A 115,343-nucleotide genomic window follows, 5' to 3' on the forward strand; every position below is an offset into this window, starting at 1 on the left:
GTCGCACTGGGGGCCGGCGGGCGGGCGTTTCAGCGAGCTGGCTGGCCCTAACGCCAGCCGCGTGCATTTCATCCAGACCTATGTGTTCACCGAGAACAACAGCGCCAAGGGCGACAGCGTGCTGGCCGCCCTCAAGCAACGCTTCCCGGAGATCAAGAGCCTGGCCGACGTGACCCCGGCAGTGGGGATCGCCAATGCCTACGACGCCATGTACCTGGCCGCCGCCGCCATCGAAAAGGCCGGCGATACCCAGGGCAGCAAGGTGCGCGACGGTTTCTACGCGATCGACAGCTACCAGGGCCTGATCAAGGACTACCAGCAGCCCTTCACCCCGAGCAAGCACGACGCCCTGGGCCCGGACGACTACGTCTTCACCCAGTTCGTCGACGGTCGCATCGTTCCACTCGCACCCTGAAGCCGTAAACGGGCGGGCCTGACGGCCCGCCCCGAGGACTATCGTCATGATCACCGCCGCCATCATCACCGGGCTCGGGCTGGGCAGCATGTACGCGCTGCTGGCACTGGGTTTCCACATCACCTACGTGGTCTCGCGTACGGTCAACTTCGCCCAGGGCAGCGCCATGATGGTTGGCGCCGTGCTCGGCTACAGCTTCTACATCACCTGGGGCTGGCCGCTGTGGCTGGCGATCCCGGCGACCCTGACGCTGTGCGCGATCTATGGTCTGGCCATCGAACGCTTCCTGGTGCGGCCCTTCCATTCGCGGGGCTCCGAAGCCTGGCTGATGGCCACGGTGGCGGCGGGCATCCTGGTGGACAACCTGGCGTTGTTCACCTTCGGCAAGGAGCCGCGGCAGTTCACCTCGGCGCTGGCCAACCAGCATCTGGAACTGCTGGGCAACAACGTCGGTGTGCTGCAGTTGCTGATCCCATTGGTGGGCGGCGCCATCGCCCTGGCGCTGTTCCTGGTGCGCCGCTACACCCGCCTGGGCAAGGTACTGGAAGCCTGCGTGCAGAACCCCAGGGCGGCGATGCTGATGGGCATCCGCGTCAACCGCGTGGTCGCCGTGGCCTTTGCCGTGTCGACCGTGTTCGCGGCGATTGCCGGCCTGTTGATCGCCCCGCTGTTCAGCGTGAACGCGGAGATGGGCATGCTGTTCGGCCTCAAGGCCTTCGCCGTGGCGATTCTCGGCGGTATCGCCAGCGCCAGCGGGGTATTCGCCGCCGGCCTGCTGTTCGGCCTGGTCGAGGCCCTGGTGACCATCTACTTCGGCTCGGCCTTTACCCAGCTGTTCACCTTCGCCCTGGTCATCCTGGCCCTGGCGCTGCGCCCCAACGGCCTGTTCGGCAGCAAGACCCTGGTGAAAGTATGACCCTGAAGAATTCGCTGTTCGCCCCCGTTTCCCTCGCCCTGCTGACCCTGGCCTGCGGCGCCATGGCGCTGTTGCTCGACAGCTACTCGCTGCTGGTCTTCACCTTCTGCGCGCTGGCCGTGGTGGTCGGCGTGGGCCTGAATATCCTGATCGGCCTGAGCGGGCAGATCTCCTTCGGCCATATCGCCTTCTACGCCATTGGCGCCTATGTCTCGGCGCTGTTGACCATGGCCGGCCTGCCCCTGGGCCTGGCGATGATCGCCGCCGGCCTGGCCTGCGGCGCCATCGGCGCACTGCTGGCGATTCCGGCGCTGCGTGTCAGCGGCCCGTACCTGGCGATGATCACCATCGCCTTCGCCCTGGTGGTGCACCACGGCCTGATCGAATGGCGCTCGCTGACCGGTGGCGCCAATGGCCTGATGGGCATCCCCATGCCGGAAATCGGCAGCCTCGACCCCAGTGTGAGCATGGCGCTGATCGCCACGGCCCTGATGATCGCGGCCCTGGCCCTGTTCCAGCGCCTGCGCCACAGTGGCTGGGGCATGGCCATGCGCGCGGTGAAGTCGGCGGAAATCGCCGCCCGCTCCCTCGGCTTCAACCCGGTGCAGACCAAGACCCTGGCCTTCGCCCTGTCCGCCCTGCTCACCGGCCTGGCCGGCTCCCTGGTAGCGCCGCTGATGATGTTCATCAACCCGGCGTCCTTCCCCTTCTCGCAGTCGATCCTGTTCGTGCTGGCGGTGATCGTCGGCGGCAGCGGCACCCTGTTCGGCCCGCTGCTCGGCGCCCTGTTGATCGTGCTGCTGCCGGAAATGCTCTCGGATTTCGCCGAGTACCGCCTGCTGATCTTCTCGCTGCTGCTGCTCAGCGTGCTCTGGGCGGCGCCGCGCGGCCTGCTCGGTACCCTGGCCAGCCTGTGGCTGCGCCCCAGGCACCAGGCCGCGCCGCCCGCGTTCGACCCGGCACAGCTGAGCGCGTTCTTCCTGCAGGACACCCCGGCGCGCAGCGGCCTGCAGGTCAAGGACATCGGCATTCGCTTCGGCGGCGTGCAGGCGGCGCAGAACGTCAGCCTGCAGGCGCCACCCGGCAGTATCACCAGCATCATCGGCCCCAACGGCGCGGGCAAGACCACGGTGCTGAACATGATCAGCGGCTTCTACGCACCGGACAGCGGCAGCATCGACCTTGGCCGCCCACTGGCTGGCCTGCCGGCGTGGAAAATCGCCCGCGCCGGCATCGCCCGCACCTACCAGACCACCCAGTTGTTCGGCGAGCTGTCGGTGCTGGAAAACCTGCTGGTGGCCATGCAGCAGGGCCGCCTCGGCCTGCCCTTCACCTGCGCCAGCGACACCCGGCGGCAACTGGCCCTGCAACTGTTGACCCTGGTCGGCTACCAGGGCTCGGTCAACACCCCGGCCGACGACCTGGCGCACGTCGACCGGCGCCTGGTGGAAATCGCCCGCGCCCTGGCCACGCGCCCCGGCGTGCTGTTGCTCGACGAGCCGGCCGCCGGTCTCAGCCGCAGCGATACCGACCGCTTGGCCAGCCTGTTCAAGACCCTCGCCGGGTTCGGTATCGCGGTCATCCTGGTGGAGCACGATATGGGCCTGGTCATGGCGGTGTCCGAACGCCTGCTGGTGCTCGACGCCGGCAAACCCATCGCCTGGGGCGTACCGGACGAGGTGCGCAAGGACGAGCGGGTCATCGCCGCCTACCTCGGCGGCACCCGCTACCAGGCCACCCCGCGCGCCGAAGCCTGGGATGGCTCGCGCGATGCGCGCCTGTACATCAAGGATCTGGTCATCGACTACGGCGCCGCGCCGGTGGTGGACAAGGTCAATATCGTGGTCAACCCGGGCGAGCTGATCGCCATTCTCGGCGCCAATGGCGCGGGCAAGTCGAGCATCCTGCAGTGCCTGGCCGGGCTGCACAAAGCCAGTGGTGGCAGCATCCTGCTCGACGACGAAAACATCGAGCACGCCGACGCCAGCACCATCGCCGCCCGCGGCCTGGCCCTGGTGCCGGAGGGCCGCCAGGTGTTCGGCCAGCTCAGCGTGCGCGACAACCTGCTGCTCGGCGCTTACTCGCGCAAGGAGGCCTTCGACGCCGACGCGGAAATCGAAGCCATCCTGCGCCGCTTCCCGCGCCTGCGCGAGCGCATCGACAGCCCGGCCGGCCTGCTCTCCGGCGGCGAGCAGCAGATGGTCGCGGTCGGCCGTGGGCTGATGGCCAAACCGAAGATCCTCTTGCTCGACGAGCCGTCCCTGGGCCTGTCGCCGGCGATGATCGGCGAGCTGTACGACGCCCTCGCCGCCTTGCGCGACGAAGGCGTGACCCTGCTGCTGGTCGACCAGATGGCCAACCTCGCCCTGCAGGTGGCCGACCGCGCCTACGTGCTGGAAACCGGGCGCATCGTCAAATCCGGCAGCGCCGAAGCGTTGCGTGGCGACCCGGAACTGGAAGCGGCCTACCTGGGCGAAGGAGCGGCCGCATGAATGCCCTGAAAATCATCAACGCACGCCTGGGCGACGACCGCCAAGCGTTGCAGACACTGTACGTAGAGAATGGCCGCTTCGTCGGCGCCCTGAGCACCACTGTCGCGGCCGGTGAAACGCTCGACCTGGGCGGCAAGCTGCTACTGCCCGGCCTGGTGGAAACCCATATCCACCTGGACAAGGCCTGTATCATGCAGCGCTGCCAGCTGGAGGAAGGCACCCTGGCCGAGGCCATCGCCCAGACCCGTGCGGCCAAGGCCGACTTCAGCGAGGCGGACGTCTACCAGCGTGGCGCCCAGGTGCTGGAAAAAGCCATCGCCCAGGGCACCACGCACATGCGCACCCATGTGGAAATCGACCCGCAGATCGGCCTTACCGGCTTCAACGCGGTGCGCCGCCTGCAGGCGGACTATGCCTGGGCCATCAGCCTGGAAATCTGCGTATTCCCTCAGGAAGGCCTGCTCAACAACCCCGGCACCGAAGCCTTGCTGTGCGAGGCCCTGGCCCTGGGCGCCGAAGTGCTCGGCGGTTGTCCCTACACCGACGCCGAGCCCATCGCGCAGATTCGCCGCCTGTTCGAGTTGGCGGTCGAGTTCGACCGCGACCTGGACTTCCACCTGGACTTCGACCTGAACCCGGAAGGCATGACCATCGGCGAAGTGATCCGCTGCACCCACCAGCACGGCTGGGGCGGCCGGGTGGCCATCGGTCATGTCACCAAGCTGTCGGCGCTGCCCCGGGACACCCTGCTGGCAGTCGCCGAGTCGCTGGCCGAAGCCGGCGTGCAGGTCACCTGCCTGCCCAGTACCGACCTGTTTCTGACCGGGCGCGAGCATTTCCACAACAAGCCCCGTGGCCTGGCGCCCTTGCAGCACCTGCACGCCTGCGGGGTGACCTGCTCGCTGTCGAGCAACAATATCGGTAACCCCTTCACGCCTTACGGAGATGCCTCGCTGGTGCGCCAGGCCAACCTGTTCGCCAACGTCAGCCAACTGGCCACCGAAGCCGAACTGCTGCGCTGCCTGGGCTGGGTATCGAGTGAGTCGGCACGCCTGCTGCGCCTGCCCGACTACGGCCTGACGCCTGGTTGCCGGGCGGATTTCATCGTCTTCGACGCCCCCTCGCCGGCTGCGGTGGTGGCCGAGATCAGCCCACCGCTGATGGGCTACAAGGCCGGGCGCAAGACCTTCGAACGGGCACAGGCGCGTCTGCTCAGACCTTGAAGGCCGGGCTCTCGAGCGATTCGGAAAGGGCGGCGCTGCAGGGCAGTATCAAAGGCCGGCCAGGGCCTGGCGCAGATTGATCTCGGGCTCGGCCTGATCGTCCAGATCCAGTTGATCTTCGAGTTCGCCCAGGTGCTCCAGCATCACCGCGGCAGCCCGCTCATGATCGCCCTTCTCCAGGGCGGTGATGATCTCCTGATGCTCGTCCGAAGCGCAGGACGGCACATCGTTGCGCTGGTAAAGGGCGACGATCAGTGAGCTGCGCACCATCAGGTTGGCGAGGATTTCACTGAGCACCGAATTGCCGCTGATCTCGCCGAGCATCAGGTGAAACTCGCTCAGCTCGCGAACGATGGCGCGGCGATCGGTAGCATTGGTGGCCTTGCGCTCATTGCTCATGTGCGTGGCCACCCGCTGACGCTGCTTGTGCATGATCGTCGGCGTGATGCTTTCGACGATCGCCCGCTCGATGGCACGCCGTGCGGCGAAGATCTCGCGCGCCTCCTTGGCACTGGGTTGAGCGACCATGGCGCCACGGTTCGGCTCGATGGTGACGACGCGCTGCAAGGCCAGACGCTGCAGGGCTACCTGTACATGGTTGCGGTTGGCCTGCAGGGTCTCGACGATCTGCGCTTCGATCAGCCGCGTCCCGGGTGGCAAGCGATGCTGGGCGATGGCCTTGAACAGCACATCGACGATGCGCTGTACTTCGACTTGCTTGCTGGTGACGGTCTTCGCAGCCATCTTTTCCTCTGATCCAACGCAGGCGACCCCTGATGGCTCGCCGCAAACGCTACGGCTGGCGCATTATCCGCCAGCCTCGTGGGCCGGGTAAATACGCCGTGGCTACCTGACTGCGCTAGCGCTGTCTATGTCCCTTGCCATCCGCCCCATGGGGAACATGGCCCTGGTGCAGGATTTGGCTGTCAAGGTTCGAAATGCATCTTGCTAGCCATGGATAATCCTCTTGCTAACAGATAGAGCAATATCCGTTCCCGACGAATGCTATCTCTGGAGAAACATTCCTCTGGCCGATCTGTCGGATCAGCAGTACCACTCTGTCCCAGGAGCCGAAGCATGTCCGCGCGCCTCATCGCCTTGCAGGGCGACATCACCACCCTGGATGTGGATGCCATCGTCAATGCGGCCAATTCCTCACTGCTCGGCGGTGGCGGCGTTGACGGGGCGATTCACCGCGCCGCCGGCAGTGAGCTGCTGCATGAATGCCGCCTGCTCGGCGGCTGCAAGACCGGTGAAGCAAAAATGACCAGAGGTCATCGCCTGCCCGCCCGCTTCATCATCCACACAGTCGGGCCGGTATGGCGCTCCGGCACTCAGGGCGAGCCACAACTGCTCGCATCCTGCTACCGCAACGCCTTGCGCCTGGCCACCGAACAGGGGCTGAGCAGCATTGCCTTTCCCAGCATCAGCACCGGTATCTACGGCTATCCGATCGATCAGGCAGCACGGATCGCGATCACCACGGTACAGGCCGAGCTGGCCAATCATCCGGGTATCGTCGAGGTAGTGTTCTGCTGCTTTTCGGCCAATGACCTGGCGGTGTACCAACGGGCATTGGCCGAACCGAACGCCTGAAATCAGGCCGGTAGCGGAGCGTCCTCCGGAACGATGCCTTCCTCGCGCAATGCATGCCAGAACGCGGCCGGGATCGCTGCGTCGAGCTGCTGCACGTACTGCGCAGGCCGCTGCGGATTGGCACTGCCGGGAATCACCGACTGCACCACCGGGTTGGCCAGGCAGAACTGCAGCGCAGCGGCGCGGGTGTCGATACCGAATTGCTCGCTCAAGGCGCGCAGGCGTTCGGTCTTGCGGCGGATATCATCGGGAATCCGGTCGTACTCGTAGTGCTCGCCACCGGCCAGAACGCCGGAATTGAATGGCCCGCCAACGACGATGCCGACGCCGCGCTCGGCGCATTGCGGAAACAGGGTATCGAGCGCCACACGATGGTCGAGCAAGGTGTAGCGACCGGCCAGCAGGAACACATCGGGATCGGACTGTTGCAGCGCCAGGCGACAGGGCTCGACCAGATTGACGCCCAGCCCCCAGCCACGAATCAGCCCTTCCTCGCGCATTTTCGTCAGCGCAACCGCTGCGCCCTGCATCGCTTCGGCGAAGTACTCACGCCATTTCGGGCCGTGCTGATCCTCGGACACGTCGTGGATGAACACCACATCGAGACGATCCACGCCCAGGCGCTGCAGACTGCTCTCTATGGAGCGCCGCGCACCGTCCGCCGAATAGTCGATGACACGCCGGTTGGGCAGCTCATGGGTGAAAGGCTTGGCGTTCTCCGGCTTGTCGGCGGGTTGCAACAGGCGCCCGACCTTGCTGCTGAGCACGAACTCATCGCGTGGTTTGCCCTGCAACAGACGCCCGAAACGCTCCTCGGAAAGACCTGCGCCGTAATGTGGCGAGGTGTCGTAGTAACGAATCCCCGACTTCCACGCGGCGTCCAGGGTCGCCTGGGCGCGGTCTTCGTCGATCGGGTGGAACATGTTGCCGAGCGGTGCACCGCCGAAGCCGAGGGTGGGAAGAGTGATACGCATGCTGCCTCCATGGTTCGAGTGGGATCTAGGGCCTGTTGACGTTTCAGCGCAAGCCGCGTTGCTGCGAGAAATCTCGCAAGGCCGGGCGGCGATCCGCTAGGCGGAGGACGCCGGCAATGGTTGTTCCCTTGCCAAGTCCTCCAACAACGCATGGCGAGATTTCCCGCGCAACCTAGGCGGCCCCACCCGAAGGGCCGGGCCCGTTTTGCCGCGATGCTGCGTTTCTCGCCGGCTCATTTAGCCCACTAAACTTCGCGGCTGTGTGACCCACATGGATGTGGGAAATGCCGCAAGCCCGCCGGGAGCGGGCGCGGCCCTTGCCTCGCGGCAAAACGGGCTCCGGCGCGGTCGTGCTGGAACGTCAACAGGCCCTATCATGGGGACAGGCATCTGCGCCGATTCGTTCGGCTTGTCGGATCGATCGGCATCGTGCGAGGTTCAACGTCCTCGAGTAAAGCCGTGTTCGCCGGCCTTGTACACGATCAGCCATGCCAACAGCGCCAAGCCTGCGCCCCCCCATGGCAATGCAGCGCCCCCCACGCTTTGCAGGAGTATGCCGCCGCACAGCCCTCCTCCGGCGATGCCCAGGTTCCAGGCGGTCACGCACATCGACTGCGCGACATCCGCATCGTCACCTGCCGCCCGGATGGAGGCGGTTTGAAACAGCGTGGCGACGCCACCGAACGCCAGCCCCCAGGCCGCTACGCCGGCATACACCAGCAGGGCAGAAGAACCCGACATGGCCAACATCACGCAGGCCAGCGCCAGTACCGCGGCACTCAGCAGGCTGAGCACACGCAGCCAACGGTCGATCAACATACCGGTCAGCCAGATGCCCACCAGCGCTGACAGACCGAACGCCAGCAGCACCCGATCCACCTCCGCGACCATGCCGAGGGGAGACAGAAACGCGGCGATGTAGGTGTAGAACAGGTTGTGGGCCAGCACATAGATGAGGATGGTGAATAGCACCGGACGCACGCCGGGCAGGCGAAACACCCGACCGACAGGCAGTGGGCCGGTGCTGCGCTGCCCGGCAAAGTCCGGCAAGACGATGCGCCCCCACACCAGCAGAACCAGCGTCAGCACGCTCATCAGCACGAAGGTGTAACGCCAACCCAGCACACCGCCGAGAAAGGTGCCCGCCGGTATGCCGAGAGACAGCGCCAGCGGCGTGCCGACCATCGCCACGGCAATGGCCCGCCCTTGCAGATGAGAAGCCACCATGCGCGCCGCATATCCGGCGACCAGCGCCCACAGCAAGCCGGCGAACACGCCGGCGAAAAACCGCGCGACCAGGGTCAGCGGATAATGGCTGGATAGCGCCGTCACCAGGTTGACCACCGCGAATCCCCCAATGGCGGTCAGCAATAGCGGCCGCCGACGCCAGTTGCGAGTCAGCATCACCAGCGGTATCGCAGCTAGCAGGGAACCCAGCGCATAGAGCGTCACCATCTGCCCGACCATGGCCTGGCTGACGCCAAGATCCGCGCTCAGCTGCGGCAGCAGCCCGGCTGGCAGCGCCTCGGTAAGGATGGTGATGAAGCCGGCTCCCGCCAACACCAGCAAACCGTTCAGTGGCAAACGCTCGCGCCCAGAGGCTACCTGAGCTGCGGCAAGGGAATGTTCATCGGTATACATGGAAAACGCCTGTGGCAGGTCTCGGCGCAGCGGGATGCGGCCAATCGACCAGGTCAGCAGGTTAGGCAGCAGCGCTGTCGAGAAAAACAGGCTAAGGTTCGCAACTTATCGGACATTCTTGTCCTTAATCCAACGCATTGGCGATTTGCGCCCATGATGGAATCCAGGATGGACAACCTCAGCGGCATCGGCGTATTCGTGCAGGTCGCCAATACGCGCAGCTTCACCGAAAGCGGGCGCCAGCTCGGCATTTCCTCCTCAGCGGTGGGTAAGAGCATCGCCCGGCTGGAACAGCGCCTGGGTGTACGCCTGCTGCACCGCAGCACCCGCAGCATGACGCTGACGGCCGAAGGCCAGCGCTTTCTCGAACGCTGCCGGCGTGTATTATGCGAACTGGAAGCGGCGCAGCTGGAACTCACCAGTGCCGCCGAGGGCCCCAGCGGGCGCTTGCGTATCAGCATGCCGCGAGTCGGTGAACTGGTGATGCCGGTGCTGATCGATTTCATGCAGCACTACCCACAAATCGAACTGGACATCGACCTCTCCAATCGCATGGTGGATGTCTTCGAAGAAGGCTTCGATGCGGTGATCCGCACGGGCCCCATGCAGGATTCCCGGCTGACCGCCCGGCAACTCGGCACCTTTGCACAACAGCTGGTGGCCAGCCCCGACTATCTGCATCGCCACGGCATCCCGAAGCAGCCGGCGGATCTGCTCGACCATGCCTGCCTGATGTACCGCTTCCACGCCAGCGGCAAGCTCGAACGCTGGCCGCTGCAGGGCGTGAACGCGGATCTGCAACACGCGCTCAAGCAGCGCGTGATCTGCAATACCCTCGACAGTCTGCTCAGGGTTACCCGCAGCGGGCTCGGCATTGCCTGTCTGCCGGATTTTCTGATCGCTGAAGATATCGCTTCTGGTCGCCTGCAACCGGTGCTGGTGGATCATATGGAACGCAACGGCGCTTTCTGGATGCTCTGGCCTAACAGCAAATATGCGTTACCCAAGCTCAGAGTATTCATCGACCACATGACCAGCACCCTATTCGCCAAGCCCTGAAATCAAAGCGCCATATGGATCAGCGGAAACGGCCGCCCCTCCCCATCGGTGGCGCTACGGCCGATGTCACGAAAACCATAACGGCGATAGAAATCATGGGCCGCCGGGTTCTGCTCGTTAACGTCCACCGTCAGGTCGCCGAGGCGTGCCCGGGCATCATCGAGCAGCCGTGAGCCGATGCCCTGGCCATGCAGCTGCGGATCGACGAAGAGCATTTCCACATGACGTTCGCCCAGGCCGATGAAGCCGGCCACGCTCCCGTCATCGAGTCGATAGACCAAGATGGTTACAGCATCCAGATAAAGGTCGCGCACCTGGCAATACAACGTCTCGACGTCCTCGGCCGAGAGGAAGTCATGGGTCGCCAGCACCGCACGGTGCCAGATTTCGAGCAGTCGTGGATTGTCGGCAGCTTGTCTGGGACGGATGGACACGCACAGCGCTCCTGCGGGCAAGAATGTTCGAGGTGCAGGTTAGTGACTCATCAGCAGTGCCTGCAAGCCGATTCAATCGAACACTGGCCGCCAAGCACTTGTCCACTTCAGCACATGCCACTGTCATCACAGGAGCAGAGTCGATGAAACGCTATCGCAAGACAGACCACCCGCTGGACGACGTGCGCCGCTACCTGGAACCCGGCCCCATCGTGCTGGTGAGTTCCAGCTGGCAGGGACAGCACAACATCATGACCATGGGTTGGCACATGATGATCGGCTTTCAATCTTTCGCCTGCTACATCTGGGAGGCCAACCACAGCTTCGAGATGATCAGAAACAGCGAAGCCTGCGTGATCAATCTGCCGACCCTGGACATCGTCGATACGCTGGTCGATATCGGTAACTGCAGCGGCGCCGAGGTCGACAAATTCGCGCGCTTCGGTCTCACCGCAAAACCGGCTGAACGGGTCGACGCACCCTTGATCGACGAGTGCTACGCCAACTTCGAATGCCGCCTGGCCGATGCCAGCCAGATCGACCGCCACGGCCTGTTCATCTGGGACATCGTCAAGGCCCACGTTGCCGTTTCGCCAAAGCGGCCCAAGACCGTGCATTACCGCGGCGATGGCGAGTTCATGGTGGCTGGCGACTGGATCAGCCGACGCGGGCGCTTCAAGCCGGAGATGCTGTAAGAGCCTGTTCATAATCTTTAGTTGGGATCCCGTATCCCTATGGATCGGCGGCAATAGCGGCCCCTCTATGACCCGCGTCGAACCATGGACAGGCCTTCGGCCCCGGATTACGCCTGCGGCTAATCCAGGCTACGTTCGGGGCACGACGAACCGTAGGTTGGATCGGGGCGCGCAGCCTAGCGAAGCGTAATCCGATATTTGGCCGGCGTATTCGACACAACATTCCGGGTGGCCGTTTACGCCATTTGCTGTCATTGCACATGGAATTTCGTCGAAAGATCGTGAACAGGTTCTAAGGCCTAGGCTAGAGCGAGACGCATACGTTGCGGCAGATCGGCCTGGCCACCCGGCAGATGGCACGGCGACAGATCTTCCAGCCAGACGAAACCGTACTTGAGATACAGGGCTATCGCCGGCTGATTGGATTCGAGCACCGTCAACTCGATGCAGCGCATGCCCTGCTCCCGGCAATGCCTGATCACGCGTTCCAGCAGGCGCTTGCCCAGCCCCTGACGCCGCCAGTTGGCATGCACCTGCATACCGAGAATGCCCACCGCCGCATCACCCTCGGGCCGGCAGTAGTTATCCGGATAGGCTTCGGCGGTAGCGATGATCCGCCCTTCATGTTCGATTACATAAACCGCCCAGCCACCCTCGTCTGCCCGCTCCAGGGCACGGGCTATCACGGCCTTCGGCGGCGCACTTGGGCGAGTCGAGTACAGCCCCTCCGCCGCCACCAGGCTGAACAGTTCATGAAAGGCGTCGAGGTCACTCATACGAATCTTGCGCGGCAGCATGCTCAGCCCATCCGGTAAAAACGGCGCCCATGCTAGACGAAACCATGCGAGCCTCACAGCACGATGTAAAGCATGCTTGACTCACAGACAGGTCACCCCTTAATGTAAAGCACACTTTCCATACAAGGGATGCGCCATGAGCCATAACCGTTTCCTCGTGCACTTCGCCCTGGCGATGGCCGCCTACATCAGCGCAGTGGTGATCAGCACCCTGTTGCTCGCCAATCTTGCGCAAGGCTCGCTGCGCACCATCTCTGCCCTGCTGCCGATATTACCCATGATCGCCGTGGCCATGGTGGTGATCCGCCAGGTTCGCCAGCTCGACGAACTGGCGCGGATGATCCACCTGGAGGGGCTGGCAGTCGCCTTCGTCGGCACCGCGCTGATCACTTTCAGCTACGGTTTTCTGGAGGTTGCCGGTTTCCCGCGCCTGTCGATGTTCATGGTGTGGAGCCTGATGGGCCCTCTGTGGGCACTGGGCACCCTTGTCGCCTGGAGGCGCTACCGGTGATCAACCAGGTGCGCGAGCGGCGCAACGAACGCAGCTGGTCGCAGGCCGACCTGGCAGCAAAGCTGGGCGTGTCGCGGCAGACCATCAATGCCATCGAAACCGGCCGCTACGCCCCCAGTCTGCCGCTGGCCTTCAAGATCGCCCGGCTGTTCGAGTCGAGTATCGAAGCCCTGTTCCAGGCCCCCGAGGAGTGAGCATGCCGACACGCGACGGCTCGCCTCTGCAGCAATACCAGCACGCCATCGAGCATCAGGGTTTCGTCGCCGATGACGCCCAGCTACGCGCTGCGCACTTGCTACAGACCTGCCACGACGCACTGCACGCATCACCGGCGCAAACGCCGCAAGGGGTTTATCTGTGGGGCCCGGTCGGGCGCGGCAAAACCTGGTTGATGGACAGCTTTTACAGATCGCTGCAGGTGCCGGCACGGCGCCAACATTTCCACCATTTCATGCGCTGGGTGCACCGTCGCCTGTTCGAGCTGAGCGGCACCGCCGAGCCCTTGACCGTGTTGGCCCGTGAGCTTGGCAGAGAGATCCGTGTGCTGTGTTTCGACGAGCTGTTCGTCAGCGATATCGGCGATGCGATCCTCCTTGGCCGACTGTTCCGCTCACTGTTCGATGAAGGTGTGGTGTTGGTGGCGACTTCCAACCAGCCGCCGGATCAGTTGTACGCCGGTGGCCACAATCGCGAGCGCTTTCTGCCGGCGATAGCAGCGTTGCAGCAGCACATGCAGGTGGTCGCCGTGGACGGCAGCCAGGATCATCGTCAGCATCCCGGCCAGCAGTGCCAGCGCTACTGGGTTCGCGAGCCGGGCCAGCCGAGCGCCCTGCCCGCACTATTCGACTCGCTGAATGCCGGCGAAACCATCAGCCACGCGGCATTGACCATCAACCACCGGCAGATTGGCCTGCGACGGCACAGCGACAGCGTGTTGCATTGCAACTTCGATCAGCTCTGCGTGCAACCGCTCTCTGCCCAGGACTTCATCCTGCTGTGCGACCGCTTCAAGGCCATTCTGCTTGACGAGGTACCTGCCCTGAGCGCGCGGCAACGACCCGCCAAGATCGCTCGCGGCACCGAAGATGCCGCCGAGCGAGTGGTGGCCGGTGACCGTCATTTGCCAGCATTGTCGATCCACGACAATGCCGTGCGCCGCTTTATCGCCCTGGTGGACGAGTGCTACGACCGTCGCGTGCCGCTGTATCTGGAGGCAGAGGTGCCCCTGGAGGCGCTGTACACCGAAGGCTACCTGTCCTTCGCCTTCCGCCGCACCCTGAGTCGATTGCAGGAAATGCAGATGCAACGCTTCGGGTAACAGAGAGCCTGCCCATACAACTGACCCGGCGCTTAGATCTCTTGTGTGTTCGTGAACTTCGGAGTGAACGACATGTGTGGGCTGCTACAAGGCAAAAGCAGCCGGTCGATGATCCGCGTTGAACGAAGGATCAGGCCTTCGGCCCCGGATTACGCCTGCGGCTAATCCAGGCTACGTTCTACGGTCTTGAAGGCGCAAACGGCCATTCGTAGGGTGGACGACGCTTTATCCGTCCACCACTCTGCAATCGCAATGGTGGATGAAAAGAGCGTCATCCACCCTACGTCCGCTTGCGCCACTTTGCTGCCTGAATACCAGAAACCTGTCTTGAAAGATCATGAGCAGGTTGCTTAGAGCAAACCGATCTGCGTCTGCGCGGCCGCCGGCTCAATACCGAGAAAAGCACATAGTTCGGCCTTCTTGGCCATGGCGTCCTGGTAGCCCAGTTCAATCAGCTCGCTGCAGTAGCCAGGCTCGAACAGCAGATAACTCAACACCCCGCCACCGCTGTCGCGGGTTGCGCCGGGGCCACGCAGGAACAGGCGCAGCGCTGCGGGCATTTCCCGTCGGTGACGGGCGGCGATCACGTCCAGTGGTTGGCTGGGCGAGATCACCAGCACCTCGACCGGCGTCAATCCGTAGCTGCGGCTGCGTTTCTCGGCGGGTACCAGTCGCCCCAGTTGATTGAGGCGTGCCAACAGTTCGATATCGCTCTCGACGTTATCGATGAAGGTGCTATTGAGCATATGCCCGGCGATCTGCGCCAGGCTCGGCATGCCTCCGGCAGGCCATGGGGTCGATGCACCTGAGTTGCTCTGATCGCCCACCGGATTGTCGCTTACGCCCACCACCAACACACGCGTGGCGCCAAGATGCAGCGCCGGGCTGATCGGCGCCATCTGCCGTACCGCACCGTCACCGAAATACTCGCGGTTGATTTTCACCGGTTCGAAGATCAATGGGATGGCGGAACTGGCCAGCAGGTGTGGCAGCGCCAGACGGGTCGGCACACCGACGCGGCGATGGCGGAACCAGGGATCGATGACGGCCCGCCCCTGGTAGAAAGTCACCGCCTGGGCCGACTCATAACCGAACGCCGTCACGGCTACCGCGCGCAATTGGCGGTGACGTATCGCCGCGGCGATACCGGAGAAGTCCAGCTCACGTTCGAGCAGCCCGGCCAGCGGAGAACTATCGAGCAACGCCACCGGCACCTGCTTGCCGAGACCGAGCATGTTGTGGCCGACGAAACGACTGGCCTGGCGCAGCACACCCGGCCAGTCGCTGCGGTACACCTGATCCGTGTGAAAACTGCGCCATACGGCACTCAGCCGGCGCACCGCCTCGCAGAAATGCAGGGCACCGCATGCGAGGCTGACGGCATTGATCGCCCCGGCCGAGGTACCGACGATCACCGGAAACGGGTTGCGCGATGAATCGGGCAGCAGATCGGCAATCGCCGACAGCACACCCACCTGGTAGGCCGCTCGTGCACCACCACCGGAGAGGATGAGTCCGGTGGTGGCCGGGTTGCTAACGGCATCCTGCGTCATCGCGTCGATTCCAGTTCGAGATTGTCAGTAGAGCTTGGGCTCGCCAGGTGGGCGGGTCTTGAAGCGGCGGTGGGCCCACAGGTATTGCGTTGGGCAGGTGGCGATGGCCTGCTCGACCCAGCCGTTGATGCGCAAGCAGTCGGCTTCCTCGGTCTCGCCCGGGAAATCCGCGAGCGGCGGGTGAATGGTCAGGCGATAACCCTGGCCGCCCGGCAGGCGCTGCTGGGTGAACGGCAGGACGATGGCGCGGCCCAGGCGGGCGAACTTGGTGGTCGCCGTGACCGTGGCTGCCTGCACGCCGAACAACGGCGCGAACAGGCTCTGTTTGGGGCCGTAGTCCTGATCCGGCGCGTACCAGATCGCCCGGCCACCACGCAGCACCTTGATCATGGCGCGCACGTCTTCACGCTCGATGGCGGTAGCATCCAGGTTGTGGCGCTCACGCCCGCGCCGCTGGACGAAATCGAACACCGGGTTACGGTGCTCGCGGTACATGCCGTCGATGGTATGCACCTGGCCGAGCAATGCAGCACCGATCTCCAGGGTGGTGAAATGTATCGCCATGAGAATCACGCCCTGCCCTTGGGCCTGGGCCTGCTGCAGGTGCTCGATGCCTTCGATATGTGCCAGGCGCGCGAGCTTTTCCCGTGGCCACCACCAGCTCATGGCCATCTCGAAAAAGGCGATGCCGGTAGAGGCGAAGTTTTCCTTCAGCAACTGCTCGCGCTCGGCAGCTGGCATCTGCGGGAAGCACAGTTCCAGATTGCGTGTGGCGATCTTGCGGCGCGAACCCGCCACCCGATACATCAACCAGCCCAGCGCGCGACCGAGGCCCAACAAGGCGCCGTAGGGCAATTGCACGATCAGCCACAGCAAGCCCAGCCCCAGCCACAATGGCCAGAAACGCGGGTGAAGAAAATAGCGACGAAAGACTGGACGATCCATTGACGATCCCGGACAAACGATCAAAGCGCCGCATTCTAGCAGCGGCCACCCTTTCATAGGTAATGGCTGGAATGCGGCGCAAGCGGCCTGTCGTAGGATGGGTGAAACCCATCGGAAATTGATGGGTTTCACCCATCCTACGGGCTGTAGAACGTAGCCTGGATTAGCCGCAGGCGTAATCCGGGGCCGAAGGCCGTGATCCATGGTTCAACGCGGGTCACCGACAGGCCGCTTGCGCCTTTTACCAGCCTATTCATGCCGCTTTCAGTCAATACTTTGCGACTGCAGGAAAGGTCGTGAACAGCCCCTAAACACCAACCCCGGCGCGCAGAATGCTCTCCGCCAGCCCCTTGGCCGCCACCGACAACTCATGCTGCGGCACAGACAGCAGCCCCACGGGCTTTTCCACGGTAGGTGCACTAATCGGCAGGCAGCGTGCGCCGGATGCCTGCATCTGGGCGACGCACAAAGCTGGCACCACACTCACGCCCAGGCCCTCGGCGACCATGCGGCCAACGGTGACCAGTTGATGGCACTCGAAGGCTACGGAAAAATGGCAGGCCTCCTCCAGCATCAGGCGCACCGTGGACGGTCGCTGCAAGGTGATGAAGGGCGATTGCAGCAACTGCGCCCAGGTCAGCGATGCTTCCTTGGCGAGTGGCGAGTCGGTCGGCACCACGGCGACGAAACGGTCGACGTACAGCGGCGTGAACTCCAGCCCCAGGGACTGCGGTGGCTCGAAGCCGATGCCGAGTTCGACCCGGCGGGTTCGAACCATGTCCCAGACCTGTTCGTTGATCACGTCATGCACGGCCACATCCACTCCCGGATAGTGCGCCTTGAACACCTTGAGCAGGCCAGGCAGCAGGTTGCCGGCGAACGATGGCATGGCCGCCACGGAAACCCGCCCGCGTTGCAGACTGAAGTGCTGGCGGAGGATCTCCTCGGCGTCGTCCCATTCGGCAAGTAGCCGCCGGGCGATGGGCAGCAGCGTTTCGCCCTCGGGCGTCAACGCTACGCTGCGCGTGGTGCGTGCCAGCAGGCGGCCGCCAAGGCTTTCCTCCAGGCTCTTGATCGCCAGGCTCAGGGCCGGCTGCGACAGATGCAGGCGCTCGCAGGCCTGAGCGAAGCTCAGACTGTGAGCCACAGCAAGAAAGGCACGAAGCTGGCGCACAGTCATTTATTTGTTTTCCAAATCAAAACCAATAAAAAACAAACTTAACAAATAAGACCAACCACTAGAAGCTCTGGGCTGTTCCCCTAACAAAACGACAGGTGCATTGACCATGCGCGGATTGGACAAACGTGTAGACAGCTACGAGGCCGCCCTCGCCGGTTTGACTGACGGTATGACCGTACTGGCCGGAGGCTTCGGCCTCTGCGGTATTCCCGAGAACCTGATCGCCGAGATCCGCCGCCGCGGCGTGCGTGACCTGACCGTGGTATCGAACAACTGTGGCATCGATGGTTTCGGCCTCGGCGTGCTGCTGGAGGATCGGCAGATTCGCAAGATGGTCGCCTCCTACGTCGGTGAGAACGCTCTGTTCGAACAACAGTTGCTCAATGGCGAGCTGGAGGTTGAACTGACGCCCCAGGGCAGCCTGGCGGAGAAGATCCGCGCGGGCGGCGCCGGCATTCCCGCCTTCTTCACCGCCACTGGCTACGGCACACCGGTCGCCGAGGGCAAGGAAGCGCGCGAGATCGACGGTCGCCACTACATCCTCGAACCCGCGATCACCGGCGACTTCGCCATCGTCAAGGGCTGGAAAGCCGATCACTTCGGCAATGTGGTGTACCGCCATACCGCGCAGAACTTCAATCCGGTGGTGGCCACCGCCGGGCGCATCACCGTGGTCGAAGTCGAGGAAATCGTCGAGCCCGGCGAACTCGATCCGGCGCATATCCACACGCCCGGCATCTACGTGGATCGCATCATCCAGGGCAGTTTCGAGAAACGCATCGAAAAACGCACCCTGCGCGCATGAGACCTGACGATCCGGCGGTATTGCAATCGCTTTCGCCTTGCCGGCTCCCAGCTCGCTCAGTCCTCGCAACCAATCGAATATAAAAAAGAGAACCCGCCATGGCACTCACCCGCGAACAGATGGCCCAGCGCGTAGCCCGCGAATTGAAAGATGGTTATTACGTCAACCTGGGCATCGGCATTCCTACCCTGGTGGCCAATTACGTGCCTGAGGGCATCGACGTCATGCTGCAGTCCGAGAACGGCCTGCTCGGCATGGGCGCATTCCCCACCGAGGAGGAGCTGGACGCCGACATGATCAACGCCGGCAAGCAGACCGTCACCGCCCGCCGCGGCGCGTCGATCTTTTCCTCGTCGGAGTCCTTCGCCATGATTCGTGGCGGCCATGTCGACCTCACCGTACTCGGTGCCTTCGAAGTCGATGTGCGTGGCAATATCGCCTCGTGGATGATCCCCGGCAAGCTGGTCAAGGGCATGGGCGGCGCCATGGATCTGGTAGCCGGCGCCGACAACATCATCGTCACCATGACCCATGCGTCCAAGGATGGCGAGTCCAAGCTGCTCAAGCACTGCAGCCTGCCGCTCACCGGCTGCGGTTGTATCCGCAAGGTGCTTACCGACCTGGGCTACCTGACCATCGAGAACGGCAGCTTTGTCTTGCATGAGTACGCGCCCGGCGTCAGCATCGAGGAAATCGTCGCCAAGACCGCCGGCAAGCTGGTGATCTCACCCGACGTTAGGGAAATGACTTTCTGAGTTCCGTGCAGTGCAGATCGGGCCACCACGCATGGCCCGCCTGCGCTGCGCGAACATGACAAGAACAACAGAGCCGGTACCATTACGGCCAGGAGAAGCCTCATGCAAGATGTCGTCATCGTCGCCGCCACCCGTACCGCTATCGGCAGTTTCCAGGGTTCGCTGGCGGATATTCCGGCCCCCGAACTGGGCGCGGCAGTGATCCGTCGCCTGCTCGAGCAGACCGGCCTGGATGGCAATCAGGTCGACGAGGTGATTCTCGGCCATGTGCTCACCGCCGGCGCCGGCCAGAACACCGCCCGCCAGGCAGCTATCGGCGCCGGTCTGCCCCATGCCGTGCCAGCGCTGACCCTCAACAAGGTCTGCGGCTCCGGGCTCAAGGCCCTGCACCTCGGTGCCCAGGCGATTCGCTGTGGCGACGCCGAAGTGATCATCGCCGGCGGCATGGAAAACATGAGCCTGGCACCCTACGTGCTGCCCAAGGCGCGCACCGGGCTGCGCATGGGCCACGGGCAACTGATCGACAGCATGATCAGCGACGGTCTGTGGGATGCCTTCAACGACTACCACATGGGTATCACCGCCGAGAACCTGGTGGACAAGTACGCCATCAGTCGTGAAGCCCAGGATGCCTTCGCGGCAGCCTCCCAGCAGAAAGCCGTGGCCGCCATCGAGTCCGGGCGCTTCGCTGACGAGATCACCCCGATCCTGATTCCCCAGCGCAAGGGCGATCCCATCGCCTTCGCCACCGACGAGCAACCCCGCGCCGGTACCACCGCCGACACGCTGGCCAAGCTCAAACCCGCCTTCAGGAAAGACGGCAGCGTCACCGCCGGCAACGCCTCGAGCCTCAACGACGGCGCCGCCGCGGTGCTGCTGATGAGCGCCAGCAAGGCCGAAGCGCTGGGCCTGCCGGTGCTGGCCAGGATCAAGGCGTACACCAACGCCGGTGTCGACCCGGCGATCATGGGCATCGGCCCGGTATCGGCCACCCGCCGCAGCCTGGAAAAGGCCGGCTGGTCGCTCGATCAACTCGACCTGATCGAAGCCAACGAAGCCTTCGCCGCCCAGGCCCTGGCGGTCGGCCAGGAGCTGGGTTGGGATGCCTCCAGGGTGAACGTCAACGGCGGCGCCATCGCCCTCGGCCACCCCATCGGCGCGTCCGGTTGCCGGGTGCTGGTCACCTTGCTGCACGAAATGCTCAAGCGTGACGCCAGGAAAGGTCTGGCCACCCTGTGCATCGGCGGCGGTCAGGGGGTTGCGCTGCTGCTCGAGCGGGATTGAAAGCGGCAAGGCACTTCAGGGGCCGTTTGCGATACGATCAGGCTCCCCCCATCGAGCACAGCAATGAACGATCTCCCGAGCCTCAACTATCTGTTCGCCGAATGCCACAAAACCTGCCCGCAGCGCCCAGAAGTCACGGCCATCGTGCTCTTCGCGCTGCTCTGCGAGGATGACGACGTGGTGTATCTGGAAATCAGATACACCGACTATGCCAACGGCCAGTTCGAAGGTGATCACCTCTGGCTGTCGCTGGAGGAGGCAATGCACTCCGCTTTGGAGGATCACGGCATTGCCGAGGATGACTGGCGAGCGCTGTCGGCGCGGGAGATCGCCCGTATAGACCGCACTATCGAATAAGACCAATACAGGTTCTGGCTTCTTGCTGGTACGGATCATAGACGCTGCTGGCGCCTCTCCCAGAGGCAGATCGCAGCGGCCTCTCTATCCGCGGCAGCCGTCCCACAGTTTCATGATCTGACCGACCGCAGCATCCAGCGCCGCATGCTCAATGCCGTCGCGGGCCAGGGTGGACAACCCCAGCAGGAAACTGTCGAACGCCGACGTCAGTGCCTGTACATCGGTATCGGCTGCCAGCTCACCTTCGGCGATTGCCCGCTCGATACAGGCACGTATTCCCTTGCGAGTACGGTTGCGGACTTCGCTCAGCACCGTCGTCCCCTGCTCCGGCGTGCATACGCCAATCACCCCGAGGGCCACCATGCAGCCTCGCGGATGCCCCGTCTCGCATTGCATGCTGGCCGAGCGGCGCAGCGCCAGTTCGACGGCATCGCGTGCCGACAGATCGCTGTCGAAGAGACTCTCGGTAACCCGCCCGTGAGTGCTCATGTAGTGCTCCACTACCTCATCAAACAGCGCCTCCTTGGAACCGAAGGCTGCATAGAAACTGGGGGCGGAAATGCCGCCACCGATCCCAGCCTTGAGCTGGCTCAGGGATGTGGCCTGGTAGCCATGCTCCCAGAACAGGTGCATCGCCTGAACGATTGCCGCATCGCGGTCGAATGTGCGTGGGCGCCCCATCTGTGCCATATCCATCCTCCTGCCTGACGATATAAATACTAGTCGATACAAAAGTCATTGACCACGATCTATCCAGCACCTTACATTTATACCGATCGATACATATATTGAGAAACAGACCATGACCGACTCCCGACAAAACGATTCCCTTCCCGTTTCAGCGCTACTGGCCCTGGCGATGACGGGCTTCATCTGCATCCTTACCGAGACCCTGCCAGCAGGCCTGCTACCTGAAATCAGCGCTGGTCTCGACGTTTCTCCCGCACTGGCCGGTCAGCTGGTCACCCTCTACGCGCTCGGTTCGCTGCTGGCCGCCATTCCGCTGACCATCGCCACCCAGGGCTGGCGGCGACGCAATGTACTGCTGCTGTCGATCATCGGCTTTCTGCTGTTCAACTCGATCACCGCCTGGTCGTCGAACTATGTGCTGACCCTGGTTGCGCGCTTCTTCGCCGGTATGGCGGCGGGACTGGCCTGGAGCCTGATCGCCGGTTACGCCCGGCGCATGGTCGCCCCGCACCAGCAGGGTCGAGCCCTGGCGCTGGCCATGGTGGGCACACCTATCGCCCTGTCTCTGGGCGTGCCACTGGGCACCTGGCTCGGCGGCATGCTGGGCTGGCGTACCGCGTTCGGCCTGATGTCCCTGCTCAGCATTGCACTGATCGTATGGGTACTGGCCAAGGTGCCGGATTATCCCGGGCAGGCCCACACCCAGCGTCTTCCCCTGCGTTCGGTATTCCTGACGCCGGGCGTGCGCCCCGTTCTCGCCGTGGTGCTGACCTGGATGCTCGCCCACAACATCCTCTATACCTACATCGCGCCCTTTATCGCACCCGCAGGCCTGACCGGCGAGGTCGATATGGTCTTGCTGGCATTCGGTATCGCCGCACTGGCAGGCATCTGGATAACCGGCCGCCTGGTCGATCGTCATCTCCGCCAGGCAGTGCTCACCAGCCTTGCCACCTTTGCCCTGGTCGCCCTGCTGTTCGGCCTGTATGCCGAGTCGGTTGCCGTGCTGTACATCGGCGTCTTCGTCTGGGGGCTGACCTTCGGTGGCGCCGCCACATTGCTGCAAACGGCGCTGGCCGATGCTGCCGGCCCAGGCGCGGACGTGGCGATGTCGATGAACGTGGTCATCTGGAACAGTGCCATCGCTGGCGCAGGCCTGCTCGGCGGCGTACTGCTCGGCCAATTCGGCGTCGCCTCGTTTCCCTGGGTGATGCTGGCCTTGCTGCTGATCGGCCTGTGGATCGCCTCAGCCGCCAGCCGCCATGGGTTCCCGTCCGGGCAACGACGTAGCGATGTCGTGGTCGCCGGGCATTGAATCGCTTCCCTTCCCTCACCATCCATGCAGGAGATAACGACCATGTCCGATTCGAACGGTAAATCGATTCTGGTACTCGGCGGCAGTCGCGGTATCGGTGCCGCCATCGTGCGACGCTTCGCCAGCGATGGCGCTCACGTGACCTTCACCTACGCCAGCTCGGCTGCGCCAGCGACGCGACTGGCAGACGAAACCGGTAGCAGCGCCGTGCAACTGGACAGTGCCGATCGCACTGCGCTGATCGCCCAGATCGACAGCCTCGGGCCCATCGACGTACTGGTGGTCAACGCGGGCGTACTGGTCGCGGGCGATCCACTGGAGCTGGATGCCGACGCCATCGACCAGTTGTTCAACATCAACATCCACGCGCCCTACCACGCCGCCATCGCCGCAGCGCGGCAGATGCCGGAAGGCGGCCGCATCATCTTCATCGGCTCGACCAATGCCGACCGCGTGCCGATGCAAGGCCTTGCCGCATACAGTGCCAGCAAGGCTGCACTGAGTGGCATGGTCAAGGGGCTGGCGCGGGATTTCGGCGCGTGTGGCATCACCGTCAACGTCGTGCAGCCTGGCCCGACCGACACCGACATGAACCCTGCCGACGGCCCTCTGAACGAGCTGATGCACAGTTTCATGGCGATCAAGCGACATGCCCGCAGCGATGAAATCGCCGGCATGGTGGCCTGGCTGGCGGGTGCCGAGGCCGGGCTGGTCACCGGTGCGGCACTGACCATCGACGGCGGTTTCGCCGCCTGATCAGCAAGGCCTGGCAGCAACGTTATGCCAGACCTGGCGGCCCGAGGTCGCTCAACTCACCCGTTCGGCCACCGGCAGCTTGGCGATGGCTTCGCGGGTTTCGCGATCCTGGGCGTCGCGCCAGGTACGGAATGCATCCAGCTCGCTGCCCCAGGTACGCATTACCCAGGCGAGCACGGCCAGGTCGTCCACCAGGCCAAGGCCGGGAATGAAGTCGGGAATGGCATCCAGCGGCGACACGAAATACAGCAGCCCGGCAACCACGGCGATCAGCGCCTGCGGATTGATCGCCCGATAGCTGCCCCGCCACCAGGCCACGCAGAGCTCCTGCAGCAAGCTCAGTTCGCCTCTCAGCGAGGACAGGCTGCGGCCGCCTCCACTGCTTTTGCGGGTCACCGCCAACAGTAATGCCGGCAAGCGACCGCGCTTCAGGAAACGCTGCGCCAACGGCAGGTAACGGGCGAAATTCCACGGTGCTTTCATGACCACTCCTCGTCAGCCCGCATCGCTGCTGGGCTGTCTGTGGTTATCCACCATAGCTGTGGATAACCTTGTGAACAGTTATGGGATTAGCTTACCAAACGCCCTTGCCATGCGGCCTTGCCACAGATCGGACATTTTTTATCCAGCGAATAAATTCCTGTTAAATCAACTAGTTGAAAAAATCAAAAGATTTCGTAAAAAATCTGACCGAGTAAAAGAAGCCTTGTTGCAATGTGCATAACCGTAACGCCGGGATTACATTCGACACCCAGGCAAAAGCCCCCCAGAAACGACAACGCCCCGTAGAACGGGGCGTTGTTTCGAACCAGCTGAACTTACTGAGCTGGAGCGGCCTCAGGAGCCTCTTCCTGTTCCTGAGCAGCCTGATCCTTGATAGCGATCAGTTCCAGGTCGAATACCAGTACCGAGTTGGCCGGAATCGCCGGGCTCGGGCTCTGGGCGCCGTAGGCCAGTTCGCTAGGGATGTACAGTTTGTACTTCTCGCCAACGTGCATCAGTTGCAGGCCTTCGACCCAACCCGGGATCACGCCGCCAACCGGCAGGTCGATCGGGGTGCCACGCTCGACGGAGCTGTCGAACACGGTGCCATCGGTGAGCTTGCCTTCGTAGTGAACGGTAACCACGTCGTCAGCACTGGGCTGAGGGCCATCGGCCTTCTTGACCACTTCGTACTGCAGACCGGATTCGGTGGTGGTGACGCCGTCACGCTTGCCGTTCTCTTCCAGGAACTTCTTGCCGGCCTGAGCCGCTTCCTCGTTCATGGCGGTCATGCGTTCTTCGGCACGCTTTTGCAGGAAAGCGAAGGCTTCGATCAGCTCTTCGTCTTTCAGGCGCTGCTCTTTCTTGCCGATGGCATCCTCGATACCTTGGGCGACAGCATTCGGATCCAGATCGTCCATGCCTTCCTGAGCCAGGCTTTTGCCCATGTTCAGGCCAATACCGTAGGAAGCCTTCTGAGCCGGGCTTTCCAGTTTCACTTCGCTGGTTTGCGAATCACAACCGGCGAGGACCAGGCCCACCAGGGCGATCGCTGCTGCCAAACGATGCTGTTTCATGCTGATTCCTTGTTCGCTGCGCCCTAGGGCAATCGAGTGAAGGCGCGAGCTTAGGGGGTGTGGGTGTCTCAACGCAAGCCGCGTTGCTGTGAATTGTCCAGGCAGATCACGCATGCCTTGCGGGAAGTGGCGAGATGAAGCAGGAAGCTGACCGGATCGTTCAGTTCGTCGTGCCGGTTGCCAAAGCAGCGGCGTAACTGACTAGCCGGTATGAGTTTTTTTGCCGAGAGAAGTTCACTGGCAGGCAAGGCAAATTGGCATCACTGGGTGTTCGCTCGCGCCCTCGCTACCCGTGAAGCGGACTCCCGCCCCAGCACATGACTGATGCGCTGCCCCGCGTCGATCAACCGCGACAGATCGACGCCGGTTTCGATGCCGAGCCCCTGCAACAGGTAGAGCACGTCTTCGCTCGCCACGTTGCCGGTAGCGCCCTTGGCGTAGGGGCAGCCGCCCAGCCCGGCGACCGAACTGTCGAAAACCATGACGCCTTCCAGCAGGCTGGCGTAGATATTGGCCAGCGCCTGGCCGTAGGTATCGTGAAAGTGCCCGGCCAATCGTTCGCGTGAGACATCACGCCCTACCACCTCGAGCAAATGCCGCACGCCACCTGGCGTGCCAACGCCGATGGTGTCGCCCAGGGAGATTTCATAACAGCCCATGGCCTGCAACTCGCAGGCGACAGCGGCGACCTGATGGGCCGAGATGGCGCCGTCGTAGGGACAGCCCAACACGCACGACACGTAGCCGCGCACGCGGATGCCGTGCTGCTGCGCCATGTCCATGACCGGCTGAAAGCGCAACAGGCTCTCGGCGATCGAGCAATTGATGTTGCGCTGCGAGAAGGACTCGGAGGCCGCCGCGAACACAGCGACTTCCTTCACGCCGGCCTCGAGGGCAGCCTCCAGCCCTTTCAGGTTGGGCGTCAACGCCGCGTAGGTGACACCGGGTCGCTGACCGATGGCGGCAAACACCTCGCCACTGCCGGCCATTTGCGGCACCCATTTGGGCGAGACGAAACTGCCGACTTCTATATAGCCGAGCCCCGCTGCGCTCAGGTCGTCCACCAGGCGCACCTTGTCAGCCACGCTGATTGGCTGTTTCTCGTTCTGCAGACCGTCCCGCGGGCCGACTTCCACCAGGCGTACGTGGCTGGGCAGGCTCATGGCTGCGCCTCCAGCTCGACCAGTACCCTTCCTTCGCCGATCAGCTCGCCCTCGGTGCAATGGATCGCCTTGACCGTCCCCGCCTGCGGCGCACGAATGCTGTGCTCCATCTTCATGGCTTCCAGCACCACCAGCGCAGCTCCGGCCTCGACGCTCTGACCAGGCTCGACCAGGACACGAACGATGCTACCGTTCATGGGCGCGGTGAGCCCGCCCTGATGAGCATTGCCTGCCTCGACAGCGGCGATGGGGTCGAAACGGCGCACGACCAGCCACTCGACGCCGCGGCGCAGATAAAGCGTGTCGCCCTGACGCACTACATCTGCCTTGCGTACCGCGCCGCCTGACTGAAACACCACGCGCTGGCTGACATCGCCGCACACCAGGGTCATGTGCGCCTGTGCCGGCAAACCGCTGCGCCAGGTATTGCGGGCCGCCCAGGGCGAGTGTGGATCGTCTGCCCGCTGCCGCTCGGCATCGGTGGCCAAAAACGCCGCAGCAGCCTGTTGCCAGAAAGCCTCCGGGAGTTCGCTGGTCGGCGGTAGCAACTGCGCCTGGTGACGCTCGATGAAGCCGGTATCCAGCTCCGCTGCAGCGAACGCAGGATTGGCAAGGATGCGCTGCAGGAACGCCAGATTGGTCTTGAAGCCGCCGATCACGGTTTCACCCAGCATGGCCAGGAGCCGCTGACGGGCTTCTTCGCGGTTCTCTCCCCAGGCGATCAGCTTGGCCAGCATCGGATCGTAGAACGGCGACACCTCGTCGCCCTGCTCCACGCCGCTGTCGACCCGCCGCCCCGGCCCGGCCGCAGGCTCACGGTACAGGTCGAGATGGCCGCTGGCGGGCAGGAAGCCGCCCTCCGGGTCTTCGGCATACAGGCGCACCTCAATGGCGTGGCCGTCGAGCGGCACCTGCTCCTGGCTGATCGGCAGCGGTTCACCGCGCGCCACACGAATCTGCCAGGCCACCAGGTCGAGACCGGTGATCGCCTCGGTCACCGGATGTTCGACCTGCAGGCGTGTGTTCATCTCCATGAAGAAGAACTCGCCGCGCGCATCGAGGAGAAACTCCACGGTGCCGGCGCCCACATAGCCGATGGCCTGCGCGGCGCGCACGGCGGATTCGCCCATGGCCCGACGCAGTTCAGGCGACAGGCCTGGCGCGGGCGCCTCTTCGACCACCTTCTGATGGCGTCGCTGAATCGAGCAGTCGCGCTCAAAGAGGTACAGGCAGTTGCCCTGCTGGTCGGCGAATACCTGAATCTCCACGTGACGCGGTTTGAGCAGGTATTTTTCCACCAGCATGCGCCCATCACCGAACGCCGACTGTGCTTCACGCTGCGCCGAGGCCAGGGCGTCGGCCAGATCGCTCTCGCGCTCGACCACTTTCATACCTTTGCCACCGCCACCGGCAGTCGCCTTGAGCAACACGGGGTAGCCGATGCGCGCGGCTGCCGTGCGGAACGTTTGCAGATCCTGCGCCTCGCCGTGGTAACCCGGCACCAGCGGTACGCCGGCCTCCTCCATCAATGCCTTGGCAGCGGACTTGCTGCCCATGGCGTCGATGGCACTGGCCGGTGGGCCGAGGAAGATCAGCCCGGCCGCCTCGAGCTTGCGCGCGAAGGTGGCATTCTCGGAGAGGAAGCCATAGCCGGGGTGGATGGCTTGCGCGCCGCTGGCCAGGGCGGCTTCGATGATCCTGTCCATCAGCAGGTAGCTTTCGCTGGGCTTGGCGCCGCCCAGGCCGATGGCCATATCCGCTTCGCGCACGTGTCGGGCGGTGCGGTCGATATCGCTGTGCACCGCAACCGTGGTCAGCCCCAGGGCTTTGGCGGTACGCATCACCCGACAGGCGATTTCGCCGCGATTGGCGATCAGAAGCGTGGTGATCGTGGTGGTTTTCATGGTCGTCACTGCCAGGCCGGTTTGCGTTTCTGCAGGAAGGCGTTGAGGCCCTCCTGCCCTTCTTCACTGACGCGGATGCCGGCGATCACGCTCTCGGTGCGCTGGCGCAACGCGTCTCCGAGCACGCCACTGCCGACATCCTGGAGCAGCGCCTTGGCGGCACGCATGGCCTGCGGGCTGTTCTGCAACAGATTGGCGACCCACTGCTCGACCTCCGCCTCCAGCTCGCCAGCGGGATAGCATTCGGCGAGCAGCCCCAGCTCCCGAGCGCGCTCGCCGCTGAAGCGTTCGGCACTGAGCGCATAGCGCCGAGCGGCACGCTCACCGATGGCCTGCACCACGTAGGGGCTGATCACAGCGGGAACCAGGCCGATGCGCACCTCGGAAAGGCTGAACGACGCATCAAGGGCACCGATGGCGATGTCGCAGCAGGCCGTCAGCCCGACCGCACCGCCGAACGCGGCACCTTGCACCACCGCCAGCGTCGGGCATGGCAAATGGTAGAGCAGGCTCATCAACTCGCCGAGCTCGTGGGCGTCGCGCAGGTTGGCGGCGTAGTCGAGCTGCGCCGAAGCCTGCATCCAGCCCAGATCGGCGCCGGCGCAAAAGTGCCTGCCCTGCCCGCGCAGGACGAGAAACCGCAGGCTGTCGTCAGCCGCCACCTGGCGCAGTGCCTGGATCAGCTCGGCGATCATTTCGGCGTTGAAGGCGTTGTGCTTGTCCGGGCGGTTCAGCCACAAGGTGGCGACGCCGCGTGGATCCGTGTGCAATTCGATGGTGCTGAAATCGGTCATAGGAACTCCCTTGAGCTACAAGCTACAAGCTACAAGCCGCAAGCGGTTCTGCGTTTTCTTGCCGCTTGCCGCTTGCAGCTTGAGGCTTGCAGCTTTACATACGAAACACGCCGAACCGGGTCGGCTCGACAGGCGCATTCAGGCTGGCGGAAATCGCCAGGGCCAGTACTTCGCGGGTCTGCGCAGGGTCGATCACGCCGTCATCCCATAGCCGGGCACTGGAGTAATACGCATGGGCCTGGCGCTCGTACTGCTCGACGATCGGCTGCTTGAGGCGCTGCTCGTCCTCGGCGGAAAACACCTGGCCGGCGCGTTGCGCCTGTTCGTGCTTGACCTGCACCAGCACCCCGGCGGCCTGCTGCGCGCCCATCACGCCGATTCGCGCGTTGGGCCACATCCACAGAAAACGCGGATCATAGGCACGGCCACACATGCCGTAGTTACCGGCGCCGAAGCTGCCGCCGATGATCACCGTGAACTTTGGCACGCGGGCGCAGGCCACCGCCGTGACCAGCTTGGCGCCATGTTTGGCGATACCGCCCTCTTCGTATTTCTTGCCGACCATAAAGCCGGTGATGTTCTGCAGGAACAGCAACGGGATGCCGCGCTGACAGGCCAGCTCGATGAAGTGCGCACCTTTCTGCGCAGCCTCGGCGAAGAGGATGCCGTTGTTGGCCAGAATGGCGACCGGGTAGCCGCTGATGTGCGCGAAGCCACAGACCAGGGTGGTGCCGAACAGCGCCTTGAATTCATCGAGCTGCGAGTCATCGACGATCCGTGCGATCACTTCCCGTACATCGAAAGGTTGCTTGGGGTCGGCGGGAATGACGCCGTACAGCTCATCCGCGGCGTAACGCGGCGCGATGGGCTGCCGCGTCTGCAACTCGCCAAGCTTGCGCCAGTTGAGGTTGGCAATGCAGCGGCGCGCCAGGGCCAGGGCATGTTCGTCGTTCTCCGCATAGTGATCGGCCACGCCACTGGTCTTGCAGTGTACGTCGGCGCCACCGAGCTCCTCGGCGCTGACCACTTCACCGGTGGCGGCTTTCACCAGCGGCGGGCCGGCGAGAAAGATGGTCGCCTGCTCGCGCACCATGATGGTCTCGTCGCTCATTGCCGGCACATAGGCGCCGCCGGCGGTGCACGAGCCCATCACCACGGCGATCTGCGCGATGCCCTGGGCGCTCATGTTGGCCTGGTTGAAGAAGATGCGACCGAAGTGCTCGCGATCCGGGAACACCTCGTCCTGACGCGGCAGGTTGGCACCGCCGGAGTCCACCAGATAGATGCACGGCAGCCGGTTCTGACTGGCGATGGCCTGGGCGCGCAGATGCTTCTTCACGGTCAAGGGGTAGTAGCTGCCGCCCTTCACCGTGGCGTCGTTGGCGATGACCATGCATTCGACGCCTTCGACGCGGCCAATCCCGGCGATCACCCCAGCGGCCGCGACGTCTTCGTCATACACCTGGTAGGCGGCCAACTGGCCTATTTCCAGAAACGGCGACCCCGGATCGAGCAGCCGGTCGATGCGCTCGCGAGGCAGCAGTTTGCCGCGCGATGTGTGCCGCTCCTGCGCCTTGGCACCGCCGCCTTCGCGGGTGCGGGCAAGCAAGCTGCGCAGCTCATCGACCTGGGCCAACATCGCCTCGCGGTTGGCGGCGTACTCAGAGGAACGGGTATTCAGTTGCGTGAGGACAATGGCCATTCGTACCTACTCCGTAGGGGCTTCAAGCTGCAAGCCACAAGCTGTAAGTAAAGTGCGCCCGGAGGCTATGCTTGCCGCTTGAAGCTTGTCGCTTGCAGCTCTATTTCGTTTCGTTGAACAGCTCTCGGCCGATCAGCATGCGGCGAATTTCGCTGGTACCGGCGCCGATCTCGTAGAGTTTGGCGTCGCGCCACAGGCGCCCGACCGGAAACTCGTTGATGTAGCCGTTACCGCCAAGGATCTGGATCGCCTCGCCGGCCAGCCAGGTGGCTTTTTCCGCAGCGTAGAGGATGACCCCGGCGCAGTCCTTGCGCACCTGGCGCACATGGCCGCTACCCAGAGAGTCGAGCTGCTTGCCCACGGCGTACAGGTACGCGCGGCAAGCCTGCTGGGTGGTGTACATGTCGGCGAGCTTGCCCTGGATCAGCTGGAACTCGCCGATGCTCTGGCCGAACTGCTTGCGGTCGTGGATGTACGGCACCACCACATCCATCGCCGCCTGCATCAGCCCGAGCGGCCCGCCGGAGAGCACGGCACGTTCATAGTCCAGGCCGCTCATCAGCACCCTGGCGCCTTCGCCGACGCCACCCAGTACGTTTTCCTCTGGCACCTCGACGTCCTGGAACACCAACTCGCCGGTGTGCGAGCCACGCATGCCGAGCTTGTCGAGCTTCTGCGCCACGCTGAAACCTTTCGCGCCCTTCTCCACGATGAACGCCGTCATACCCTTGGCGCCGGCGGTCAGGTCGGTCTTCGCGTAGACCACCAGCACATCGCAATCCGGGCCGTTGGTGATCCACATCTTGCTGCCGTTGAGCACATAGCGATCACCCTTCCTGTCCGCCCGCAGCCTCATCGAGACCACGTCGGAGCCGGCGTTGGGCTCGCTCATGGCCAGCGCACCGATGTGTTCACCGCTGATCAGCTTCGGCAGGAAACGGCGCTTCTGCGCCTCGCTGCCGTTGCGGTTGATCTGGTTCACACAGAGATTGGAATGGGCGCCGTAGGACAGGCCAATGCCGCCGGCAGCACGGGATATTTCCTCCATGGCGACCATATGCGCCAGATAGCCCATGCCAGCGCCACCGTATTCTTCGCTGACAGTCAGGCCAAGCAGGCCCATGTCGCCGAACTTGCGCCACAAATCCATAGGGAACTGGTCGCTGCGGTCGGCCTGCGCGGCACGCGGGGCGATTTCTTTGGCGGCGAAACCGGCGACGGCGTCGCGCAGCATGTCGATTTCCTCGCCGAGGAAGAAATTCAAACCTGGCAGGGTGATGCTCATGTAACGGCTCTCCATTGTTGTAGTTGTCGGATGCGTTAAACGATCGGTAAGACGGGTCTCAGGAGGCGGCGGATATCTCCTGCATGGCGCTCAGACAGCGCTGCTCGGCGGTATCCAGTTCGCGTTGCATCTGCTGAATGTCGAGCATCTGCCGAGCAAGGTGCTCGCGGCGCTCGGCGATCTTTTCCAGGAAGTGGTCGAGCTGTTTGCGGTTACCGCCAACGGGGTCGTACAGATCGATCAGCTGTTTGCACTCGGCCAGGGAAAAACCGATGCGTTTGCCACGCAGGATCAGCATCAGCGTCACCCGGTCGCGACCGCTGTAGATGCGCTCCTGCCCTCTACGCTCGGGCGCGAGCATGCCCTGCTCTTCGTAAAAACGAATGGTACGGGTGGTGACACCTAGTTCGTGGGCCAGATCGGAAATGCTGTAGGAGTGGCTCATGGTACGGGCTGCTCGCCTGGATGACCTTTACGTAAACGTAAACCTGCAATCGCAACGCTGTCAAATCGGCAAGAATTTCGGGCTGGAAGGAACAGAAGGCATGGCCGCAACGGCCATGCCTTGCGCGAATATCATCAGGACTGCGGTTTACCGTCCCAGGGCTCGCCATCGAGCGGGCGCTTTCTGGCGAGCTCGGCTTCGTCCAGCCCGGAACCGCCACCGATTTCCTCTTCACCGACGATGCTCAGGTCGCGGTCAGCGGGCTCGTCGTCCCCGCGCTCTTGAGGCGAGCGTGCGCCGGTATCGTCGATCAGGGTTTCCGGGCTCAAGTCATCGAGGCTAACGCCATCTTCGTGCTGGCCTTCTTTCAGGGTTTCGCCGCCGCTCTGCCCGGCCTCGCGAACGCGCTCATCCGGATACTCCTGTTGCACTTCGTCCAACGGCCGGCGATCACCGACGCGCCCTTCGCGGTCGTCCTTGCGTTCGCTGAAATCCAGTTGCTCGATCGAGCCCATGCGATCCTCGATATCGTCGATTTCCCGAGGCGTGGCTGGCTGCTTGGGTGTGCTCATGATGTTCTCCAGTATGGGTCTGTTCGGTGGACTCGACCCATGCCGGGAAATTCAGGGAAAACGACGGATGCAATGAAGCGATGGCGCCGCCAATCAACCTTCGCCTACCAATTGCTCCAAGGCTTCCTCCAGCGGACTGACGCTGGTCGGGCGAACCAGGCGGGTAACTTCGACACCGTCGCGCAGAAACACCAGCGTCGGCCACAGTTTGACCTTGAAGGAACGCCCCAGTGGTCGGCCGCTGCCGTCCTCGATCTTCAGGTGCGTGACTTCCGGATAATCCGGCAACACCTTGGCCAGCAAAGGCTGCGCGGCCTGGCAATAGCCGCACCAATCCGTACCGAACTCGATGATGGTCATACCAGGCATCGCCTGCACCTCGGCGGGCGTCGGCGCCGTACTGCTGTACTCGTTGCTCATGCTGTCTCCTCTGCTTGCCAGCGAAACGCGACCACCCTGCTAGCGCAGGGCGGCCTGGATTCCCAGAACCTGTTCACGATCTCGCGAGCTAGAGCCATGCAAGGAAAAAACAGGCGAGGAAGCGGAGTTTACTGGTGTAAATGAGCATTCCGAGCCTGTTTTTAACGCGGCAGGGCCGACGCGCAGCAGATCGTTAATAGGTTCTCAGCGTATCAGACGCTGTCGCGAACATGCCTGGCGACGGGCTTTACCCGCTCGGCGATTTCGCCTTCGAGACGGGTGACGGTTTCCGCGATGCGATCCACCTCCGGGCGCATGGAACGAGCGTCTTCCATGATGCCCTTGAGCCGGCACTTTCCGCTCAGGCCACGGGCCAGCAGCATGCCACCGAACGCAGCGCGAACCAGCCCGAGCACACCACCGCGCCTCAGACCGCCGCGGGCCATGGCGATACCGCTGCCGATGGAAAGCGCACGCTCCCAGCCCTGTACGTTGCTGCCGCCTTGCTTATCGAATGTGGACATATCGCTAGCTCCAGTCTGTCTGTGATTCACAACGGACTGGGCAGAAGCGGTCGATGTTCGACCGCTCCGACAGGCGGATGATGGGAAAAGGTTATCCAAACTTTGCCGATGGCTCAGAGATAGCGCAGCCAGGTCAGATCGCGACGACGAACCTTGAGTGCCGCGAACCAGCGCACTGGCGGGAACAGCGCCACGGCGAGCAGAATCGAGCACAGCCACACCGAAACGATCGAGTCGAAACCGAAGTAATCACCCTGATTGCTGCCCCAGATGGCCACCGCCGCCAGGTACATCAGCTTGAGCACATACAGGTGCAGCAGGTAGAAGAACATCGGCGCGCCGCCATACACGGTCAGCGCCCTGAGCCAGCGGTTGTCCCGGCCACGCTCGAAAGCCAGCAACAGAAGCAGACCGAGCCCCAGGGTCAGCGCCAGGAAGGCCAGCGACGGCGGATACTTGGTGATATTGAGGATGCCCATCAGGGTTTCCAGCCAGGTGCTGCCCACGGCCCAGCTTTTCTCGCCATAACCATTGCCTGCACGCACCACGACGAACACCAGCAACGAGCCGAGCCCCCAGCCAAGCAGCATCCGCTGCCGCCCTGCTGCATCGGCGGTGCGGGCGAACCAGGAGCCGGCGGCGTAACCCAGAGCGATTACGCCAATCCACGGCAACAACGGATACGAGGTGCGCAGACGCAGATCTTCGGACACCTGCAGCCAGCCGCGATCATGCAGGATGGCCCACGGCACGTGCATCGCCGAATCAGCGGCGAAGTGCAGGTTATCCAGCAGGTTGTGACCGCATACCAGCACCAGGCCGAGTGCGATCAGCAGCCCACGCGGCAGCCACACCAGCAGCGACAGCGCCAGCATGCTCAGGCCGATGGCCCAGATCACCTGCAGGTAGATCACCGTCGGCGGCACCTGGAACGTCCAGGCGAAGTTCACCAGGGTGAACTCCAGCACGACCAGAAACAGCCCGCGCTTGAACAGAAAGGCACTGACCGCAGCCCGGCCGCTGGCCTTCTCGCCATACAGAAATGCCGACAGGCCGGTAAGGAAGATGAACACCGGCGCGCACAGATGAGCCAGGGTGCGACTGAAGAACAGCGCCGGTTCGGTGCTGCTCACGTCCATGGGATCGAGCACCTGACGATGCAGGAAAAAGGTCTCGCGCACGTGGTCGAGCAGCATGAACAGGATGACGAGGCCGCGCAGGGCGTCGATGGAGGTCAAGCGTGAGGTAGCGGGATTGGTGATGGCGGCAGTGGTCATAGCATATCCAGGACAAAAAGCCGGACAGACAGAGGGTCTACCCGGCACAACGAATAGTTATGATATAACAAACCGCAATGACAGCCTACTTTGAGCGCTGATGACAGAGTCACCTCTCTGGGCAGCTCGATCACCCTGAGCGTATGGGCGCTGGTGGCTTTGATGATAGCCTTGCCCATCTGGCGTATCTGGCGGGCTCGGCGCAGGGCAGCGGCCCAGAGCGTCGGCCGATCCCTCACCGAATCAGGCTCCGCGCGGAGCCTGAACCGCCCTGGAGCCTGCCATGCATATCGTCATTCCCGATGACTACCAGAACGTCATCCGCACCCTCGATTGTTTCGCCACCCTGGGCGACCACCAGGTCAGCCTCTATCACGATGCAGTGGATGACGTTGAACTGCTGGTCGAGCGTTTCGCCGATGCCGACGCACTGGTGCTGACCCGTGAACGCACACGCATCGACGAAGCACTGCTCGCGCGCCTGCCGAAACTCAAACTGATCAGCCAGACCGGCAAGGTATCCAACCACCTCGATGTCGCTGCCTGCACTCGCCATGGCGTCGCCGTCATGGAAGGCCGTGGCTCGCCCATCGCGCCAGCGGAGCTGACCTGGGCGCTGATCATCAATGCCAGGCGCCAACTGTTCCCCGCCATGCAGGGACTGTATGCCGGTCAGTGGCAGGTCAACCTCGGCCAACGCCTCGCCGGGCAGACGCTGGGCATCTGGGGATACGGCAAGATTGGTCAGCGTCTGGCGCGTTATGCCCAGGCCTTCGAGATGCCCGTGCTGGTCTGGGGCAGCGAAACGTCCCGCCAGGCCGCCATTGCCGACGGGCACCGCGCAGCCGAATCGCGCCTGGCGTTCTTCGCCGAATCCGACGTACTCAGCCTGCACCTGCGCCTGGCGGAGAGCACACGCCACCTGGTAGGCGCCAAAGATTTGGCAGCCATGAAACCGAGCGCCTTGCTGGTCAATACCAGCCGTGCCGAACTGATCGCGCCGGGCGCCCTGCTCGAAGCATTGAATCTCGGCAGACCGGGCTCTGCAGCGCTCGACGTGTTCGAGCAGGAACCCATTCTCGACCCGAACCATCCGCTGCTTCGCCATCCCGCCGTGCTCTGTACACCGCACCTCGGTTATGTGGAACGAGAGGGTTATGAGCTGTATTTCGGTGACGCCTTCGCCAACGTACAGGCATTTTTCGCTGAAAGCTGTACGTTGGCCAATCCCGACGTTCGTCCGGTAAGGCAATGAGGGGGAAATTCCAACTTTGTGAAGCATCCCACAAACCCTGTTCCAGAGCGGTTTACCCGAGAAATTCCGGGCCTTTCGGGGCACCGGATTACTCTGCGCGAAGTATCACAAATAGCAATCTCTCTCAAAAGCCACGATAACAATACAAACAAATCATTTAATAACAATGACTTATAACCACCAAAACCACTCATCAGATAAACAAGTATTTTTCTGACGCAGGAATACTATCTGCCGAACGATGGATGCCACCCAACCCTGGGCGGTCATTGCAAAGGAAGGCATGATGAGAATTCTCGTTCTGGGAAACATGGGCTACGTTGGCCCCGCAGTGATTCGCGAACTGACGACCCGTCACCCCTCAGCCATCGTGCATGGCTATGACAACGCCTATTTCGCCCACTGCCTTACCCACGCTCACACCCTGCCCGAGCGGAGGCTGGCTCAGCAGTTCTTTGGCGACGTGCGCGAGCTTTCACCGCAAATGCTGGAAGGCTACGATGCCGTCGTGCAATTGGCGGCCGTGTCCAACGATCCCATGGGTGACCGCTTCGCCGGCGTGACCGAGGCGATCAACCAGAATGCCACCGTTGCCATCGCCAAAGCCGCCGCCCGTGCGGGTGTACGCAACTTCGTCTTCGCTTCCAGCTGCAGTGTGTACGGCGTGGCCCAGGGTGGCCCGCGTACGGAAAGCGACCCCGTCTCCCCCATGACGGCTTATGCCCGCTCCAAGATCGGCAGCGAAGATGCGCTCGACGATATCGATGGCGACATGGTGATCACCAGCCTGCGCTTCGCCACGGCCTGCGGCATGTCCGATCGTTTGCGCCTGGATCTGGTGCTCAATGATTTCGTCGCCGGCGCACTCAGCGAAGGCCGTATCACCGTACTCAGCGACGGCTCGCCATGGCGCCCGCTGATCGATGTCGCCGACATGGCCCGGGCCATCGACTGGGCGATCCAGCGCAGCGCCGACAACGGCGGTCGCATCCTGCGGGTGAACACCGGCAGCAACGCGCGCAATCACCAGGTTCGCGACCTCGCTGCCGCGGTGGCCGATGCCCTGCCCGGCACCGAGGTCAGCATCAACACCGAGGCTCCCGTCGACAGCCGCTCCTACCAGGTCGACTTCAGCCTGTTCGCCAGACTCGCCCCCCGGCACCAGCCGCAGATGACGCTATCGAGGTCGATCAGCCAATTGATCGAGGGCCTCCAGGGGATGAACTTCAGCGACAGCCAGTTCCGTATCTCGCCGCTCGTGCGCCTGCGAGTGCTGCAAGGCCACATCGACAGTGGCCGCCTGGACGAAGACCTGCGCTGGCAATCCCGCTAGGGATTGCGGCCGCATTGCCGGGCTATCAGGCCCATTGATACAGCGTCCATTCACCATGGGGGAGCATCATCATGAAGGTTGCAATCTTTGCGGGTGGCTTCGGCACCCGCCTGAGCGAAGAGACGGCGATTCGTCCCAAGCCAATGGTCGAGATCGGTGGCCGGCCGATCATCTGGCACATCATGAAGATGTACGCGCACCACGGTTTCAACGATTTCGTGGTGCTCGGTGGCTACAAGGTCGACTACATCCGCGACTACTTCCTCAACTACCGCGCCCAGCGCACCGACTACACCATCGATCTGAAGACCGGCAACATCGACTGGCTGGAGAGCGTCAGCGAAGACTGGCGCGTCACCGTGCTCGACACCGGCGCCGATTCGATGACGGGGGGTCGCCTGAAGCGTGCCATGCACCTGCTGTCTGACGAACCCTTTTGCCTGACCTACGGCGACGGTGTCAGCGATGTGAACATTCGTGAACTGGTCACGGTGCATAAAGCCTCGAGACGCTGGTGCACCCTCACTGCCGTCACCCAACCCGGGCGCTATGGCGCGCTGCGCTTGAACGAGGATCTCAACCGCGTGGAAGCCTTCCGCGAGAAAGGCGCCGCCGATGGTGGCTTGATCAACGGCGGCTTCTTCGTCTGCCAGCCGGAAGTCTTCGAGCTGATCGACGACGACCAGACCACCTGGGAAAACGAGCCCATGGATCGTCTGGTCGAGCGCGACATGCTCGGCAGCTACCACCACAAAGGCTACTGGCAAAGCATGGATTCTCTACGCGACAAGATCACCCTGGAAACCGCCTGGGCCAGTGGCGCGCCCTGGAAACAGTGGAACGACTGAAGGAGCAAGCATCGATGATCATCGTTGACACCGCACTGGCCAAATGCGAAGCAGAAGGCCGCCCCATTCGCGTGGGCATGATCGGCGCGGGTTTCCAGGGCAGCGGCATCGGCCTGCAGATTCTCACCGCGACCACCGGCATGCGCCTGTGCGCCGTCGCCAACCGCACTATCGGCAGCGCCGTTGGCGTGTATGACCAGGCCGGCATCGAGCCGCTGCGCTGCGATACCCAGGCCGAGCTGGAGCGCGCCATCGCGGCTGGCACGCCAGCGGTCACCGAGGACGCCCTGGCACTGGCTCGCGCCGAGGGGCTGGACGCCATCATCGAAGTCACCGGCTCCATCGAATACGCCGCCGGTGCCGTACTCGCTGCGCTGGAAGCCGGCAAGCACGTGGTGCAGATGAACGCAGAACTGGATGGCACCATCGGCCCGATCCTCAAGCACAAGGCCGATCAGGCCGGGGTCATCTACACCTTCTCCGATGGCGACCAGCCGGGCGTGCAGATGAACCTCTACCGCTTCGTCGCCGGCCTCGGTATCACGCCCGTACTGTGCGGCAATATCAAAGGCCTGCACGATCCGTATCGCAATCCGACCACCCAGCAGGAGTTCGCACGTCGCTGGGGGCAGAAAGCGGCGATGGTCGCCTCCTTCGCCGACGGCACCAAGATATCCTTCGAGCAGGCCATCGTCGCCAATGCCACCGGCATGCGCGTCGCGCGCCGCGGCATGCTCGGCCCGGACTTTTCCGGCGGCAACCCCGGCGCGCCGCTGGTGCCTATCGAGGACACCCTTTGCGCCTTCGAAGCACACCTGAGCGCAGACGAACCAGGCCTGGTCGATTACGTGGTCGGTGCCCGCCCAGGCCCTGGCGTATTCGTTATCGGTACCCTGGAAAACCCACGCCAGCGCCATTACCTGGAACTCTACAAGCTCGGCAAGGGCCCCTACTACAGCTTCTACACGCCCTACCACCTGTGCCACTTCGAAGTACCCAACTCGGTCGCCCGCGCCGTGTTGTTCGGCGACCCGGTACTGACCCCGAGCGGCGGCCCCAGCGTGGGCGTGATTGCCGTGGCCAAGAAGGACTTGAGGCCCGGCGATAGCATCGATGATTTCGGCGGGTACGAGACCTATGGCGTGGCCGAGAACATCGCCGCCATTCGCGATGAAAACCTGCTGCCGATAGGCCTGGCGCTCGGCTGCACGCTCAAACGTGCAGTGGCCAAGGACACCCCGCTGACCTTCGACGACGTGCAATTTCCCAGAGGCCGAATCGTCGATCGCCTGTACGCCGAACAGGAATGCCTGTTCGCACCGCACGCGGCCGGCACACAACGCTTTGGTGATTTTCTCAGCCAGGAGTCAGCATGATCTTTCACACCACCACACTCAACGATGCCTGGCTGATCGACCTGGAACTGCGTGGTGATGAACGCGGTTATTTCGCGCGAACCTTCTGTGCCGAAGAATTCGAACGCCATGGATTGATCAGCCACTTCGTGCAGCAGAACGCCTCGCGCTCGGCACGCCGCGGCACCCTGCGCGGCCTGCACTACCAGATGCAGCCCTACGGCGAGGCCAAGCTGGTGCGCTGCACCCGTGGCGCGATCATCGACGTGATCGTCGATCTGCGCGAGGAGTCCTCGACCTACCTGCAGCACGAGGCCTTCGAGCTGACTGCCGACAACCATCGCCAGTTGTACGTGCCGCCAGGCTTTGCACACTCGTTCCAGACCCTGAGCGATGATGTGGAGGTCAGCTACCTGGTGTCGACGGCCTACACGCCGAGTGCCGAGCGCGGCCTGCGTTACAACGATGAGCGTTTGAGTATCGACTGGCCACTGACCGTGACCACCCTTTCAGAAAAGGATGCGGCCTGGCCTCTGATCGCCGACCGCACCGAACGCCTCTACTGAGCCGCCATCATTTCCGGCTGCAGGAAACTGGCAGCGGGTTCGATATCCACCGACATCGCTGGCGCTGACAATTCGAAAGCCGGTAGAACGGCCCGACGAACCTGCACCCGGAGGCTTTCCAGCGGTGCATCGGCAGGTTCGACCCGCGGCGAGAACACCAGCGCCTCCAGCAACCCTTGCAACACGATGCGGGCCTTGTAGAACTCGCCGCCACGCAGCAGCCTGAGCATTCCCCAAAGCCGATGACTCAGGGTCGTCAACAGCCGACGACGGTTGGCGTACTTGCGGGTAATGAACAGCTCGTTGCGCACGAAGTGACGGTGATAGCGAATCCGCGCCGGGCTCTTCTCAGTACGGATATTGATCGCCCCACCGCCCTCCTGACGCAGATGCAACACCTTGCTCGCGCCCACCAGATAACCCGGTGTATTACGGGTGACGCGCAAGGTGAACTCAGTGTCCTCCCCCCAGATGAACATCGAGGAAATCGGCACACCGTGTTCGGTCAGTGTGGCTCGCGGCACCAGAATGGATACGAAGGTGGCACGGGAAACCGGCACCACGCCAAGCTCCACGGTGGCCGGCCAGCATTCGTAATCGATACGGTTGCGCCGCTGATCCAGCGATGGCGCATTGTTGACCAGACCATCCTGCGTATAGGCAGTCGACAACAGAAAGGTGCGCTTGATATCCCGCGCCGCGAGCAACTCGTCCGCTTCGACCAGCCGCTGCAGGGCGTCAGCGCTGGGTATCACGTCGTCGTCCATCATCCAGATGAAGTCGGCGCCGCGCTGGTAAGCCATGCGGAACCCGGCATTGAAACCACCAGATGCTCCGACATTACCCGACAGCACATACAGTTCAAGATTGGGCAACACCAGATCCAGCACCATTTGCTCGGTGCCATCGGTACTGGCGTTATCGATCACGATAATGCCGTCACAGGGTCTTGTTTGCGCGTATACCGCCTCCAGGCAACGCTTGAGCAAATCCTTACGGTTATAAGTAAGAACCACTGCGTATATGTGCGACATGATTCATCATCCTTAATCAGAGTTGATATCTCTTGGCCACCACAGCTCCAATCCTCACTCGAATTACCCGCTATACAGACGCGTCACCACTCGCTCGACGCGAGGGATACAACGGCGCGTAACAGGCAAGACAAAACAACAAAAAACAGGCGCCATAAAAATGCTTACAATACAGTTTTGAACTTTTCCGAATACCGGAACAAGCGTCGTACTATGCATGTTTCCAGCCAATAAGAACCCGAATTACCGCGCAATTCCGATAGCCATCTGTCGGATTTTTCGGATTGAAAATTAACCCGCCGCTCGTCGTCGAAATGCACTGACCGAACCCAGGAAGCACTATTATCAACGGCCTGCCACAACACTCATTGATGGCATTTCGCAAGCATGGAAAGCAGGGCTTTATGAATATCGACATGAAGCTTTCGGAAATCGCCTGGTACCTGATCCAGTGCAAGCCCCGACACGACGACAAGGCATGGGAGAACCTGAGCAGACAGGGCTTCGAGTGTTTCTGCCCACGCACACGGACGCAGACGATCAGGGCGGGGAAAGTCAAATACAGCTATCAGCCGCTATTTCCCGGCTACCTCTTCCTGCATATGAAAGCGCAGGATAATTGGGCAAAACTGCGTTCGACCCGAGGCGTTAGCAGGGTCGTAGGATTTTGCGGAGTTCCCTGCCGTATAAATGACGCCATTATTGAGCAATTGAAAAAACGCAGCCTCCAGACCGAACAAGCACCCATGCTGAACCCTGGGGACAACGTACATATAAAGGCCGGCCCGCTTGCTGACATGAATGCGATATTTCTGACCATGGATGGCGAGCAAAGAGTGATGCTGCTGCTTCGCTTGCTCAATCGGGAACAGCAGATAAAAGTGCCGCTCTCTCACCTCTCGGCTTTACAGGCATGAATATTGCTCAACCGCTATTAACATCCCTGTAATGCATCGCCGCTAGCATCCGAACGGAACTTATAGCCGCCGCCGTCCGAACGCCCACTTATATAGTTTCAATGCCCTGAAGAACGATGGCCTTGGGGCGGTAGCGTGCTTTCTGACACCTGAGCATGCTGCCCCTGATTGCAGCACCGACAATGGGCATGAACCATTAGAGCGCATTGAAAAGTTCCCTGTTTTTTTATCAAACCGCCTGTGACGAGTTTCACTGCCTTCGGGGAACTTCTGCTCTGAGCCGACAACCAATGACTCATGAAAAATGGCCGCAAGTCAACGCGAGAGATGACTGGATATCAGGCTGGCGGGATCTCCCCCACAGCCTTGTCACTCGGCCACCCCAATCAAGCGATCAACCCCGGGAAGGGATTTGGCATCATGAAACTCACCAAGATACTGACGGCTTCGCTAGCAGGTACGCTGTCTACGGCCAGCTGGGCAACCGACCCGGCGAGCATCGACCTGGCTGGTTTCGAGTTCACGCCGACCCTCGACGTCACCGAGAGCTATGACGACAACTACCGTGGCCTGCGTGACGGCGCTGGCTCATCCTGGGTTACCAGTATCAATCCCAGCTTTCTGCTGAGTGCCGAGACCCGCAACAGCGGTTATCAGCTCGAATACGAGTTCGATGACCAGACCTACCATTCCGACGATCGCGCCAGCCATACCAATCACCACCTCAGGTTTCGCAGCATCCTGGAGTTCAACTCGCGCAATCGCCTGCGCTGGAATCTGGGTTACCACCGTATCGAGGAAACCACCGATCTGGCCGATCCGGACAACGAAGAAAACGACAAGTACAGCCGCGCCGTTGCAGGCGCGACGTACAGCTTCGGTACGCTGAGCGGTCTCAACCAACTGGATTTCGGCGCCAACGTCGAGTCGATCCGCTACCACAACAGCGGCGACCTCAATGCCGACGAAGAGCGTGACAGCACGACCCTCAACGGCGTGTGGTATCACCGCCTCGGTGGCAGCACCCGCTCCCTGGTCGAACTGCGCCATACCGACCACGACTACGTTCGTAGCGGCAGCAACCGCGACAGCACCAACGATGCCCTGCTGTTCGGTGCAACCTGGGACGCTACCGCCAAGACCTCCGGCACCCTGCGTCTCGGTGCCGAACGCAAGAACTTCGACAGCAGCACGCGTGAGGATTACACCAGCCCGATGTGGGAAGTGGGTGTGGCCTGGGAACCGCGAACCTACTCTGTCGTCAAACTCAACACCCGCCGAGCTTTCGACGAAGGCGACGACGGTGCGAGCACGGTTCAGGACACCACCACCCGCCTGAGCTGGGAACATGAATGGTCGGCCTTTATCCGTACGGATCTCGACTATCGCTTCTCTGATCGCGATTACAAGGCGATCGAGCGCAAGGATGAGCGCACCAGTTACGGCCTGGGGGTGACCTACTCCCCGGATCGCTGGGTCGATGTATCGCTGGGTTACCGCCACACCGAAAACGATTCGAGCGTGCGGGAGAAATCCTATGACCGGAACATCTATCAGCTGTCGTTGAGCTTGAGCCTCTAGCACCGGGGCTTCTCAACAGGGTGACGACCAACGTCACCACCCCAATCAACCTTTCCCGTTCGCCTTCACTGTCGAGCGGTGGCGCCCTTTTTCCTGCGCCTGAGACGAATCAACCACAAGGAGCAAGCGGATGTCAGTCCACCATCTGTTCAAAGCCTTTTCGCTACTGCTGATGCTCGCATTCGCAGCAGCTGCCCAGGCCAATCCACAGTATCGGCTGAGCTCTGGCGACGTGATCAAGATCAGTGTCTTCGGCGAGCCGGATCTGTCGTTCGAGGAAATTCGCCTCAACGACGCAGGCACCTTCTCCTATCCCTTCCTGGGGTCGATCGAAGCCAGCGACAAGACCGCCGGCGACATCGAACGCATTCTGACCGACAAGCTCAAGGCCGATGGCTACCTGGTCGATCCCCGCGTCTCCGTCAGCGTCACCACCTACCGCGAGTTCTATATCAGCGGCGAAGTGAAGTCGCCCGGCGGCTATCCCTATCAACCCGGCCTGACCCTGGATCGCGCCATCGCACTGGCTGGTGGTCTGACCGAACGTGCGTCGACCAAACGCATCACCATCGCGCGCGGTTCAGGCGAAGCCCGAGCTTCGGAAAAGGCCACGCTCGACACCCTGGTCAAGCCGGGTGACACCATCACCATCGATCAAGGGTTCTTCTGACTATGAACAGTCCTGCACGCACGATCCGACAGTGGCAGCCATCGCCGTCGGAAGCAGATAGCGATTACATCGACCTGCGGCGTATCTGGAACGCCATCTGGATGCGCAAGTGGGCCATCGCCCTGTTCGTGGTGGTGATCACCCTGGTCACCGCTTTCGCCGTGTCCCGCATGACACCGGTCTACAGAGCCGTATCGACGGTGATGATCGAGACCAAAGGCACCCAGCTGGTGTCCTTCCAGCAGGTCTACGACACCACCGGCGCGGTGAACGAATACCTGCAGACCCAGCTTGGCCTGATCAAGAGCCGCGGCGTCGCCGAGAAGGTGGTACGCGAGCTCAACCTCACCGAACACCCCGATTTCGACCCACGCCAGCAGCCCAAGCCGCTGATCAACATCGGCGGATTCGTGCGCAGCCTGCAAGGCATGCTGTCGGTCACCGGGCTGGTCGATGCGCCCGAGCCGGCCACGCCGATGACCGAAGCCGAGCTGCTGGATGCCGTCACCCAGATGCTGATGGATCGCACCAGTATCTGGGTCGAAGGCAAGAGCCAGCTGGTCAGCATTTCCGTCGAACTGCCGGATCGCCTGACCGCAGCCCAGATCGCCAACTCCCTGGCCAGCAACTACATCGACAGCCAGCTCGAAGCGCAGATGGAAATGTCGCTGTCCGCTACCACCTGGATGAACACTCGCCTGACCGAGCTGCGCAGCTCGCTGCAGGAAGCCGAGAATCGTCTGCAGGCCTATCGCGAAGCCGAAGGCCTGGTGGACGTAAACGGCGTCGCCACCATCAGCAGCAACGAACTGTCGTTGACCGGCGACCGCATGATCGACGCCCGCCGCCAGCGTGCCGAAGCGGAAAGCCAGTACCGGCAAGTCCAGTCCATGGGGTCGACCGACTGGCGCCGCCTGTCCAGCGTCCCTGCGGTACTGGGCAACCCGCTGATCCAGCAGTTCAAGGCTGAAGAAGCGCGTACCCGTGCCAAGGTCGAAGAGCTGTCACGCCGTTACGGTGAGCGCCACCCGGCCATGGCAGCAGCCAAGTCGGATCTCAGCGCTGCGTCAGCGAGCCTGCGTGCTCAGGTCGAGCAAGTGGTGGCGAGCATCGAGCGCAACTACCAGTTGGCAGTTGCCAACGAGAACTCCCTGAATGCCTCGTTCAACAAGAACAAGGAGCAGATCCAGGACATCTCGCGCAAGGAATTCAAGGTTCGCGAGCTGACCCGCGACGTGGAAAGCAATCGCTCGCTCTACGAAACCTTCATGACTCGCCTGCGCGAAACCGCAGCCACCCAGGACGTCAATTCGAGCAACGCGCGGATCATCGATCAGGCCATCGCTCCGGTTCAGGCCAGTGCGCCGAACAAGAAGCTGCTGATCGTGCTCGCCGCCGGCCTGGCGCTGGTGTTCGGCATCGCCCTGGCAGTGGTTCGCGACATCCTCAACAACACTTTCAAGAGCGCCGATGACGTCGAGAGCAAGCTGAACCTGCCGGTTCTCGGCATCGTGCCGCTGATTTCCAACAACACCAAGTACACCGCCGCGCACCTCTTCGAGCATGGCGAGGATGCGCGCTTCTGCGAAGCGATTCGCACCATTCGTACCAGCCTGATGCTGGCCGATACCAACCGCTCGAAGAAGGTACTGGTGGTCACTTCCTCCTCGCCTGGCGAAGGCAAGAGCACCCTGGTGGCCAACATGGCGTTCGCCCTCAGCCAGCTACAGCGTGTGCTGCTGATCGATGCCGACCTGCGCCGCCCGACCCTGGCCAAGAGCTTCGATTTCCCGGTCGGTACGCCTGGCCTGGCCAACCTGATCACCGGCAGCGCCAAGATCGAGGACTGCATCCACACCATGGGCAACAACCTGGACATGCTGCCGGCCGGCGCGGTGCCACCGAACCCGCTGGAACTGCTGGCGTCGCCACGTTTCGCCAAGTTCCTGGAGATGATCAAGGAGCACTACGACCACATCATCATCGATTCGCCGCCCAGCCAGGCGGTCAGCGACGCCTCGCTCCTGTCGACCTTCGCCGACTCGGTCATCTATGTGATCAAGTCCGAGAGCACTTCGATCCCGCTGGCGCAGCGTGGCGTGGGCCACCTGCTGCAGAGCGGTGCATCGATGATGGGCGTGGTGCTCAACCAGGTAGACGTGGAAAAGGCCGCCCGCTCCGGCGATTACAGCGGCTACTACGACCACTACGGCTACAGCGACAGCAAGGCCTGATCTCAACCATGACCAACCAGCGCATGACAGCGGGAGGTATCTGATGATCGATCTGCATAACCACCTGCTGCCGGGCATCGATGACGGCCCGGCAGACCTGCCGACCGCGCTGGAAATGGCCCGCATGGCCGTGGCCAACGGCATCAGCCATAGCGTCTGCACGCCGCATATCCATGCTGGCCGCTACGAGAACGACAGCGACAGCATTCGCAGCGCCTGCAGCAATTTCAACAAGGCGCTGCAGGAAGCCGGCATCGACCTGAAGGTCGGCGCGGCCGCAGAGGTTCGTTTCTCAGGCGAACTGATGACCCGCGTATTGGACGGCAGCATTCCTTTCCTCGGCCAGTGGGAAGGCAAGAAGGCGCTGCTGCTCGAATTTCCCCATGGAGAGATGCCGTTCGGCGCCGAACGCATGACTCAGTGGCTGCTGGAGAACGGTGTGGTGCCCATCATCGCGCACCCGGAGCGCAACAAGGCGTTGATGCATACGCCGAGCAAGCTCAAGCCCTTCATCGAGCAGGGCTGCCTGCTGCAGGTGACGGCCGCTTCTGCCGCTGGTCGTTTTGGTGAACGTGCAATGCACCTGGCACACGAACTGCTGAAGCATCGCGTGGTCAGCATTATGGCGACTGATGCTCACAACCTGGAGCACCGCCCTCCCCAATTACAAGAAGGTCTCCTGCAAGCCGCCCGGATCCTGGGCGAGAGAGAGGCCGAACGTCTGGTCATCGACACGCCCTGGCGTATCGCACACCAGCATTTCGCTTAGTTGACTGCCTGATAACACGTGCCTGTCGGTTCAGGCCGCAGGATTCGTATTTGTTGGAGGTTGGAAAACCATGCGTCAAGAGCTCGGCAAAAGGACGCACTACAGCTACCGACTGGCGCGAAAGCGCGGTGCAGCGTCGGGCTCGCCCAGCGTATCGCCATACGTATCGCATAGGGACAGGTCGCCTCTCGTGTGTTTTCCGAGGGCATCTCACTTCATCGAAGATTTGCATGAGGATCGCCGCAAATGATTTCCAAACGGATCAATCCTGCCGAGAATCGCAGGGGGCTGACGTTCTGGGGTCAATGGACCTGTGCCATTACTCTGGTCAGCATGCTGCTCTGCTACCTGGTCATTCAGCGCTACGGCGACGTGCCCACCGAGTACCGTCTGTTGATCGTGCTCACGGTACTCGGCTCGGTGCCGGCTTACGGGCTGCTGCGCGTGTACCACAAGCGCTTCAGCTACCTGACCGGTCTGTTGCACTTGCTGGCGGGCTGGCTCACCCTGCTCGCCGGCCTGCTGTTCATCGCCTATTTCAGCCAGAGCCTGGAGCGGTTTTCGTTCGAGATCATGCGCGAATGGGCGCTACTCGGCTTCCTGGCACAGGCAATCACCTTCATCCCGCTGCGCTACTTCGCCAGCCTTCACTCGGAAAAACTGCGCAACGAGCGCGCCTCGCTGATCATCGGCTCCGGACAGAAGGCTCACGAACTGGCCGAACGCCTGACGGCCTCCAACCGCGTGCCGCTGATCGGCCTGCTGGCGTCGAACGCCGACGAGCACACCCAGGATGGCCGCTTCCCGATCCTCGGCGCCCTGCACCAACTGCGTGAAGTGACCGAGCAGCATGGCGTACGCCGTGTGTACATCGCCCTGACCCTGGACGAGATCTCGCATATCGAGAAGCTCTACATCGACCTGCTCGACATGAGCGTCGACGTGGTCTGGGTACCGGACTTCGGCAGCATGCCGCTGCTCAACCAGTCGATCTCGCAGATCGAACAGTTGCCGGCCATCTACCTCAACGAAAGCCCGATCAGCTCGCACCCTGCCGCGGTATTCAGCAAGGAGCTGATGGATCGCACCCTGGCCTTCCTCGCCCTGGTGGCCCTGAGTCCGCTGTTCATCGCCGCGGCCATCGCCGTGAAGTTGTCCTCGCCTGGCCCGGTGTTCTTCCTGCAACCGCGCCATGGCTGGAACGGTGGCGTGATTCTGGTGTGGAAATTCCGCTCCATGCGCATGCACGACGACCAGAAGGTCAAGCAGGCGACCCGCGAAGATCCGCGAATCACGCCGGTCGGCCGCTTCCTGCGCCGCACCTCGATCGACGAATTGCCGCAATTGCTCAACGTGCTGCGCGGCGAGATGTCCCTGGTCGGCCCGCGCCCACACGCCGTGGCGCACAACAACTATTACAGCGACAAGATCCTCGCCTACATGGCCCGCCATCGCCTCAAGCCAGGCATCACTGGCCTGGCTCAGGTGACCGGTCATCGCGGTGAAACCGAAACCCTGGAAAAAATGCAGCAGCGCGTGGCACAGGATCTGGCCTACATCAACAACTGGTCGTTGTGGCTGGACATCAAGATCCTGGTGAAGACGCCCTTCACCCTGTTCTCGCGCGACATTTATTGAACGACGCCCCTGGCGCCACGTAACGATTAACGCTCACTCAAGGAATTTTTTATCCATGAATATCACTGTCGTTGGAACCGGCTACGTCGGCCTCGTCACCGGCGCCTGCATCGCCGAGATGGGCAACACGGTCGTCTGCGTGGATGTCGATCCGAAGAAGATCGAAAACCTCAAGCGCGGTGTCCTGCCGATCTACGAACCGGGTCTAGAAACCGTGGTGGAAGAGAACTTCGAAGCGGGCCGTCTGCTGTTCACCACCTCCCTGTCCGAAGCCATGGAGCAGTCGGACATTCTGTTCATCGCCGTTGGCACGCCGCCCGGTGAAGACGGCTCCGCCGACCTGCGCTACGTGCTGGAGGTGGCCCGCCAGATCGGCAGCCTGATGACCCGCCACACCACCGTGATCAACAAATCCACGGTACCGGTGGGCACCGCCGATCTGGTTCGCGCCGAGATTCTCGAGCAACTGGAACTGCGTGGTAAGGACATCGGTTTCGATGTGGTCTCCAACCCGGAATTCCTCAAGGAAGGCGCGGCGGTCGATGACTTCATGCACCCGGATCGGATCATCATCGGCACCGACAGCGAGCGCGCTCGCCAGGCCATGAGCGAGCTGTACGCGCCCTTCATCCGCAACAACCCACGCATCAAGTTCATGGGCGTACGTGATGCGGAAATGACCAAGTACGCGGCCAACGCCATGCTGGCGACCAAGATCTCCTTCATGAACGAGATCGCCGGCCTCTGCGACCGCCTCGACGTGGACATCGAGAACGTGCGCCTGGGCATCGGCTCCGACCAGCGCATCGGCTATCACTTCATCTACGCCGGCTGCGGCTATGGCGGCTCGTGCTTCCCGAAAGACGTCAAGGCACTGATCAGCATCGCCCACCAGAACGACTTCGAACCCAAAGTGCTGCAAGCCGTCGAGGCGCGTAACGAGCAGCAGAAACAATCTCTGTTCAACAAGCTTGCCGCGCACTTCGAGGGCGACCTCAAGGGCCGTACCTTCGCCGTCTGGGGCCTGGCGTTCAAGCCGGGTACCGACGACATGCGTGAAGCGCCCAGCGTGGTACTGATCAACAGCCTGATCAACGCCGGCGCCAAGGTAAAAGCCTTCGACCCGATCGCCAGGGAAACCGCAATCCCCGAATTCCCTGAGCACTGGTTCAGCGAAGGTCGCCTGCAGATCGTCGACGGTCAGTACGAAGCCGCCATCGATGCCGACGCGCTGGTGCTGGTCACCGAGTGGAAGCCATTCCGTCGCCCGGACTTCAAGGCGCTGAAAAAGCTGCTCAAGCAGCCGCTGATCATCGACGGCCGCAACCAGTACGACCTCGCCCAGGTGGATCGCGAGGGCTTCGACTACTACGGCATCGGCCGTAAACAAGTGAACGGCTGAGACCCTTCCGACAATGGACGTCATGGAACCCAAAGTCATGGCCCCCGCCACCCTCTGGACGCGTCTCGGCGCGTCCGGCAGGGCCGCATTGCGCAGCCCCGTGCTGCGCAATATCGCCACCGTCGCGTGCGGCACCGCCGGCGCGCAGGTCATCACCCTGGCCTTGATGCCGGTCATAACCCGCCTCTACGGGCCAGAGGCCTATGGGGTGCTCGGGGTATTCATGAGCCTGGCGTTCATGCTCATCCCGATTGCCGCCCTCACCTATCCAGTCGCCATCGTGCTACCCAAGCACGATGGCGATGCCCGCGGTCTGATTCGTCTCTCCCTGCTTATCGCCAGCGGCTTCGCGCTGCTCGCCGCCGTGTTCATCGCCCTATTCGGCGAAACATTGGCCAGCCAGGCAGGCGTCCCCCAGATCGGCCCCTTTCTGATGCTGCTGCCCCTGGTGCTGCTGGCCGGCGCAGCGCTCGAAGTCACCCAGCAATGGCTGATTCGCAAACAGCGTTATCGCCTCACCGCTGGTGTGGCCGTGCAACAAGCCATCGCCCATAACGGCCTGCGCATCGCTGTCGGGCTGCTGCACGCGAGCCCCGCCACCCTGCTGCTGAGCACCATCGTCGGGCCGCTGCTGCATACCCTGATGCTCAACTGGGGCCTGCGCCGCAGCGCAAGTGCACAGGCTCAGGAGCCAGCCATCGAGCCGCAGCCGCTGAGCACCCGCGAACTCGCCTTGCAATACAACGACTTTCCGCTGTACCGCGCGCCGCAGATGCTCATCAACGCCGTGTCGCAAAACCTGCCTACGCTGGTGCTGGCGGTATTCTTCGGCCCCGTGGCGGCGGGTTTCTTCGCGCTGTGCAGACAGGCGCTGAACGTGCCGACCCAATTGATCGGCAAATCCGTGGCCGATGTCTATTACCCGCGTATCAGCGCTGCGGTACACAACCACGAACCGATCACCGCCATGCTGGCCAAGGCCACTGCAGCGCTGGCATTGGTCGGCCTGCTGCCTTTCGCGCTGGTGTTCTGCTTCGGCCCGCAGCTGTTCGCCCTGGTGTTCGGCGAGCAATGGGCGGTGGCCGGTGAATACGCGCGCTGGCTGGCCCTGGCCGAATACATGATCTTCGTCAGCCGCCCCTGCACGGTCGCCGTTCCGGCCCTCGCGCTACAGGGTCGCTTCCTGGTTTTCGAGGTGCTCAGCACCGTACTGCGCATCGCCGCCCTGATGGCCGGCGCCCTGTTCCTGGAACAGGCCGAGCAGACCGTCATGGCCTTCACCACGGCCAGCATCCTGATCTACCTGAGCCTGATCGCCAGCGTGCTGCTCGCCGCACGCAACTGGCACGGCAAGGCCGATCGGCAGACCCGCCGTGATCGCCCCTAAACACTTTCATCAGAGACTGGCTTCGATCCTATGACCGCACAATTGCCCACTATCGTCGTCATCGGCTACAACCGCCCGAAGAGCCTCAGTCGCCTGCTCGGCTCGCTGATCAAGGCTCGCTATCCCGAAGGCGATGTTCGCCTGGTGATCAGCCTGGACAACTCCGGCAACCCGCAGCCACGCCAGGTCGCCGAAGCCTTCGACTGGCCGCACGGCGAGAAGCGCATCATCGCCCACCCCGAACGCCTGGGGCTGCGCCAGCACGTGCTGAGCTGCGGTGATCTGACCGAGCAATACGGCGATGTGATCATCCTCGAAGACGATCTGTTCGTCTCACCGTTCTTCTACGAGTACACGTCACGGGCGCTGCAGGCCTATGCCGACGATGCCGGCGTGGCCGGTATCAGCCTCTACAGCGTGCAGTTCAACCAGACGGCCAACCTGCCCTTCACGCCGATCGACGATGGCGATTCGGACGTGCACTTCATCCAGATGGCCGCCTCCTGGGGCCAGGCCTGGTCGCGTCGCCACTGGCAGGGCTTCCGCCAGTGGCTGGAAAACCATGGCACCGACATCAGCCATATCGACGGCATCCCGGCGGATATCCGCGGCTGGCCGGAGTCCTCGTGGCTCAAGCTGTTCACCGCCTACATCATTTCCCGGGATCTGTACTTCGTGTACCCGTTCCGCTCGCTGAGCACCAACTTCGGCGATCCGGGTCAGCATTTCAACATCGCCTCGTCACGCTTCCAGGTGCCGATCCAGCAGCAGCCAATCGACTACCAGTTCGCCAAACGAGAAGACAGCGTGTCGGTCTACGACGCCTTCTGCGAGCTGCTGCCAGCCTGCGTCAAACGCCAGAACCCGCTGCTCGAACCCTACGATTTCACGGTCAACCTGTATGGCTGCAAGACCTGCCGCAGCGGGCTGCAACTGACCCGCACGGACGCCCGCGGGCTGCACAATTTCAGCCTTTCCATGAAGCCCATGGAACTGAGCATCCTGCACAACATCGAAGGTGAGGGCCTAGCCCTGATCGACTCGGCCGACATAGACGGCGCCAGCCTGTCGCGGCCCAGAACGGAATACGACATCTACCGTTTCTTTTACAAGTTTCCGTCGGTACGGATCATTCTTTTCGGCGTCATGGAACGCCTGCAATTGCTGCTCAAGCGCGCATGACCCCACTGACCGCGCGCAGCGATTAGATACAGCCCCTCTATCAATTGGACATCGCAGGTATTGCAATGGAACAGAAAAAAGCGCTCATCACCGGTATCACAGGCCAGGACGGTTCCTATCTCGCCGAATTCCTGCTGGAGAAAGGTTACCAGGTGCATGGCATCAAACGCCGCGCGTCGTCCTTCAACACCCAGCGCGTGGATCACATCTACCAGGATCCACACGTCGACAACCAGAACTTCATCCTGCACTACGGTGATCTGAACGACTCGTCCAACCTGACGCGCATCATCCAGGAAGTGCAACCTGACGAGGTCTACAACCTCGGTGCTCAATCCCACGTGGCGGTGAGCTTCGAAGCCCCGGAATACACCGCCGACGTCGATGCCATGGGCACCCTGCGCATCCTCGAGGCCATCCGCCTGCTGGGCCTGGAAAAGAAAACCCGTTTCTACCAGGCCTCCACTTCCGAACTCTACGGCCTGGTGCAGGAAACCCCGCAGAAGGAAACCACGCCCTTCTACCCCCGCTCGCCGTACGCGGTCGCCAAGCTGTACGCCTACTGGATCACCGTCAACTACCGCGAAGCCTATGGCATGTACGCGTGCAACGGCATCCTCTTCAACCATGAATCACCGCGTCGTGGCGAAACCTTCGTGACCCGCAAGATCACCCGCGGCATGGCCAACATCGCCCAGGGCCTGGAACCTTGCCTGTACATGGGCAACATCGATTCGCTGCGTGACTGGGGCCATGCCAAGGACTACGTACGCATGCAGTGGATGATGCTGCAACAGGACAAGCCGGACGACTTCGTGATCGCCACCGGCGTGCAGTATTCGGTACGCGAATTCATCACTTGGTCCGCTGCGGAACTGGGCGTGCACCTGCGCTTCGAAGGCACTGGCGTGAGCGAGCAGGGCATCGTCGAGCGCATCGAAGGCGACAAGGCTCCGGCCCTGAAAGTCGGTGACGTGGTGATACGTATCGACCCGCGCTACTTCCGCCCTGCCGAAGTGGAAACCCTGTTGGGCGATCCGAGCAAGGCCAAGAATATCCTCGGCTGGACACCGGAAATCACCGTGCAGCAAATGTGCGCCGAGATGGTTCGCGAAGACCTCAAGGTCGCCCGTCGCCATGCCCTGCTCCGTGAGCACGGTCACGAGCTTCCGGTATCCGTGGAGAACTGAGCATGACGGCCAACTCCCTCGATCAGCGCATCTTCGTCGCCGGCCATCGCGGTATGGTCGGCTCGGCGATCGTGCGTCACCTGCAGAGCCTGGGGTACCAAAGCATCGTCACGGCGCCCCGTGAAAGCGTGGATCTGGTCGACGCCGCCAGCGTGCAGCGCTTCTTCGCCGAACAGCGCATCGACCAGGTTTACCTGGCCGCTGCCAAGGTCGGCGGTATCCACGCCAACAACCAGTACCCGGCCGACTTCATCTATCAGAACCTGATGATCGAAGCCAACGTCATCAACGCTGCGCACAATGCCGGCGTGAACAAGCTGCTGTCGCTGGGCAGCTCGTGCATCTATCCCAAGCATGCCGAGCAGCCGATGCGTGAAGAGGCGCTGCTGACCGGTGTGCTGGAGCCGACCAACGAGCCCTACGCGATCGCCAAGATCGCCGGGATCAAGCTGTGCGAAAGCTACAACCGCCAGTTTGGCCGCGACTACCGCAGCGTGATGCCGACCAACCTGTACGGCCCGCACGACAACTACCACCCGGAAAACAGCCACGTCATCCCCGCCCTGCTGCGTCGCTTCCATGAAGCGACCCTGCGGGGCGACGACGAAGTGGTGATCTGGGGCAGCGGCACGCCGATGCGCGAGTTCCTCCACGTCGACGATATGGCGGCCGCCAGCGTGCATGTGATGAACCTGGATGACGCCACCTACCAGGCGCACACCCAGCCGATGCTCTCGCACATCAACGTCGGCACCGGGCAGGACTGCACCATCGCCGAACTGGCGCAGACCATCGCCAAGGTCACCGAATTCCAGGGTCGCCTGACGTTCGACAGCAGCAAGCCCGACGGTACGCCGCGCAAGCTGATGGATGTATCGCGCCTGGCCAAGCTTGGCTGGACGGCGAGCATCGACCTGGAAACCGGGCTGCGCGATGCCTATCGCTGGTTCGTCGATAACATCGACGATGTGCGGGGCTGACATGTTTCTGCCGACCGAGACCTTCAAGAGCGTGGTCGCCAGCACACCGCTGGTGTCCATCGATCTGCTGGTTCGCAACGCAGAGGGCGAGTTGCTGCTGGGTGAGCGTCTCAATCGCCCCGCCCAGGGCAGCTGGTTCGCTCCAGGCGGGCGCATCCTCAAGAATGAAACCCTGGATGCCGCTTTCGAACGCCTGACCCGGGAAGAACTGGGCCAGGTATTCCGGCGCGACCAGGGCCGGTTGCTCGGCGTCTACGAGCACTTTTATGACGACAGCGTGTTTGGCGAAGCACCGGACACCCACTACGTGGTGATCGCCTACGCGCTGGAGCCTGGCACTGCGCAAAGCCTGCAACCGCCATGCGTGCAGCATGGTCGCTACCGCTGGTGGCCGATCGAGCAGATGCGCGATGAACCGCGCATACACCGCAATACGCGGGACTATCTGCAGGCACTGTACTAGAGCCCTCGCAAGCCACTCAACGCGGCGCCGGCTTGCGAGCCACGACAATTTCGATATGGGAACGCGAGCTTGTTCAAGCAACTCCTGGCATACCGCAACCTGCTGCTGATCTTGTTCGTTCTGAACTCGGCCTGTTTCTTCCTGACCGACGACAAGAAAGCCGGCATCCCCTATCTGCGCGAGCTGTATCTGCTCGGCGTGGTAGGCAGCGCTGCGGCCCTGTTCCTGGTCTGGAAGCGCGTGTACCAGTCCAAGACCAGCCTGTGGATCATCTTCATGGGCCTGGTGCTGCCGATCACCTCGGCGATCATGGCGGAACTCAATTTCGACCAGCCGTTCATCTATGGCCTGCTCGAAGAGCGCCGCAGTTTTGCCTATCTGGTGTTCTTCCCGACACTGTTCCTGCTGATCAAGACCGCCCCCACGCAAAAGCACCTGGAAACCTTCTTTCTCTACTCGGGCCTGGCCTGCACCTTCGTCGGCTACTGCTACTACTTCGGCATCATCCCGGAAAACTCCGGCGTGTCGTTCACCGTGGATGCCAAGGACGCCGGCGAAGTGCTGCTGCGCCCGAACCGTTTCCGTATCGGCTCCAGCTACGTGACCATCTGCGCCTTCATGCTCATGTACAGCATGAAAGAACGCATCTCGTTGTTCAAAGTGGTCACCCTGCTGTTCTTCGCCTCTTACCTGTGGCTGGTGCTGCAGACCCGCCAGACCATGATCATCTGGTGCCTGGCGGGCCTGTGGATCTTCCGTGACCGTATCGACTCGCTGATCAAACTCGGCCTGCTCGCCACCACCATCCTGGTCGCCTCCTACTTCATCTTTCCAGAGTTCTATTACGAGCAGTTCGCCAAGTTCGAAGCGCTCCTCGACGAAGCCACCGCTGGCCCCGGCGTGCGTGACACCACCACGGCGATCATCATCGGCGCCGTTGCCGACAACTGGTACATCGGCATGGGCTCGCTGTCGCTGCAATGGAAAGGCGGCTTCTCGACGCTCTACAACCCGCACTTCTATCTGTCGGACGTGGGCATCTTCGGCGTCTATTACCGCTACGGATTCCTTACTCCGCTGATCGCTTTCATCTTCTACGCCGGCTACCTGCGCATCATGAAACGCTGCCCGCAGAAGGGCCCGCTGCTCAATGCCTTCCAGTTGGTGTTCTGGTTCCAGATGCTCAACATGTTCCTGTCCAACTCGCTGATGTACGGCGGCGATGTACTCGGCATCGGCGCCGCCTGCTTCCTTTACTTCTCCCGCGCCTACGCAACGGAAAAATCCCCGACTCGAGAGATCAGAGGCACACGCCATGACAACCTTCAGTATCGTGACCATCAACTGGAATAATCTGGAAGGCCTCAAGCAGACCTACCAGAGTGTGGCTGCCCAGACCTACCGCAACTTCCGCTGGATCGTCGTCGACGGTGCCTCCAACGATGGTGGGGCCGAGTGGCTGGCAACCATCGATGACACCAACGCCGAGATCACCTCGGAGCGCGACAAGGGCCTTTATGACGCCATGAACAAGGGCCTGATCAAGGGCTCGGCGACCGAGGGCTACACCCTGTTCCTCAACAGCGGCGACTCGTTCTACGACGAAAACGTGTTGCAGAAGGTTGCCGATGCGATCGAGCAGGCGCCGAGCAAGCCGCGTTACGTCTATGGCGACTACTACCTGCAGAACGCTGCCGGGCGCCTGACGCCGGCCAGCGCCAAGAAGATCGAGCATTTGGTGCTGGGCATGCCGTCCAGCCACCAGGCGATGTATTTCGAGAACGAAAGGCTGCGCAACGTGCGCTTTCGCGACGATTACAAGCTCTCGGCGGACTACTGCATGATCGTCGAGTTTCTCCAGGGCCAGGATCACAAGCGCGACGTGCTGAAGATCGCCTCGCCGCTGTGCATTTTCGACACCACGGGTGTTTCCACCAGCCGGCGCTTCGATGCGCTGAAGGAAGATATGCGCATCCGTCGGGAGGTCATGAAACTATCGCCGCTGCACAGCATCTCTTTGTATGTCCTGCACTACGTGCATACCCATAGCAAATTATTGAAAGCGGCACTGGGCAAATGAATCACCAGCAACAGCAGCCGTTGCCCATCCGTAACCCGCGCCAATGGCGCAAAGAGGTGTTGATGAAAGCCTTTGACATCGAGTTCTACGCTGGCTCCAAGGATCGCCTGGTCGAGGACTTGGTCGAGCACAGCACCGACAGATACAGCTATATCGTGACACCCAATGTGAATCACGTGGTGCAGCTGGAAACCGACCACGACCTCAAGCGCGCCTACGCAGTGGCCCGCCATCGCATCTGTGACAGCCGCGTGCTGTTGCCCCTGCTGCGCATGCTCAAGGTGCCCGTGGAAGACGCCATTCCCGGTAGCACGCTCACCGAAGAGCTGATCGACATCGCCGAACAGCGCGCCTGGAACGTCACCGTGATCGGCTGCGAGGATGAAGACATCCAGCATCTGCGCGCGCGCTACCCGCACATCACCTTTCACCATCACAACCCGCCGATGGGCTTCATCGACAGCGAAGAAGCGATCCAGGCGTGCCTGCTCTTCGTCATCGATCATCCGTCCAATCTGGTCGTGCTGTCGGTGGGTTGCCCGCGTCAGGAAATCCTGGCTCGGAAGATCCTCGAAACCGATCAGGCCGTCGGCATCGGCCTGTGCGTGGGTGCCTCGATCAACTTCCTGTCCGGGAAGATCCAGCGCGCCCCGCTGTGGATGCAGCGTTATTCCCTGGAATGGCTGCACCGCGCCTTCACCGAGCCTCGCCGACTGGTAGGACGTTACGCGCGTGATGCGTTCCTGATCCTGCCGATCCTGCTCAGGGAATTCAAACTACGGCAATCACTCTTCATGGGAGGAGCTCCACGATGATTCCTGTCATTCTTTCCGGCGGTAACGGTTCGCGTCTCTGGCCGCTTTCGCGCCAACTCAACCCCAAGCAGTTCCTGCCCATCGCCGACGATTCGCTGTCCATGCTGCAGGCCACCATCCGCCGTCTCGACGGCCTGCAAGTCAGCCAGCCATGCCTGATCTGCAACGAGGAGCACCGTTTCCTCGCCGCTGAACAGTTGCGCACGCTGGGCATCGAAAACGCCAGCATCCTGCTCGAGCCGGTCGGACGCAACACCGCTCCGGCAGTGGCCCTGGCGGCCATCAAGGCCCTGGAGAAGGAGCACGACCCGGTGCTGCTGGTACTGGCTGCCGACCACCTGATCAAGGATGTGGACGCCTTCCACCGCGCGGTGGAAACCGCCCTGCCCTTCGCCCAGGCCGGCAAACTGGTGACCTTCGGCATCGTGCCGACTCACGCAGAAACCGGTTACGGTTATGTGCACAAAGGTGCATCGGCCGGCGACGGTGGCTTCTCCGTACAACAGTTCGTGGAGAAGCCGGACAGCGAAACCGCCGAGCGCTACCTCGCGTCTGGCGAGCACTTCTGGAACAGCGGCATGTTCATGTTCCGCGCCAGCCGCTATCTGGAAGAACTGCAACGCTGGCAGCCGGAGATCCTCGATGCCTGCCGTCGCGCCGCTGCCCAGAGCGAGCAGGACATGCACTTCGTGCGCATCGGCAAGGAGGCGTTCGCCGCTTGTCCGGAAGATTCCATCGACTACGCAGTGATGGAAAAGACCGAAGACGCGGTGATGGTACCTCTGGATGCCGGCTGGAGCGATATCGGCTCCTGGTCCGCACTGTGGGATGTCAGCGACAAGGACGAACAGGGCAACGTGCACAAGGGCGATGTGCTCAGCCACGACAGCCACAACAACTACGTGCATGCCGACTACCGTCTGGTCACCACAGTGGGCGTCGAAAACCTGATCATCGTCGAGACCAAAGACACGATCATGGTCGCCCACAAGGACAAGGCCCAGGAAGTCAAACGCATCGTCGAGCAGCTCAAGCATGAAGAGCGCTGCGAGTACCTCAACAACCGCGAGGTGTATCGCCCGTGGGGCATGTACGACTCGATCGATCATGGTTCGCGCTACCAGGTCAAACGCATCACCGTGAAGCCGGGCGCCAAGCTTTCCGTGCAGATGCACCACCATCGCGCCGAGCACTGGATCGTGGTCAGCGGCACCGCTCAGGTGACCAATGGTGACGAGACCTACATGGTCACCGAGAACCAGTCGACCTACATCCCCATCGGCCAGATCCACGCCCTGGAAAACCCGGGCATGATTCCGCTGGAGTTGATCGAGGTGCAGTCCGGTACCTACCTCGGCGAGGACGACATCATCCGTTTCTCCGACAACTACGGCCGGGTAAAGGAACTCAAGGTTTCTGCCGCCTGATGTGCAGCCACGCCGCATTGATTCATAAGCGGCGCTGGCCGTCAGATTATCGGGCCCGAGTCGAGCCCGGCAGCCGGGTGATTCGCCATGTATGGCATCACCAGTTCACGATTCATGGGGGCGACGGAATACCCCTTCATTTCGCTGCAAAATGGACATTTACAAGAACAAGCAAAGCGCGAAGCCAAGTGAACAGACACCGGATAATTCAATTACTTTCCGATAACGAGGCTCGCCTGTGAAAACTTCTCAGCTCAAACTGCACGATCCTTTGATCCATAAATTAAAGTTGCTGGAAGAAGATGACGTGACTCCGCTGCTCGACGAACTGAGCACACCGAAGAAGCCGACCATCCTCGGTTTCCTCAATCAGCACGGCTACAACATCGTTCAGAATGACACGACTGCACGCCGTCACTTCCTGAAGGTCAACTATCTGCTGCGCGACGGTATCGGCGTCAAACTGGCCTGTTCCCTCAACGGCCTGTCGCCGGGAGCCAACCTCAACGGCACCGACTTCATTCCCAGCCTGATCCAGCACCTGCTCGAAAGTGAACACAGCGACAGCTACCAGCTGTTCGCCATGGGCACCAGCGAACCCTGGGTCAACCTGGGCGCCAGTGCGCTGTTTGGCGACCGTAAGTTTCACGCCATCGACGGCTTCCAGCCGACCGAGTGCTACCTCGAATTCGTCCAGCAGCACCTGCAACCGGGCAAGATCCCATTGATCGTGATGGGCATGGGCATGCCTCGCCAGGAAGAGGTGGCCGTGAACCTGCAGCGTCAGCTCGGTCGCCCGGCCCTGATGATCTGCGGTGGCGCAATCCTGGACTTCGCCGCACAACGCTTCAACCGTGCTCCTCCGGCGGTTCGCAAGGTCGGCCTGGAGTGGTTGTACCGCCTGTTGATGGAACCACGTCGCCTGTTCAGTCGCTACATCATCGGCATCCCGCAGTTCTTCTACTACATCATGCGCAACGGCATGGGCAGTTCGGTCACGGTTGGCGAACAGAGCGCCTACGACCGTAAGTCCTGACGCCACCGCTGTAACGAAAAGCGCCCCGGATGAGTGATCATCCGGGGCGTTTTTCATTGGTAGCTAAACGCTATTTCGCAGGGAGGGCGCCGCCTCATAGCAGAAGCGGTGTGCGACTGCTGGTGGCGCCGTAACCCTCCACGGGCGCCCCGCCGGCTAACGCCCCGCGGCCACCGCCAGCGGCTTCTCGCTGCGTACACCCTGACTCTGCTCGATCAACGCGAACACTTCGTCCCACATCGCCTGGGTACGCGCCTTCAGCTCGGCGGAATGCGCTTGCAAGCGGGTCGAGAGTGCTTGCATCTGCGCCGGCTCGGTCAGGTAGTCGAGGGCGCTGGAAAGCTCGTCGTCAGTCAGATTGATGTTCAACACGCCTTCGGAAAAACCGTAGTCGGCGAACAGCATCTGGTATTTGTGGCTCCAGCCCGTAGCCAACGACGGCACACCTTGCGACAGTGCACTGACCAGGCCATGGAAGCGGCTACCCAGGGTGCCACGGCAGGCGCCGAGAATGCCCTTGATCGCCAGCGGATCGGTCTCGCGCAGAATCGGCAGGCCACCCACCGCTTGCGATACCTGCTCGGCCACCCGTGCATCGCCCTCGCCTTCGTGGATCAACAGGAACGGTTTGGCGCCACGCTCTACCAGCATCTTGGTGGCGCGCTGCAGGAACGGCACATAGCCCTTGGCGACGCTGTCACCGGTCTTGTCCAGCATGCGGCAGTTGGGAACCACACAGACCTGATGAATTTCAGGATCGAAATAGGCCGGCAAGGTGCCGCTGATCAGGTTGGTGAAATCGGGTGCCAGCTTGATGTTGTCGCGCTCGCCGACGATCTCGGTGAGATAGTCGTAGGACACTTGTTCACGGGCGAAAATCAGGTCGCAGTTGTCGACGAAGGCCTTTACCGCGTCCTTGCTCTTCTGATCGCGGAACGGGCCGAATGCCTGGGGCAGCAGAATCACCTTGCTGCCGTTCTTCTTCCAGCGCTTGCTGGAGCGCGCCAGCTCTTCGGACAGATCCGGGCCCCACTGATCGCTGTAGGCGAAGCCGGCAGCATCCAGCACCACGTCCACTTCCTTGTCCAGCACCACACCGTATTGCTCGCGAATACCAGCCGGCACCACGGCTGCCAGGTCGCCGAACGGGATGCCGGCGCGCCACAACCAGGCTTTCTGATACAGCCCCAGGGACGCACGGTTGACATAGGGATAGGGGCTCTTGGCCCGACCAGGTTCCATCACCACCTTGGCGGCAGGCAGATTCTGCTGTACCTGCTGCAGGGCGGCATGCAGCATCAGCGCAGCGCCCTTGTTGACGAAACCGGCCTTGCGAATCTCGACGTACATATCAAGCTCTCCTGAATTCACGAATCAACTGGGGCACGCTGATGAAGGCATGCAGAAAAATGCTCTTGGTCATCATGACGAACAGTGGCCGTGTCCTGCGTGACAGCAGCAGGCTCACGTAACCGGCGATGGAATAGGAAATCAGCGTCGCCCAGGCGGAACCGACGACGCCGTGGCTGCGGATGAGGAAGTAATTGAGCACGATGTTGCTCACGGCGCCGAGGCCCTGGGTGACCAGGGAAAAGATGAAGGCCTCTTCGATGATGATCCACTTGCTGAACAGCGCGCGCATGAATACGAAGGTCGCCGCGAAGATATGGATCGCCAGTACCGGCCCGGCGTCCGCGTACTGAGCGCCGTACAGCACCCGCACGATCCAGTCGGAGAGGAAGAACACCACCACCGCCAGGCCGAAGGCCATGAAGAACAGCACATCCAGCGCCACCTGCATGAAGCGGTTGTAGCCCGCCGTATCGGTCTTGCTCAGGTCGATCATCTTCGGGAAGACCGAGGCCATGAGAATGGTCGGGATCAGGTACCAGGCTTCCGACAGCCGCGAGGCCGCCGAATACACACCCACGGAGTATTCGCCGAGCATGTACTGCAGCATGATCTGATCGACCTTCAGGTAGATCACCGCCGACAGCGAACCGAGGAAGATCAGCAGGCTTTTCTTGAGCAGGGTCTTGCCCAGCGTCCAGGAAAAGTCGAAGCGGAACTCGCGCTTGAGCATCACCGCATAGCAGACCAGGATCGCCGAGGTGACCATCACCACCACCACGTGGGCCAGGGCGATGTACACCAGCCCCGCCCCGGCGATGGCCAGAATCATCTTCAGGCCGTTGCCACCGAGCTGCCCGACGAACCCGGCCACGGCGGCGTACTTGGCCTGTACCCGCGCCTGGAACCAGTCGATGAGCATCTCGAATGGGGTGAAGAACAGCGCCAGGGCGGTGAACAGCAACACCAGGAAATTCTGGTCGTTGCCGATCAGGTAGGTGCCCATCATGATCGCGAAGGCGATCACCGAGCAGCCCACCTTGATCATGAATACCGTCGAGAGAATCTGGTCTTCGTTTTCCGGGTGGCTGCGCAGTTCCTTGACCACCAGGCCGGTCAGCCCCAGGTGCACCACGATGCTGAGCAGGCCCAGCAGCGCCAGCGCGTAGTTGAGGTAACCGAAGTCCTCGGGGCCCAGGTAGCGAGCCAGTACCACGGTGGTCGCCAGGCCGATGGCCAGCATCAGAAACTTCTCGGCCAGCATCCAGCCCGAGTTGAGGAGGTATTTCATGCCCTCCTGGACACGCGTGGCACTCATCGGCTGGACGTCTCCAGGTGCCCGTAGCTGCGGGCTTCATCCAGCGACAGCTTCTGCGAATACGGCACCAGGCCGGTGTCCGCGGCGTAGCCCAGGGAGATGAACATGACGATGCGCTCGTCCGGGTCGAGCTTGAGCAGCTTGGCAGCCGCCTGTTCACGCTCGGGAATGTCCGGCCAGTTGATCGAGCAGGACGACACGCCCTGGGTCTCCAGCGCGAACATGAAGGACATGGCGGACAACGCACCGTCGATGTAGATCACGTGGCGGTCACGCACATGGGGGTAGGCACGCAGGCGGCCGACCACGGCGACGATCGCCGGGAAGTTGTGATCGAAACCGGCAACGCCCATGGGCAGGCGCGAAGCCTGGGCCACCGACGCGGCATCATCGAAGATCAGGAAGCGATAGGGCTGGCGGTTACAGGCACTCGGCGACTGCACGGCGACTTCCACGGCCTTGTCGATCACCTCGCGCGGCACGGGACGATCCTGGTACCAGCGCACCGAGCGGCGCTTCATCGACAGCTGGCGCATGGCGGTGTAATCCACGCTCGGCGTGCTCACGTCAGCGGCGAAAGGCACGCGCTCGGTGTCAGGATTACGCAGGCTGCCGGGCGAACTGGCCGGGCGTTCGAAACGGGCGAATTTCTCGCGGGCTCGATTGATCACCGGGTGCTCGCCAGTCACGGAAAAATACTCGGCGAGTACATCGTGGGCCCAGCTGACTTCGTCTCGATCCACATTGCCGTTGAGCGAGGCGATGTAGCTGTCGACCGTATCGCCGATATAGTCCAGGGCGAACACCTCGCGCCTGGGCTGCATGATCAGGCCCTTCTCGATGCGGTGCACGGCACGGCGCAGGAAGTAGTTCACCGGCTCGGCACCGGACAGGTTCTCCTCGTGCTGCAGGTGACCGACCACCACGGCATAGGCTTCACGATCGAACGCCGAAGAGAAGAACGAATAGTGGAAGCGGCGCAATGTGGCCGACCGCGACAGCGCCCGAATCCAGCCCATGGCGAGTTTTTTCTGCAACCCTTTCAGGTTATCGATACTGTCCCGGGGCAATACCTTCTTGAGGGATTCCTTCAACATTTTCATAGGCTGTGCTTACCGTTCAATGGTTAATATCTCCCCCACAATCGCCGTAGCGGTACGGCGACATCGAATTGATGGACGCAGGCAGTCAACAGCCGAACCGCAAGCGCCTGTACGCCGCCAGAAGCCGTCATGGCTGGCGCATACAGCAGCATCCCTTCCCTACCGCAATCACCAGATCCCGTCTGCCTGCTCAACGCGAGCACGCAGGGGAAAGCGGCATTGATACTGCAAACGGATCGACATCCAACCCAGCACTTCGAGAGGCTGGAGGTGGCGGTATGGGCTACCGCTTTTTCGTTGTCAGGGTTTAGGACTACGGAGCAACGCTTTGATTCCGCACCGGGATACTTTCCAGGGAAAAAGTTGCCGAGAGGTCGCCAACCCCAGCGCCAGTGCGGCTACGACGGCCTTGGCAGCCGAGAACATGCTCGCGCCAGCAGCTTGGTTAACCTGAACACGACGCCAGGTGAGGTGCAGGGAGACGCCTTCGGAACCTCACGGAAGGCAGATCGCCGAGGGTTTCGTTCAGCTCGCAGATGGAGAAGGATTTGCCGAGGGTCTTGAGACTCTGTGCCGAGGCAAGCGGCGCGGTACCGGCCTCAGCGACTATCAGCAGCACTGGCAAGCCGGGGCCTGTGCTCGTCGCGACCTCGGCCCGCTTCGAGCCTGTAATGCCCGACAAGCTGATGGGACGCATCAGTGGCGCCCACCCATCGGCCATCAACAGGTGCCCGCACTACAGCCTTCGACAGCGTCCGGCATTCACGCTGGAGAGCGTGTTTCAGGAATAGAAGGGAAAGAAGCAAACCAGCGAAGCGCAGTGGACGCTGAAGCCACAGTGAAGATGATCAGCTCGGGCCGATCAGCTCTTTCACCTTGTCGATGACCTGGTTGATATTGAAAGGCTTGTCGAACACCGCAGCGAACAGTTCGGGACTGGCGCGGCCGACACTACCCTGCGCACCGCTCATCAGAATGATCGGTAGATCGCCAGACGCCGGTCTCGCCCGAATGGCTCGGGCGAACTCGAGACCATCCATGACCGGCATCATGAAATCCGTGATGACGAGCTCGGGACGTTCGCGGTCGAGCACTTCCAACCCTTTGCGACCGTTGCTCGCCTTCACCACCATGTAGCCTTCGTCTTCCATGGCATAGCCGAGAATATCCGCAATCAGGTATTCATCATCGACTATCAGAATGGTTGTCATAGTCAGTAGGCTCGGTCAGGCACGCATGGCTCAGGCGTCTTGCGCCTGCACGGCATTCCCTGACAAGGCTCCTGCTGCGGTTTTGAATGCCTTGCTGAGTTCAATACCATGATCGCTGATGACCACTTCCAGGAGGGAGGAGTCGTAATAGCTGTCCCTCATCTTAAGGATGGACAGCAGGCGCGTTAGTTCACCCTCCTTTTCCACGAAACGCATGAGAACCAGGTTGTCGACGATGCTCGATAGCTCCGGAGCTGGTGCATTGATCTCCGATGCAAACAGATCACGCATCTCCCAGGTGGCGAACACCGTAACGCCCATGGATCGCAGTTGGCTCATCAGAGCGCTGAAGAACTCGACCAGCCGCGCGCCGTTACTGGCCACACGCGCCATGCCGCCCAGGCTGTCGATATGCAGGCGCTTGATGCCTTTCTCTCTGACGGCCTTTATCACCCGTGCGCCGAGGCCGTCGAGCAATCCCTCGGTGGTGGGTTGCCACATGATGTGCAGCGCACCAGCCTCTTCCATCGAACGCAGGTCGAAGCCAAGGGCTTCGGCTTTGAGGCGCAGGCGCTGCGGCGTCTCGTAGAAGCCAAAGTGCAGACCTGGCGCCTCCGCGGTGGACTGGGCGAGGAAACTCAGCCCCAGCGTAGTCTTGCCGACCCCGGCCGGCCCCATGATCAAGGTGACCGACGACTCCGAAAGACCACCGCCGATCAGGCTATCCAGGCTTGGAATACCGCTGGCGATACGCGCCAGCGTGGCGCTGTCGTCCTGGGTCGGCTTGCTGTACAGGCTTTCCAGGCGTGGGTGGATCACCAAGCCATCGTCGGTGATTTCGCACTCGTGCAACCCGGACAGCGCACCGCTGCCACGGGTCTTGCGCAGATGAATACGGCGTACCGAGCGCGCACCAAACAGCTCCTCACCGAGTTCGATCACGCCATCGACCATGGTGTGCTCGGGGCTGCCATCGTCCAGGCGGGAGCTGGTCAGGAACAGCACTGTACAACCGGCGAAAGCGGCGTGCCCCTGCAGCTCGGAAATGAATTTCTTGGTATCGAGCTGATTTTCCGCTTTGGAGCGGGCATTCAGCAGGCCGTCGACGATCAGCAGCGTGGCTTTCTGGCGGCTGATCTCGCGACGCAACAACTTGACGACCTCGTCCAGGCCTTCGCTCTCCAGCGTATCGAAAGCACTGACGAACTGGATCTCCGCACCGACTTTCACCGGGTCGAAGAAGGTCATCGTGGAGAGGAATTGAAATAGCCTTTCATGGGATTCGGCCAGCAAGGTGGCCACCAACACACGACCGCCATCGCGCACATGATTGAACGCGATCTGATTGGCGAGAATGGTCTTGCCCGAGCCGGGGCGCCCTTGAACGATATAGGATGCGCCAGCTACCAGACCGCCCTTGAGCAGCGCGTCCAGTCCATCGATCCCACTTTGAAGGCGTTGTAGCTGTTCCAAGTTCTGGCCTGCCTCAATCGAAATTACGCAAAAATAGCCGGGGCTCGAATGTCCTTTTCCCAGGCATTAACCCACTGATAGAAAAGGCGATTGGTGATACTAGGGTCTGTTGCTGTTGCAGCGCAAGCCGCGTTGCCGTGTCAACAGACCCTGACATGCTCATGCGTGAACATCTGCTGATTTCCCGATGGATGCCGGCAAACAAAGGATCATGGTTGCACCCTGCCCGGCCACGCTCTCGACATGCAGGCCACCTCCCGCCTGACGGGTAAAACCATAGACCTGGCTGAGCCCCAGTCCAGTTCCCTTGCCTACGTCTTTGGTGGTGAAAAAAGGCTCGAACAGCCGCGAGTGGATTGCCGGATCGATACCGACGCCCTGGTCGATGACCGAGATCAGCACGAACTCTCCGTGCAGATCCTCCAACTCCCCTGAAAGTACGCGGTTCTCCGCGCGCAGCCTTACCACGCCAACTCCGTGCATGGCATCCCGTGCATTGAGGATCAGGTTGAGCAGCGCCATTTCCAGCTGGCTCGGGTCGAGCTCGACGCGATGCAACCCAGGGGCGAGCTGCGCTTCCAGGCTCATCGTCTTGGGCAACGCCTGGCCAATGAAGGCATGCGCGGCGTCGAGCAACTCGTTGAGGTCGACGAGACGGCTCGGCATCTGCTCGCGACGGGCGAAGGTCAGCAGGTTGCGAGTCATCTGCGCGCCGCGCTCGCCGGCATCCTGGATGCTCGCGAGCAGGCTCGCCAGGCGCTCCGGGTTGCTGGTGCGGCTGGCCAGCTTGGTGGCGCTGAGGATGATGGTCAACAGGTTGTTGAAATCATGGGCCATGCCACCGCTCAACTGGCCCAGGGCTTCGAGTTTCTGCGCCTGGAACAGTTGGGCGCGCAAGGCGTCATAACGCAAATCCGCCTCGTGGCGGTCAGTGATGTCGCGAGTGATCTTGGCTAGGCCGATGATCGTGCCCTGCTCGTCGCGAATCACCTCGATGGCCACCAGCGCCCAGAAACGCGTGCCATCCTTGCGCACGCGCCAGCCTTCGTCCTGGGATCGCCCATCGCGCAGCGCCCGCTCGATGAGCTGCCAGGGCTTGCCATTACGCCGATCATCATCGGTGTAGAAAAGCGACAGGTGCTGACCGATCACCTCTGCCGCGTCATAACCCTTGATGCGTGCAGCACCGGCATTCCAGGAAACGATGCAGCCATCCGGATTGAGCATGAAGATCGCGTAATCGACCACAGCCTGAACCAGCATCTCGTAATGACGCTCGGTCAACGTACCCGGAGAGAGTGGGGGTAAATGGCTGTTCATGATGGCCCGTTCAAACGGCGATGGAGGTGCAGTGTAGTCCGCTATCGTCGCCAAGCAACAGCGCGACGTACGGACCGTCCATCTCCTGCTCGTTGCCAGATGACGGGCGGCCTGATATCTGTATATAAAAACAGTACTCAGCATTATTTCATGTCATTTTCCAGCGATCCGCGCTTCTACTACCTGCATAACTTCCACAAGGCTCTGGCGTGGATTGGCGAGCGCCACGCCGATCTGCTGGGCACCCGTGAGCATGAGTTTCTGCAGACATTCAGTGCGCTCGAAGGCACGGTACAGGCCCTGCTGGTACGCATGATCATGCGCAAGGGCGTGCATTTTCGCGCCAGCAAGCTGAATTACGAAGAGATTGGCTGCTGTCGCCAGGCCGCGGTGACGCTGATCGCCAACGGCTGGGTACTCGACGATGCCAGCCTGCGCCTGGATGAACTGCTGGCGCTGCTGCGCAAGGACGAGATCATCGACTGCTTCGCCGAACGGCTCAGCGACCGGCGCGCCCGCAAAGGCGAACTCCTGGAGCAACTCACGCCGCACTTCGGTGACTCGAATGCATTCGCTACCTGGTGCCCGACGCTCGACGATACGCTCTACAGCCTGACCATCGACGACCTGAGCGAACGCCTGCGCCTGATGTTCTTCGGCAACCTGCACCAGGAGTGGTCGGAATTCGTGCTCGCCGACCTGGGTATCTTCCGTTACGAAAGCGTCGATTTCCCGCCTGACTCCCGGGCACTGCGTTGCCGCGAGGATGTCGACGACTACCTGCACCTGCAGCGCTGCCGCGAGGCGTTCGAAGCCGGAGATGCCACTGCCGAACTGCTCGAACGGATCGATACGCGTCGCTACGACAATCCCTATATCGCCGAGCGCCGCGCCAAGCTGCTGTTTCGTATCGGTCAGCATCTGGAACGCTGCCTGGAGTTCGAGCGGGCTCTACAGGTCTATGCCAGCAGCGGCTATGGCGCAGCGCGGCAACGACAGATCCGCGTTCTGGAGCGCACCACCCGGTACCAGGAAGCGTTCGAGCTGGCCAGCCAGGCCATCGCGACGCCGGGCAGCGATGGCGAACTGCAGTTGGCAGAACGGGCGCTGACGCGCCTGAGCCGGCAGCTGGGCCTGCCCACAGCGAAACGCACCAAGGCACCCACACCTGCACGCCTCGATCTGCAATTGCCGAAGCTGCCGTGGCTGGCGGTGGAGCAACGGGTGCAATTGCACCTGCACAGTACCGAGGCGCCGGTGCATTACGTCGAGAACACACTGATCTGCAGCCTGTTCGGCCTGCTCTGCTGGCCGGCGATCTTCGCTGCGGTGCCTGGCGCGTTCTTCCATCCATTCCAGCATGGCCCGGCAGACTTGCTGACTGCGGACTTCCACCCGCGTCGCCGGGCGCTGTTCGCGGCCTGCCTGGCGCAACTGGACGACGACAGCTATCGCCACAGCATCCGCCAGACCTACCACGACAAGTTCGGCATCCAGTCACCGTTCGTGCACTGGGGCGTGCTCAGCGAAGCGCTGCTGGAACAGGCGCTCGACTGCCTGCCGGCGGCACACCTGCTCGCCTGGTTTCGCCGTCTGCTCGGCGATATCCAGGCCAATCGCGCCGGCATGCCCGACCTGATCCAGTTCTGGCCTGAGGAAAAACGCTACCGCATGATCGAGGTAAAAGGCCCAGGCGACCGACTGCAGGACAACCAGCGCCGCTGGCTGGCGTTTTGCGCCGAACACGGCATGCCCGTGGACGTCTGCTACGTGCAGTGGAGCGAGGCGTGAGTTACCGCGTGGCGGTGCGCGCGCTCTGCGAGTTCACCGCCAAATGTGGCGACCTCGACCTGCGTTTCACGCCTTCGCCCACCGCCCAGGAAGGCATGGCCGGGCACGCCACGGTCGTCAGCCGCCGCGGCGAGCATTACGAGGCGGAAGTATCACTGGCGGGTGAGTTCCGCTCGCTGCAAGTACGCGGCCGTGCGGACGGCTTCGACCCGCACAGCAATCTGCTCGAAGAAATAAAGACCCATCGGGGCGACATCAGCCGCATTCCCGACAACCATCGACAACTGCACTGGGCCCAGGCGCGGGTTTATGGATGGCTGCTATGCCAGAGCCGCGACCTGGCAGAACTCGACCTGGCGGTGGTGTACTTCAACGTGCTGACCCAGAAGGAAAGCGTGTTTCGCGAAACCCGCACGGCTGCCGAACTGCAAGACTTCTTCGAGGCACTATGCAGCCGCTTCATCACCTGGGCGGAACAGGAGCAGGCGCACCGTCAGCTTCGTGACACAGCCCTGAGTGAACTGCGCTTTCCCCACGCCGAGTTTCGTCTAGGCCAGCGACAACTGGCCGAGGCCGTATACCGCGCCGCCCGCGACGGCCACTGCCTGATGGCGCAGGCCACTACCGGTATAGGCAAAACCCTCGGCACCCTGTTTCCGCAATTGAAGGCATTTCCCGAGCAAGGCCTGGATCGGCTGTTCTTCCTCACCGCCAAGACGCCGGGACGCCAGTTGGCCCTGCACGCCCTGCAAACGCTGCGTGGCGAAGGCCTGCCGCTGCGTGTGCTGGAGCACGTCGCCCGAGACAAGGCCTGCGAACACCCGGACAAAGCCTGCCATGGCGAATCCTGCCCACTGGCCCGCGGTTTCTACGACCGCCTGCCCGCCGCCCGCCAGGCCGCGGTCGAGTGCATCTGGCTGGATCAGGCCGCGGTACGTGAAATCGCCCGCCAGCACCACGTCTGCCCTTATTACCTGAGCCAGGAACTCACCCGCTGGGCTGACGTGGTGGTGTGTGACTACAACTATTACTTCGATCTCAGCGCCCTGCTCTACAGCCTGACGCTGATCAACGAGTGGCGGGTGACCCTGCTGGTGGACGAAGCCCACAACCTGATCGAACGCGCCCGGCGCATGTACAGCGCCGAACTCGACCAGGCGCGCTTCGAGGCCATGCGCAGCAATGCGCCCAAAGGCTTGAACAGCGTGTTGACACGCATCAGCCGACACTGGAAGCAACTGCACAAGGAACAACGCGAGGACTACCAGACCTATCCGCAACCGCCGGACTTGCTGCTCCTGTCCCTGCAGAAAGCGGTCAGCGCCATCACCGATCACCTGACCGATCAGCCCACCGGCAATGATGGCGAACTGCTGCAATTCTATCTCGACGCCATGGCGTTCTGCCGCCTGGCGGAAGCCTTCGGCCCGCACTCGCTGTTCGACATCAGTCGCCAGCCACCACTGCGTGGACGCAGCCATTCGACCCTGTGCCTGCGCAATATCGTACCCGCGCCCTTCCTCGCCCCGCGCTTCGAGAACAGCCACAGCACCACGCTGTTTTCCGCCACTCTGAGCCCGGCCGATTACTATGCCGACCTGCTCGGCCTGCCGGAGGCAACGCCCTGGCTGAACGTCGAATCGCCCTTCCAGGCCGCGCAGTTGCAGGTGCATGCCGTGAGCAATCTGTCGACCCGCTATCAGCACCGCGAGCGTTCGCTGCTGCCCATCGTTGCCCTGATGGCGCGGCAGTTCGCCGAGCGCCCAGGCAATTACCTGGCTTTCTTCAGCAGCTATGCCTACCTGCAACAGGTGCTGGAGCTGTTCGAGCATGAGCATCCCGGCATTGAACACTGGGTTCAGGCGCGCCAGATGGATGAAGGTGAGCGCCTGCAGTTCCTGGAGCGCTTCCAGCCCGACGGACGCGGCATTGGTTTCGCCGTGCTCGGCGGCGCCTTCGGCGAAGGCATCGACTTACCTGGCGATCGTCTGATCGGCGCGTTCATCGCCACCCTCGGCCTACCGCAGATCAATCCGGTCAACGAGCAGATCAAGCAGCGCATGAGTGAGATGTTCGGCAGCGGTTACGACTACACCTACCTGTTCCCTGGGCTGCAGAAGGTGGTACAGGCCGCTGGCAGGGTGATCCGTACGCCGCAGGACAGCGGCGTGGTGCACCTGATGGATGATCGCTTCACCCTGCCCGAAGTGCGTGCCCTGTTGCCAGGCTGGTGGCAGGTACAACGTAGCCGCGTGCCCTACGTGCAAGCATCGCGCCCTCCCCGCCAACCGCTACCCGCGACTGTCATGCCGATGCGTCCTGCGGCACCAACACCCCAGCAAGGCTTGTTCGATCCGCCTGCCTGATCAGGCGGCCAGCCCTTGCCATGGGGCGGCAAGGAGTTGCCTTCGTCGCCTGAACGAGACAATAAAATCCTTTTAAATCAATCCGCTGAAAACATAGAAAGGACTGGCACAGGCTTTGCTGCAGTGGAGACTCTCATGTCAAGGAGGCCCACCATGAGCATCATCGGTTCGCTTACCCACTACGGAATGCCCAGTCCCCTGCAGCGCACCCGCGCCGAAGCGCTGGATCTCAGACAAAGCAGCGAGGCTGCGCGGCTCGCCGAGCAAGAGAAGACACGGGACACGAGCAGCGTGTCGACAGGCTTCAAAAGCGAACAGGCGGACTACTCCAGTCAGCAGGCCCACGACGAAGCCTTCGCCAGGATGCTGGTCAATCTCAACAGCATTGGCAGTCAGCCCGTTCAGGATTCGCTGCAGGCGTCAGACAGCGCCCTCGACGGCAGTTCCGAGCAAAAGCCGGCCGCCGATAGCGCCCTTGCGCAGTTCATGGCCTACATGGAGATGACGCCCGCCGAGAAGATCCGCGACAAGATTCTCAAGGAAGTCGGCATGACCGAGGAAGAGCTCGAGAGTCTGCCACCTGAGCAGCGCGCTGCGGTCGAGAAGGAAATCGCCGAAAAGATGCAGACCCTGCAGCAATTGCAGGCCGCGCAGGATGAGCAAGGCAGCCTGCACGAGCATGCCTGATCAGCGCAGCCGGTCGACCATCTCCGCCACCACGCCGAGCATATCGCCGGCCAGCTTCATCGAGCGCTCGCCGCTCCAGCCGGTTTGCGGATTCGGAGCGTCGTCGTGATCCTTGAAGGGCATTTCCAGGGTGAACGACAGGCAATCGAACTCCAGCCCCACTGAATTGCAGGCCAGCGCCGTATTGGCCTGCCCCGGCGCGCTGCGCGGGTAGCCGAAGCGAGTCTGAAACTCGGCGCCGCGCTCGACCAGGCGGGTACGGAACTCATTTTCAAGTGCCTCCAGCCGTGCGGAGAATCCGGGATTGCCCTCGCACCCGGCGGTGAACACATGGGGAATCTCCTCATCGCCGTGGATGTCGAGAAACAGATCCACGCCCACCTCGCGCATCGCCTGCTGCACGAAGAACACTTCCGGGCTGCGCTCGATGCTGGCCGACTGCCAGGCGCGATTGAGATCCTGCCCCGCCGCATTGGTACGCAGGTGGCCGCGGAAGGCGCCGTCCGGATTCATGTTCGGCACCAGGTAGAGGTCGGCTTGTTGCAGCAGCGCATCCAGCTCGGCGTCGCCGCTATCCTGCAAGCGGCGGATCACGCCTTCCATGAACCATTCGGCCATATGCTCGCCCGGATGCTGCTGGGCGATGATCCACACCTTGCGGTTCGCCTGCGCGTGGCGATGCACACGCAGCAGCTCGATGTCTCGCCCCTCGATGCTGCGCCCACACCCATGCAGCTCGACACCCGGCAATGCCAGCGCCTGGGCGATCAACGCACTGTGTCGCTCGCGGCTGTAGGGCTCGAAGTAGGCGAACCAGACTTGCGCCTGCCGCGGCTCCAGGCCGAAATGCAGGGCGCCATCCTCGAAACGGCTCGGCACTCGAAACCAGTTGCGCTGATCGTACGAGGCAACGGCGTTGTAGCCCGTCCAGGCGTGGCTATAGGCCGACTGCCCGGCGTTGGTGATGCTGAAGTCGTGGCGCGCGCCAGGCGTCAGGCCCTCGACGTGGAAATGAAACCACTGGAAATGGTGGCTGTTGAGATCCTTGCGCATGGCCAGCAGTACCTTGTGCGGGTCGCTGGCATCCTGCACGAGGATATTGCCGCTATCGAAATCCGAGCTGATCTTCATGATTGTTCCCAACGCTGCTTCACGGTCGCACCAGCATCGCAGTTTCCACGCCAGGGGGAAATGCATGCGCAAGGTGATTGCAGGTCATCGTGGCGCAGCTCAAACTGCCGACCTCTACTCTGCTGATGCCCGGAGCCAACGTGTCCCTAGCCGATGATCAACAACGCCAGCGCGTGCTGGATGCCGCCGAGTCGCAGGACTGCACGGTCTACCGCCCGGATGAAGACGATGCCGACGCTGAAGAGCAGGATATGGGCGACGCCAGGGTGCTGTTCACCGGCGCCTTCGAGCCGCCCCAGGAATGGGACGCTGCCGAGCGCGACGACTATTTCGATGGCAGCGATCCGGCACTGTTCGTCACCGCGCTGATTGCCTGCGAAGCCAAGCCGGGCTCCAAGGCCTTCTTCAAGCCACAAGCCGGCGATTATCTGGCGATCATATCCAAAGATGGCAAGGTGGAGATGTACTTCGTCTGTGAACGTCTGGACGATGAACAGGGTTCAAGCTTCGTACTGATCCGCGATGAACAAACCGACTGAGTGATTCAACCCCGCGGCAGGGGAATGTCGCCCTGCCGAATCGCCCGCAAGGCTAGGCGCCCCCGCGGCTACACATGTAGCGTCTGCCATCGTTGTGCGGCTGCCACCCTGTAGGAGCCGGCTTGCCGGCGATGCGATAGTGGTTCTCCATCGTGATCGGCAGCGAAACCACCAATCGCCCGCAAGCGGGCTCCTACAAATGCAGCGCTTGGCAATTATGAAAAAGGCGGGCCACAAGGGCCCGCCTTTTGTACTTCTGGCTCAGCGCATCAGCTGCGGATCAGGTGATCGAAGGCACTCAGTGACGCTTTCGAGCCCTCGCCCATGGCGATGACGATCTGCTTGTACGGCACGGTAGTCACATCGCCAGCCGCGAAGATGCCGGGCAGCGAGGTTTCGCCACGGGCGTCGACGATGATTTCGCCGCGATCCGACAGTTCGACCGAGCCTTTCAGCCATTCGGAGTTCGGCAGCAGGCCGATCTGTACGAAGATGCCTTCCAGCTCTACCGGGACGAACTCGTCGGAGTTGCGATCCTTGTAGACCAGGCCGGTGACCTTCTGGCCATCGCCCTTCACTTCGCTGGTCAGGGCGCTGGTGATTACCTTGACGTTGGGCAGGCTGTAGAGTTTCTTCTGCAGTACTGCGTCAGCACGCAGCTTGCTGTCGAACTCCAGCAGGGTGACCTGGGCGACGATACCGGCCAGGTCGATGGCCGCTTCCACACCGGAGTTGCCGCCGCCGACTACCGCCACGCGCTTGCCCTTGAACAGCGGGCCGTCGCAGTGCGGGCAGTAAGCCACGCCCTTGTTGCGGTATTCCTTCTCGCCCGGCACGTTCATCTCTCTCCAGCGTGCGCCGGTGGACAGAATCACGGTCTTGGCCTTGAGGCTGGCGCCGCTCTCGAACTTCACTTCATGCAGGCCGCCTTCGCTGCTGGCCGGAACCAGGGCGCTGGCACGCTGCAGGTTCATGATGTCGACGTCGTACTGCCTGACGTGCTCTTCCAGGGCGCGGGCCAGTTTCGGGCCTTCGGTTTCCTGTACCGAGATGAAGTTCTCGATGGCCATGGTGTCCAGCACCTGACCACCGAAGCGCTCGGCCGCGACACCGGTGCGGATGCCTTTACGGGCGGCGTAGATGGCTGCCGCAGCACCTGCTGGGCCACCACCAATGACCAGCACATCGAAGGCGTCCTTGTCGTTCAGCTTGGCAGCATCGCGAGCAGCGGCACCGGTGTCGATCTTGGCGAGGATCTGCTCGGCGTCCATACGGCCCTGGCCGAACAGTTCGCCGTTCAGGTAGATGCTCGGCACCGACATGATCTGACGGGACTCGACTTCATCCTGGAACAGTGCGCCGTCGATGGCGACGTGACGGATGTTCGGGTTGAGCACGGCCATCAGGTTCAGCGCCTGCACCACGTCCGGGCAGTTCTGGCAGGACAGCGAGAAGTAGGTCTCGAAGTTGAATTCGCCTTCGAGGCTGCTGATCTGCTCGATCACTTCAGCAGCCAGCTTCGACGGGTGGCCACCCACTTGCAGCAGGGCCAGCACCAGCGAGGTGAACTCGTGGCCCATCGGCAAGCCGGCGAAACGCAGGCTGATGTTGCCGTTCGGGCGGTTCAGGGCGAACGACGGCACACGGGCGTCGGTGCCATTGGTCTTCAGGGTGATCTTGTCGGTCAGGCTGACGATGTCGTCGAGCAGGCCTTTGAGCTCCTGGGATTTGTCGCTGTCATCGAGGGACGCGACGATCTCGAACGGCTGGCTGACCTTTTCCAGGTAAGCCTTCAACTGGGTTTTAAGATTGGCGTCCAACATATATATGTCCTCAATGACGAAATTCGGGCAATAAAACGCCCGGACGGGTTACGCCCGGGCGTCGAAGCAGTGGAGATGGGTTACACCCCCGCTGCTGACCTTCAGGAAGCGAGGCTTCCGGGTCGGATTTAGATCTTGCCGACCAGATCCAGGGAAGGAGCCAGGGTCTTCTCACCTTCTTTCCACTTGGCCGGGCAGACTTCGCCCGGGTGAGCGGCGGTGTACTGGGCAGCTTTCAGCTTGCGCAGGGTCTCGGAAACGTCGCGAGCGATCTCGTTGGAGTGGATCTCGACGGTCTTGATCACACCTTCCGGGTTGATCAGGAAGGTGCCGCGCAGGGCCAGGCCTTCTTCAGCGATGTGTACGCCGAAAGCGTTGGTCAGTTGGTGAGTCGGGTCGCCGACCAGCGGGAACTGGGCCTTGCCGACTGCCGGGGAAGTCTCGTGCCATACCTTGTGCGAGAAGTGGGTATCGGTGGTGACGATGTACACCTCGGTACCGGCCTTCTGGAAGGCTTCGTAGTTGTTGGCGGCGTCTTCGATTTCGGTCGGGCAGTTGAAGGTAAAGGCAGCCGGCATGAAGATCAGTACCGACCACTTGCCCTTCAGGCTTTCTTCGGTGACTTCGATGAACTCGCCGTTGTGGAATGCGTTGGCTTTGAAAGGCTGAACTTGAGTGTTAATCAAAGACATCAGTGAACTCCTTGGGAGGGTTGAAAAATTTACAGAAGGGATAGTAGCCCGATATGGATCAAAGAGCCCATTGATTGAAACCATCAATCCAATAAGCTGAGTCAATCGACCCATATAAAAAGCCTTTTAAAACAATAATCTGAAATTTTCGCGCCCCGCAACCCGCTGAGAGGGTATTTATCGCCCGCAGCAGCGGTGAATCGACTCCAGACAACCCGCTCTTTCGGACACACCCAGTCTTGCTTGGTTCGCACCGTACGAATCAGGCGTAACTGAGCGAAGCCGCGACATAAAGCGGTTCTCTCAGCCCGACATTGCGTGAATAATGCTCCGCCGGATTCACCGCACGTTATCGAGGTAGACACATGAGTGGCCCAGCCCACGACACCCCGCGTCTGAGCGCCGGGGCGATCCTGCTGATCGAACTGGCTCTGGCGCTTGGCGGTTTCGCCATCGGCACCAGTGAATTTTCGATCATGGGGTTGATGCCCAACGTGGCTCAGGATCTGGGCGTCAGCGAGCCGCAGGTCGGCCATGTGATCAGCAGCTACGCCCTTGGCGTGGTGGTGGGAGCGCCCATTCTGGCCCTGCTCGGCTCACGCCTGCTGCGCAAGAACCTGCTGCTGTTGCTGATGGGCGTCTTCGCCGTTGGCAACCTCGCCAGCGCCCTGGCGCCCGATTACTCCTCGCTGCTGGTGTTCCGCTTCTTCGCCGGGCTGCCGCATGGGGCCTACTTCGGTGTCGCCATGCTGGTCGCCGCCTCCATGGCGCCGCCCCACAAGCGCGCCAAGGCGGTAAGCCGCGTGCTGATGGGGCTGAGCGTGGCCATTCTGATCGGCAACCCGCTGGCCACCTGGCTGGGCCAGAGTATCAGCTGGCGTTATGCATTCGCTCTGGTCAGCGTGATCGCCCTGCTGACCGTGGCGATGGTCGCCATCTTCCTGCCGATTGATCGTAATGAAGTTCGCAGCAGCCCGATCAACGAGCTGCGCGCCTTCAACCGCGCCCCCATCTGGCTGGCACTCGGTATCGGCTCCATCGGTTTCGCGGGGATGTTCTGCGTGTTCAGCTACATGGCGCCGACCCTGCTGGAAGTTACCCAGGTCAGTCCGGGCATGATTCCGGTCACCATGGCCGTATTCGGCGTCGGCTGCATTCTCGGCAATATGGTGGGCGGCTGGCTGTTCGACCGCCTGCAATTCAAGTCGGTCGCCTGGATTCTGCTGTGGAGCGCACTGGTGCTGCTGGCACTGCCCGCCGCCACGCATTCGATCTGGACGATGCTGCCAGCGATCCTCGCCCTGGGTACCATCGCCGCCCTGTCGCCTGCCCTGCAGACACACCTGATGGATGTGGCCGCCGGCGCCCAGACCCTGGCGGCAGCCTCCAACCACGCCGCATTCAATATCGCCAACGCCCTGGGCCCGTGGCTCGGCGGCCTGGCGATCAGCGCCGGATTCGGCTGGACATCGACGGGGTATATCGGCGCGGCAACCGCAGTTATCGGCCTGCTGATCTTCTTCTGGGCCTGGAAGATCCAGCCAACGGTAAACATAAACACCGCGTCACCCGCCCATCGCGAAACCCGTCACTAAGATTCGTCATCGCGCCGCCAGGCATGCAGCGAGGAATCGCTGCTTCGCCCGAACAGCCAGCCGGTACGCCCGCCAACCAGGGTAGTGACGGCATGGCTGCGGCCCATGGGCAGATGCCGGGCGAGGAACAGTGCGCTGTCACGCAGCACAGCCAGGGCGGTACTGTCGGACTGGAACAGCGGCGTCAGCAGGCGACTGGCCTGGCGGTAGTAACGCAGGTGCTGGTGGCGAGTAGCGGCGTAGCCGGCGAACACCGCCGACCAGTCAGGTGGTGCATCGCTGGCCAGAGTCGGTTTCAGCGCCGTGGCCAGGGCTGCCGCATCCACCAGGGCCATATTCGCGCCCTGCCCCAGTTGCGGGCTCATGGCATGGGCGCAATCGCCAATGGCCAATACCCGGCCATCATGCCAGCTCTGCATGCGCACATCGGCATAAGTGGCCAGGGCCAGTTGTTCGGGGGCTTCGATAGGCGCCAGGAAAGCTTCGACCTGAGGCCCGGCAAGTCGCTCGACACTGGCCTTCCAGGTGGGTAATCCGGCATCGCGCCAGGCCGGATAAGCCGCTGTCGGCAGGCTCCAGAACAGGCTGCTCAACAAGAATTGTCGTGCCTGATGAGTGCGCCCGGTCGGCATGATGCCGAACATCTGCGAGCACCCGCGGTACCATTGGCGCAGATCGGTGGAGTCAGCTGCTTCGGGGGTGGGCACGATGCTCCACAGCGCTCCCCAGGGGTAGGGTTTGATCCATTGGCGTACCTGCATCTGCCCGCGCAATTGCGAACGAGTGCCATCGGCCAGGATCAGCGCTGCGTAATCGCCGTACGGCTGTTCGCCGCCCTGAGCATCTTCGCCGATCAGGGCAACGCCTTGTGGCGATTGCTGGAAACGCCGAATGGAAACACCGGTACGGATCGTCACGCCCGCCCCTCTGGCGGCCTCGAGCAAGGCCGTCATCAGCACGCCACGGTGGATACCCAAACCATGGCTACCGGGTTGCCAGTGTTGATAACGGGTATCGAGAATTACCCGCTCGGCACAGGCCGAGGTGCCGAACAGGCGAGCGACGGGGGCGCCCAACCCGGTGCACTCATCGAGCAGTTCGAGCTCGCGCAGCACCGCCAGGCCGGAGGGCTGCAACAAGATACCGGCACCCACCGGCTGTAGCTGCGGCACACGCTCGAGCACCTCGACCGACCAACCCTGGCGCGCCAGCAAGGTGGCAGTCGCCAACCCGGCAGTACCCGCCCCAACGATTGCAATGGGTGAATCCTTCACTCGGCTGTCCCTTACCTGACAAATCAAGCCCCGGATTCTACCTATTCAGACCTCGGACGGACTGACGAACAGTGCTTATTTGGGCTGGACAGGCCTGATATCGAAACCACCTCGATTCTGGCTGACGATACGCAGATCCGTGCTGCCACCGGCCTCGACCTTTACCGCCACCTCACGATTCAGGCGCCCCTTGCCACACAGGGTGTCGTCCTGGGTATCGGCGGTGATACCGAGAATGCGGTTACCGGCGGGCACCTGAAAGCGTGCCTCCTCGCCCACCGCGATGCGCGCCGCGATCTTGCGATCGACCAGCACGGCAACGTAGCAGCCGCCGCCCATCAAGCCCAGATCACGGTTGACCACCACCTCACCGCCACCACTGACCGGTGCCTGATAGGCCAGCAGACGCTCGGCAGGTACAGCCGTGACCTTATCGGGATCGGCCTGATACGAAGAGCAGCCGGCCAAAGCCAGCAAGGGCAACACGGCGAAGATCGAACGCATGGGTTCCCTCCATGGGAATCACAGTGAAGTGTCGGGTATGACCAGCACAATGCCATGACAGTGCCATAAATCCTGGCGACGCTCACCGGGATATTTGCTGCCGGCCTGCTACTGCTGCCGCGGCAGGTTGCCCTTGCGGTATTCATCGGGCGACACCCCCATCAGGCGGCGGAACATGCCGATGAACGCCGACGCGCTGCTGTAGCCCAGATCCAGGGCGATGGCCTCCACCGTACGCCCGCGCTCCAGTTGCGCCAGCGCTGCCACGACCCTGAGGCGCTGACGCCATTGCGCGAAGGACATGCCCAGGTCGCGCTGGCATCGGCGCATCAGGGTGCGCTCGGTGGTATTGGACAGGCTGGCCAGTTGCGCCAGCGAACGGGGGTCGGCGGGGTTAGCGGTCAGCTGTCGCAGCACCGGCTCCAGCAGCGGGTCGCTGGAGCTGGGCAGGTAGCTGCCGACCTTGGGCGCCCGCGCCAGCTTGTCGAGCAGCAGTTGCAACTGTCGCTCGTTCTCGGCCTGGCGCGTGGCATCGGGCGGCGACTCGCGCAGGTCGTCGAGCAAGGCACGCACCAGCGGGCTCAGACTCAGAGCACAGGGCTCAGCAGGCAATTCGACGCAGTGCTCGGGGGCGACGTATACGGAGCAATGGCAGGCCTCCTGCCGATTGAAACCGATGTGTTCAAGATCCGGTGGCAACCAGATGCCGTATTGTGGCGGCGCCAGGTAGTGACGCCCGGCGACCTCGATTTCCATGACGCCACTGAAGGCATAGACGAACTCTCCCCAGGCGTGGCGATGGCGCGGGTAGGTGGCGTGTGCCGGCACACTGGCCGTGCGAAAGAACAGCGGCGTCGGTAGCGCATCGTTGAACGGAGGGATCTGCAGCAGAGGAGAGTCGGTCTTCATCGCTTACTGGCGGATAACCGCTATGCACTGTCGGTTTCGAACTATATCAGTAGAAATCGCCAGCACCATAATGGTGACCCATTCCACTGCCAGGCTTCCCCATGGACACGCGCAAGAACATCGACGGACTGGCCGGTGCAATGATGGTCATCCTGTGCATGATCTGGGGCATGCAGCAGGTGGTGCTCAAGGCGGCAGCCGATGACGTTTCACCGACGCTGATGCTCGCCCTGCGCTCGGGCGTTGCCGCCGTACTGGTGGCGCTGCTGATGTTGTGGCGGCGCGACGGCCTGTCACTGCGCGAAGGCAACTGGCGCCCAGGCCTGATGGTCGGTTTTCTGTTCGCCCTGGAGTTCATGCTGGTCGGCGAAGGCCTGCGCCATACCAGCGCTTCGCATATGGTGATCTTCCTCTACACAGCGCCGATCTTCGCCGCGCTCGGGTTGCATTGGCGACTGCCTGCCGAGCGCCTGAAACCCTTGCAGTGGCTAGGTATCACCGTGGCCTTTGTCGGCATCGTGGTGTCCTTCGCCGGGCGCGCACCCGACCTCGAGACGCGAGACACCAGCCAGCAGATGTTCGGCGACATCCTCGGCCTGCTCGGCGCCATGGCCTGGGGCGCCACTACGGTGGTGGTGCGCTGCTCGCGGCTGTCCACCGCGCCGGTCACGCAAACGCTGCTGTACCAGTTGCTTGGCGGTTTTCTGCTGCTGATGCTGGTCTGCACCCTGACCGATCAACTGCACTTCAACCCCACGCCGGTGGCGCTGGGTGGTCTGGCATTCCAGGCACTGTTGGTATCCTTTGCGAGCTTCCTGGCCTGGTTCTGGCTGCTGCGCAACTACCTGGCCTCGCGGCTCGGCGTGCTGTCGTTCATGACGCCCATGTTCGGCATCGTCTTCGGCGTGTGGCTGCTCGACGAACCACTGGAAGCCAACTTCATCGCCGGCGCCCTGCTGGTGCTCAGCGGTATCCTGATGGTCAGCGGCTACGAATGGTTGAGCCAGTGGCTGAAACGACGGCGGCTGAAGCCGTGAAGTGGCCGCTTTTTTAGGATGGCGTCGAGCGCAATGGTGGACAAGAAGAGCGTTGTCCACCCTACAGTCTTACAGAGCATTGGCGGGCCGGGCGGCGATCCGCTGTAGTGCATCGCCGCCCATACCATCAAGCGCTCTGGAAACGTTTCACCAGTCTGGCCTGTAGCTTCTCCAGCTCGGCAGGATCGGCCTTGCCGCTGGCGTGCTGCTGCAAACCCTGTTCGGTAAAGCGCGGAATCACGTGCACATGGATGTGATACACCGTCTGCCCTGCCGGTGCGCCGTTGAACTGGGCGATCTGCACGCCGTCGGGCTTGAGCTCGTCAGCCAGCACGCGGGCGACCTTCTGTACGGCCAGGGTCAGCTTGACCAGGTTATCGGCGTCGACTTCCAGGATATTGCGGGCTTCGGCGCGTTTGGGGATCACCAGCGTGTGCCCGAAAGACTGCGGGAACAGGTCGAGGAACACCAACACGTCTTCGTCTTCATACAGCTTGTAGCAGGGCATCTCGCCACGAATGATCTTGGCGAAGATGTTCTGCGAATCGTAATCGCCGTAAAGGCTCATGGGCTTCTCCGTAGCATTTTGATCGTGTGCGCACCATACCGGCTCAGCCGGGTGGAACGGAATAGTCGTCTCATCGACCCGTGCGCAGCAAGCTCAACCCGACGGCGATTCCCACCCCGCACAGCGCAATCAGGTAGTAAGCCGGGGCCAGCGGGCTCCACTTCACCAGCAGCGAGACGGTTACCGGCGTCAGGCCGCCGAACACCGCGTAAGACATGTTGTAGGAGAACGACAGCCCGCTGAAGCGCACCCGCGGTGGAAAGGAATTGACCATCACGAAAGGTACCGCGCCGATGGTGCCGACGAACAGGCCGACCAGCGCGTACAGCGGGAACAGCCAATGCGGGTTGGCGTGCAGGCCGCTGTAGAACAGCCAGACGACGACCGCCAGCGCGCTACAGCCAACCACCAATACGCGGCCGGCACCGACGCGGTCGCACAGCGCGCCGCTGACGATGCAACCGATGCTCAGCATGACGATGGCCAGGCTGTTGGCCTGGAGCGCCGTGACGGCATCGAATCCATAGAAGGTCTGCAGGAAAGTCGGCGTCATCAGGATCGCCACCACGATACCGGCCGACAGCAGCCAGGTCAGCAACATCGACACCACTACGCCGCGGCGATGATCACGCACCACGGTTTTCAGCGGCAGCTCCTCGGACAATGCCTTGCGTTGCTGCAGCTCGGTGAACACCGGCGTTTCGTGCAGCCACTGGCGCAGGTACACCGCGAACAGGCCGAACACGCCGCCGAGCAGGAACGGCAGACGCCAGGCCCAGTCGAGCACTTCCTGCTCGGTGTAGACGCTGTTGATCAGCGTGGCCATCAGCGAGCCAAGCAGAATGCCGACGGTCAGGCCGCAGGTCAGCGTGCCGCAGGCGTAACCGATGTAGCGCGCCGGTACGTGCTCGGAGACGAACACCCAGGCGCCCGGCACTTCACCACCGATCGCGGCGCCCTGGATCATGCGCATCAGCAGCAACAGCAGCGGCGCAAGAATGCCAATCTGCGCGTAGGTCGGCAGCAGGCCCATGATCAGCGTCGGCACCGCCATCATCAGGATGCTCAGGGTGAACATCCGCTTGCGCCCGATCAGGTCGCCGAAATGCGCCATGACGATGCCGCCCAGCGGACGCGCCAGATAGCCCGCGGCGAAGATGCCGAAGGTCTGCAGCATGCGCAGCCAGTCGGGCATGTCCGGCGGGAAGAACAGCTTGCCGACTATGGTGGCGAAGAACACGTAGATGATGAAATCGTAGAACTCCAGCGCGCCGCCCAGGGCAGACAGGGACAGAGTCTTGTAATCGCTACGGGTCAAGGGCCGGCCAGAGGCCGACGATACTGCGGATTGCATGCGGAGGAATCTCGAGAGTCTGCAGAAGGCATCGACCGAGGGCACCCGGCCATGGGGCGCACACGATAGCAAATCCCAGGGCCAGCGACAGCGTCACACGCCGCCCAGGGAACTGGTCTGGAGACGACTGGCATGTCTAGAATGCAGGCAATTTTCAAGGAATTGACCTGCGGCGCGGAGAGAAACAGCTCTCGCCGGGTCATACCCGCAGTCCGCGCTCGCTCACTCCCTCATAAGGAAACCCATGGACTGGCTCCATCTGCTCATCCTGTCGCTCATCCAGGGCGTCACCGAATTCCTCCCTGTGTCCTCCTCCGCTCACCTGATCCTGCCCTCGCAATTGCTGGGCTGGGAAGATCAGGGCCAGGCCTTCGACGTCGCCGTACACGTGGGCACGCTGATGGCGGTGATCCTCGCCTTTCGCCAACAGATCGTTGCCATCGTGCAGGGCTGGCTGGGCCATGTGCTGCACAGCCGGGTCACCCCGGAAAGCCGCATGGGCTGGATGATCATCCTGGCGACCGTTCCAGCAGCGCTGGCCGGTTTGCTCTTCGAATCGGTGATCGAGCAGTACACCCGCTCGATGCTGGTGATCGGCACCACCACCATCGTCTTCGGCCTGGTGCTGTGGTGGGCCGATGCCAAAGGCAGCCGTGATGCCGACATGAGCCGCATGACCTGGCGTCAGGCGCTGCTGATCGGCTTGGCGCAGATGCTCGCACTGATTCCCGGCACCTCGCGCTCGGGCATCACCATGACCGCCGCACTGATGCTGGGCTTCGACCGCCAGAGCGCCGCGCGCTTTTCCTTCCTGCTGTCGATTCCGCTGATTCTCGCCGCCGGCGGGCTCAAGGCCGCTCACCTGGTGCAGGAAGGCAATGGCGCGCATTGGGGCGATATCGCCTGGGGCACCGGCCTGTCGTTCGTCTCGGCGTTCCTGTGCATCAAACTGTTCCTGGCCGCCCTGGATCGCATCGGCATGCTGCCGTTCGTGATCTATCGCCTGATACTCGGGGCATTCCTGCTTTTCGTGGCGCTTTGACGATCCTTCAACGGCGAAGCGACTTGCCGAAAACTGTCTTGGCATAATCCAGGCCGAGCGCAGCAACACCCGGGAGACGGACGTTTGATCCCCACCTGACGCTTGCGAAGCCGAGGGCACGTTACCTTCTCCCACATCCGCCAAGCGTGGTATCGCCCGACACTCCCGGACTCAAGGGGCGAGCCTTGCCGACGCACAAGGCACGCTTATTGCCTCACTCTCAGGTCTGTCCCGAGAAGGCGTGCCCCCATGCTGCACTCCCACCTGACCACCTTGCATGCCGTCGTCCTGGCTCTCGATACCCTCTGCCAGAACGGCGACTGTGCTGCAGATGACTTGCTGAACGGCAGTGGCATCGACACCGCAGACCTGCAACGCCCCGAGATGCGCATCAGCATCGCCCAGGAGCGCCAGGTGTTCCGCAACGCCACCGGCAAGCGCCAGGATCTCGGTCTGTTGCTCGGCCGGCGCATGCATGTGTCGTCCTATGGCTTGCTGGGGTTCAGTCTGCTCTCGGCCTCGACCCTGGGCGATGCGCTGGAAGTAGCCTTCAGCTTTCCCGCACTGCTCGGCACCCTTTTCGATCTGCGCCTGCGGCGCGACGGTATGCATGCCTGGATCGAGGCCAGCCATTACCGCGATACGCCCGAGCTGGCGACCTTCAACACCGAGTTCTGCCTGGCCTCGCTGAAGCTGATCTGCGACGACCTGCTCGGTCGCACCCTGCCGCTCGAAGCGGCCCGCTTCACCCATCGCGCGCCGCGCTACCAACGCCAGTACACGCGGGACTTCGCCTGCCCGGTGCGTTTCAATGCCGCCGATAACGCCATCGTTTTCGACAGCCAGTGGCTGGATCGACGCTTGCCGCTGGCTGACCCGGTGACTCACCGCGACACCCTGGAGCGCTGCCGCCAACTGAACCGCGAATTCATTTCCCACCTGGCGCTGATTTCCCGCGTACGCCAGTTGCTCGCCAGCCAGTTGCCAATGGCGCCGGGCCTGGACGGGTTGGCCCGCCAGCTACGCTGCTCGTCGCGCACCCTGCGCCGGCAGTTGCAGGAAGTCGGCACCAGCTACCAGACCCTGCTCGATGAGCTGCGCTTCGAACAGGCGCGACGCTTGTTGGGGCAGGAGCGGCTGCCCATCGCCCGTATCGCCGAGGAGCTCGGCTACAGCGAAACCGCCAGTTTCCGCCACGCCTTCCAGCGCTGGAGCGGTACCTCGCCAAGCCGCTATCGGCGCCCTGCCGGCGTCTAGAACCTGCACCGATACGGATCGGCCACGCGCCATTTCGTGGCCACATCTATCCCCTTTTGGCCATTGCGCTCATTTCACCGATGCCAGACTCCGGCCAAGAATGCAGGTGCCCAAGTCGGAGAGTCAGCCATGCGTACGATCTACAGCGATGACCATCACCTGCATCACGGTCGCTGCGAAATCATCGACGGGGAGCTCAAGCCCTGTTTCGAAATGCCCTCGCGGGCCGACCATGTGCTGGCCCGGGTGCGCCAGCAGAAACTCGGTGACGTCATCGAGCCGAGCGACTTCGGTCGAGCACCGATCGAACGCATCCACGACCGCGGCTACCTGGATTTTTTCCAAGGCGCCTGGGCACGCTGGGCGGCCATGGGCCGCGACGGCGACCTGATGCCCTTCACCTGGCCCGCCCGTACCCTGCGCAGCGTGGTGCCGGACAACCTGCATGGCCAGCTGGGTTATTACAGTTTCGACGGCGGCGCACCGATCACCGCCGGCACCTGGCAAGCCGCCTGGAGTGCCGCTCAGGTCGCCCTTACCGGGCAGAAGCTGATCAGTGATGGTGCCAACAGTGCCTTCGCCCTGTGCCGTCCGCCCGGTCACCATGCCGCCGCGGATCTGATGGGCGGCTACTGCTACCTGAACAATGCCGCTATCGCCGCCCAGGCCTTTCTGGATCAGGGTTGCAAGCGGGTCGCCATCCTCGACGTGGACTATCACCACGGCAACGGCACCCAGTCGATCTTCTACGACCGCAGCGACGTGCTGTTCGTCTCCATCCACGGCCACCCGGCCTTCGAATTCCCGTTCTTCCTCGGCTACCGCGACGAGCTTGGCGAAGGTGCCGGCGAAGGCTTCAACCTCAACCTGCCGCTGGCTTCCGGCAGTGCCTGGGAGCAATGGAGCGCAGCACTGGAAAGCGCCTGCGCGCGTATCGACGATTACGCGGCGGACGTGATCGTGGTGTCCCTGGGCGTGGACACCTTCAAGGAAGACCCGATTTCCCAGTTCAAACTCGACAGCCCCGACTACCTGCGCATGGGCGAACGCATCGCCCGCCTCGGCAAACCCACCCTGTTCGTGATGGAAGGGGGCTATGCCGTCGAGGAAATCGGCGTCAACGCGGTGAACGTACTGGAAGGTTTCGAGGGCGCCTGAGCCTACTGCCGACAACTACGCATGCAACGGAGCACATAACGATGAAAAACCTCCACAGTCTGTTCGGCACCGCCCTCTGCGGGGCGGCCCTGCTATTCGGCAGTGCCATGGTCGAAGCGCGGGAACTGCGGGTCTACAACTGGGCCGACTACATCCTGCCGCAGACCCTCAAGGACTTTCAGCAGAAAAGCGGTATCAAGCTGATCTGGGACACCTTCGAAACCAACGAGGCGCTGGAAGCCAAGCTGCTCACCGGCAACTCGGGTTACGATCTGGTGGTGCCGTCCAACATGTTCCTCGACACGCAGATCAAGGCCGGCGTGTTCCAGAAGCTCGACAAGAGCAAGCTGCCCAACTGGAAGCACCTCGACCCGGCACTGCTCAAACTGCTGGAGACCAATGACCCCGGCAACCAGTACGGCGTGCCCTACATGTATGGCACCGTGCTGATCGGCTTCAACCCGGACAAGGTCAAGGCGGCACTGGGGGCCGACGCGCCCGTGGACAGCTGGGATCTGGTGTTCAAGCCCGAGAACATGGAAAAGCTCAAGCGCTGCGGCGTCGCCATGCTCGATGCGCCCAACGAGATCCTGCCCCTGGCCCTGCACTACCTGGGCCTGCCGCCCAACAGCACCAATCCGGCGGACTACGACAAGGCCACCGAACTGATGATGAGCATCCGCCCGTACGTCACCTACTTCCACTCGGCCAAGTACATGACCGATATCGCCAACGGCGACATCTGCGTGGCCATCGGCTATTCGGGCAGCTTCTATCAGTTCGCCAACCGCGCCAAGGAAGCCGGCAATGGCGTGGTGGTCGAATGGCGCCTACCGAAAGAAGGCGCACCGATCTGGTTCGACACCTTCGCCATTCCGGTCAGCGCCAAGAACGTCGAGGAAGCCCATGAGTTCCTCGACAACCTGCTCGACCCCAAGGTGATCGCACCGATCAGCGACTTTCTCGGCTACCCGAATCCGAACAAGGACTCCATGCTGCTGGTCGACAAGGCGATCAGCGAAAACGCGGATCTGACCCCAACCGCCGAAGCGCAGAAAACCCTCTACGGCGTCGAGCCCCTGCCGCAGAAAGTCGAACGGGTACGCACCCGCGCCTGGACGAAGATCAAGAGCGGCAGCTGACCTCCCTCAAAACCCCGCGCAAGTCGCGGGGTTTTACATTCCCACCTCACCCCCTCGCAGCAAATGACCCACTTGGCGGAACCTGCCGACCACCCGACCGCTCACATGCATACGCCCCAACAGCTATGCTGAACGCATCCGCCTCGCACAGCATCAGACGGAAAGCATCGAAAACAAATCTCTAATGCCAATAGTTTTCATTAACGGCATTTTGTCGCTAGAGTGGCAGCCCTGTCCGGGGGGAACGACCATCCCGGTGATTTGATCGGTCAAACCATACGAGGATGAAGATGCTCAATCGGATCCGCTCGCGCACCTGCGCTCCCCTGCTCGCCGCCCTTCTCCTGATCCTGCTGCCGCAACTGGCCACCGCCGAAGGCAAGTTCAAGGTCGTCACCACCTTCACCGTTCTCGCCGACATGGCCCGCCAGGTGGCCGGCGATGCAGCGGTGGTCGAATCGATCACCAAGCCCGGCGCGGAGATCCACAATTACCAGCCGACGCCAGGCGACATCCTCAAGGCCCGCGACGCCCAGTTGATCCTGCGCAACGGCATGAGCCTGGAACTGTGGTTCGAGCGTTTCCTGCAGCGCCTGCAAGGCGTGCCCGCGGTGACCCTCAGCGAGGGCATCGAACCGATCGGCATCGCCGAAGGCCCGTACAGCGGCAAACCCAACCCGCATGCCTGGATGTCGCCGGACTCGGCGATGATCTACATCGACAACATCCGCGATGCCCTGGTCGAGCACGATGCCGCCAATGCCGAGACCTACAAGGCCAACGCCGAGACCTACAAGGCGCGCATCCAGGCCACGATAACGCCGATTCGCGAGCGCCTGCAGACGATTCCGGAAAACCGTCGCTGGCTGGTTTCCAGCGAAGGCGCATTCAGCTACCTGGCGCGGGACTTCGGCCTCAAGGAGCTGTACCTGTGGCCGATCAACGCGGATCAGCAGGGCACGCCGCAGCAGGTTCGCAAGGTGATCGATGCGGTCAGGGCCAACCAGATTCCCGCGGTATTCAGTGAAAGCACCATTTCCGCCTCGCCGGCCCAGCAGGTGGCTCGTGAAACCGGCGCCAAATACGGCGGCGTGCTGTATGTCGATTCCCTCAGCGAGCCGGACGGCCCGGTACCGACCTACCTCGACCTGCTGCGCGTCACCTCGCAGACCATTGCTGACGGGCTGGCCGAGTGATGCAAGACAGTCTGCAGAATCAGGACAGCCTCGACGGCATCCGCGTCGAACGCATCAGCGTCACTTACCGCAATGGTCATACCGCCCTGCGTGATGCCAGCTTCAGCAGCCCCGGCGGCAGCATCACCGCCCTGGTGGGCGTCAACGGCAGCGGCAAGTCGACGCTGTTCAAGGCCATCATGGGTTTCGTGCGCCTGGCGCAGGGCAGCATCAGCGTACTCGGCATGCCGGTGCACGACGCCCTCAAACGCAACCTGATCGCCTACGTGCCGCAAAGCGAAGACGTCGACTGGAATTTTCCGGTGCTGGTCGAAGACGTGGTGATGATGGGCCGCTATGGCCACATGGGCATGCTGCGGCGGCCGCGCGCCGCCGATCGTGAGGCCGTGGACGCTGCCCTGGCACGGGTCGGCATGAGCGAGCTACGCAAGCGGCAGATCGGCGAGCTGTCCGGCGGCCAGAAAAAGCGCGTGTTCCTCGCTCGCGCTCTGGCCCAGGATTCGCGGGTGATCCTCCTCGACGAACCCTTCACCGGGGTCGACGTGAAAACCGAGGACGCCATCGTGCGGCTGCTCGGCGAACTGCGCGACGAAGGCCGGGTGATGCTGGTCTCCACCCACAACCTGGGCAGCGTGCCGGAGTTCTGCGACCGTACCGTGCTGCTGGCGAGCACCGTGCTCGCCTACGGCCCGACCCAATCGGTGTTCACCCGGGAAAACCTGGAGCGCACCTTTGGCGGCGTGCTGCGCCACTTCGAACTGCCCGGTGAAGGGCACGATCGCAAATCGCCATTGATCGGCATCATCACCGACGACGAACGCCCGCTGGTGCTCTACGACGGCAAGTCGACCATCCGCGGTCGCGTCGACGAAAAGGATCAATAGTGCACATCCTGCTCGAACCCTTTTCCTACGGCTACATGGTCAATGCCATGTGGGTCTCGACCCTGGTCGGTATGGTCTGCGCGCTGTTGTCGGTGTATTTGATGCTCAAGGGCTGGTCGCTGATCGGCGACGCCCTGGCTCATTCCATCGTGCCCGGCGTCGCCGGGGCCTACATGCTCGGTCTGCCCTTCGCCCTCGGCGCCTTCGGCGCCGGTACTCTGGCGGCGGGTGCCATGCTGTTCCTCAATCAGCGCAGCAAGCTCAAGGAAGACGTGATCATCGGCCTGATCTTCTCGTCGTTCTTCGGCCTCGGGCTGTTCATGGTGTCGCTGTCACCGACCTCGGTGAACATCCAGACCATCGTGCTCGGCAACATACTCGCCATCACACCCGGTGACACGCTGCAGTTACTGCTCATCGCCGGCATCACCATGGCCGTGCTGGCAGTGCGCTGGAAAGATCTGATGGTGGTGTTCTTCGACGAAAACCACGCCCGCTCCATCGGCCTCAGCCCGACGCGCCTCAAGGCGATCTTCTTCATCCTGCTGTCGGCCTGCACGGTGGCGGCGATGCAGACCGTCGGTGCCTTTCTGGTCATCGCCATAGTCGTCACTCCAGGCGCCACCGCCTACCTGCTCAGCGACCGGTTCGAGCGGCTGCTGCTGATCGCGGCCTGCATTGGTGGCCTGAGCAGTTTCATCGGTGCTTACGCCAGCTACTTTCTCGATGGCGCTACCGGGGCGATCATCATCGTGCTGCAGACCGGCGTGTTCCTGCTGGCCTTCTGTTTCGCACCCAAGCATGGCCTGCTCGCCGCCCGCCGCCGCGCCGCCCAGGCGCGACTGGAGATGTGACCATGGAGATGCTGCTGCAGCCGCTGCAAATCGACTTCATGCAATACGCCCTGCTGATCGCCGTGCTGGTGGCCATTCCCGCCGCGCTGCTGTCGTGCTTTCTGGTGCTCAAGGGCTGGGCGCTGATGGGTGACGCCACCGCCCACGCGGTGTTTCCCGGCGTGGTCATCGCCTATATCGTCGGCCTGCCCTACTCGCTCGGCGCCTTCGTGGCCGGCATGTTGTGCGCCATCGCCACGGGCTATCTCAAGGAAAACAGCCGGATCAAGCAGGACACCCTGATGGGCGTGGTGTTCTCCGGCATGTTCGGCCTCGGCCTGCTGCTGTACACGCAGATTCACAGCGACGTGCATCTGGATCACATCCTGTTTGGCGACATGCTCGGCATCGGCTGGGCGGATCTGCTGGAAAGCGGGCTGATCGCCCTGGCGGTCACCGCCTTCATCGGCCTGAAGTGGCGCGACCTGCTGCTGCATGCCTTCGACCCGGTGCAGGCACGCACCGTCGGCCTGCCGGTGCGCCTGCTGCACTATGGCTTGCTGGCGGTGATGTCGCTGACCATCGTCGGCGCGCTCAAGGCCATCGGCATCGTGCTCACCGTGGCGCTGCTGATCGCCCCCGGCGCCATCGCCTTCCTGCTCACCCGCACCATGGGCGCCATGCTGTTCACCGCCGTAGGCATCGCTGTCGGCGCCGCACTCGGCGGCGTGTACCTGAGCTTTTTCATCGACAGCGCACCTGGCCCGACCATCGTGCTACTGCTCAGCGCACTGTTCGTGGTGGTGTTCATCCATGCCGGCAGACGCGAGCGCAGGAGCACCGCGCAATCGTAGTAATTCCCTATGGTTCTTCACTTGCAGGCATGGGATGTCATGCCCAAGCAGTCCCTGACGCGGCTGTCAGCCTTTTCCAACACTCACGCTGATCAGGCGTCTGTCATACCTGCACACAATGAGGCGGCCCTCAGCTTATCGCTTGATTACTTACCCTAAAGCCACCAGTTCAGCGAACAAGCCCTGATATTCCTGCAACCTGTCGCTTTCTACATGGCACCGAACCTGCCAGCTCCTGAAGAAGCGGTCGGCATAGCAAATACCCTTCAAGTTTATCTGCCCTCCGCCGATTCGATATTTACAGGCCGGCACAGGCCCTGAAGGTTTTTCTTCTACTGCCTCCCGCTGCAAAAACAACTTCTCTCGCTCGAGCAGGAACAGCCGTGAACATCAAACAGAAACTCACCTGGGCCTTCGCGGCCATCGCCTGTGTGCCCGTCGTGCTGGTCGCCGTCGTGGTGGTGGTCAATCTGCGTGCCCAGGCGCAGGACAACTTCCTCGACAGCAGCAGCCGGGAGATCCGCCAGATCGAGAACGCCATGAATCAGTTCTTCGACGCCATCGCGCAGAACGTCGAGTACCTGGCCAAGAGCCCCCTGGTGGTCGAGGCCGATGCCCTGAAGAACTACAGCGGCGTCGATGCCGCACAGACCCCGCTGCCGCCAGCCAACCAGGCGCTGCTGCAGATGTTCACCCAGTTCGCCGCCAGCCATCCGACCACCGCCTATCTCTCGGTCGGCCAGCCGGACGGCGGTTACGCGATCTGGCCGGACGATCCGGGCCTGAGCAACTACGACCCGCGCGTACGCCCCTGGTACCAGGCGGCCATGGCCGCGCCAGGCAGGACGGTGCGCACCTCGGCCTACTACTGGGCGCCGGATGACGTCGTGCTGATGGGCACCGTGCGCACCATCGCCAATGCCCAGGGCCAGCCGGCCGGCGTGCTCGGCCTGGACGTGTCGCTCAAGCAGCTCACCGACCTGGTCAAACAGATCAAGCTCGGCGAGAGCGGCTATCTGATGCTGCTGGAAAACAACGGCAACGTACTCGTCGACCCGCGCGATGCCTCGCACAACTTCAAGCTGCTCAGTGAACTGGGCGGCGGCTACGCCGAGCTGGCCAAGGTCGAACAAGGCCTGGTCGAAGTGGAGCTGGAGGGCGTGCCGTACATGGCCAACGTCTGGTCATCGCAGACCCTCGGCTGGCGTTTCGTTGGTCTGATCGAACGCAGCGAAGTGATGGCCAAGGCCACCAGCCTGACCTGGCAGATCGCGATCATCGCCGCCGTGCTGGCTGTGCTGTTCGCCATCGTCGGTGCCAGTTTCGCCGGCCTTATCGTGCGGCCGATCCGCAGCGTGGCCGGCGGCCTGGAAGGCATCGCCCAGGGCGAAGGTGACCTGACCCGTAACCTGGATGTACGCGGCAACGACGAAACCGCCCTGCTGGCACGCTGGTTCAACCAGTTCCTCGGCGCCATCCGCACCCTGGTGCAACGCATCGGCAGCGCCTCGGCGGATCTGCAGACCGCCTCCGACGCCAGTACCCGCGTCGCCCGCGACATGAACGACGCCGCCGGCCGTCAGCGCGAAGCCGTGGAGCTGGTTTCCACCGCCTTCAACGAGATGGTCGCCACCGCCAACGAAGTGGCCCGCTCCTGCAGCCAGGCAGCCTCCTCGGCCGACTCCGGCCAGCGTCAGGTGCATGACGGTCAGTTGCAGATCGACGAAGCCACCGGCAGCGTCTCGCGCCTGAGCGAAAACTTGCAGAAGTCGGCCCAGGCCATGCAGGTGCTGGAGCAGGACAGCAAGAACATCAACGCCATCCTCGACACCATCCGCTCCATCGCCGAGCAGACCAACCTGCTGGCCCTCAACGCCGCCATCGAGGCCGCACGTGCAGGTGAACAGGGTCGTGGTTTCGCCGTGGTCGCCGACGAAGTGCGCGCCCTGGCCAAGCGCACTGCCGACTCCACCGGTGAGATCGACAGCCTGCTCGGCGGGCTGGCCAAGCGCACCCAGGACGTGACCAAGCAGATGCAGAGCAGCCTGAGCATGTCGCAGCAGAGCGTCGAGCGTATTCAGCAGGCCCGCGACAGCTTCGAGCAGATCCGTACCTCGGTGGACGAGATCCGCGATCAGAACAGCCAGATCGCCACCGCAGCCGAAGAGCAGCACCAGGTCGCCGAGGACATCAACCGGCACATCGCGCAGATCCACACCGATGCGCAACTGGTCGAAGAACTGGCGCACTCGGCGCGCAGTGACTCACAACGTCTGGAGTCGCTGTCCGGTGAGTTGAATGGCCTGGTAGGGCGTTTCAGAACCTGATCGGATCGCAGGCCAGCGGGCACCCATTGGTGGGAGGCGCTTCAGCGGCGATCGGCCATCGCGGCTAAAGCCCCTCCCACGCCAGGCTGCGGCGCTGCTCAGGGACGCAGCAGGCAGGATGGCCGGCACCCCTTCAATCGCCGCTGAGTTGTCACCTACGCGGCCCAGCGTGATTCAGCAACAAGCGCGCAGAATGGCCACATGTGCGTAGGAACCGCGCCCCCGCGGCGAATCGTGGCCATACCGCGATTTTTGCAGCATGGCCGCCATCGCATCGCGCCGGGGTCGACGCTCCACTGGTCAACCCTGACTCCGGCGATGCAGAGTAGCGCGCTGCTCAGGGGTGCAGGGCGGCCTCGGCCTCTTGCAGTTCGCCGCGGGCCTCTTCCAGCTTGGCCTGGCGCTTGGCGATCTTGTCGGCGTCGCCGTCCAGTTCGGCTTCACGCAGATCCGCCTCGCGCTCGCGCACCTCGGCACGGGCTTCGTTCACCTTGTCTTGCAGTTCGCGCTGCAGCCCGGCATCGGTGCAGTGGCTGCGCGCCTGCTGCAGCGCGGTATTCAAGCCCCTGACCCGGCCACTCTGACCAGCCTCCTCGGCGATACGGATCTGCTGCTCGATATCCGCCTCCTTCGCCGCGCAACGCGGATTGGACGTGTCGTCGGCGAATGCCGGCACGACGGCGGCAAGCAGCAGGCTGGAAAACAGGGCTTTCATCGGGAACACTCCATGGGCCAATGGCGATTGATCGAGGGCGCCGCGCATGGCGACGCGAATACAGACCACGGATCAGCGCGATGATTTCCGCCAATGCCCGACAAAGGTTCCGGGGCCTCAGACCAGGGTCGACACGGAGAAACGCTCGCCATCGAACGGCGACGCATTGCTGCTGATCACTCGGTTGTGGCCCTGGTGCTTGGCCAGGTACAGCGCCTTGTCCGCCGCGCGGATGCAGTCTTCCACCGACTGCATCTGCGGATGATAGGCGGCGATGCCGATGCTCAGTTCGATATCGCCCCGCTCGGACTCCGATGCCTGCTGCCGCAGACGCTCCAGCACCGCATGGGCATCCTCCAGGCCGGTCATGGGCAGCAGCACGCAGAACGCGTCGCCGCCGTAGCAACCGGCGGCATCGATCTGCCGTAGGCAGCCATGGATCATCTGGCCCAGACGGGTCAGTAGCGCATCGCCGGCCACATGGCCCTGCGGCTCTGGCCCAGGCTCAGCGCCAGACGATACAGGGTCACCACCATCATCGGATGCAACAGCAGCATGGGCATGCAGGCATACAGGTGCAGCGGCGTGACGGGGGCGTGAAAGGTGGCGCCGAACAACAGCATCCCGACCAGTACGCCGGCCAGTTGTGCGAGCAGCGCCCGGGCCACGAAACGAATACCGCCGGCGGCCACGTTGTTGGCCGTGAGCATGGCGACGAACACCGCGGCGGCAAGCGGGCTGAAACCGGCGGCGGCCAGGGCGAACATGGCGGCGAAGGAGTCGAAGAGGATATGCCAGCGCTCCATGCGCGCCGGCTCGCGGTAGATACGGCTGAGGCCGAAGGCCAGCCAGGGCCAGACAAAAGCGAACAGCAGCAGGGCCAGCCACACCCACGCGGGGCGCTGCAACTCCCATAGCGGCACGCTGACGCAGATGGCGCCAACGGGCAGCCCGAGTACCCTGGGCAGCAGCCCGCGGCGAGCGAAATTGCTACGCGATTGGCCGTTATCGGTACGCATGGGCCGCCCTCGTGTAATCCCTGCCATATCCTCGCATCCTGGCGTGCCGTCGCGTTCGTCCCAACTTCAACCACGGCCTTAGATATACAGCATATCCCTGTAGCGGAGCCATCCATCATGGCATCGCGTCTGTGGCGACTCGCGAGGCCTGATCCGGCGTGATGGACGCAATGGAGAAGAGTCGACGGTCACTAATGAACTGTGGGCGCAAGCCTAATAGCAGCTTGCAGTTCGTCCATCTGGCCATTTTTGGCGCTGTTCAAGGGAGGGTGAACAGACTCCAGGTCGCCGAAAGAAGTCAGTTAATCGTTTTGGCTCCGGTTTCACGAGCAGACGGTATCGCGCCCGTTTTCCTTGGCCCGATAAAGTGCTGCGTCGGCCTGCTCAATCAATGTCCTCGGCGTGATTTCATTGGCGATGACTGTGCTTGCGACGCCAATGCTGACTGTCACTATACCGTGGGGGCTCGACTCGTGCTGGATGGCAAGATTCCTTATCTTCGAATTGACCTCTTCCGCCATTGTATGAGCCTGGTGAAGATCACAGTCAGGCAGGAGAATGGCAAACTCCTCACCGCCATAACGGGCCACAAGATCATTCGTTCGTCGCTGAACCGACTGTAGCGCATGGGCAATCTGACGAAGGCAGTCATCTCCACCCGCATGGCCGTATCGGTCATTGAACTGCTTGAAATGATCGACGTCGATCAGCAACAGACTCAACGATATGGGAAATGAAGAGCTCTCCGTTAGCCTGGCAGCGAGATGACTGTCGAATATCCGTCGGTTCGCAATACCCGTGAGGCCGTCAACTTCCGATTCTCTACGGAAGTGAATCTCCCTGCGCTGGGTTGCTACAAGTTGGCGATCCAGCCAAATGGCGGCAGCGATAAGCAAGGATATGCAGACCACTGTCCCGACGACGCCAGACAGGGTTACCAACCACCAACCGGAAAGTACCTCACGCCGATCCACTCCAGCGAAGACGAAAAGGGGAAACTCAGGGACAGATGAGAATGCGGCAATTCTGACGGTTTGCTCACTATCGTCACGATGGATGAAATTACCTCTTCCAAGGTGCTTGATTGCGTCGAAAGCTTCCCGGTTGGGAACCGCCATTTCATCTGAACCATCATGGCCGTGAACGCCGGCGAGGATGATGCCGTCTTCTCGGATAAGATCAATCTTCCCGTTGTCCTCAACATCCAATGTTCTGTAGAAATTCCTGAAGTAGTCGGACTTGATGCTGGCAAGTACGACGCCGCCGAACTTTCCATCCGGTTGGTTATAACGATGGCTGATCGTTATGATGTCGCTATCGTCTGAGCGGGAGCGCACCGGTCTTCCGATGAACGGCAGAGTCGTAGTGTTTTCTTTATGATGTATGAAATACTCACGATCAGCATTATTATGCGAGCCAGTCTGCTGCGCCAATGACGAATTAACCCAGTTCCCCTCCGCGTCATATACAAAAATTCCATGAACTCGATCGGAGCGGGCAACCTGACTGACGAGTATTTCATGCAGGCTTTGCTGATTGGGCTGAACAGGTCTGGCCATCGCTTCCGCGAGTGGTCCAAGCGTCGCGTCGGCGATCTTCAGGCTGTCGGAAGCATGTTGTGCTAGAGACACGGACAAGTTCAGCACGTTGACTTCCGCTTGATGCAGGCGTGCCTGACGCTGCGCGCAGATAGAGAGAACTTCAACCCCGATCAGAATAAGGCAGGCAGAGATAATTACAGTATGCAAGATCGCCCTGTGAATGCGATGAGTAAAGACTATGTTGCTCATTGCTCCTGTTCAGCCCCCTCATCAAATGGCTTGGCCTGTTTAGTTCCGCCCGCCTTGTGCGCACCTTCCTTACTGATAAGGATCGTTTCCGAGAACTAACCATTGCACAAAACTGCGAATTTTCGCAGAGCAATGTCTGGAATACAACGACAGCTCTGATGACCAGCCCGTCATGCTGACCTAGCGGTGTTCATGCACGCGGGGTCGCCAGCACAGACATCCGATGGATCAGGCCGCGACAAGCTGCCGGGCCAAAGCGACTTCGATGGAGTCGCCATCCTGGTGGAGCACATTGAGCCCCGATTCCGGGACATCACCCGATGTGCTCTGAGACACGAGGATCTTTTTCGCCATCAGGGCCAAGCACGTCATCTGCGACGTGGCCGAGTAGCCCAGGTAGATCACCCGCACGGGCTGCTTCTGCCCGATGCGCCAGGAACGGCGCGCGGCCTGCTGCAGCGTGTAGATGTTCCAGCCGCATTGCATGAAAACAATCGTGGGGAACTCCAGCAAATCCAGGCCGGTTTTCACCAGTTTCGGATTCGTGATGAGGATGTCGATCCCGCAATCGGGCTGCTCGGCCATCCAGTCTTCACGGCGGCTGGCATCCACGCTTGCGCGCAGTACCGCCACCGGGAAACCTTCCTGCTCCAGCAGCATCTTCAGCCGGCTGATGATGTCCCGCGTGCCGCTGTAGACGGAATAGACCAAGACCTTGCGGCAAATGTTGATCAGCTCCCGCTCCCTGGGCATTGCCCGGCGCGTGCCGACCGGCGTTTTTACTGAACTTCAACGGCCGACGCCTGCCGACTCCATAGGAGCCGAGCACAGGGCTCGGTAATGCACAGGAGATCTGAAATGCCCGATGCACAAGGCAAGATTCGTTACGCAGTGGTAGCCGGCGGCTGGATTTCCCAAGGGGCGTTCATGCCCGGCGTCGGTCAGACCGACAACTCGGTGATCACCGCGCTGGTGACTGGCGATCCGATCAAGGCCGACGAACTGGCTGCGCTGTATGACATCAAGAGCTACAGCTACGAGGAATTTCCCACGCTGCTCGCCTCGGGCGAGATCGACGCCATCTATCTGGCCACGCCGAACTTCCGCCACCGCGAGTTCGCCGAGCCCGCCCTGGCAGCGGGCATTCACGTGCTGCTGGAAAAGCCCATGGCCACCAGCGAAGAAGACTGCAAGGCCATCACCGCCGCCGCCCAGAGCTCCGGCGCCAAGCTGATGATCGCCTACCGCCTGCACTTCGAGCCTGGCACGGTGGAGATGATCCACCGTATTCGCGCGGGCGATATCGGCGACCCGCGCCTGTTCACCGCGACGTTCACGCAGACCGTCGACCCGGCCAACCACCGCATGCAGAGCGGCTACTGGGCCGGCCCGGTGACCGACATGGGCCCCTACCCGATCAATGCGGTACGCAACCTGTTCGACGATGAGCCCCTGGAAGTCCGGGCCGCGGCGATTCAGACACCCGGCTGCGAGATCAACACCCCGGATACCGTGACCGTCACCCTGCGCTTCGCCGACGAGCGCCTGGCCGTCTTCACCGTCAGCTACAGCCTGCCCGGCAGCCAACGCCTGCAGGTGATCGGCAGCAAGGGTGAGTTCGAAGCCTCGCCCTGCTTCGGTTTCGGCAAGGGCGTGGCGATCGGTTACCGAGCAATCATCGGTGACGAGACCAAGGAGCACACACATCCGGTGGTCGATCAGTTCGGCGGCCAGACCCAGTACTTCTCCGACTGCATCCTGCAGAACCGCGAGCCGGAGCCGGACGGTGATGAAGGCTGGCGCGACGTACGCATCCTCGCAGCCATCGAGCGCGCCCTGGAAAGTGGCCAGCCTCAACGCCTGGAATCGCTACCCAAGCGCCCGGGAATCAGCGTCGAACAAGCTCGCCGCCTACCATTGGCGCAGGTGCCTCGTTACGTGAATACCGACGAACCGGTGGGTTGAGCGGAAGTAGCCATAGGCGTCAAACGGCAAGGTCTGTAATTTTGTTTCTGCCTTGCAGTCTGGGCTTGGAATACGAAAACAAAAGGGACGCCTAAGCGTCCCCTTGTTGGCATCGGCTGGTAGCCTTCTGCTTACAGCTGAACCACATCGAACTCGACGTCGGTGGCCACGTCAGCGTCGTAGTCCACATCGCTGCGCTCGAAGCCGAACAGCTTGAGGAACTCGTGCTTGTAACCGGCGTAGTCGGTCAGTTCGAACAGGTTCTCGGTGGTCACTTGCGGCCACAAGGCCTTGCAGGCGTCCTGCACTTCGTCACGCAGCTCCCAATCGTCCAGACGCAGACGGCCTTCGCTGTCCACTTCGGCCACCTGGCCATCGGCACGATACAGGCGATCGCGGAAGGTACGGTTCAGTTGTTCGATGGTGCCTTCGTGCAGGCCCTTTTCCTTCATGATCCTGAAGACCATCGACAGGTACAGCGGCATCACCGGAATGGCCGCGCTGGCCTGGGTCACGACCGATTTCAGCACCGCCACGTTGGCACCGCCGCCGTTGGCCTGCAGGCGCTTGTCGAGGCGAACGGCTGTCTCGTCCAGATCCTGCTTGGCCTTGCCCAGCGCGCCGTGCCAGTAGATCGGCCAGGTGATTTCGGTGCCGATGTAGCTGAACGCTGCGGTACGCGCCTGGGGCGCCAGCACGTCGGCCTGCTCCAGGGCATTGATCCACAGCTCCCAGTCCTGGCCGCCCATGACGGTGACGGTGTCGGCGATTTCCTGCTCGCTGGCCGGCTCGATGGCCGCCTCGATGATGGTGTCCTTGTTGGTGTCGATGGCGGTCGACTTGTACGGCTGGCCGATGGGCTTGAGCGCCGAGCGGATCACTTCACCGCTCTGTGGCAGCTTGCGCACCGGCGAGGCCAGGGAGTAGATCACCAGGTCGATCTTGCCACCCATTTCGTTCTTGATCAGCTCGATGACCTTGGCGCGCGCTTCGTCGGAGAAAGCGTCGCCATTGATCGACTTGCTGTACAGGCCTTCGGCCTTGGCGAACTTGTCGAACGCAGCCGAGTTGTACCAGCCAGCGGTGCCGGCCTTGGTTTCGGTGCCCGGCTTCTCGAAGAACACGCCCAGGGTGTCGGCGCCAAAGCCGAAAGCGGCCGTGATACGCGCGGCCAGGCCGTAGCCGCTGGAGGCGCCGATAACCAGCACCTTCTTCGGACCGTCGTTACGCACGCCCAGTTTGCGCGTGGCCTCGATCTGCTCGGCCACGTTGCGCTCGCAACCCAGCGGGTGGGTGGTGGTACAGATGAAACCACGAACTTTAGGGTGAATAATCAACGCGTTTACCTCGTCATCGTTTTTTGGGCAGGCGACAGTGTAATGTCGATTGGTCGCCGGAGAAAAATGAGATTAGACCTATTGGTCGCTCCAAATGCCAGCCAGGCCACATTTGCACGGTGGGTTATGTCGTCGTAGGGGGTGGAACGGCCTCAGTGGCGCGGCCTGAAGGCGCAATCCGGCCGGCCTTCGAGCCCCGCTGAGCAGATTTCCGGCACTGGCCTTCGCCCCGCTGATTCCTTACCATCGACAGCCTTCCAATTCCAAGGCCGCACAGGCCGTGCCACGCCCCCTCACTCGCAGGGGCGTTCGTCTTGCTTGATCAGGTAACCCATGAAAATCGCTCGTTTGCGCGCCGATGTCCTGGCCGGTCTCACATCATCGTTCGCGCTGGTGCCGGAGTGCATCGCCTTCGCCCTGGTGGCCCAGGTCAATCCGCTAATGGGTCTGTATGGGGCCTTCTTCATCTGTTTGATCACTGCCCTGTTCGGTGGACGTCCCGGGATGATTTCCGGGGCTGCGGGCTCCATGGCCGTGGTCATCGTCGCTCTGGTGGTACAACACGGCGTCCAATACCTGCTCGCCACGGTGCTGCTCGGCGGCCTGATCATGCTGGCCTTCGGCGTCCTGCGCCTGGGCAAGCTGGTGCGCATGGTGCCGCATCCGGTGATGCTCGGTTTCGTCAACGGCCTGGCCATCGTCATCGCCATGGCGCAACTCGAGCACTTCCAGCATGACGGCCACTGGATCGCCGGCAACGAGCTGTACCTGATGCTCGGCCTGGTGGCGCTGACCATGACCATCGTCTACATCCTGCCGCGCCTGACCCGCACCATCCCACCGGCCCTGGCGGCGATTCTCAGCGTCGGCCTGCTCACCTGGTTCCTGCAGTTACCGACCCACACTCTCGGCGACATGGCGCAGATCGCCGGCGGCCTGCCCGTGCCGGCGCTGCCACAGATTGCCTGGAGCCTGGAAACCCTGTGGATCATCCTGCCCTACGCGGTGCTGATGGCCATGGTCGGCCTGCTGGAAACCCTGCTGACCCTCAACCTCACCGACGAAATCACCGAAAGCCGCGGCCACCCGGATCGCGAATGCGTGGCCCTGGGCGCGGCCAATATAGCCTCCGGTCTGTGTGGCGGCATGGGCGGTTGCGCGATGATCGGCCAGACCATGATCAACCTCAGCTCCGGCGGCCGCGGTCGGCTCTCCGGCGTGGTCGCCGGGGTGATGATCCTGCTCTACGTACTGTTTCTCTCGCCGCTGATCGAGCTGATTCCGCTGGCCGCGCTGGTCGGTGTGATGTTCGTGGTCGCCCAACAGACCTTCGCCTGGGCTTCGTTGCGGGTGCTGGGCAAGGTGCCGATGAACGACGTGCTGGTGATCATCGCGGTAACCGTCATCACCGTGCTCACCGACCTGGCCACCGCCGTGCTGTGCGGTATCGTCATCGCTGCCCTGAACTTCGCCTGGCACCACGCCCGCGAGCTCTACGCCGACAGCCATATCGAGGCAGACAGCAGCAAACTCTACCTGCCCCACGGCACGCTGTTCTTCGCCTCCACCGCGCCTTTCCTCAACCTGTTCGACGCCGCCAACGACCCCGCCGAGGTGACCCTCGACTGCCGTCACCTGAGCTTCGTCGACTACTCGGCCATCGCCGCCCTGATGACCCTGCGCGAGCGCTACAGCAAGGCCGGCAAACATCTGCGCGTGGTGCACCTATCCGAACGCTGCAAGCAGTTACTAAAGCGCGCGGGGATGCAGCCGGCCTGATGGCTGCTGACCTACGAGTCGGACACAGAACGCCCGTCGCCGGGCTACCACGCAGGACTCGTAGGAGCGTCGTCCTCGGCGCGAAGCGATAGCGGCCATGCCGCGCTATCGACGTTGCCTGCAAGATTCGCCCCGGGTCGGGGCTCCTACAAAATGGACGGCCCCATCGAGATCAGCGTCTGCGTGACGTCTGCCTGGGCTGCAACGCATCCAGTGCCGATGCATTCTGCCGAGCCCAGTCGTAGATCAGTTCGATGGGTTCGACCAGGCGCTCGCCCAGCTCGGTGAGCGAGTAATCGACGGACGGCGGCACGCTGTCGTACACCTGCCGGTTCACCAGCCCGCTGGCTTCCAGCTCGCGCAACGTCTGCACCAGCATTTTCTTCGAGATGCCCGGCAGGCTGCGGTGCAGCACACCCGCGCGGGCTCTGCCGCCGTGGCGGGCGTGCAAGCTGTGCAGGATCATGCTCGTCCACTTGGTGGAGAACAGCTCCAGCACACGGCGCGGCGCACAATCCTCGCGCCATTGTTCCTCGGGTGATCCGGTCTGCATCGGGGTGGTTACCTTTTGGTGCCGTCTTGGTTTGAGTTCGCAGCATCGTTATGGTGCCAATGCCCTATCTCCGAAGGAATATCCAATGACACATCACGCACTGGTCGTTGGCGCGAGCGGCATCGTCGGCAGCGCCACCTCTCGTCTGTTGGCCGATCAGGGCTGGCAGGTCACGGGCCTGGCCCGTCACCCCAAGGCCGCCGAAAACATCACCCCACTGGCCGCCGACCTGCTCGACCCAGGCTCATTGGCAAGCGCGCTCGAAGGGCTGAAACCCAGCCACGTCTACCTGACCACCTGGGCACGCCAGGCCACCGAGGCGGAGAACATCCGCGTCAACTCGGCGATGATCCGCAATCTGCTCGACGCCCTGCGCGCAGCCGGCAGCGTCAAGCACGTCGCCCTGGTCACCGGGCTCAAACACTACCTCGGCCCATTCGAGGCCTACGGCAGAGGCAGCCTGCCACAGACGCCCTTCCGCGAGGAACAGGGCCGCCTGGACGTGGAAAACTTCTACTACGCCCAGGAAGACGAAGTGTTCGCCGCCGCCAGGCGCGATGGTTTCACCTGGAGCGTGCACCGCCCGCACACCATCACCGGCGTGGCAGTCGGCAATGCCATGAACATGGCGACCACTCTTGCCGTCTACGCCTCGGTATGCCGCGAAACCGGACGCCCATTCCGCTTCCCCGGCTCGGCCGTGCAGTGGAACAGCCTCACCGACATGACCGACGCCCGTCAGTTGGCCAAACAACTGCACTGGGCCTCGACCACACCGGCTGCCGCCAACCAGGCGTTCAATGTGGTCAACGGCGACGTGTTCCGCTGGAGCTGGATGTGGCAACGCATCGCCGAATGGTTCGGCATCGAAGCCGCCGCCTTCGACGGCCAGCCCGCGCCGCTGGAACAGCAGATGGCCGATGACGCCGGAGTCTGGCTCAAGCTCGCCATAGAGGAGGGACTTGCCGAAGCCGACATCGAGCGCCTGATTTCCCCGTGGCACACCGACGCCGACCTTGGACGCCCCATCGAAGTGGTCACCGACATGTCAAAAAGCCGCAAACTGGGCTTCCTCGACTACCAGGCCAGCGACGAAGCGTTCTTCGCCGTGTTCGAACAACTGCGCGATGCCAAGCTGATTCCTTAAGGCGCTTACCGCCACCGCAGGAGCCCGCTTGCGGGCAATTGATGGAGGCCCTCTCGCTCACCGTATTTGAGTCGATACGAAAGCGCCGACCTGGAGGTCGGCGCTTTGCTATGGACTTTCCGGACGACACGCTGCAATGGCGGATATCGGATATCAGTCGACATTAACCCGCCATGGCCCTGGTTTAAACTCGCGCCCATCTCAACAGGGATGTTCATGAGGTTTCTATGAGGCTTTGCAGCGTGCTGTACAGCTGCGTTCTGCTAATGGCGTCGTGGTGCACCGTAGGATCGGCGCAACCTCTGCTGGGGGGTGGCGCACACTGGCATCCCTATAGTTTTCAGGATGCCAGCGGACAGGCCAAAGGCATCGCCGTCGACATCGCCCGCAAGGTCATGGAACAGAACGGCCAGCAGATGGACTTCGTGTTCTACCCGGCCAACCGCCTCAACCTGCTGCTCGACGAGGGCCGCCTGGATCTCAACTACGCGGACTCACCGCTGTGGAACCCGGCGAATGCTGGCGAACGCTTCGTGTATTCACAGCCGTATCTGCACGTTCGCGAGTATCTGTACTTTCTAAGCGACCACCCCGCGCGCCGACTACCGCTCGACAAGCTGCAAGGGCTGCGAATCGGCATCGTGCGTGGCTATACCTACCAAAGCCTGGATGCCGCTCTGCAGGATGATCGGCTGATGAAGGTGGAAACCTCGCGAGAGCCTGCATTGTTGGACTTGCTGATACTTGGCCGGGTGGACGCCATCGCGATGGTAGACGACGTGTTCGCCGACCTGCTCACCGCTCGCCACCTCGAACCTGGACGCTTCGCCCGCGGGGCGAAACTCAGCGACGCACCGCTGGTGATGAAGCTGCAGCGCCAGCATGCGGATCAACTGCCTAAATTGAACGCTGCTCTGCAAACCCTGATCCGCAGCGGCGAGGTCGAACGCATCCGCCGCAGCTACCTGCTCAACCAGACCGGGAAGCCAGGCAAGGCGACTGCTGATCGATAACGCAGCAATGCCTAACCAGCCCGTCCCGCACTCGAAAGCGGCTGTGCGGCCCGTCCCTGCAGAGCCTTGTTTCAGTTGACGGTGCAACTGGTCGATTGCCTTGTGCACCGTTTGGGATCGGTTTCTCCAGGGTTGCTGCCCATGGGCTTCGCTCGCGCCTTGGCTTCACGCGTGCCGACTGGAACAACTCGCCATTACCGGGGAGAACCGGCAACTCGTCGACATTGCGAAAATCTGCTGGAACGCAACCACGGCTTTACACCTCATAAAGGCAAGACCTGACTCGTCTCGCCCCCCTCAATTACAGTGCTCGCCTTGATGATATGGATCAGTTGACCAAGACCGCTCCTGATGAAAGCGCCACTCCGCGCTTCGACTTCCTCGCCGGCGGCGGTGAAATCGGCGAACTGTTGCGAAACGGCAACAGCGCCAACTCGCCACTTGGTTCCCCCAGTGAGTGGTCGCCCAGCCTGAAGACCCTCATGGCCACCGTGCTTCCGGTAAAGGCGCAAATAGTACTGTTCTGGGGCCCGCAGTACGTCGCCTTGTACAACGATGCCTATGCACCGAGCATCGGCGACAAACATCCACAGGCCCTGGGCCGACCGGCAATAGAAAACTGGGCAGAGCTGTGGGACGACCTCGAACCGCTGTTACGCGGCGTGCGTGAAACAGGGGAAACATTCGCCGCCAAGGATCGCCCCTTCTACATCAAGCGCCATGGCCGCGGCGAAGCCGTCTATTTCGATGTGTCCTATTCGGCGGTACGCGAGATGGACGGCTCGGTCGGCGGCGTGCTCTGCGTCGTCAACGAGACAACTCAGAAGGTGCAGTTCGAGCGCAGACAAGCGTTCCTGGTCGAACTGGGACAGGCACTGCCGTCAATCACCGACCCCGACAAGGTGGAAGCCCTCGTGCTGCGCAAGCTGGCCGCAGAGCTGAACGCCTCTCGAGTGTTCTTCGCGGAAAACCTCGGTGACGGCAAGGCGTTCAGCGCACACCGGAGTTACCCGCCGGAGCCAGCCGGCAACGCGGCCTCGCATCGTTATACGAGTACGCAAGCCGACGTGCTGCTTTCCGGACAGCCGCTCCTGCACCAGGCTTATCCGGACAAGCCCGCAACGCTGCATGTGCCAGTGCTGTGTCACGGCACGCTCGACGCCGTGCTGGTGATCGAGCATGAACCCACCCATGTGTTTTCCAACTGCGAAGCGAACCTGGCAGAAGAAACCGCCAAGCTGGCCTGGGAGTGGATCAACCATGCGCGGGCTGAAGAGGCATTACGGGTCAGTTCGGCACAACTGTCGGCCATGTTCGATCAGGCCAGCGCCGGCATCGCGGTGTGCGACGACTGGACACTCACCCAGGTCAACGACCGCTATTGCGAAATCGTCGGGCGCAGCCGTGAAGAGTTGCTTGGCCAGAGCCTGTATGACGTTGGCCAGTTGGGTGAAACCTCAAAGGTCGCTTCTGCATGCGAGCGCCGCCTGCGCCGCGGGCAGCAGTTCGAAGGCACCAGCCGTTACCGCCAGCCCGATGGCACGACCGTCTGGGTACAGAACCATGTGACACCGCTATTGGATGGGCAGCGCAACATCAGCGGAACGATCTGCGTCTGTGTGGACATCAGCGAACGCATGCGGGCCGAGGCCGAGCTGCGCGCGTTGAACGAGAGCCTGGAAGACCGCGTAGCCAGCATGGTCGCGCAGCGTGAAGCGGCTGTGGCGCAGCTTCATGAAGTACACAAGATGGAGTTGGTCAGCCAGCTCACCGGCGGTTTCGCCCATGACTTCAACAATTTGCTGACTCCCATCATGGCGTCCCTCGAACTGATTCGCCGCCGGCTGCCGGACGAGCGTTCCACCAAACTGGTGGATGGCGCCCTGCAGGCGGCGGATCGCGCACGCATTCTGGTTGCGCGGTTGCTCACCTTTGCCAGACGGCAGAAGCTCAAACCTCAGGCGGTAGCGCTTGGCACACTGATTTCCGACATGCGCGATCTCATCCAGCGCTCTCTTGGACCAATGATCGAGTTGGTCATCGATATTTCCGATGATATGCCGACCGTGCTCATCGACCCGCATCAGCTGGAACTGGCCATTCTCAACCTGGCGGTCAATGCCCGCGACGCCATGGTCGATGGCGGCCGGCTGAAAATCGTCGCGCAGCCGAATGAGCAGGAAGACGGCGCTGTAAACAGCCTGGGCGGCGGTCAGTGCGTACACCTGATGGTGGTGGATAGCGGCAGCGGGATGGACGAGGAAACACTGCACCGTTGCGTTGAACCCTTCTATTCCACCAAGGGCGTCGGCAAGGGCACTGGCCTCGGATTACCCATGGTGCAGGGGCTGCTCGTTCAGTCGGGTGGCGGCTTCGATATCGCCTCGGAAATGGGACACGGCACGCGGGTAAGTTTGTGGTTGCCGACCACCGATGCACCGGCGGCCAGCGACAACAACGACATCGAAGAGGCTGTGCCACGGGCGCCGCGGCCCGCTCACATTCTGCTGGTCGATGATGAAAACCTGGCGCGCGAGACCACCAGCCTGCAACTGCATGACCTCGGCTATGAGGTGACCGAAGCGAATTCGGCAGCGGCTGCGTTGAATCTGATCGACGCCGGCCTGAAGCCCGATGTACTGGTCACCGACCACATCATGGCGAACAAGCCCGGCGTACAGCTCGCCCAGGAATTGCGGCATAGAATGCCTGATCTGCACGTGCTGATCATCACGGGTGACACCAACCTAACCCCGATGCAGATCGGCAATTTCGAGGTGCTGGCAAAGCCCTTCCGCCGTCGCGATATCGCCGCCCACCTCGCTCAGTTGGTCAGCCCTTGAGGCGCTAGGCCCCCTGAGTGAAGCCCGCCATGCTGACAACTCAGGCGCCCTCCAAACCCTCTTTGAAACTCAGCGCCGCTAACCTCACGGTGGTGCCGCCGAGCTTTTCTACGAGCGATGGCGGTGCTTCATCGGAAATCTCGACGATATGCCCCGACACCGAGCCGTCGGCATCGGTATCCGGGTAATCCTCGATCACCCATTGATCGACCTCTTCCCGACTGATGCCAAGCGCTTCGGCCAGAATACCGCTGCGTTGCTCGGCCCAAAGTGTTTCCATCTGATCGCTGCTCATGCCTTCACCTCGCGTGACGGGTTTGAATTACCGCAGTTGTGCCGTGAGCAGCTCTCCTAAGCGAGGCTACCGCTTTTACGCGTGGGCTTCTCCACGCCTTGGCTCTGGGTTTCCAGCCGATGTCTCAGACGTAGCACCAGCTGCGAAATACTTCGCGAACTGGAAAGCTCCGAGCGATCAATACCTGTAACGCTCAGCAGCGCCCGACCACCCTCGGCAGCACGGATCTGGATGACCACGGTGTCGCCAGCCTCGATGGTGCAACGGCAGTCGAGGGGCAGAAAGGCAGACTCAACGATCTGCCGCTGTTCCAAAATGGACATCATCACAGCTCACCTCTGGATGTAAGTGGCTTTGGTTACGCGCGAATAAATCGGCGCTATTTTTTGCGTTCGCAGGCAGGTTCGGATTTACCTCACCGTCGATCGACAGTGAAAGAAAACCCATGCATCAGCGATGCCAGAAACTTCCTCAATAAAAACAAGGCAGCGTGAAAAATCGATCATGCACAATGCAAGAACAGCGCTATTGGCTCTGGCATTTTGCACGCCACCCTACAAGCGTTTTAATTACCGCGCGCCATGATCTTGTTTCGCCATCACCTTTACCGTCCGTCCTTTTATAAAGCATTAAACTCGAACGAATGCAGTGGAAGCTGCTTCGTACTCCATGAGGCCCGGCCTCATACGCTAATTAATCGGGAGCACAATATGACCAATAGCAATCCTGGTAACTTCGCTAATGATCGTGCAAAAGCATCGGAAGCCGGCCGTAAAGGCGGCCAGCAAAGTGGCGGCAATTTTTCCAATGATCGCGCAAAGGCGGCAGAGGCAGGCCGCAAGGGTGGGCAGAACAGCCACGGCGGTGGCGCTAAGCGCTCATCCTAGATGATGGCGGCAAGGCCTACCACATGCGGGCCTTGTCTTGGTTCTTATTCGATCAAGTTATACGCCTTTCTAAACTTAATCGTTGCAAAAAACCCGTTTCAAATACCGTACCCGAGTAACCAACTCGCCAATCCGATAACACTGGAGCCGTTTCTTATTACCGTCCCCTTTATTATGCAAGCACAGGCCACCTAGAAATATCAAACCTCATACGACCTATCGAATAGTCATTAAAATATTCAGTGCCTATTCTAATCAACTGTTTCAAACAAGCTCAACGTGGTGCCTCTTTTGACTGGAGGTTTGCCATGCGTCTGCCAACCGGCCCACGATCGCAGCGACTGGGCATGGAGCTGTATTCGATTGGCAATAAGCGTGACGTACTCGACGCGCGCTCGCCGACGTTTCTGAAATGATCGGCGCAGGCGTCTACCATGCGGTTATCGCGGGTACAACAATGATGAACTGCACAGGTCAAACAGAGCGAACTTTTTACCGTTTCAACACCCTGTATCAACACTGCACATGAAGTCTGGAACACCCATGATCAAATCCGCCAAACACCGCGCCACCGTTATCTGCCATCAGCACGGCAAAGTTCTGCTGGTGCGCAAGGCCGAAGCGAAATGGACACTACCGGGCGGCAAGATCGAAGCGAATGAAGGGCCGGCGGAAGCGGCGCTGCGCGAACTTTTCGAAGAAACCGGACTGGACAGCGAAGTGCTGGAATTCCTCGCGTTGCACCAATTCGATAGCCGTCCCCACCACGTTTTCCGCGTGAGCGTGCCGGAGTCGCTGGACGCCAGGCCCCAGAACGAAATCGCCGACTGCCGCTGGTTCTCCTTCGTAGATCTGGACAAGGCCGTCAAGAAACCCTCGCGCAAACTGCTCGAACTGTATTTCGCCGAAGGTCGCCAGGAGCAGGCATGATCGTTTACCGTCGGGGAACACTGCGGCCGGCCTGAGCGCCGCCCCGGCAAGCCAGAACGTGGCGCCAACTCGACTTCACCGATCATCACTTCGCGCACCAGGAACCCCCATGCAATCCGATTCTTTCGACCCCACTGCCAGCGCCACGCTGTTGCTGAAAACCTGGCGCGCAGAAACGCTGCTCGATAGCCTGCCCGCCGAGCTGCGTCCCCATACGCTGCAGCAGGGTTACGACGCCCAGGATTGCCTGTTCAAGGCAGCGGGCGGTACTCAAGCCGGCTGGAAACTGGGAGTCGGCAGCCCCGCCGCCATGCGCGCCGCACAGCTGGCGCGACCGTTGGTGGGTCAACTGGAAACGGCACGCTGCCACGCCAGCGGTGCTGATCTGCAACTACCGACGCGTGCACCACTGACCATCGAATGCGAGATCGCTTTCGTGCTGGCTCGCGATATCGAGCCGCTTCCGAACCGCAGCGTACAGCCCGATGATATTCGCCATACCTGCCTGACCTTCGAGGTAGTGCGCTCACGCTTCATCGACCGCAAGCGTGTCGGCTGGCCGAGTTTCACAGCCGATAATGTCGGCTTCGAAGCCCTGATCATCGGCGCCCCCGCCTGCGATGGCCTGGATCTGCAGGTACTGCGCAGCCTGGCGGAAACGACCGTCGTGCACCTTGATGGCGAGCCGAAAGCCGGTGTGCTGAGCGGAGATGCCGCCACCGATCCGCTGAACTCGCTCGCGGCGCTCTACGCCCACGCCGCTGAACGCGGCGAAACGCTGCGCGCCGGTGACATCGTCTCCACCGGCGCCCTGTGCGAACCCTTCGACATCACCGGCAGCGGCCACAGGCTGTCGGTACGCTACCTGGACGAGGAACTGGCATTCTCGTGCTGACCAGTTACCGCGGCGCCACCATCGTCTCGATTCCCAGCTTGAGGGACGGCCTGGCCGCCTCGTCCTGCCGGCGAGCCTCGCCAAGCCGGTAGCGACGCTAGCAATGCGGCCGCTCGGCTTGCTGGAGCCCCCTTGCTCGATCCCGCTGCCAGCCCTGATGCGGCCCGCCGAACGGTGCAGGCGACATGGCAGCATGAAATCATCGGCGTCCGTATACTGGCGCCACTTCACTGACATGGAACCACACCCATGCGCCTCGACACCCTGACACTCAAGACCCGCCTGATCATCGCGGTGGCCATCCCCTGCATCGCCCTGATTCTGGTTGCCGTGACCAGCCTCAACAGCATGTCCAATATGCAGAAGGAGGCCAGTGCGCTCTACCTCAATACCTCTGCCCCCATGCGTGCCATGGCCGAAGCCGCCTCGCGAATTCCGCGTATGCGCGTGGGCATCGACATGATGCTGCTGCAGGATACCGCCCTGCGGGATGAGCGTGGGGTCAAGACCCGCGTACAGGAGGCCCTCAACGAGGACATCCCCGGCATGCGCGAGGCCATGCGCGACGCGGTCGAGGCGCAGGTCAATCCGGAGCGGCGGGCGCAGGCGCAGCGGCTGCTCGATCAGTTCGAGACGATGGTCGGCGACGAACTCACGCCGATGTTGCAGGCGCTCGATGGCGGCGACATGGCCAGGGCGCAGCAGATCTATCGCGACCAGTACGCGAAGAGTTACGGCGTGATGCGCCTGGGTGCCAACGAACTGCTCGACACCTTGCTGCAGCAAGCCGAACAGCAGAACCAGCGCAGCACCGACAACTACGAGCAAGGCCGTACCCATCAGCTGACGATCATCGTGCTCGGCCTGCTGGTGTCGTTCATCGCCTCCTGGCTGATCGTCACCAACCTGCGGCGTCGCGTATCCATCCTGCAGAGCAGCCTGGGCAACGCCGCCGACAACCTGGCGCTGAACGCCCGCATCGAGCTTAGCGGTAGCGACGAGTTGAGCGACATCGCCCACAGCTTCAACCGCTTCCTGGAAAAGATCCACGGCATCATGCAGCAACTGGCCGGCAACTCGCGGCAGCTCTCCGACATGGCCCGCGAGGTGGCCGAACGCGCGCAACTGACGCAAAGCAACTGCACCGCCCAGAGCGACCGCACGGTACAGGTCGCTACCGCCATCCACGAACTGGGTTCGACGGTCAACGAGATCGCCGGCAACGCCGAAAATGCGGCCCAGGTGGCACGCGAGGCCACCGAGCACGCCAACGGCGGGCGCGAAGTGGTGGATCAGGCCAACCAGCAGATCGATGCACTCAGCGGTGAGCTGGAGCAGGCAGCCAATGTAGTCGGCGCGCTGGCGGGGCAGATCGACGCGATCAGCGCCACTCTGGGCACCATTCGCAGCATTTCCGAGCAGACCAACCTGCTGGCCCTCAACGCCGCCATCGAGGCTGCCCGAGCGGGCGAGCAAGGCCGCGGCTTCGCCGTGGTGGCCGATGAGGTTCGTACCCTGGCCAGTCGCTCAGGGGCCTCGACCGAAGAAATCCAGAAGGTCATCGACCGCCTGCAGGCCGAATCACGTTCGGCCGTCGAGGCGATGGCCAAAGGACGCCAGCAAAGCGAACGCGTGGTCGAGTACGCCGCCAAGGCTTCTGAAGCCCTGGCGCAGATCAACGGCCATATCAGCCAGATCAGCGACCAGAACATCCAGGTCGCCACCGCCACCGAGGAGCAGTCCTGCGTGGTCGAAGAGATCAACCGCAACGTCGAGCAGATCAACCAGTTCACCCAGGAAACCACGCTGATCGCCGATCAGTTGAACGATGCCAGCAGCAACCTGCAGAGCCTCTCCAGGCAGCTGGATGATCTGGTGGGCAACTTCAAGCTGTAATCCCACCTTATTCCTACAGATCG

107 protein-coding genes and 1 pseudogene are annotated in these 115,343 nt (G+C 62.2%); 63 read left to right on the forward strand and 45 right to left on the reverse strand.

From position 1 onward, the window contains the following. From DNK06_RS17195 to DNK06_RS17210, 4 genes are all read left to right on the forward strand, one after another. A partial coding sequence (locus DNK06_RS17195) for a type 1 periplasmic-binding domain-containing protein (protein WP_479724663.1) occupies positions 1-415 on the forward strand: 415 nt, incomplete at its 5' end. A gap of 46 nt (positions 416-461) precedes the next feature. Continuing rightward, positions 462-1,331 (forward strand): branched-chain amino acid ABC transporter permease, encoded by an 870-nt coding sequence (locus DNK06_RS17200; protein ID WP_131181220.1) that lies wholly within the window; start codon positions 462-464, stop codon positions 1,329-1,331. Next, positions 1,328-3,823 (forward strand): branched-chain amino acid ABC transporter ATP-binding protein/permease, encoded by a 2,496-nt coding sequence (locus tag DNK06_RS17205; protein WP_131181221.1) that lies wholly within the window; start codon positions 1,328-1,330, stop codon positions 3,821-3,823. The genes DNK06_RS17200 and DNK06_RS17205 overlap by 4 nt, the downstream gene beginning before the upstream one ends. Continuing rightward, entirely contained in the window at positions 3,820-5,046 is a 1,227-nt protein-coding gene (locus DNK06_RS17210) for an amidohydrolase family protein (RefSeq protein ID WP_131181222.1), read from the forward strand. Before DNK06_RS17205 ends, DNK06_RS17210 begins: the two co-directional genes overlap by 4 nt. 48 nt (positions 5,047-5,094) lie before the next feature. On the opposite strand, the gene DNK06_RS17215 is transcribed toward DNK06_RS17210, so the two are convergent. After that, positions 5,095-5,790 carry a GntR family transcriptional regulator gene (locus tag DNK06_RS17215; protein WP_131181223.1) on the reverse strand — a complete coding sequence of 232 codons (696 nt, stop codon included), beginning with the start codon at positions 5,788-5,790 and terminating at the stop codon, positions 5,095-5,097. Between the two features lie 333 nt (positions 5,791-6,123). On the opposite strand from DNK06_RS17215, the gene DNK06_RS17220 reads away from it, so the two are divergent. Beyond that, complete coding sequence (locus tag DNK06_RS17220) at positions 6,124-6,642, forward strand: O-acetyl-ADP-ribose deacetylase (protein ID WP_131181224.1); 519 nt, start codon at positions 6,124-6,126, stop codon at positions 6,640-6,642. A gap of 2 nt (positions 6,643-6,644) precedes the next feature. On the opposite strand, the gene DNK06_RS17225 is transcribed toward DNK06_RS17220, so the two are convergent. Together DNK06_RS17225 and DNK06_RS17230 are read right to left on the reverse strand one after the other, a co-directional pair. Further along, a complete protein-coding gene (locus tag DNK06_RS17225) occupies positions 6,645-7,616 on the reverse strand; it encodes an aldo/keto reductase (protein WP_131181225.1) in 972 nt (323 codons plus the stop codon). A gap of 438 nt (positions 7,617-8,054) precedes the next feature. After that, positions 8,055-9,257, reverse strand: a complete 1,203-nt coding sequence (locus DNK06_RS17230; RefSeq protein ID WP_131181226.1) for an MFS transporter — start codon at positions 9,255-9,257, stop codon at positions 8,055-8,057. Positions 9,258-9,425: 168 nt separating this feature from the next. Here DNK06_RS17230 and DNK06_RS17235 point away from each other — a divergent pair, with 168 nt between their 5' ends. Beyond that, positions 9,426-10,316, forward strand: coding sequence for a LysR family transcriptional regulator (locus DNK06_RS17235; protein WP_131181227.1), 891 nt, complete (start codon positions 9,426-9,428; stop codon positions 10,314-10,316). Positions 10,317-10,318: 2 nt separating this feature from the next. Here DNK06_RS17235 and DNK06_RS17240 read toward each other — a convergent pair whose 3' ends face one another. Then, positions 10,319-10,750, reverse strand: coding sequence for an acetyltransferase (locus DNK06_RS17240; protein WP_131181228.1), 432 nt, complete (start codon positions 10,748-10,750; stop codon positions 10,319-10,321). Between the two features lie 143 nt (positions 10,751-10,893). On the opposite strand from DNK06_RS17240, the gene DNK06_RS17245 reads away from it, so the two are divergent. Continuing rightward, positions 10,894-11,445: a flavin reductase family protein gene (locus DNK06_RS17245; protein WP_131181229.1), complete on the forward strand. Its 552-nt coding sequence runs from the start codon at positions 10,894-10,896 to the stop codon at positions 11,443-11,445. Between the two features lie 299 nt (positions 11,446-11,744). Here the strand turns inward: DNK06_RS17245 and DNK06_RS17250 are convergent, their stop codons facing one another. Continuing rightward, positions 11,745-12,221 carry a GNAT family N-acetyltransferase gene (locus DNK06_RS17250; RefSeq protein ID WP_165493662.1) on the reverse strand — a complete coding sequence of 159 codons (477 nt, stop codon included), beginning with the start codon at positions 12,219-12,221 and terminating at the stop codon, positions 11,745-11,747. A gap of 157 nt (positions 12,222-12,378) precedes the next feature. On the opposite strand from DNK06_RS17250, the gene DNK06_RS17255 reads away from it, so the two are divergent. Genes DNK06_RS17255 through zapE form a run of 3 tightly spaced genes read left to right on the forward strand, consistent with a single transcriptional unit; the run spans position 12,379 to position 14,071 of the window. Next, entirely contained in the window at positions 12,379-12,753 is a 375-nt protein-coding gene (locus DNK06_RS17255; protein ID WP_131181231.1) for a hypothetical protein, read from the forward strand. Next, entirely contained in the window at positions 12,750-12,947 is a 198-nt protein-coding gene (locus DNK06_RS17260; protein WP_131181232.1) for a helix-turn-helix transcriptional regulator, read from the forward strand. Before DNK06_RS17255 ends, DNK06_RS17260 begins: the two co-directional genes overlap by 4 nt. A 2-nt stretch (positions 12,948-12,949) precedes the next feature. Next, entirely contained in the window at positions 12,950-14,071 is a 1,122-nt protein-coding gene (gene zapE / locus DNK06_RS17265; protein WP_131181233.1) for a cell division protein ZapE, read from the forward strand. Positions 14,072-14,421: 350 nt separating this feature from the next. Here the strand turns inward: zapE and DNK06_RS17270 are convergent, their stop codons facing one another. From DNK06_RS17270 to DNK06_RS17280, 3 genes are all read right to left on the reverse strand, one after another. Beyond that, entirely contained in the window at positions 14,422-15,624 is a 1,203-nt protein-coding gene (locus DNK06_RS17270; protein WP_131181234.1) for a patatin-like phospholipase family protein, read from the reverse strand. Positions 15,625-15,648: 24 nt separating this feature from the next. Continuing rightward, positions 15,649-16,569 carry a lipid A biosynthesis lauroyl acyltransferase gene (locus tag DNK06_RS17275; protein ID WP_131181235.1) on the reverse strand — a complete coding sequence of 307 codons (921 nt, stop codon included), beginning with the start codon at positions 16,567-16,569 and terminating at the stop codon, positions 15,649-15,651. Positions 16,570-16,876: 307 nt separating this feature from the next. Then, positions 16,877-17,749 carry a LysR family transcriptional regulator gene (locus DNK06_RS17280; RefSeq protein ID WP_131181236.1) on the reverse strand — a complete coding sequence of 291 codons (873 nt, stop codon included), beginning with the start codon at positions 17,747-17,749 and terminating at the stop codon, positions 16,877-16,879. A 106-nt stretch (positions 17,750-17,855) separates the two neighbouring features. Here DNK06_RS17280 and DNK06_RS17285 point away from each other — a divergent pair, with 106 nt between their 5' ends. The 4 genes from DNK06_RS17285 to DNK06_RS17300 all read left to right on the forward strand — a co-directional run bounded on the left by DNK06_RS17285 (position 17,856) and on the right by DNK06_RS17300 (position 20,950). Continuing rightward, positions 17,856-18,554 (forward strand): CoA transferase subunit A, encoded by a 699-nt coding sequence (locus tag DNK06_RS17285; protein ID WP_131181237.1) that lies wholly within the window; start codon positions 17,856-17,858, stop codon positions 18,552-18,554. 98 nt (positions 18,555-18,652) lie between these two features. Continuing rightward, a complete protein-coding gene (locus DNK06_RS17290; RefSeq protein ID WP_131181238.1) occupies positions 18,653-19,309 on the forward strand; it encodes a CoA transferase subunit B in 657 nt (218 codons plus the stop codon). A 102-nt stretch (positions 19,310-19,411) separates the two neighbouring features. Then, positions 19,412-20,593 carry an acetyl-CoA C-acetyltransferase gene (locus DNK06_RS17295; RefSeq protein ID WP_131181239.1) on the forward strand — a complete coding sequence of 394 codons (1,182 nt, stop codon included), beginning with the start codon at positions 19,412-19,414 and terminating at the stop codon, positions 20,591-20,593. A 63-nt stretch (positions 20,594-20,656) separates the two neighbouring features. Beyond that, positions 20,657-20,950, forward strand: coding sequence for a hypothetical protein (locus tag DNK06_RS17300; protein ID WP_131181240.1), 294 nt, complete (start codon positions 20,657-20,659; stop codon positions 20,948-20,950). A gap of 84 nt (positions 20,951-21,034) precedes the next feature. On the opposite strand, the gene DNK06_RS17305 is transcribed toward DNK06_RS17300, so the two are convergent. Then, positions 21,035-21,640, reverse strand: coding sequence for a TetR/AcrR family transcriptional regulator (locus DNK06_RS17305; RefSeq protein WP_131181241.1), 606 nt, complete (start codon positions 21,638-21,640; stop codon positions 21,035-21,037). Between the two features lie 112 nt (positions 21,641-21,752). Between DNK06_RS17305 and DNK06_RS17310 the strand changes: the two genes are divergently transcribed. Beyond that, positions 21,753-22,955, forward strand: coding sequence for an MFS transporter (locus DNK06_RS17310; protein WP_131181242.1), 1,203 nt, complete (start codon positions 21,753-21,755; stop codon positions 22,953-22,955). Positions 22,956-22,997: 42 nt separating this feature from the next. After that, entirely contained in the window at positions 22,998-23,711 is a 714-nt protein-coding gene (bdcA, locus tag DNK06_RS17315; RefSeq protein WP_131181243.1) for an SDR family oxidoreductase, read from the forward strand. A 51-nt stretch (positions 23,712-23,762) separates the two neighbouring features. Here the strand turns inward: bdcA and DNK06_RS17320 are convergent, their stop codons facing one another. Beyond that, on the reverse strand, positions 23,763-24,194 hold the full coding sequence (locus tag DNK06_RS17320) for a YkvA family protein (RefSeq protein ID WP_131181244.1): 432 nt from the start codon (positions 24,192-24,194) through the stop codon (positions 23,763-23,765). On the opposite strand from DNK06_RS17320, the gene DNK06_RS17325 reads away from it, so the two are divergent. Continuing rightward, entirely contained in the window at positions 24,193-24,435 is a 243-nt protein-coding gene (locus DNK06_RS17325) for a hypothetical protein (protein ID WP_131181245.1), read from the forward strand. The genes DNK06_RS17320 and DNK06_RS17325 overlap by 2 nt on opposite strands. A 94-nt stretch (positions 24,436-24,529) precedes the next feature. Here DNK06_RS17325 and bamJ read toward each other — a convergent pair whose 3' ends face one another. The 11 genes from bamJ to DNK06_RS17380 all read right to left on the reverse strand — a co-directional run bounded on the left by bamJ (position 24,530) and on the right by DNK06_RS17380 (position 35,356). Further along, positions 24,530-25,270 carry a BamJ family beta-barrel-assembly machinery protein gene (gene bamJ, locus DNK06_RS17330; protein ID WP_131181246.1) on the reverse strand — a complete coding sequence of 247 codons (741 nt, stop codon included), beginning with the start codon at positions 25,268-25,270 and terminating at the stop codon, positions 24,530-24,532. A 260-nt stretch (positions 25,271-25,530) separates the two neighbouring features. Next, positions 25,531-26,433 carry a hydroxymethylglutaryl-CoA lyase gene (locus DNK06_RS17335; protein WP_131181247.1) on the reverse strand — a complete coding sequence of 301 codons (903 nt, stop codon included), beginning with the start codon at positions 26,431-26,433 and terminating at the stop codon, positions 25,531-25,533. Beyond that, positions 26,430-28,337 (reverse strand): acetyl/propionyl/methylcrotonyl-CoA carboxylase subunit alpha, encoded by a 1,908-nt coding sequence (locus DNK06_RS17340; RefSeq protein WP_131181248.1) that lies wholly within the window; start codon positions 28,335-28,337, stop codon positions 26,430-26,432. Before DNK06_RS17340 ends, DNK06_RS17335 begins: the two co-directional genes overlap by 4 nt. 5 nt (positions 28,338-28,342) lie before the next feature. Further along, on the reverse strand, positions 28,343-29,131 hold the full coding sequence (locus DNK06_RS17345) for a gamma-carboxygeranoyl-CoA hydratase (protein ID WP_131181249.1): 789 nt from the start codon (positions 29,129-29,131) through the stop codon (positions 28,343-28,345). A 94-nt stretch (positions 29,132-29,225) separates the two neighbouring features. Then, on the reverse strand, positions 29,226-30,833 hold the full coding sequence (locus DNK06_RS17350) for a carboxyl transferase domain-containing protein (protein WP_131181250.1): 1,608 nt from the start codon (positions 30,831-30,833) through the stop codon (positions 29,226-29,228). Positions 30,834-30,933: 100 nt separating this feature from the next. Then, entirely contained in the window at positions 30,934-32,112 is a 1,179-nt protein-coding gene (locus DNK06_RS17355) for an isovaleryl-CoA dehydrogenase (RefSeq protein WP_207389999.1), read from the reverse strand. A 64-nt stretch (positions 32,113-32,176) separates the two neighbouring features. After that, complete coding sequence (locus DNK06_RS17360; RefSeq protein WP_131181252.1) at positions 32,177-32,563, reverse strand: MerR family transcriptional regulator; 387 nt, start codon at positions 32,561-32,563, stop codon at positions 32,177-32,179. Between the two features lie 134 nt (positions 32,564-32,697). Continuing rightward, positions 32,698-33,135: a phosphotransferase system, HPr-related protein gene (locus DNK06_RS17365; protein ID WP_131181253.1), complete on the reverse strand. Its 438-nt coding sequence runs from the start codon at positions 33,133-33,135 to the stop codon at positions 32,698-32,700. Between the two features lie 93 nt (positions 33,136-33,228). Next, positions 33,229-33,504, reverse strand: a complete 276-nt coding sequence (locus DNK06_RS17370) for a thioredoxin family protein (RefSeq protein WP_423228065.1) — start codon at positions 33,502-33,504, stop codon at positions 33,229-33,231. 263 nt (positions 33,505-33,767) lie between these two features. Beyond that, entirely contained in the window at positions 33,768-34,079 is a 312-nt protein-coding gene (locus DNK06_RS17375) for a YgaP family membrane protein (protein WP_131181255.1), read from the reverse strand. Between the two features lie 113 nt (positions 34,080-34,192). Continuing rightward, on the reverse strand, positions 34,193-35,356 hold the full coding sequence (locus DNK06_RS17380) for an acetyltransferase domain-containing protein (RefSeq protein ID WP_131181256.1): 1,164 nt from the start codon (positions 35,354-35,356) through the stop codon (positions 34,193-34,195). A gap of 283 nt (positions 35,357-35,639) precedes the next feature. Here DNK06_RS17380 and DNK06_RS17390 point away from each other — a divergent pair, with 283 nt between their 5' ends. The 5 genes from DNK06_RS17390 (at position 35,640) to rfbC (ending at position 40,713) form a co-directional block, all read left to right on the forward strand. Beyond that, positions 35,640-36,611, forward strand: a complete 972-nt coding sequence (locus tag DNK06_RS17390) for a D-2-hydroxyacid dehydrogenase family protein (protein ID WP_131181258.1) — start codon at positions 35,640-35,642, stop codon at positions 36,609-36,611. A 286-nt stretch (positions 36,612-36,897) separates the two neighbouring features. Next, the gene (locus DNK06_RS17395; RefSeq protein WP_131181259.1) at positions 36,898-37,944 is read left to right on the forward strand and encodes an NAD-dependent epimerase/dehydratase family protein; all 1,047 of its coding nucleotides are present in this window, start codon (positions 36,898-36,900) and stop codon (positions 37,942-37,944) included. 71 nt (positions 37,945-38,015) lie between these two features. Further along, complete coding sequence (rfbF, locus tag DNK06_RS17400) at positions 38,016-38,792, forward strand: glucose-1-phosphate cytidylyltransferase (protein ID WP_131181260.1); 777 nt, start codon at positions 38,016-38,018, stop codon at positions 38,790-38,792. A 14-nt stretch (positions 38,793-38,806) separates the two neighbouring features. After that, complete coding sequence (locus DNK06_RS17405; protein ID WP_131181261.1) at positions 38,807-40,168, forward strand: NAD(P)H-dependent oxidoreductase; 1,362 nt, start codon at positions 38,807-38,809, stop codon at positions 40,166-40,168. Continuing rightward, the gene (gene rfbC, locus DNK06_RS17410; protein ID WP_131181262.1) at positions 40,165-40,713 is read left to right on the forward strand and encodes a dTDP-4-dehydrorhamnose 3,5-epimerase; all 549 of its coding nucleotides are present in this window, start codon (positions 40,165-40,167) and stop codon (positions 40,711-40,713) included. The genes DNK06_RS17405 and rfbC overlap by 4 nt, the downstream gene beginning before the upstream one ends. Here rfbC and DNK06_RS17415 read toward each other — a convergent pair. Continuing rightward, entirely contained in the window at positions 40,707-41,747 is a 1,041-nt protein-coding gene (locus tag DNK06_RS17415; protein ID WP_131181263.1) for a glycosyltransferase family 2 protein, read from the reverse strand. The genes rfbC and DNK06_RS17415 overlap by 7 nt on opposite strands. A 404-nt stretch (positions 41,748-42,151) precedes the next feature. Between DNK06_RS17415 and rfaH the strand changes: the two genes are divergently transcribed. The 17 genes from rfaH to DNK06_RS17500 all read left to right on the forward strand — a co-directional run bounded on the left by rfaH (position 42,152) and on the right by DNK06_RS17500 (position 61,518). Next, positions 42,152-42,664, forward strand: a complete 513-nt coding sequence (gene rfaH, locus DNK06_RS17420) for a transcription/translation regulatory transformer protein RfaH (protein WP_131181264.1) — start codon at positions 42,152-42,154, stop codon at positions 42,662-42,664. Between the two features lie 420 nt (positions 42,665-43,084). Next, entirely contained in the window at positions 43,085-44,245 is a 1,161-nt protein-coding gene (locus tag DNK06_RS17425) for an outer membrane beta-barrel protein (protein ID WP_131181265.1), read from the forward strand. 130 nt (positions 44,246-44,375) lie between these two features. Further along, on the forward strand, positions 44,376-44,915 hold the full coding sequence (locus tag DNK06_RS17430; RefSeq protein WP_131181266.1) for a polysaccharide biosynthesis/export family protein: 540 nt from the start codon (positions 44,376-44,378) through the stop codon (positions 44,913-44,915). A gap of 2 nt (positions 44,916-44,917) precedes the next feature. Further along, on the forward strand, positions 44,918-47,149 hold the full coding sequence (locus tag DNK06_RS17435; protein ID WP_131181267.1) for a GumC family protein: 2,232 nt from the start codon (positions 44,918-44,920) through the stop codon (positions 47,147-47,149). A gap of 43 nt (positions 47,150-47,192) precedes the next feature. Next, a complete protein-coding gene (locus tag DNK06_RS17440) occupies positions 47,193-47,918 on the forward strand; it encodes a tyrosine-protein phosphatase (RefSeq protein WP_131181268.1) in 726 nt (241 codons plus the stop codon). Between the two features lie 246 nt (positions 47,919-48,164). Continuing rightward, complete coding sequence (locus DNK06_RS17445) at positions 48,165-49,556, forward strand: undecaprenyl-phosphate glucose phosphotransferase (RefSeq protein WP_131181269.1); 1,392 nt, start codon at positions 48,165-48,167, stop codon at positions 49,554-49,556. A 55-nt stretch (positions 49,557-49,611) separates the two neighbouring features. Next, entirely contained in the window at positions 49,612-50,958 is a 1,347-nt protein-coding gene (locus tag DNK06_RS17450) for a UDP-glucose dehydrogenase family protein (protein WP_131181270.1), read from the forward strand. A 37-nt stretch (positions 50,959-50,995) separates the two neighbouring features. After that, positions 50,996-52,345 carry a lipopolysaccharide biosynthesis protein gene (locus DNK06_RS17455; RefSeq protein WP_242674704.1) on the forward strand — a complete coding sequence of 450 codons (1,350 nt, stop codon included), beginning with the start codon at positions 50,996-50,998 and terminating at the stop codon, positions 52,343-52,345. 30 nt (positions 52,346-52,375) lie between these two features. Continuing rightward, positions 52,376-53,527, forward strand: coding sequence for a glycosyl transferase family 2 (locus tag DNK06_RS17460; protein WP_131181272.1), 1,152 nt, complete (start codon positions 52,376-52,378; stop codon positions 53,525-53,527). A gap of 65 nt (positions 53,528-53,592) precedes the next feature. After that, positions 53,593-54,717 carry a GDP-mannose 4,6-dehydratase gene (gene gmd, locus DNK06_RS17465; RefSeq protein WP_131181273.1) on the forward strand — a complete coding sequence of 375 codons (1,125 nt, stop codon included), beginning with the start codon at positions 53,593-53,595 and terminating at the stop codon, positions 54,715-54,717. 2 nt (positions 54,718-54,719) lie between these two features. Further along, the gene (gene fcl / locus DNK06_RS17470; RefSeq protein ID WP_131181274.1) at positions 54,720-55,697 is read left to right on the forward strand and encodes a GDP-L-fucose synthase; all 978 of its coding nucleotides are present in this window, start codon (positions 54,720-54,722) and stop codon (positions 55,695-55,697) included. A gap of 1 nt (position 55,698) precedes the next feature. Then, positions 55,699-56,160, forward strand: a complete 462-nt coding sequence (locus tag DNK06_RS17475) for a GDP-mannose mannosyl hydrolase (protein WP_131181275.1) — start codon at positions 55,699-55,701, stop codon at positions 56,158-56,160. Positions 56,161-56,229: 69 nt separating this feature from the next. Beyond that, positions 56,230-57,513: a hypothetical protein gene (locus DNK06_RS17480; RefSeq protein ID WP_131181276.1), complete on the forward strand. Its 1,284-nt coding sequence runs from the start codon at positions 56,230-56,232 to the stop codon at positions 57,511-57,513. Beyond that, positions 57,476-58,240 (forward strand): glycosyltransferase, encoded by a 765-nt coding sequence (locus tag DNK06_RS17485; RefSeq protein WP_131181277.1) that lies wholly within the window; start codon positions 57,476-57,478, stop codon positions 58,238-58,240. The genes DNK06_RS17480 and DNK06_RS17485 overlap by 38 nt, the downstream gene beginning before the upstream one ends. Positions 58,241-58,302: 62 nt before the next feature. Then, positions 58,303-59,055, forward strand: coding sequence for a WecB/TagA/CpsF family glycosyltransferase (locus DNK06_RS17490; RefSeq protein ID WP_242674703.1), 753 nt, complete (start codon positions 58,303-58,305; stop codon positions 59,053-59,055). Next, positions 59,052-60,482 (forward strand): mannose-1-phosphate guanylyltransferase/mannose-6-phosphate isomerase, encoded by a 1,431-nt coding sequence (locus DNK06_RS17495; protein ID WP_131181279.1) that lies wholly within the window; start codon positions 59,052-59,054, stop codon positions 60,480-60,482. The genes DNK06_RS17490 and DNK06_RS17495 overlap by 4 nt, the downstream gene beginning before the upstream one ends. 238 nt (positions 60,483-60,720) lie before the next feature. Next, positions 60,721-61,518, forward strand: coding sequence for a WecB/TagA/CpsF family glycosyltransferase (locus DNK06_RS17500; RefSeq protein ID WP_131181280.1), 798 nt, complete (start codon positions 60,721-60,723; stop codon positions 61,516-61,518). Between the two features lie 156 nt (positions 61,519-61,674). On the opposite strand, the gene DNK06_RS17505 is transcribed toward DNK06_RS17500, so the two are convergent. The 6 genes from DNK06_RS17505 to DNK06_RS17530 all read right to left on the reverse strand — a co-directional run bounded on the left by DNK06_RS17505 (position 61,675) and on the right by DNK06_RS17530 (position 69,293). Continuing rightward, the gene (locus DNK06_RS17505; protein WP_131181281.1) at positions 61,675-62,868 is read right to left on the reverse strand and encodes a polysaccharide pyruvyl transferase family protein; all 1,194 of its coding nucleotides are present in this window, start codon (positions 62,866-62,868) and stop codon (positions 61,675-61,677) included. A 1-nt stretch (position 62,869) separates the two neighbouring features. Further along, the gene (locus DNK06_RS17510) at positions 62,870-64,159 is read right to left on the reverse strand and encodes a flippase (RefSeq protein ID WP_165493661.1); all 1,290 of its coding nucleotides are present in this window, start codon (positions 64,157-64,159) and stop codon (positions 62,870-62,872) included. A 23-nt stretch (positions 64,160-64,182) separates the two neighbouring features. Further along, positions 64,183-65,289, reverse strand: a complete 1,107-nt coding sequence (locus DNK06_RS17515; protein WP_131181283.1) for a nitroreductase family protein — start codon at positions 65,287-65,289, stop codon at positions 64,183-64,185. An 848-nt stretch (positions 65,290-66,137) separates the two neighbouring features. Next, positions 66,138-66,500, reverse strand: a complete 363-nt coding sequence (locus DNK06_RS17520) for a response regulator (RefSeq protein ID WP_131181284.1) — start codon at positions 66,498-66,500, stop codon at positions 66,138-66,140. A 30-nt stretch (positions 66,501-66,530) separates the two neighbouring features. Beyond that, entirely contained in the window at positions 66,531-67,973 is a 1,443-nt protein-coding gene (locus tag DNK06_RS17525) for an ATPase domain-containing protein (RefSeq protein WP_131181285.1), read from the reverse strand. A 159-nt stretch (positions 67,974-68,132) separates the two neighbouring features. Further along, the gene (locus tag DNK06_RS17530) at positions 68,133-69,293 is read right to left on the reverse strand and encodes a two-component system sensor histidine kinase NtrB (RefSeq protein WP_131181286.1); all 1,161 of its coding nucleotides are present in this window, start codon (positions 69,291-69,293) and stop codon (positions 68,133-68,135) included. Between the two features lie 150 nt (positions 69,294-69,443). On the opposite strand from DNK06_RS17530, the gene DNK06_RS17535 reads away from it, so the two are divergent. From DNK06_RS17535 to DNK06_RS17545, 3 genes are all read left to right on the forward strand, one after another. Then, a complete protein-coding gene (locus DNK06_RS17535; RefSeq protein WP_131181287.1) occupies positions 69,444-71,084 on the forward strand; it encodes a VRR-NUC domain-containing protein in 1,641 nt (546 codons plus the stop codon). Next, positions 71,081-73,450 (forward strand): ATP-dependent DNA helicase, encoded by a 2,370-nt coding sequence (locus tag DNK06_RS17540; RefSeq protein ID WP_131181288.1) that lies wholly within the window; start codon positions 71,081-71,083, stop codon positions 73,448-73,450. The genes DNK06_RS17535 and DNK06_RS17540 overlap by 4 nt, the downstream gene beginning before the upstream one ends. Positions 73,451-73,603: 153 nt before the next feature. Further along, entirely contained in the window at positions 73,604-74,137 is a 534-nt protein-coding gene (locus DNK06_RS17545; protein ID WP_131181289.1) for a hypothetical protein, read from the forward strand. Here the strand turns inward: DNK06_RS17545 and DNK06_RS17550 are convergent, their stop codons facing one another. Then, the gene (locus tag DNK06_RS17550) at positions 74,138-75,268 is read right to left on the reverse strand and encodes a M14 family metallopeptidase (protein WP_131181290.1); all 1,131 of its coding nucleotides are present in this window, start codon (positions 75,266-75,268) and stop codon (positions 74,138-74,140) included. Positions 75,269-75,393: 125 nt separating this feature from the next. On the opposite strand from DNK06_RS17550, the gene DNK06_RS17555 reads away from it, so the two are divergent. Then, positions 75,394-75,807 (forward strand): hypothetical protein, encoded by a 414-nt coding sequence (locus DNK06_RS17555; RefSeq protein WP_131181356.1) that lies wholly within the window; start codon positions 75,394-75,396, stop codon positions 75,805-75,807. A 269-nt stretch (positions 75,808-76,076) separates the two neighbouring features. On the opposite strand, the gene ahpF is transcribed toward DNK06_RS17555, so the two are convergent. Then, positions 76,077-77,630 (reverse strand): alkyl hydroperoxide reductase subunit F, encoded by a 1,554-nt coding sequence (ahpF, locus tag DNK06_RS17560; protein ID WP_131181291.1) that lies wholly within the window; start codon positions 77,628-77,630, stop codon positions 76,077-76,079. A 128-nt stretch (positions 77,631-77,758) separates the two neighbouring features. After that, positions 77,759-78,322 carry an alkyl hydroperoxide reductase subunit C gene (gene ahpC / locus DNK06_RS17565; RefSeq protein WP_131181292.1) on the reverse strand — a complete coding sequence of 188 codons (564 nt, stop codon included), beginning with the start codon at positions 78,320-78,322 and terminating at the stop codon, positions 77,759-77,761. 365 nt (positions 78,323-78,687) lie between these two features. Here ahpC and DNK06_RS17570 point away from each other — a divergent pair, with 365 nt between their 5' ends. Next, positions 78,688-79,917: an MFS transporter gene (locus DNK06_RS17570; RefSeq protein WP_131181293.1), complete on the forward strand. Its 1,230-nt coding sequence runs from the start codon at positions 78,688-78,690 to the stop codon at positions 79,915-79,917. Here DNK06_RS17570 and DNK06_RS17575 read toward each other — a convergent pair. The 3 genes from DNK06_RS17575 to DNK06_RS17585 form a co-directional block, all read right to left on the reverse strand. Then, positions 79,914-81,191: an FAD-dependent oxidoreductase gene (locus tag DNK06_RS17575; RefSeq protein WP_131181294.1), complete on the reverse strand. Its 1,278-nt coding sequence runs from the start codon at positions 81,189-81,191 to the stop codon at positions 79,914-79,916. The two genes, DNK06_RS17570 and DNK06_RS17575, sit on opposite strands and share 4 nt — an antisense overlap. Positions 81,192-81,266: 75 nt before the next feature. Then, complete coding sequence (locus DNK06_RS17580; RefSeq protein ID WP_131181295.1) at positions 81,267-81,695, reverse strand: 3-isopropylmalate dehydratase; 429 nt, start codon at positions 81,693-81,695, stop codon at positions 81,267-81,269. Between the two features lie 108 nt (positions 81,696-81,803). Further along, positions 81,804-82,604, reverse strand: coding sequence for an AraC family transcriptional regulator (locus tag DNK06_RS17585; RefSeq protein WP_131181296.1), 801 nt, complete (start codon positions 82,602-82,604; stop codon positions 81,804-81,806). Positions 82,605-82,705: 101 nt separating this feature from the next. Between DNK06_RS17585 and DNK06_RS17590 the strand changes: the two genes are divergently transcribed. Further along, positions 82,706-83,641 carry a DMT family transporter gene (locus DNK06_RS17590; protein ID WP_131181297.1) on the forward strand — a complete coding sequence of 312 codons (936 nt, stop codon included), beginning with the start codon at positions 82,706-82,708 and terminating at the stop codon, positions 83,639-83,641. A 127-nt stretch (positions 83,642-83,768) separates the two neighbouring features. Here DNK06_RS17590 and DNK06_RS17595 read toward each other — a convergent pair whose 3' ends face one another. Together DNK06_RS17595 and DNK06_RS17600 are read right to left on the reverse strand one after the other, a co-directional pair. Continuing rightward, complete coding sequence (locus DNK06_RS17595; RefSeq protein WP_131181298.1) at positions 83,769-84,209, reverse strand: HIT family protein; 441 nt, start codon at positions 84,207-84,209, stop codon at positions 83,769-83,771. A 70-nt stretch (positions 84,210-84,279) separates the two neighbouring features. Further along, positions 84,280-85,563 (reverse strand): MFS transporter, encoded by a 1,284-nt coding sequence (locus DNK06_RS17600; protein WP_131181299.1) that lies wholly within the window; start codon positions 85,561-85,563, stop codon positions 84,280-84,282. Between the two features lie 244 nt (positions 85,564-85,807). Between DNK06_RS17600 and DNK06_RS17605 the strand changes: the two genes are divergently transcribed. From DNK06_RS17605 to DNK06_RS17645, 9 genes are all read left to right on the forward strand, one after another. Then, positions 85,808-86,605 (forward strand): undecaprenyl-diphosphate phosphatase, encoded by a 798-nt coding sequence (locus DNK06_RS17605; RefSeq protein WP_131181300.1) that lies wholly within the window; start codon positions 85,808-85,810, stop codon positions 86,603-86,605. 249 nt (positions 86,606-86,854) lie between these two features. Then, positions 86,855-87,862, forward strand: a complete 1,008-nt coding sequence (locus tag DNK06_RS17610; RefSeq protein ID WP_131181301.1) for an AraC family transcriptional regulator — start codon at positions 86,855-86,857, stop codon at positions 87,860-87,862. A gap of 129 nt (positions 87,863-87,991) precedes the next feature. Beyond that, the gene (locus DNK06_RS17615; protein ID WP_131181302.1) at positions 87,992-89,020 is read left to right on the forward strand and encodes a histone deacetylase family protein; all 1,029 of its coding nucleotides are present in this window, start codon (positions 87,992-87,994) and stop codon (positions 89,018-89,020) included. A gap of 107 nt (positions 89,021-89,127) precedes the next feature. Continuing rightward, positions 89,128-90,162 carry a polyamine ABC transporter substrate-binding protein gene (locus tag DNK06_RS17620; protein WP_423228066.1) on the forward strand — a complete coding sequence of 345 codons (1,035 nt, stop codon included), beginning with the start codon at positions 89,128-89,130 and terminating at the stop codon, positions 90,160-90,162. 290 nt (positions 90,163-90,452) lie between these two features. Then, positions 90,453-91,358: a metal ABC transporter substrate-binding protein gene (locus DNK06_RS17625; protein ID WP_131181304.1), complete on the forward strand. Its 906-nt coding sequence runs from the start codon at positions 90,453-90,455 to the stop codon at positions 91,356-91,358. Continuing rightward, positions 91,358-92,242 carry a manganese/iron ABC transporter ATP-binding protein gene (locus DNK06_RS17630; RefSeq protein WP_131181305.1) on the forward strand — a complete coding sequence of 295 codons (885 nt, stop codon included), beginning with the start codon at positions 91,358-91,360 and terminating at the stop codon, positions 92,240-92,242. The genes DNK06_RS17625 and DNK06_RS17630 overlap by 1 nt, the downstream gene beginning before the upstream one ends. Continuing rightward, positions 92,242-93,096, forward strand: a complete 855-nt coding sequence (locus DNK06_RS17635; RefSeq protein WP_165493660.1) for a metal ABC transporter permease — start codon at positions 92,242-92,244, stop codon at positions 93,094-93,096. The genes DNK06_RS17630 and DNK06_RS17635 overlap by 1 nt, the downstream gene beginning before the upstream one ends. A 2-nt stretch (positions 93,097-93,098) precedes the next feature. Further along, complete coding sequence (locus DNK06_RS17640; RefSeq protein WP_131181307.1) at positions 93,099-93,929, forward strand: metal ABC transporter permease; 831 nt, start codon at positions 93,099-93,101, stop codon at positions 93,927-93,929. Positions 93,930-94,312: 383 nt separating this feature from the next. After that, complete coding sequence (locus DNK06_RS17645; RefSeq protein ID WP_131181308.1) at positions 94,313-96,256, forward strand: methyl-accepting chemotaxis protein; 1,944 nt, start codon at positions 94,313-94,315, stop codon at positions 96,254-96,256. Between the two features lie 337 nt (positions 96,257-96,593). Here the strand turns inward: DNK06_RS17645 and DNK06_RS17650 are convergent, their stop codons facing one another. The 5 genes and pseudogenes from DNK06_RS17650 to DNK06_RS17665 all read right to left on the reverse strand — a co-directional run. Then, positions 96,594-96,971, reverse strand: coding sequence for a DUF1090 domain-containing protein (locus DNK06_RS17650; RefSeq protein ID WP_242674701.1), 378 nt, complete (start codon positions 96,969-96,971; stop codon positions 96,594-96,596). 117 nt (positions 96,972-97,088) lie between these two features. Further along, a complete protein-coding gene (locus DNK06_RS25145; RefSeq protein ID WP_165493659.1) occupies positions 97,089-97,451 on the reverse strand; it encodes a GGDEF domain-containing protein in 363 nt (120 codons plus the stop codon). Then, positions 97,430-97,990 carry an MASE2 domain-containing protein gene (locus DNK06_RS25150; protein ID WP_165493658.1) on the reverse strand — a complete coding sequence of 187 codons (561 nt, stop codon included), beginning with the start codon at positions 97,988-97,990 and terminating at the stop codon, positions 97,430-97,432. Before DNK06_RS25150 ends, DNK06_RS25145 begins: the two co-directional genes overlap by 22 nt. A gap of 323 nt (positions 97,991-98,313) precedes the next feature. Continuing rightward, entirely contained in the window at positions 98,314-99,780 is a 1,467-nt protein-coding gene (locus DNK06_RS17660) for a sensor domain-containing diguanylate cyclase (protein WP_131181310.1), read from the reverse strand. 228 nt (positions 99,781-100,008) lie between these two features. Beyond that, positions 100,009-100,530 (reverse strand): annotated as a pseudogene (locus tag DNK06_RS17665) (C-terminal helicase domain-containing protein); the annotation flags it as partial. 108 nt (positions 100,531-100,638) lie between these two features. Between DNK06_RS17665 and DNK06_RS17670 the strand changes: the two are divergent. Continuing rightward, complete coding sequence (locus DNK06_RS17670; protein WP_131181311.1) at positions 100,639-101,745, forward strand: Gfo/Idh/MocA family protein; 1,107 nt, start codon at positions 100,639-100,641, stop codon at positions 101,743-101,745. Positions 101,746-101,876: 131 nt separating this feature from the next. Here DNK06_RS17670 and fabV read toward each other — a convergent pair whose 3' ends face one another. Continuing rightward, entirely contained in the window at positions 101,877-103,082 is a 1,206-nt protein-coding gene (gene fabV / locus DNK06_RS17675) for an enoyl-ACP reductase FabV (RefSeq protein ID WP_131181312.1), read from the reverse strand. Between the two features lie 333 nt (positions 103,083-103,415). Between fabV and DNK06_RS17680 the strand changes: the two genes are divergently transcribed. Continuing rightward, a complete protein-coding gene (locus DNK06_RS17680; RefSeq protein ID WP_131181313.1) occupies positions 103,416-104,861 on the forward strand; it encodes a SulP family inorganic anion transporter in 1,446 nt (481 codons plus the stop codon). Positions 104,862-105,033: 172 nt separating this feature from the next. Here the strand turns inward: DNK06_RS17680 and DNK06_RS17685 are convergent, their stop codons facing one another. Further along, entirely contained in the window at positions 105,034-105,414 is a 381-nt protein-coding gene (locus DNK06_RS17685; protein ID WP_131181314.1) for a winged helix-turn-helix transcriptional regulator, read from the reverse strand. Positions 105,415-105,499: 85 nt separating this feature from the next. Here DNK06_RS17685 and DNK06_RS17690 point away from each other — a divergent pair, with 85 nt between their 5' ends. The 3 genes from DNK06_RS17690 (at position 105,500) to DNK06_RS17700 (ending at position 110,417) form a co-directional block, all read left to right on the forward strand. Further along, positions 105,500-106,561 (forward strand): SDR family oxidoreductase, encoded by a 1,062-nt coding sequence (locus DNK06_RS17690; RefSeq protein WP_131181315.1) that lies wholly within the window; start codon positions 105,500-105,502, stop codon positions 106,559-106,561. 227 nt (positions 106,562-106,788) lie between these two features. Further along, the gene (locus tag DNK06_RS17695; RefSeq protein WP_131181316.1) at positions 106,789-107,574 is read left to right on the forward strand and encodes a substrate-binding periplasmic protein; all 786 of its coding nucleotides are present in this window, start codon (positions 106,789-106,791) and stop codon (positions 107,572-107,574) included. A 323-nt stretch (positions 107,575-107,897) separates the two neighbouring features. Further along, complete coding sequence (locus tag DNK06_RS17700; RefSeq protein WP_131181317.1) at positions 107,898-110,417, forward strand: PAS domain S-box protein; 2,520 nt, start codon at positions 107,898-107,900, stop codon at positions 110,415-110,417. A 40-nt stretch (positions 110,418-110,457) separates the two neighbouring features. Here DNK06_RS17700 and DNK06_RS17705 read toward each other — a convergent pair whose 3' ends face one another. Continuing rightward, on the reverse strand, positions 110,458-110,712 hold the full coding sequence (locus DNK06_RS17705) for a hypothetical protein (RefSeq protein WP_131181318.1): 255 nt from the start codon (positions 110,710-110,712) through the stop codon (positions 110,458-110,460). A gap of 56 nt (positions 110,713-110,768) precedes the next feature. Then, positions 110,769-111,038, reverse strand: coding sequence for a DUF1652 domain-containing protein (locus DNK06_RS17710; protein ID WP_242674700.1), 270 nt, complete (start codon positions 111,036-111,038; stop codon positions 110,769-110,771). Between the two features lie 384 nt (positions 111,039-111,422). Between DNK06_RS17710 and DNK06_RS17715 the strand changes: the two genes are divergently transcribed. From DNK06_RS17715 to DNK06_RS17730, 4 genes are all read left to right on the forward strand, one after another. Next, positions 111,423-111,599: a con-10 family general stress protein gene (locus tag DNK06_RS17715; RefSeq protein WP_131181320.1), complete on the forward strand. Its 177-nt coding sequence runs from the start codon at positions 111,423-111,425 to the stop codon at positions 111,597-111,599. Positions 111,600-112,142: 543 nt separating this feature from the next. Beyond that, on the forward strand, positions 112,143-112,529 hold the full coding sequence (locus DNK06_RS17720; RefSeq protein WP_131181321.1) for an NUDIX hydrolase: 387 nt from the start codon (positions 112,143-112,145) through the stop codon (positions 112,527-112,529). 109 nt (positions 112,530-112,638) lie between these two features. After that, complete coding sequence (locus tag DNK06_RS17725; RefSeq protein ID WP_131181322.1) at positions 112,639-113,424, forward strand: 2-keto-4-pentenoate hydratase; 786 nt, start codon at positions 112,639-112,641, stop codon at positions 113,422-113,424. A 249-nt stretch (positions 113,425-113,673) separates the two neighbouring features. Next, entirely contained in the window at positions 113,674-115,320 is a 1,647-nt protein-coding gene (locus tag DNK06_RS17730) for a methyl-accepting chemotaxis protein (protein ID WP_131181323.1), read from the forward strand. The last annotated feature ends 23 nt before the right edge of the window (positions 115,321-115,343 follow it).

This window comes from Phytopseudomonas daroniae, from assembly GCF_004327285.1.
Lineage (GTDB): Bacteria > Pseudomonadota > Gammaproteobacteria > Pseudomonadales > Pseudomonadaceae > Aquipseudomonas > Aquipseudomonas daroniae.

Bases quoted from the DNA above. Each gene is read 5' to 3' on its own strand.
- fcl (WP_131181274.1), top strand. From the start codon at position 54,720: ATGACGGCCAACTCCCTCGATCAGCGCATCTTCGTCGCCGGCCATCGC.
- DNK06_RS17505 (WP_131181281.1), bottom strand. From the start codon at position 62,868: ATGTACGTCGAGATTCGCAAGGCCGGTTTCGTCAACAAGGGCGCTGCG.
- DNK06_RS17350 (WP_131181250.1), bottom strand. From the start codon at position 30,833: ATGGCCATTGTCCTCACGCAACTGAATACCCGTTCCTCTGAGTACGCC.
- DNK06_RS17245 (WP_131181229.1), top strand. From the start codon at position 10,894: ATGAAACGCTATCGCAAGACAGACCACCCGCTGGACGACGTGCGCCGC.
- DNK06_RS17235 (WP_131181227.1), top strand. From the start codon at position 9,426: ATGGACAACCTCAGCGGCATCGGCGTATTCGTGCAGGTCGCCAATACG.
- DNK06_RS17715 (WP_131181320.1), top strand. From the start codon at position 111,423: ATGACCAATAGCAATCCTGGTAACTTCGCTAATGATCGTGCAAAAGCA.
- DNK06_RS17600 (WP_131181299.1), bottom strand. From the start codon at position 85,563: ATGCAATCCGCAGTATCGTCGGCCTCTGGCCGGCCCTTGACCCGTAGC.
- DNK06_RS17290 (WP_131181238.1), top strand. From the start codon at position 18,653: ATGGCACTCACCCGCGAACAGATGGCCCAGCGCGTAGCCCGCGAATTG.
- DNK06_RS17370 (WP_423228065.1), bottom strand. From the start codon at position 33,504: ATGCCTGGTATGACCATCATCGAGTTCGGTACGGATTGGTGCGGCTAT.
- DNK06_RS17415 (WP_131181263.1), bottom strand. From the start codon at position 41,747: ATGTCGCACATATACGCAGTGGTTCTTACTTATAACCGTAAGGATTTG.
- DNK06_RS17220 (WP_131181224.1), top strand. From the start codon at position 6,124: ATGTCCGCGCGCCTCATCGCCTTGCAGGGCGACATCACCACCCTGGAT.
- DNK06_RS17535 (WP_131181287.1), top strand. From the start codon at position 69,444: ATGTCATTTTCCAGCGATCCGCGCTTCTACTACCTGCATAACTTCCAC.
- DNK06_RS17630 (WP_131181305.1), top strand. From the start codon at position 91,358: ATGCAAGACAGTCTGCAGAATCAGGACAGCCTCGACGGCATCCGCGTC.
- DNK06_RS17670 (WP_131181311.1), top strand. From the start codon at position 100,639: ATGCCCGATGCACAAGGCAAGATTCGTTACGCAGTGGTAGCCGGCGGC.
- DNK06_RS17705 (WP_131181318.1), bottom strand. From the start codon at position 110,712: ATGAGCAGCGATCAGATGGAAACACTTTGGGCCGAGCAACGCAGCGGT.
- DNK06_RS17690 (WP_131181315.1), top strand. From the start codon at position 105,500: ATGACACATCACGCACTGGTCGTTGGCGCGAGCGGCATCGTCGGCAGC.
- DNK06_RS17210 (WP_131181222.1), top strand. From the start codon at position 3,820: ATGAATGCCCTGAAAATCATCAACGCACGCCTGGGCGACGACCGCCAA.
- DNK06_RS17615 (WP_131181302.1), top strand. From the start codon at position 87,992: ATGCGTACGATCTACAGCGATGACCATCACCTGCATCACGGTCGCTGC.
- DNK06_RS17205 (WP_131181221.1), top strand. From the start codon at position 1,328: ATGACCCTGAAGAATTCGCTGTTCGCCCCCGTTTCCCTCGCCCTGCTG.
- ahpF (WP_131181291.1), bottom strand. From the start codon at position 77,630: ATGTTGGACGCCAATCTTAAAACCCAGTTGAAGGCTTACCTGGAAAAG.
- DNK06_RS17255 (WP_131181231.1), top strand. From the start codon at position 12,379: ATGAGCCATAACCGTTTCCTCGTGCACTTCGCCCTGGCGATGGCCGCC.
- DNK06_RS17495 (WP_131181279.1), top strand. From the start codon at position 59,052: ATGATTCCTGTCATTCTTTCCGGCGGTAACGGTTCGCGTCTCTGGCCG.
- DNK06_RS17680 (WP_131181313.1), top strand. From the start codon at position 103,416: ATGAAAATCGCTCGTTTGCGCGCCGATGTCCTGGCCGGTCTCACATCA.
- DNK06_RS17320 (WP_131181244.1), bottom strand. From the start codon at position 24,194: ATGAAAGCACCGTGGAATTTCGCCCGTTACCTGCCGTTGGCGCAGCGT.
- DNK06_RS17725 (WP_131181322.1), top strand. From the start codon at position 112,639: ATGCAATCCGATTCTTTCGACCCCACTGCCAGCGCCACGCTGTTGCTG.
- DNK06_RS17555 (WP_131181356.1), top strand. From the start codon at position 75,394: ATGCCCGGAGCCAACGTGTCCCTAGCCGATGATCAACAACGCCAGCGC.
- DNK06_RS17430 (WP_131181266.1), top strand. From the start codon at position 44,376: ATGTCAGTCCACCATCTGTTCAAAGCCTTTTCGCTACTGCTGATGCTC.
- DNK06_RS17610 (WP_131181301.1), top strand. From the start codon at position 86,855: ATGCTGCACTCCCACCTGACCACCTTGCATGCCGTCGTCCTGGCTCTC.
- DNK06_RS17295 (WP_131181239.1), top strand. From the start codon at position 19,412: ATGCAAGATGTCGTCATCGTCGCCGCCACCCGTACCGCTATCGGCAGT.
- DNK06_RS17375 (WP_131181255.1), bottom strand. From the start codon at position 34,079: ATGTCCACATTCGATAAGCAAGGCGGCAGCAACGTACAGGGCTGGGAG.
- DNK06_RS17660 (WP_131181310.1), bottom strand. From the start codon at position 99,780: ATGAGCAACATAGTCTTTACTCATCGCATTCACAGGGCGATCTTGCAT.
- DNK06_RS17450 (WP_131181270.1), top strand. From the start codon at position 49,612: ATGAATATCACTGTCGTTGGAACCGGCTACGTCGGCCTCGTCACCGGC.
- DNK06_RS17595 (WP_131181298.1), bottom strand. From the start codon at position 84,209: ATGAGCCTTTACGGCGATTACGATTCGCAGAACATCTTCGCCAAGATC.
- DNK06_RS17490 (WP_242674703.1), top strand. From the start codon at position 58,303: ATGAAAGCCTTTGACATCGAGTTCTACGCTGGCTCCAAGGATCGCCTG.
- gmd (WP_131181273.1), top strand. From the start codon at position 53,593: ATGGAACAGAAAAAAGCGCTCATCACCGGTATCACAGGCCAGGACGGT.
- DNK06_RS17340 (WP_131181248.1), bottom strand. From the start codon at position 28,337: ATGAAAACCACCACGATCACCACGCTTCTGATCGCCAATCGCGGCGAA.
- DNK06_RS17475 (WP_131181275.1), top strand. From the start codon at position 55,699: ATGTTTCTGCCGACCGAGACCTTCAAGAGCGTGGTCGCCAGCACACCG.
- DNK06_RS25150 (WP_165493658.1), bottom strand. From the start codon at position 97,990: ATGCGTACCGATAACGGCCAATCGCGTAGCAATTTCGCTCGCCGCGGG.
- rfaH (WP_131181264.1), top strand. From the start codon at position 42,152: ATGAATATCGACATGAAGCTTTCGGAAATCGCCTGGTACCTGATCCAG.
- DNK06_RS17425 (WP_131181265.1), top strand. From the start codon at position 43,085: ATGAAACTCACCAAGATACTGACGGCTTCGCTAGCAGGTACGCTGTCT.
- DNK06_RS17280 (WP_131181236.1), bottom strand. From the start codon at position 17,749: ATGACTGTGCGCCAGCTTCGTGCCTTTCTTGCTGTGGCTCACAGTCTG.
- DNK06_RS17225 (WP_131181225.1), bottom strand. From the start codon at position 7,616: ATGCGTATCACTCTTCCCACCCTCGGCTTCGGCGGTGCACCGCTCGGC.
- bamJ (WP_131181246.1), bottom strand. From the start codon at position 25,270: ATGAAACAGCATCGTTTGGCAGCAGCGATCGCCCTGGTGGGCCTGGTC.
- DNK06_RS17545 (WP_131181289.1), top strand. From the start codon at position 73,604: ATGAGCATCATCGGTTCGCTTACCCACTACGGAATGCCCAGTCCCCTG.
- DNK06_RS17710 (WP_242674700.1), bottom strand. From the start codon at position 111,038: ATGATGTCCATTTTGGAACAGCGGCAGATCGTTGAGTCTGCCTTTCTG.
- DNK06_RS17510 (WP_165493661.1), bottom strand. From the start codon at position 64,159: ATGAAATACCTCCTCAACTCGGGCTGGATGCTGGCCGAGAAGTTTCTG.
- DNK06_RS17515 (WP_131181283.1), bottom strand. From the start codon at position 65,289: ATGAAAATGTTGAAGGAATCCCTCAAGAAGGTATTGCCCCGGGACAGT.
- DNK06_RS17445 (WP_131181269.1), top strand. From the start codon at position 48,165: ATGATTTCCAAACGGATCAATCCTGCCGAGAATCGCAGGGGGCTGACG.
- DNK06_RS17335 (WP_131181247.1), bottom strand. From the start codon at position 26,433: ATGAGCCTGCCCAGCCACGTACGCCTGGTGGAAGTCGGCCCGCGGGAC.
- DNK06_RS17460 (WP_131181272.1), top strand. From the start codon at position 52,376: ATGACCGCACAATTGCCCACTATCGTCGTCATCGGCTACAACCGCCCG.
- DNK06_RS17695 (WP_131181316.1), top strand. From the start codon at position 106,789: ATGAGGCTTTGCAGCGTGCTGTACAGCTGCGTTCTGCTAATGGCGTCG.
- DNK06_RS17230 (WP_131181226.1), bottom strand. From the start codon at position 9,257: ATGTATACCGATGAACATTCCCTTGCCGCAGCTCAGGTAGCCTCTGGG.
- DNK06_RS17650 (WP_242674701.1), bottom strand. From the start codon at position 96,971: ATGAAAGCCCTGTTTTCCAGCCTGCTGCTTGCCGCCGTCGTGCCGGCA.
- DNK06_RS17300 (WP_131181240.1), top strand. From the start codon at position 20,657: ATGAACGATCTCCCGAGCCTCAACTATCTGTTCGCCGAATGCCACAAA.
- DNK06_RS17570 (WP_131181293.1), top strand. From the start codon at position 78,688: ATGAGTGGCCCAGCCCACGACACCCCGCGTCTGAGCGCCGGGGCGATC.
- DNK06_RS17405 (WP_131181261.1), top strand. From the start codon at position 38,807: ATGATCATCGTTGACACCGCACTGGCCAAATGCGAAGCAGAAGGCCGC.
- DNK06_RS17530 (WP_131181286.1), bottom strand. From the start codon at position 69,293: ATGAACAGCCATTTACCCCCACTCTCTCCGGGTACGTTGACCGAGCGT.
- DNK06_RS17440 (WP_131181268.1), top strand. From the start codon at position 47,193: ATGATCGATCTGCATAACCACCTGCTGCCGGGCATCGATGACGGCCCG.
- ahpC (WP_131181292.1), bottom strand. From the start codon at position 78,322: ATGTCTTTGATTAACACTCAAGTTCAGCCTTTCAAAGCCAACGCATTC.
- zapE (WP_131181233.1), top strand. From the start codon at position 12,950: ATGCCGACACGCGACGGCTCGCCTCTGCAGCAATACCAGCACGCCATC.
- DNK06_RS17590 (WP_131181297.1), top strand. From the start codon at position 82,706: ATGGACACGCGCAAGAACATCGACGGACTGGCCGGTGCAATGATGGTC.
- DNK06_RS17520 (WP_131181284.1), bottom strand. From the start codon at position 66,500: ATGACAACCATTCTGATAGTCGATGATGAATACCTGATTGCGGATATT.
- DNK06_RS17360 (WP_131181252.1), bottom strand. From the start codon at position 32,563: ATGAGCCACTCCTACAGCATTTCCGATCTGGCCCACGAACTAGGTGTC.
- DNK06_RS17365 (WP_131181253.1), bottom strand. From the start codon at position 33,135: ATGAGCACACCCAAGCAGCCAGCCACGCCTCGGGAAATCGACGATATC.
- DNK06_RS17700 (WP_131181317.1), top strand. From the start codon at position 107,898: ATGGATCAGTTGACCAAGACCGCTCCTGATGAAAGCGCCACTCCGCGC.
- DNK06_RS17550 (WP_131181290.1), bottom strand. From the start codon at position 75,268: ATGAAGATCAGCTCGGATTTCGATAGCGGCAATATCCTCGTGCAGGAT.
- DNK06_RS17250 (WP_165493662.1), bottom strand. From the start codon at position 12,221: ATGAGTGACCTCGACGCCTTTCATGAACTGTTCAGCCTGGTGGCGGCG.
- DNK06_RS17640 (WP_131181307.1), top strand. From the start codon at position 93,099: ATGGAGATGCTGCTGCAGCCGCTGCAAATCGACTTCATGCAATACGCC.
- DNK06_RS17380 (WP_131181256.1), bottom strand. From the start codon at position 35,356: ATGACCACTGCCGCCATCACCAATCCCGCTACCTCACGCTTGACCTCC.
- DNK06_RS17435 (WP_131181267.1), top strand. From the start codon at position 44,918: ATGAACAGTCCTGCACGCACGATCCGACAGTGGCAGCCATCGCCGTCG.
- DNK06_RS17390 (WP_131181258.1), top strand. From the start codon at position 35,640: ATGCATATCGTCATTCCCGATGACTACCAGAACGTCATCCGCACCCTC.
- DNK06_RS17720 (WP_131181321.1), top strand. From the start codon at position 112,143: ATGATCAAATCCGCCAAACACCGCGCCACCGTTATCTGCCATCAGCAC.
- DNK06_RS17455 (WP_242674704.1), top strand. From the start codon at position 50,996: ATGGCCCCCGCCACCCTCTGGACGCGTCTCGGCGCGTCCGGCAGGGCC.
- DNK06_RS17325 (WP_131181245.1), top strand. From the start codon at position 24,193: ATGACCACTCCTCGTCAGCCCGCATCGCTGCTGGGCTGTCTGTGGTTA.
- DNK06_RS17275 (WP_131181235.1), bottom strand. From the start codon at position 16,569: ATGGATCGTCCAGTCTTTCGTCGCTATTTTCTTCACCCGCGTTTCTGG.
- DNK06_RS17580 (WP_131181295.1), bottom strand. From the start codon at position 81,695: ATGCGTTCGATCTTCGCCGTGTTGCCCTTGCTGGCTTTGGCCGGCTGC.
- DNK06_RS17270 (WP_131181234.1), bottom strand. From the start codon at position 15,624: ATGACGCAGGATGCCGTTAGCAACCCGGCCACCACCGGACTCATCCTC.
- DNK06_RS17305 (WP_131181241.1), bottom strand. From the start codon at position 21,640: ATGGCACAGATGGGGCGCCCACGCACATTCGACCGCGATGCGGCAATC.
- rfbC (WP_131181262.1), top strand. From the start codon at position 40,165: ATGATCTTTCACACCACCACACTCAACGATGCCTGGCTGATCGACCTG.
- DNK06_RS17620 (WP_423228066.1), top strand. From the start codon at position 89,128: ATGGTCGAAGCGCGGGAACTGCGGGTCTACAACTGGGCCGACTACATC.
- DNK06_RS17685 (WP_131181314.1), bottom strand. From the start codon at position 105,414: ATGCAGACCGGATCACCCGAGGAACAATGGCGCGAGGATTGTGCGCCG.
- DNK06_RS17625 (WP_131181304.1), top strand. From the start codon at position 90,453: ATGCTCAATCGGATCCGCTCGCGCACCTGCGCTCCCCTGCTCGCCGCC.
- DNK06_RS17215 (WP_131181223.1), bottom strand. From the start codon at position 5,790: ATGGCTGCGAAGACCGTCACCAGCAAGCAAGTCGAAGTACAGCGCATC.
- DNK06_RS17310 (WP_131181242.1), top strand. From the start codon at position 21,753: ATGACCGACTCCCGACAAAACGATTCCCTTCCCGTTTCAGCGCTACTG.
- DNK06_RS17730 (WP_131181323.1), top strand. From the start codon at position 113,674: ATGCGCCTCGACACCCTGACACTCAAGACCCGCCTGATCATCGCGGTG.
- rfbF (WP_131181260.1), top strand. From the start codon at position 38,016: ATGAAGGTTGCAATCTTTGCGGGTGGCTTCGGCACCCGCCTGAGCGAA.
- DNK06_RS17395 (WP_131181259.1), top strand. From the start codon at position 36,898: ATGAGAATTCTCGTTCTGGGAAACATGGGCTACGTTGGCCCCGCAGTG.
- DNK06_RS17605 (WP_131181300.1), top strand. From the start codon at position 85,808: ATGGACTGGCTCCATCTGCTCATCCTGTCGCTCATCCAGGGCGTCACC.
- DNK06_RS17345 (WP_131181249.1), bottom strand. From the start codon at position 29,131: ATGACCGATTTCAGCACCATCGAATTGCACACGGATCCACGCGGCGTC.
- DNK06_RS17585 (WP_131181296.1), bottom strand. From the start codon at position 82,604: ATGAAGACCGACTCTCCTCTGCTGCAGATCCCTCCGTTCAACGATGCG.
- DNK06_RS17200 (WP_131181220.1), top strand. From the start codon at position 462: ATGATCACCGCCGCCATCATCACCGGGCTCGGGCTGGGCAGCATGTAC.
- DNK06_RS17285 (WP_131181237.1), top strand. From the start codon at position 17,856: ATGCGCGGATTGGACAAACGTGTAGACAGCTACGAGGCCGCCCTCGCC.
- bdcA (WP_131181243.1), top strand. From the start codon at position 22,998: ATGTCCGATTCGAACGGTAAATCGATTCTGGTACTCGGCGGCAGTCGC.
- DNK06_RS17485 (WP_131181277.1), top strand. From the start codon at position 57,476: ATGACAACCTTCAGTATCGTGACCATCAACTGGAATAATCTGGAAGGC.